Source organism: Levilactobacillus suantsaii, assembly GCF_014069315.1.
Lineage (GTDB): Bacteria > Bacillota > Bacilli > Lactobacillales > Lactobacillaceae > Levilactobacillus > Levilactobacillus suantsaii.
This window is the reverse complement of record NZ_CP059603.1, coordinates 804,295-919,637: the sequence shown is the minus strand read 5'-3', so window position 1 is coordinate 919,637 and position 115,343 is coordinate 804,295. Positions and strand designations below refer to the sequence as shown.

Sequence of the window (115,343 nt, the reverse complement as noted above, 5' to 3'; positions counted from 1 at the left end):
ACTAAGCATCCTTTTTAATGTGTCCTAAAGTTAAATTTTAGTACGTGAAGGGTTCCTCACCTAAGGCATGTTGGGCCGCCAGGTTCAAGAGGCTCCATTGCCGGTCGAAGCCTGGTTGGAAGAAGAAGTCGGCTTCGGCTAAGTCTTCTAGCCGCAGACCATGTTGCACGGCTAAGGCAATCACGTTGCCTTGAGCGGTGATGTCGTAAGAGGATAAGACGGCACCCCCTAATAACACGTGCGTCGTTGGGTTGAAGAACAACTGAACGTAAACGTCCGGGTTGCCCTTGTCACTTGGCACGTACTTTGGCCGCAAGGTGGTGTGGTAGAAGTCCTTGGCCAACGTCACACCAGCGCGCTTGGCGGTAAAGGAATTCAAGCCACTTTCGGCAAAGTGGTCGTCAAAGACACTCAAAGCGGAGGAACCAACTAAGCCCTTGAAGGGTTCAGCGGGTTGCTTCTCGAATAAGTGCTTGACCACGTAACGGGCTTCACGCCGCGCAACCGTAGCCAAAGCAATCGGCACCTTGGTTTGGGCCGGAATCGAGTACGCTAACGTGGCGTCCCCGATGGCGTAAACGTCGGGTAAGTTCGTCCGTAAGTAGTTGTCGACCTTGATCCAACCACGGTTGTCCAAGTCGATAGTGCCCTTCAACCAGTCGGTGTTTGGTTGGACACCGGCCGCTTGAATGACCACGTCACTGGCAACGTCGCTGTCGGTGGTTTGGACCGTTTGCACGGCCTTGTCACCGGTGTAGGCGGTAATCTTAGCATTCATTTGTAAGTGAATGCCTTCGTCGGTCAACTTTTTGGCCAAGATGTCGGTCATTTCGCTGTCCAGATAAGTCCCCAATGGCCGGTCGATGACGTCCATTAAGGTGACGTTCTTGCCCGCCTTGCGACTGGCTTCGGCCGCTTCGATACCGATGTAGCCGGCACCGATAATAGTCATGTTCTTAACGGCTGGGTCGGCCAGTTTTTCTTTAATCTTTAAGGCCCAATCCTTGCCCCGCATCAGAAAGACGTTGTCCAGGTCGGTCCCCGGAACGGGTAAGGATTTGGGTGTCACGCCAGAACTCAAGATCAACTTGTCATACGGTTGGTCCAGCGTTTCGTTCTTGGCGTGGTCCACTACCGTCACGGTCTTTTGATCAACGTTGATCTTAGTGACCTCATGCCGGTCTAAGACGTGGACGTTCGGCTGTGGAAAGTCATCAGCGCTGAAATTACGAACGTCGTTAACGTCGGTCACGCTGTTTTCCAAGTAGAGTTCCATCCCACATGACATGAAGGAGATGAAATCCCCCGCTTCAAATAACGTAATGTCAACATCGTTGTAACGACTGAGTGATTCTAAGATTGCTTGGTGGCCCCCATGGGAAGCACCCACAATCACGATTCGTTCTTTTGACATCAAAAGCCTCCTCTAAATTAGAATGATTCTTAGCTGACAGATTAAGAGTACCGCAGTTGCCACGAAAATGCAAACCAATTTGACCAGCGAAATTTTAAGAAAATAGAGCTTGCACCATCGGTTGGCGGCGTTGCCAGTCGACCTGCCGTTGGAGGTTGTAGGGCTGCTGAGTTAGAAAGTCAATAGGTCGGCTCGTTCCGGCTGGTCTAAGCGTAGATAGCCCCGCGGAATGGTCACGGTCGGCACCACGGCGCGCAGGTCGGGCAGCGTCACGGTGTGGGCGAGTCGATACGTGGCCGTGATAGGAATTGCCAGGCCACTGGTTTTGTCTTGAAAGTACCCCATGGTCGCCGCGAAGGTGTCGTGTTGCATCATATTGCCAAACTTCGCCAACGTCGCCGGCGTCCCTTGGTGGGCTGCGTCGCAACGCATGAAAAATTGCACGCCGCGACCAGTGGTGTAGACGAAGGCCTGAAACGCCTGCGGGAAAAAGCGTTTGCGAAACTCGACAATCTTATGACCGGATAACACGGCCGTAGTGGCTTTCGGATGCAGTGCCATCAACAGCGTTGGCACCTGGGGATCATAAATCGTTGTAATCGGTTGGGTCACAAAAAAACTCCTTTAATCGCGGTAGCGGGTCCTGCCCGCACCGCGTTTCAATAGTACAGTCTTCTTTATCATAGCGCACTTGCCCCGATTTTTCGGCCCCTAAGTTTCGAAATAACCTGCGACTAAGTGGCTATAAGCATTTTTATTATTAATAATTAAATTATCAATCGGTTTGATTTTGGGCAAACTGACCTGGTCAAGCCACTGATTATAAATATATTTATGCAAGGGATTTCTTAATGTTCTAGTTTTACGTTTTACTAGTGACTACAAAGTCATTTTTTGCAATATAATTAAATAAATATCGAAATTTCTAAACGAAAAACGTTGAAATCGTTCGGTTATTTGCTAAACTTAATGAGAATCAAGCTTTACTACACGACATATTTGAGGAGTGAGTCACATGCAGTTACGTGGTCAGGCCAAACATCTCGTTTTAGGCTTAGCCCTATTAGCCCTGCCCCTAACCTTGTTCGGGTGTGGGAAAACAACTAGTGCCACCAGTTCATCCAGTTCGGCGGGCTATAGTCCCAAGCAACTGACGGTCGAATTCGTGCCGTCCCAAAACGCCGGCACGCTGGAAGCCAAAGCCAAGCCCTTGGAAGGCCTGTTGAAGAAACAACTCGGCATCCCCGTGAAGGTCAGCGTCTCCACCGACTACAACACTATCGTGGAAGCCATGGGATCCAAAAAGGTCGACGTCGGCTTCTTACCACCTGACGCCTACGTTCTGGCTCACAAGCAATACAAGGACAAGGTCCTATTACAAGCCCAACGGTACGGGTTGAAGGAACCTAACGACCAGACGACCAAGCAATTGGTCAACTACTACCGGTCTGAAATCTTAGTGCGCAAAGATAGCGGCATTAAGAATTTAAAGGACTTGAAGGGCAAGAAGATTGCCGTGCAAGACACCACGTCGACGTCGGGTTGGATCTTCCCGGCCGTTGAAATGTTGGAACACGGGGTCAACATCAACAAGGACCACATCAAGACCGTGCAAGTGAAAGGGCATGACCAAGGCGCTCTTTCCGTCTATAACAAGAACACCGACGCGGCCTTTGTTTTCCAAGGCGCCCGAGCCATCGTCAAGAAGGATGCCAAGGATATCTACCAAAAGCTGACACCCATCTACACGACTGGTAAGATTCCTAACGACACTATCACCGTCCGTGGCGACATGAACGCCAAGTGGCAACAAAAGGTGGCCAACGCCTTTAAGGCCATCGCCAAGACCAAGAAGGGCCACGCCATCATTTCTAGCGTATACTCCCACGAAGGTTACGTTGACTCTAAGGACAGTAACTTTGATATCATCCGTCAATACGATAAAAAGGCCGCCGAATTAAACAAATAAGCGGCTCACTAAAAGTAGCGAAGGGCCCGTCCCTTGGCTACTTTTTTACCAGGTTCCCATTATTTTTCAAGGAGGCAACACCATGGCAGCCACGCAACCCGCTACCGATTCAATCATTTCGTTTCGTCACGTCAACAAGGTTTACGCCAACGGCACCGTTGGCTTAAAAGACATCAATTTCGACATCCCCCGCGGCCAATTCTTAGTCGTCGTCGGCTTATCCGGGGCCGGGAAAAGCACCCTGCTACGGACTATCAACCGGCTTCACGAGATTTCCTCCGGCGAGATTCAAATCGACAACGAAGCCATCAGTGCCTATAAGGGCAAGGCCCTGCGACAGTTACGTTGCCACATTGGCATGATTTTTCAAAACTTCAACTTAGTCAAACGTTCCAGTGTGGAAAAAAATGTCCTGTCCGGGTTGGTCGGCTACTACCCGACTTGGAAATGTGTGCTAGGCCTCTTTAGTGCCCACGACCACCAACGCGTCGTCCAAGCCCTCGACCGGGTCAGTCTGACGCCCAAGATCTTTGCCCGGGCCGACGAACTGTCCGGGGGCCAACAACAACGGGTCGCCATCGCCCGCACCCTGATGCAAGACCCGCACATCATCTTGGCCGACGAACCCGTGGCCTCACTAGACCCGCGGACGTCTAAGGACGTGATGGATACACTCAAACGCCTGAACCGCGAAGACGGCATCACGGTCATCGTCAACTTGCACTCGGTCGCCATTGCCCGTCAATACGCGGACCGTATCATTGGGTTACGCGCCGGTGAACTGGTCTACGATGAGCCCATCGCCAACGTCACCGAAGCTAACCTCGACCAAATCTATAACTAACCTTTAGGAGGGTTTTGCATGGCAAATCCAGAAGTGCCCCACCGCCCCTGGACCCAACGCTACCACGTGGCGGCGATTGGGTGGAGCGCCCTGTTAATCGCGCTACTCGTGGCGTCATCCATCATGACGGGGGCTAACTTTAGCATCTTCTTAGCCAATATCGATCAATTCTTTGCCTTACTGGGTCAAATGTCGCACCCCACCTGGGCTTATACCAAAATCATTATCCAACCGCTTTACGAGACCATCCAAATGGCGCTGTTGGGGACCACGATTGGGGCCGCACTGGCGGTGCCATTTTCCTTACTTGCGGCCAGCAACTTGGTCACTAACCAGATTTTACGTAACCTGATTCGGTTTTTCTTGGACCTGGTGCGGACCCTGCCCGATTTATTAATGGCCGCCATCTTCGTGGCCATCTTCGGCATCGGGTCCACCGCCGGGGTCGTCACCTTGGCGATTTTCTCGTTCGGGATGGTCTCCAAACTCTTCTACGAAGTCATCGAGACCATCGACATGGGGCCGCTGGAAGCTTTGAAATCCGTGGGCGCCAGCAAGGTGACCTTGATTTGGTACGCCGTTTTACCGCAAATTTTGAACCAATTCGTCAGCTACTTCCTCTACACCTTAGAAATCAATGTACGGGCCTCGACCGTCCTGGGGTATTTAGGGGCCGGGGGAATCGGGGTCTACCTCCAACGCTCGCTGGGCGAATTCAACTATGGTGCCACGGCCGTCATTATCCTGGCGACGCTGGTCGTCGTCTTGATTATCGACGGCTTGAGTAACCACCTAAGGAGGGTTCTGTTGTAATGCAAACCACACTCTCGCACCATCCTTTGCCCAACAATCTTTGGCATCGCTGGCGCTGGCTCTTGTGGCTGGTCCTCGTGGCCATCGTTTACGGCTGGGCCGTTGGCGGGCTACACTTCACCGGGATTCAAGAATCGGCCGGGAGCGTCTCCCGCTCGATTCTGGCCGGCTTAGCCCACCCCGATTGGGCCTACGTCTATAACGGCAGTGGTGAAGACCTGGTGTCTTTGATTATCCAAAGACCTTCGTGTCGGCTATCATCAGCGTGCCGTTTGCCTTCTGGTCCGCCCGAACCGAGCACGAATGGGCCCACTTACGCTCCGGGAGTGGTAAGGTCGTTTTGACCCTGATTCGGACCTTCCCGGAAATCGTCTTAGCCATCATGTTCATCAAGGCCGTGGGGCCGGGATCCTACGCCGGGGTCTTGGCCGTCAGTATCCACTCGATTGGGATGCTGGGCAAGCTCTTCAGTGAATCGCTAGAAAACATGGACCGCGGCGCCGAAGAAGCCATTTTGAGTTCCGGGGGCAATCGCAGCGAGATCTTTACGCTGGCGACCATGCCGACCATCATGCCCGAGTTCATCTCGTACACTCTCTACCGGTTCGAAATCGCCGTGCGGTCCGCTTCCATCTTAGGGATGGTGGGTGCCGGCGGGATCGGAACGCCCATGATTTTTGCGATTCAGACCCGGAACTGGCCCCGCGTGGGGATTATTCTTTTAGGGATCATCGTTATGGTTTTATGCATTGATTCGTTATCCGAACAACTACGAAAGAAGTTGATTTAATGACGCGTTTAAAGCTCATTTCGACCAGTGATGTTCACGGGTACCTCTACCCAACCAACTATAGTAGTCCCGCCGACCGCCGTCCTTATGGCTGGTTACGGGCGGCAACGTTGATTCGTCAGCTCCAGCAAGCCGACCCGGACGCGGTCACGTTGACGCTAGACTTAGGCGACTGGATCCAAGGCTCGTCCTTTGCCAGCTACCTGGCCACCCAGGCGCCCCAACAAGCCCCAATCTATGCCAAGTTACTCAACGCGTTGCACTACGATGCCAGTATCTTGGGCAACCACGACTTCAACTACGGGTTACCCTACCTGCGGGCCAGTCAAGCGGGACGCGACTTTCCCGTTCTAGCGGCCAATATCGCGGGCGCTCACGACCAAGACATCAGCGATGCGCCCTACCAGATTTTCGAACAAAAGGGCTTGAAAGTCGCGGTCCTGGGCTTGACCACCACCTATGTCCCCGTCTGGGAAGTGCCGAGCCACATTCCCGGACTAAACTTTCAATCGGCCGTGGCCACGGCGCAACGCTGGGTCTCGAAACTTCATGATTTGGCCGATGTGGTCGTGGTGGCCTACCACGGCGGTTTTGAAGCCGACCTGAAGACTGGGACCCCGACCGAACGGGATACTGGCGAGGACGAAGGTTTTCGATTATTGACCCAGGTCCCCGGTATCGATGCGCTGTTGACCGGTCACCAACACCGGCAAATCGCTGGCGTCTACCACGGTGTGCCGACCACTCAACCGGGCGACAAGGCCGTGGCGGTGGGTGAAATCACCCTTGAGGTGGTCGACCACCACGTCGTTTCCAGTAGCGCCACGCTCCATTCAACGGCCGCTGCCGTGCCGGACCCGCTGATGAGCGCCCAAACGATTGCGCTGGAGCACCACGTCCAAGACTGGCTCGACCAGCCCATCGGCAAGTTGACCGGCGCTAGCATGGCCGTGACCGACCACCTGGCCGCCCGGCTTCACGGCCACCCGTATTTGGAATTCATCAACCGAGTCGAAATGATGGCCGGTCACGCCGACATCGCCGCGACCGCCCTCTTCAACGACGACGTTCTAGGCTTACAAGCCACCGTGACGCGCCGGCAATTGTTGAACAGTTACCCGTACCCCAACACTTTGGTGGTTGAACGCATCACGGGTCAAGACCTCCGCGCGGCCCTCGAACGCTGCGCCAGTTTCTTTACGGTCCAGCCGGATGGACGCGTCGAAGTCACACCGTCATTCATCCATCCCAAAACGCAACTTTACAACTACGACGTTTACGACGGCATCGACTACACCTTCGACCTCCGCCAACCCGTCGGTCACCGGTTAGTGCGGTTACGCTACCACGGTGATCCGGTTCGTGCCGACCAGGAACTGACCATCGTCATGAACCAGTACCGCGGTCACGGCGGCGGACAATACCCGATGTTTCAAGCCAATAAAATCATTCGGGAAGTCAACTCGGACATGGCCGCGTTAGTCCAAAACTATTTCCACGACCATCCCGTGGTGACCGGGATTACCCCGAAAAACCTGACCGTGCACGCCTAAAGTCAATATTCTCTTAAACCGCCACCGCAAGCGTCTACTCGGTGGCGGTTTTTCGGGCAATTGACCCCACGCTTTGCGGTTTTTATCAAAAGAGATTATAATTAATTGTCAGTATAGTTTAGATTAAGTGATATTTTGTTCGTTAAATGTCATCCCATAGGAGCGCGCCAACATGAAAAAATGGAAACCAATCGTCGTTGTAGCCAGCCTGTTACTCCCGCTGATCGCGGGATTTGCTCTCACCACCACCGCCCAAGCCGCAACGACCGCCACTAAGACCACGACCACTACGAAAAAGGTCAAAAAAGCCGTGAAGAAGTCAACCAAGAAACCGCACTATTACCTCATCGTCATGGGACACGGTGCCGGCGATCCAGGGGCTCGGGGAAACGGGACCACTGAAGCTAAGGCGTTGCGGAAAGTCTTATTACCGCAACTCCGCAAGTACGCCAAGCAGGTCAAGCATAGCAAGGTCACCTTTTACAATCGGCAAATTACAAGTTTAATCCGAACAAGCCCGGAATCTTTCAATGGCAGTCTGTTGATGATGTATTTTTAATGGTCGTTGATTAATTAGTTCAAGTGCTGCTAGGATCTCATCAGTCGTTACTTGGCTAAAATTGGTCTTTTTCGGGAAGAACCAGCGTAACCGTCTATTAAAATATTCATTGGAACCTCGCTCCCATGGTGAATATGGATGGCAAAAATAAACTTTGATCTGATAATCCTGTTCTAAGGCCTGATAATTGGCAAACTCTTTACCATGATCAACAGTAATGGATTTTACTTGGGGACCGAAGGCCCCCATAAACTTGCCAAAGGCGGTGTTTAGAGCCTTAGCCGTTCTATTAGGGGCTTTGATGGCCCATAGAAGTCGGGTCTTACGTTCTACGAATGTAACCAGACATGATCGTGACTCACCTCGACTAGAAAGCACCGTATCTACTTCCCAATGACCAAAAGCTAACCGTTGATTAACAGTTGTTGGCCGTTGTTCGATGGAAGTCCCACTTGTAAATTTCCCACGATTTTCGCTCACTCGGTGCTGGCGGACATTCCGATTGGGTAGATCAGTCAATTTGAAGGGGAGCCAGCCACGATTAAGCCAATTATAAATTGACGCAGTGCTCAAGTTATAAGCGGCCGCAATGGTTTCTGGTGACCAGGTTAATCGTAAGTGATTGGTAATTAAAGTCGCTAATGCTGCCGTCAGCATCGAACGACGACCGCAATTCCGCCTTTTGCGATCTGCATCTTGCTGAGCTAATTCTGGATCATAAGGTTTAACCCGGTCCAACTCATAGCTAATCGTAGCTTTGGCGACGCCTAAGGCGTCAGCCATTACTTGGTAAGATTTATTCCCCTCATTGACCAGTTGTGCTAGTGCGCCACGTTGAAAACGTGATAAAGTAGATGTACCCAAAGTAATCACTCCCTATATTGGTTGGAATTAGCTACTACCATTGTAAGTGATTGCTTTGGGCTTTTTAATTTCTGTTCGGATTAATTATAGAATTTGCCAATCCGAAAAAGAATCTGGTCTCGGACACCCTTTATCATCACAAGGGATCGTATAAGATCAACAAACATACCACGGTCATCATGTTCCATCTGGATGCCGCTGGGGGCCAGGGCGGTCACGTCATCATCCACAAACGCCATCCCAACAAACGGGACAAACGCTTAGCCCAGGTCATCAAAAAATACATTGGTTTAAATCGTGCCTACCGCGGCTACAGTTTTCGGACTGACTTACACAACTGTAACGTCTTACGACACCGCGGCATCGACTACAGTTTGGTCGAATCCGGATTCATCACCAGCAAACACGATTACCGCAACTTAAAGAAACATCGCGCGAAGCTGGCCAAGGCCTACATTGAAGCCATTACGCACGAGAATTTGAATACCAAAAAGAAATAGTGGGTTTACTTGCCACTGAAAATACGTACACTGCCGTGTTGGGCAGTGTACATATTGTTATTAATAACAGAAAACACTTAATTCATCTTTGAAAAAACTTTCGTCAGTTTCTTTCTATATAGGCCCCACATTTTTCTCATCAGCAGTTAATTTTATCCCTTGACACCCCCTGATTTCCGGGGGTACACTAGCCTCAATTCAAGAATCGTCCGAAACAAACCATTGAAGTGGAGATCAAGCTGATCATGCCCGTTTAGAGAGCCGTCGTTGCTGCGAGTACGGCCGGAGACTAGTCAGTAAATGGACCACCGAGGGCTTTCCCGAAAGGTTATCGAGTACGGAAAGACGTGCGACATACGTCAGTTGTCAGGGAGATGTTGGTCTCCTGTGAGGGGGACGGTGGCTGGGTGACCAGTCTTCGTCCAATTAAGGTGGTACCGCGGTTAAATTGACCGTCCTTAACGCATTGGCTGTTAAGGACGGTTTTTGTTTACCCTTATTAATCGAGGAGGACTTTACATATGATCAAACGATGGCCAAGCTCACTAATGTTGTTTACGCTACAGTCACACCTATTTGGAGGTAAACATTATGAGCATCTTAACCAAACGTTCCACTTTAGTTTTAGCCGGCCTCATCGTGGTTCTTGGCGGGGTCTTCGCCGTTAGGGCCCACTCGCAAACCACCAAGTCCACCGTCGCCCAGGACTTGAATCTGTACGAAGCGTCTCCCATCACCAGCTTAGATGTCGCCCACATCACCGACAACGTCTCCAGCGGCCAGCTGGCCCAGGTCGGCGAAGGGTTGTTTCGGCTCAACGCCAAGAGTCAACCGGAAAACGCCCTGGCCAAGAAGACCACGGTCTCGCATGACGGGACTGTCTACACCATCGACCTCAAGTCGACCGGCCGTTGGAGCAACGGCGATCCCGTGACCGCCCAGGACTTCGTTTATTCCTGGAGACGAACGCTTGACCCCAAGTCGAAGTCCGAATTCACCTACCAGTTCTCCAAAATCAAAAACGCGAATGCCGTTGCGGCCGGAAAGAAACAACCTAGCGCTCTTGGCGTTAAAGCTACGGGTAAGCACCAACTTAAAATTACCCTAGCCCAACCGACGTCGTACTTCAAAGTCATTTTAGCCAGCACGACCTTCTATCCGCTCAACCAACGTGCCGTGCAAAAGTACGGCAAACGCTACGGCTCTTCCGCCCAAACGACCGTCTATAACGGGCCGTTTAAGGTCACCAAGTGGAACGGAACCGGTGACACCTGGACGCTCAAAAAGAACCCGACCTATCGCGACAAGCAGGCTATCAAACTCAACCAGCTCAACTACCGGGTCATCAAGTCCAGCGCCACGTCGTATAACCTGTTTCAATCTAAGAAGTTAGATGCCGTGACCCTCGACGGCGAACAGACCCGCCAAAACCAACACAATAGTAACCTCAAAACGCTGGCTTCCGGCCGAATCGGCTTCATCCAGTACAACCAGCAGGACACCACCGCCGCCAACCGCAATCTGCGGACCGCCATTTCTCTGGCCATCAACCGACAACAATTGACCCAAAAGTTCCTGCGTAACGGGTCGTTGCCGGCCCACACCTTTGCCGTGCGGCACATGCAGACGGCGCCAAAAACCGGCCACGACTTCACCCAGGACGCCACGGTCGCTCAAACCGCCGACTACGCGCCCAAGCAAGCCCAACAACATTTCCAAACGGCCCTGAAACGGTTGCACCGTTCCAAGATTAACCTGACCCTGATCTGCGCCGACGATGACACGACCAAGCAACTGGCCGAATTCATCCAAGGGACACTCAACGATAAGTTAAAGGGCCTCAACGTTGACGTCAAGGCCGTGCCGTTCCCGTCCATGTTAAGCGCCGTTTCAAAGGGGAACTTTCAAGCAAACCTGACCAGTTGGGGCATGGACTACGCCGACCCAATCGAGTCGCTGCAAATTCTGAAATCGGATAACAATTCCAACATGGGCCACTACCACAGCGCCACCTACGACGCAGCGTTGACCAAGGCCGAGGGCGCAGACGCCTTAAAGCCCGCCCAACGCTACCAAGACCTGGTCAAGGCGGCCCAAACCGCCATGCACGACCAAGCCGTCACCCCACTGTACGACGCACGTACCAATATCCTGGTCAATCCCCAGGTTAAAGGCGTCGTCTACAACCAGTTTGACGGGTCCGCCGACTACCGCCACGCCTATGTCGCTCAAAATAACTAATTAGTCGTTAATTAAGTCACGCCATTTTAAAAATGGGTCATCCAATCTATGTCCCGGGAAATTTTATGCACGAAAAAGCCGTGTGCCCCGCCGCCTTATTTCAGGCAGTGGGGCACACGGCTTGGTGTTATCGCCAATTTTTTAGTTAGCCATTCGTGGTGCCAATCCAGTGCCAGGGGTCCTCGTGCCAGGCCCGGAATGAGGCAATTTCGGCCGCCGTGAATTGATCGGTCGCTTCGGCCACCGCCACTAAGTCATGGTAGGTCGTCAGCGTGGTCAACGTCAGTCCCGCCGCTTGAAAGTTGGTGACGCTGTCCGGCAAATCATAGGAGAAGATGGCGACGATGCCTAGGACGGTAGCGCCAGCTTGCTGGACGGCCTTAGCCGCCCCCAAGACACTGCCCCCGGTCGAAATCAGGTCATCAATCAAGACGACTTGGTCGCTAGCGGACAATTCGCCTTCAATTTGTTTGCCCGTCCCGTGGTCCTTGGGCTTGGCCCGCACATAAGTCATCGGCAAATTCAGCCTCTCAGCGACCAGCGCCGCGTGAGGAATCCCGGCGGTCGCCACGCCGCCAATCACGGTGGCGTCAGGATAGTTATCGTGAATCAGCTCTGCCAGACCGTCCGCAATGTGGGTCCGCACCTTGGGAAAGGCGATGGTCCGCCGATTATCCGTGTAAATGGGCGCATGTAAACCACTGGCCCACAAGAAGGGCTGGCTGGGCCGCAAGGTGACCGCCTGAATGTCTAGTAAGTCCGCTGCAATTTGTGCTGCGCGTGTTGTCATTGAATCGCTCCCCATTCTTGTAAAATTTGGTGGTACGCGGCCAATGGATCCGCCGCTTGCGTGATGGGTCGCCCCACCACGAGCCCGTTACTGCCCAATTCGGCTGCTCTTTGCGGGGTGACCACCCGTTGTTGGTCATCGGTCGCATTAGTCGCCAAGCGGATGCCCGGGTTGATGCACCAAAAGTCCGGGCTGGTCGCATCGTGGATGGTCGGGTCTTCGAGCGCGGCGGCGATGACGCCGTCCGCCCCGTTTTGCCACGCCAAGTGCGCCAGGTGTTTGACCGACGTGAGTAAATCCGTGGTGACCAGTTGTTCGGCTTGCATCTGCGCTTCCGACGTCGAGGTCAACTGGGTGACCGCCAGCAACTTGGCGGGCGCCACGCCAGCGTCTTGACTGCCGGCCAAGAGTCCGCGTTTTGCGGCTTGGATCATCGCCGCCCCACCAGCGGCGTGAATCGTGACCATCGCCACCCCCTGGCGGCCCAACTGTCGCATGGTCTGTTCCACAGTATGGGGGATGTCGTAACATTTTAAATCCAGAAAGACTTGAATCTGCCGGTCCCGGAGTGCTTGTAAAATCTGGGGACCCGCCGTGTAAAACAGTTCCATCCCCACTTTCACGAACAGGTTCGGTGTCGCGGCGAACGGGTCTAAGAACTCTAACGCCCGTTGTTGGCTGGGAAAATCTAGTGCAATGATGACTGGTCGCATCGAAAAACCCCTTTCTGGCCTCAAAAAAAGACCGTCTAGCCCTAGCGCTAAGCGGTCTTTGCCCCCATTTTTCAGGTGGCGCCGTTCCTCTTCTTAGCCTCACGGGACTAGTTTAAAGACGATATATTGTGCTTGAGTTTACGCGCAAATCCGACTCTCGTAAACCTCTATTTTTCGGTAACCCCAAAATGTTCCACGTGAAACAACTTTAGTCACAACACCCGTTTTATGCCGGGATTAACGGTATAATGGGGTAACGACTCAATCGAGGAGGCACGTTAAAACATGCGTACAGGGATCAAATGGGGACTCACGTTGCTCTTCGGGGGCCTGATTTTGGGCGGTGGGGAGACCGCTCAGGCTCAAACGGAGGTACCGGGATCACTCGTCAAAGTTGGCAATTACACGGCCAGCACGGATTATCTTAACTTAAGCCAGTATTATCAAACGACGCGGACCACCAAGGTGACCGCTCAATTTCGACCGACCTACCATCTTGGTAAAACCATCCAGCGACAATTGACCTTACCCAAGGGCACCACGGTAGCGGGCTACCTGACCACCCAAAAAAAGGGAAGCCATCTCAAACAAGCACTTCTGATTTACACGTCGCGGCTCAGTTACCACCTGTTGAAAACGGTCCAGCCCAAAGGTTACACCGTCGACCCTGTCGCCGACACCGACGCCACCCCCACGGTCATCACGGGCCAGCACCTGTCGGCCTTCACCCGGGTGCACTGTCCTAAATACATGATTGCCTATAGTCACGGGGACATGTATCTGGGCGGTGCCGCGGCGGCCATCAGTCCCGCCGAACCTACCCAATCCAGCATCCGCATCACGCCGGACGGTTACATAGAACTCCTGACGTACGACGCCCACACTCAAGCGAACCTGGGCTTTTACCAAAAACCGTACACCCAGGCCAAAATCACGCTGACTGACTTCCACGACCCCTACCGCGACCTGTACTTTGCCCACGACTTGAAGGGCTTTGATCTCCAGCGGGTCAACACCACCGGGAACGTGCAGTACAAATTGACCATCACCAACCAGCACCAACCCCAACATATCCGGGGAAACTCGTTGAAAAACATCGCGGGGACCTTCGATAGTCTTTACTTGGTCAACGGCATCCCCTATTACACCTTCATCGGTTTCGATGGGGCCAGCAATTAAATTGGTTTAAACTCAGGTCATCCACTGCGACTAGTTAGTGGGTGACCTTTTATGGCGCCCATTTACACTTGTTTGTCTTCTCATTTATTTTTCATTTAAAAGCTAATAAAATTCATTCCCACTATACGCCGATGGTTTATCCCAGTATAAATACCGCTAAATCAACAATAGTCTATCGATTGCGGACGGCCAAGTCCCGATGAACAATTAAAAAAATCTCATTTTAGGGATTGACATTCGCGCAAAAGCGCTTATGATAAAGCACATAGAAATTATTTAAATATTTTTGAAAGACGATGCGTAGCAGAGTAAGTGATTGCCAGATTCACAGCGAGCCCCCACCTGGATGAAACGGGGTAATCGACCAATCACCGAAAGTAGGCTACAAGTCGTGACCGCGACGAATGTCGAAGTGGTCACTGGGAATGCGCCCATTACAGCAATGGAGTCTCACCGTCGATGTGCGCAGTCGGTGGCGGTACTCTTCGAGCCGATCATCGTGAGGTGGTCGGAAATTAAGGTGGTCACACGTCGATAACGTCCTTAGCAAAAACTTGCTAAGGGCGTTTTTTTATCGGTCGCCCCACTCACAGGAGGTCATTTTTATGAAACAAACGTTAACGAAACATCAATATCTGATTCTAGGGTCGTTACTGTTCGGCCTGTTCTTCGGGGCTGGCAACCTCATCTTCCCCATTCACCTGGGCCAACTCAGCGCGAGTAACTGGGGGCCAGCTACGATTGGGTTCTTGTTGACCGCCATCCTGTTACCCCTACTCTCCATTCTGGCCATCAGCCTTACCCGCAGCAATAGCGCCTACGATTTGGCCGCGCCGGTCGGTAAACGATTCGCGCTCTTCTTCCTGATCTTGATTCACTTGACGCTAGGCATTCTGGTTGCTTCCCCGCGGACCGCGACCACGACCTTCTCAATCGGGATTCAACCGTTTCTGCCCCAGCGCTTCGACCAAATCGGCCTACTGATTTTCTCCGCGTTGTTCTTCGGTATCGCCTACCTGCTGGCCTACAACCAAAGTAAGATTGCCGATTATGTCGGCAAACTGCTCAACCCGATTCTATTAGCCCTGTTAGCCTTTATCTTCTTTATGGCCTTCGTCATCAAGGGCGACCTGCGCCACATCTCCTTACTGCCCACCACTAGCGGTGCCGGCAGCAACCTGATCAACGGCTTTTTGCAGGGGTACAACACCATGGACGCCCTGGCCGGCCTAGGCTTTGGCGTCACCATTATCGCCGCCTTGAAACTCTTCGGCTTGACCGACAGTGGCCAGCGGTCCCGCGCCGTGGCTAAAGTTGGGACCATCAGTATGGGCCTCGAAGCCATCATCTATATTTTCCTGATTGCGTTGGGAGCGTCGAGTTTGAGCTACCTGCACCTCTCTTCCGAAGGCGGGACCGCCTTCACCCAAATCATGACCCACTACACCGGGTTGGCCGGCACCGCCATCTTGGGGGCCGTGACCTTCTTAGCCTGCATCACCTCGTGCATCGGCATGATGGCCGCGCTGTCGCAGGACTGGGGCGAACGCTTCCCGAAACTGGGCTACCATTTCTTCTTGACCATCAGTTGCCTGGGCGCCTTCATCATCGCTAACTTCGGTCTGGCCCAAATCATCCTCTACTCGACGCCACTGTTGAGCTTCATTTACCCGTTTGCCATGGCGCTGATCTTCTTGGGCGTTCTGCATCCCCTGATTGGTAAGGACCCGCTGATTTACAAAACGACGATTCTCTTCACGTTAGTGCCTGCCATTCTCGATGCCATCCACACCTTGCCGCCCTTCTTCGCCAACCTGGGAGCCTTCAAGGCCATCGACGCCTGGGCCAGCAACACGATTCCGCTGTTCAGCGCGGGCTTAGACTTCTTCCCGTTCGTCTTAGTGGGTTTCTGCGGCAGTCTAGCTTGGCGCAAGCTCGTTGCTCACCGCCTGCCCGCTACCAGTTTGACCAAGAAATAGCCTTGGCTGGCTTGGCGCAATGGACCTGGAAATTGCTCAACCGGCGTTGCCAAAATTAAACCGATGAGTCAGGTTAAAGAATATAGGGGATGGGTTAGGTAACGAAGGTCTTCGTTACCTAACCCATCCCCTATTTCTTATTAAGCCCCTCCCCACTTCAGCTTCGCTAAAGTGGTAAATTGGGTCGATATCACTTTACACAATGTTCCCCTTTCTTCATCAAAAGGAAAACGAAAAAGCCCCATCAAAGGGCGCATAAAATAGACATGAACACTTCTTTGTATGGTTAGTCTCGGTATCTTAATCATACAGATGTCATGCATTTTAAGCTTGTATACATTAAAACCCCAGCGAACTGGGGCTTTTTAGCTATTCAACTCTCAACCGCTAATTATTTTCTATAATTCTGCGGTTGGACGAATAACTAATTCATTGATGGACATGTTTGCAGGTGTATCGATGACAAACGCTACTGTTTTAGCAATTTCTTCAGGTTTAAGAACGGTCATCGACGGTTGCTTAATATCAGATGAAATCTTGTCACGCAAGGCTTTATTATTAATCGAATTCCCAAGTTCAGTTGCAACTTGGCCAGGATAAATGGTTGTGGACTTAATCCCATTCTTACCTTCTTCCTGACGAAGTCCCTCCATGATGGAGCGAATAGCTGCTTTGGTGCCGGCATAAACCGCAAATTTAGCATGGGTGACTAAGCCAGCAATGGAATCCGTTGAAATAATATGGCCTGAACCTTGTTTAATCATTGTTGGGAGAACCGCATCAATGCCATTGAGAACGCCGTGGATATTAATGTTGATTAGATTATCCCATTCTGTCCGGGCACTGTTCCGGAGCTCATTGACGGGCATTATTCCAGCGTTATTCCACATAACATCAACTCGGCCATAGGTCGCAACGGTTTTGTCAACGACTGATTGAACGTCATCAATGTTAGTGACATCAGCTTTTATGGTCAGAATATTAGCTTCAGGATTATTAGCCTTTATTTCATCTAAGCGTTCTAATCTCCGTGCAGCAAGTGTCAATTTAGTGCCCTCTTGGGCCAGTAGGTTAGCCGTAGCAGCGCCCATACCACTTGATGCCCCCATGATAATAACGACTTTATCTTTTAAGCTCATATTGACTTCCTCCAATCTACTTGATTATAATACAGCATACATGTTAAAGTGCACTTTAACGCAAGCATAACGGGGTGTATTTATTATGAAATTTTATGGAATCAACGAAGTAGCCCAAAAGTTTCATCTGACCAAACCAACAATCCGCTACTATGATCAACAGAATCTTATTCCTAATCTAAAAAGAAATAATAATGGTGAAAGAATTTTCAGTGCATCTAATATTCATACTATCCAATCAATTGAATGTTTAAAAAGGACCGGTATGCCGATCAAAGAAATAAAGAAGTATATTCACTTGATTGAACAAGGTGATTCCACGCTAGAAAAATGACTTGAATTCTTCTTAGAAAGAGAAAAACAAGTCAATTCTCAAATTGAAGATTTGCATAAAACTTTGGACGAAATAAGATGGAAATGTAACTACTATAGAGAAGCGATTGCTGATGGAACTGAAAAATATGTTCAAGAAAAAGTTGAATCATGATGAAATCCTTCAAGAAACTCAGAAGCAATTTTTATTTGTCTTTGAATGGATCACTGTGGGACGGACCCAGGAATTTATCAACCGGCGTTGCCAAAATTAAACCGACGAGTCAGGTTAAAGAATATAGGGGATGGGTTAGGTAACGAAGGGTTTCGTTACCTAACCCATCCCCTATTTCCGATCACGCCCCACTTCTCAATACCTTGAAGCCCCTAAACGCGAAAAACTAGTGACCACGAAGAACGGTAATCACTGTCAAAACAGTGTCAATTTGGGATTATAAGAAAAGGTGGTAATTGCCAAAAACCGGCAATTACCACCTCATGATATTTCTAGAATCGAGGTTTTGTCTCAGACTCTTTTAGGAGAAAAATTTTTAGTTTAAAAGGGACGAATAGTCACTTTGATCTGGATGATTTGTCTTTCATAATAATCCAGCTACCGAATAGAACATTTACAATCACCAGAATGTAACTACGACCTTGAGTAAAGTATATTGTTACCGAAAGGATTCCAAGAACAACGATATTCAGCCACATATTGTTGAAGATACTCAGATGAGAGCGATAGAAGTCATCTAAGTATGCCTTGCCAAACCACATTGCAAACACGAACAGTAACGGCCAAAAGTCCCATAAATTGATAGTTCTCACCCCTAATTAATCAATAAAATGTTTAGTCATGCCAAACGGCAAAACTGTACTGTAATACTTCGTTGACATCCATATTAATCTTACTTTTTGAATGGTTCGTATTAATAGTGACGAAGATCACTGGCCATTCCAGTAATAGACCAGGCGCTGACACCAGCGAAGATGTTCGCAGTCCCATCAGCAATAATTCCTGCAGCCATTAATGTATGCGAGTGTTGGTCCAAGTCATGAGCAAAATCTTTAACTGCTCTATTCGAGCGGAAAATATGCCGTACTCCCTACCAGTACCCTCGTACTTCGTGTGACTTTCGCTTTGCTAGGTCTCCACGAAAAAAGACTTGTTTACTAGAGGGGTCAATCACACCATGATGTGCCATGATTTATGCGTTAACTGTCTCAACACTAGTCTTAATAGTTTCAATGGTCGCTTGCGGTAATGAACCGTCCGTCGGTTGGCTAAAAAAACTGGTTAGCCTTAACTTGTACATATTGATCAGCAGCTTGTCAGTCTGAAATATCATTTTTAGGAGCATTAGATGTCAAATGACTAACAAAGGTGCTGGAGGTACTTGGGGACACTACGTCAGCACTCGCAGTGGTATTACTCATAACTGCTAATGTTGAAAACGAAAGCATTGCAATACCTAATTTCAAAGTTGTACTTGCTCTCATAATATAAGCCATCTTCTTTCTTTTTTGGTATGTTTTAACCAAACTTACATACCCTATACTGAAGTATGCGCAAGCTAAAGTTATCAGTCAACACATTAAATACCAAGAATCAAAAGAAGAAAACGATTTTTACCGTAATTGATTTTTCATAATAATTACTATATTTTAACCATATTTGACGGGTGTTAGCTTAGAGGAGCAGCGAAATTTCGAGCTTGGCTGACCAGCCAACACTTTTTAATATCAGAATACACGTTAAACTGTGCCTCATTCCAACTGGCACGATGCTTTATTTGGCCAAATTCGTCCACATCTTCAATAAAGTGGTGAATCGGGCCGATATCACTTTACCCATCGCCTCCAAGGGTCAAACCCGGCATGTCTTTCCTTTTATCAAAAGGAAAACGAAAAAGCCCAATCAAATAGTCAGTTTGCTTGCCGCAACTGCCTGTGTGATGCAGCTTAAGATACAGGTATCAATTCTAAAATTATTTGACTATTTGCCAACTTGTCTCTAAGCAAACTAAACTGACAATCCCGTAATCGTACCAGCTAAAGATAGCTCCAGACACACCTAAACTAAGCGATATCATGAGTAACAAAAATATAATCCCTACACTTAAAGGGAGATAGGTTAACTTGTGTGCGGTTAGCCATTGCTGAGAAGGCGTAATTATAGGCAATACTAAACATAAGATAATAATGATTACTGTACCCATCTTCATGAAAAATTCTCCTTCTAAAGGATTACCGAAAGAGTAACACACCAGCAATATAGACGTAAAGCTGTGGCGTGCCAGGCTTCAATTTAGTCTCTTTCGTCAGTCATTTTGAGTATTTGCTGCATATAGCTGCCCCAACTGTTTTGGTTCACTACTTTTCTGTAGAACCAAACGGGAGATCCTTTTATTTTTTAGTCCAGACTTGCGGAAACGACCAAAAGGGGCTTTAATGGAGGCTTAGGAGGAAATCGCTTATGTCAAAGTTACAAGCACCCATCGGCGTCTTCGATTCCGGCGTCGGGGGCATCAGTACCCTACGCACCCTGGCGCGTGTCCTGCCCCAGGAAGACTTTATTTTTTACGGGGATTCCGCTAACGCCCCGTACGGTGAAAAGAGTTCAGCGGAGGTTTGCGTCTTAGCCAGCCAAGTCATGGTCCAACTTAAAGCCCACACGGTCAAGGCCGTCGTGATCGCCTGCAACACTGCGACCAGCGCAGCTAAGCAGCAACTCATCGCCGCTAACCCAGACATGCCAATCTTAGGCATCGAACCGGCCTTAAAACAGGCGTTCGATGCCGGCAAGCAGCACATCTTGGTTATGGCCACGCCGCTGACCATCAGCCTGCCCAAATACAAGGCCCAGGTCGCCCGCTTCGAGGAGCGCACCCACGTTTATTCGTTGCCCTGCCCCGGGCTAGCCGACCGCATCGAACTAGGCCACGACGGGATTGAACAGATTCAAGAACTGGTCGACCAATTGATGGCCCCGGTCTTAAACGACCCCATCGATGCCATCGTCTTGGGTTGTACCCACTACCCATTCATCGCCGACATGATTCAAGCCAAGTACGACCACCCCGTCACCATCTACACAGGCTACGAGGGCTTGGCCAACAACCTGGCAGCCCAGCTCAAACAACGTGGGTTACTGCGTACGGAAAATGCCGACCAACACATCGACTTTCTCAGCAGTCGCAACACCCCCGATGAACTGGCGTTGTACCAACATTTGTACGATTACGGCATCACCCAGTAACGACAAAAATCCTGATTACCAACTTGAATTGCGTTGGTAATCAGGATTTTTTAGTGCACCCTAATCACTTTAATTATCTGTATCGACAGTGGTTTGGACCAAGCACCTCACAAATATTGGCTACATCACGATAACAACTTTGCCGAAGCTCTCATGGCTACTTAAATTGGCATGAGCTTGTCTTAAGTGGTCAAAAGAAAAAGTCTTGGCCGGCTGAACATCAACTTGATACTTAGCCAAGAAATCTAACATCTCTTGAATACTCGTTTGCGAAACATCGCCCGAATAAAAACTGGTTAGGTAGCGGTTATTAGGAATCGCGGTGATGGGATCAAAATCATCTAAAGTCCACACGCCACCCAATTGCCCAGTAGAGTTAAGAATCCCAAATTCTTTAAGGTGTTGCAGGGCATCCGGCACACTGAGTGGACCAATTAAATTCACTATTTTATCAAATGCCCCACAATTTGCGGGTAATTCTCGACTATTAGGCGCAACGATAACTTTATCAAATCCCGCATGCAATAACTGATTTTCTTTAGCCGCTGTTCGACTAGTACCCGTCACCTTAACATGCGCATTAAATGCTTTGATGAGCCGACACACGGCAATCCCTACCCCGCTTGTTGCCGCTTGAATAAGAACTTCATCGTTTGCTTGAATTTGAAGACTTTTGGCTATTCCAAATGCTGTGTAGTAGGTCTCCGGGATAGCTGCTAAGTTAGCAATGGATAACGTCGTTTGGACCGGGTAAACTTGGTCATTCGGCAACAGGACGTCTTCTGCATAACTCCCATCAAATTGTCTTCCCATTTCACCTATGATTGAAATGACGGTCTGACCGGGTGTCAATTGTTGTGGAACCGAACTGGCTACAATTTTACCGACCACTTCAATCCCCAAGATTCGTGGAAATTTAACGCTTGGTGACTTGCCTTCCCTTGTAAAAATTTCGGAATGATTGATGCCAAAACCTAGAACTTTGACCAAATTCCAACCTGGTTTGACCTTTGGAGTTGCCACATCTTTTAGTTCCAACACTTCAGGACCACCCGGGTGTTCCACAACGTAAGCCTTCATCAAACACACCCGCCTTTCTTATTTCAATAAACCATGGGTTTTTAAATACGTTTTCGCTACTGTAGCCGCCTTTTCGTGGTTAATCGTAACGCGGTAATTCATTTTTTGCATATCTTTTGTACTGATTTTATTTACCAATTTGTTCAAACTTTTAACGATTTGCGGATTTTTCTTCGCAAAAGACGATTTCATTAACGGTGCACCTTGGTAAGGTGGGAAAAAATGTAAATTGTCTTTTAGAAGGGTCAAATGATACTTAGGAATCTGTGGATCCGTTGTATACGCATCAGCAACTTGGACACCCCCCCGAGCAAGTGCCTTATACCGTAGGGAGGGTTCCATTGTCCTGACACTATTAAAGTTTAATCCATATACCTTTTGCAATTCCGGATAACCATCCGCTTGTTGGAAAAAGTCAGGGTCAAACGCTGCTTTAAAATTCCGATGTTTTTTTAAATCAGAAAAATTACGTAGGTTATATTTTTTTGCAACACTGGTTTTCACGGCTATCCCATACCCATTTTGATATTTCATGGGGGCCAAAAAACGCATGTTAAACTGATTTTTTAATGCTTTTTTAGCAGTCTTATATGCAGAATGGGCATTGGGGTTCACTTTTGTATGTCCTTTAACCAGGGATTGGAGTACTGTTCCCGTAAATTCTGGATAAATATCGATTTTATTGCTTTGTAAGGCCTTGAACAGAAAACTGGTCCCACCAAAGTTTCGCTTTAAGTTTACCTTGATATTGGGGTTATCCTGTTGAATCAAATCCTTATACATATTAATTAAAATCTCGGGTTCGCCTCCCATTTTCCCCGCGATAGTAATCGTTTGTCGCTGCGGCGTGGCTAATTTAACGGCAGCCGTACCGATACCACCTATCAAGACAAGACTGACCAGGCCAATAATTGTCTTTTTGAAAGAAACCTTGGAAAGCACCCGAATCACGCCACTCACAATCAACGCGAGCAACGCTGATAAGATAGCCCCCACGATTAGGGCGTTATTATTGTTAGTTTGGATTCCCAATAGAATATAGGTCCCAAGGCCGCCGCCCCCAATTAACGCGGCTAGTGTTGCCGTCCCAATGACCATGACACTCCCAATCCGAATACCAGAAATAATCATGGGCATCGCCAGTGGAAACTGAACTTTGAACAGTTTGAAACGCCTTTTCATCCCAAAAGCTTCTGCCGCTTGAATTAATAGAGGATCAATCGAAGTCAATCCAGCGTAAGTGTTTTGATAGACGGGCATAATGGCGTATAACACTAAAGCAATGATAGCTGGAATCGTTCCAATCCCCACAAAGGGAATCAAAATCCCTAAAACGGCTAAACTAGGAATGGTTTGAATGACACTTGTCACCTGAAGCACGACTTCTCCCCATTTCTGATGATTCATAAGGATTACCGCCAATGGAATAGCAATGACAATGGTAATCAGAATTGCAATCAATGACAGTACAATATGTTGCCCCAAAGCCCCAATAATCTGCTGACTATTGTGTTGAAGATATGTTTCTAACGAATCCATGAATTAGTGGTCCCCTTTCTTCATAGTTGCAATGTATGCAGGAAAATCTGTTGGTACCAAAACAACGTTGGCAACTTCAATCAACGCCGCAGGGTTGCGGTGTAAAATAGTTGCCCAATCCATAATCGTGTCAGTTTGCTGCAAAACAAGCGCCTTTTGGTGATTTTTTGGTTGACCAAGTCCCGATTCAATGACCCGGGCTAAAAAAGCTTTTTGTTGAGAAGCATCGCGGAAAAAATTTTTAACAAAATCATTGGTTGGTGCCGCTAAGATCTCGTTGGGCGTACCAATCTGTTGAAGCTCCCCATTATGAATAACTGCCAGATGGTCTGCCAATTTAATGGCTTCCTGCATATCGTGAGTCACGAAGACGAAAGTGGTCGCCAGTGTTTGGTGCAACTGCAATACTAAATCTTGCAGTTGTCGCGTCGAAACGGGATCAAGGGCACTGAAGGGCCCATCCATCAGCACAATCATGGGGCTTGCTGCTAATGCACGAACGATTCCCACGCGTTGCGCTTCGCCACCAGACAATTCGTGCGGCATTTTCGTCATAAATTCTTTGGGAGGTAATCCGACCTCGGTTAGGAGTTCTGCAACCCGGTCATGTTGCTTTTCAGGTTCCCAGTTTAAGTTGGCCAGTTGAATAGCAGCGTTTTGGAAAACCGTCATGTTGGGAAATAAAGCACCAGACTGTAAGACATAACCAATGTTTTGGCGCAGTTTTGTCAGATTAAGATCATTAACATTTTTATCATCAATGCTGACACTGCCAGAAGTCGGCGTTTCTAACCGGTTAATCATTTTTAGTAACGTGGTTTTTCCAGAGCCAGAGGGTCCAACCAGCACAAAAAATTCATGGCTCTGGACTTTTAGGCTAAGTTGATTTAACGCTAATTTATCCGGATATTGTTTGGTGATTTGATTAAAAGTAATCATCTATATTCCTTCTTTTTAATTTTTTAAATACAGGCTACGGCAAGAATAGGCGACTTTGTCGTTGCTTAATCATTTGTAGGAATAGTCATTCGGTTATATTATTTTTCTAAGGTAGTCCTCCGCACAAAACTGCTACTAGCACTACACGTAAAAAGAGTCACTGGTCCTACTAAAAATTATTAATTTCATCGCCAATTCTCGCTTTTCAAATTGTATTTTCGACCATCACTAACTATAATATCCTTATGGTCTATTTTGAAGTAGGCGCTTTAAAGTTTTCTAGTAACTTTAAGTTACAAATGAGTTTGATAGGAATGGGGTGCTTGAATGTCAAGAAAATTACTAGAACAAAATGGGATTTGTCCCGTTGCAACCACGATTGATTTATTAAGTAGCAAATGGAAAGTTTTAATTGTCCGCGACCTATTAACCGGTACAAAGCGTTATTCTGAATTAAAGCAGAGCGTGGCGGGAATCAGTCAAAAAATGCTGACGCAAAGTTTACGCGAAATGGAAAGCGACGGCTTGGTCACTCGTCATGCTTATGCCGTCATCCCCCCCAAAGTCGAATATCGCTTATCTGACCTTGGTAATAGCATGCGACCCGTTATTGAGACGATGGCTAATTGGGGTAGTGTTTATCTTGATCAAAATCCGGATAAACGAAAAAAATTGGCCCAATCTGAGTGAAACATAGACTCGAACAACAGCTCCCGATAACGATAAAAATCCTGATTGCCAACTTAAATTGCGTTGGTAATCAGGATTTTTTTAGTCTATTTTGACCCGTTAATCAGATGTGGCGGTGGTCTGCGCCAAGTCCTTTAAGCGGTCAATCAGGTCATCGCGAACCGCGCGAAAGACCGTTAGTCGTTGGGCCAACGACCCCGTAGCCTGGGCGGGGTCACGTAACGGCCAGTGTTGGTGCTTGACCGTCGGTGGCGTCACTGGACAACGGTCGCGGGCGTCGCCACATAACGTGACCACTAGCGTGCAGTGTTGCAGGTAATCGGGGTCGATGACCTTGGAGGTCTGCTGCGAAATGTCGATGCCAATTTCGGCCAGGACCTGCACGGCCAGCGGGTGGACGCCGTGGGCTTCGATCCCGGCACTGGCGATGCGCCAGTCAGGGCCTAGAATCTTTTTGGCGAGGCCCCCCGCCATTTGGCTACGGCACGAGTTACCGGTACATAGGAAGTAAACTTGAGCGGGCATAGTGGTCACCTGTCTCTCCGATGTTTCACATGAAACATTCGTTTCTCTTAGTGTACCGCATCGGCGGTGAGTTGGCGCTGTAAATTAATCATCGCAATCACACCGCTGGCACAATCGCTGCCCTTATTGCCGACCTTGCCACCTGCGCGGTTCAAGGCCTGGTTCAAGTCGTCAGTGGTCAAAACGCCAAACATTACGGGGACTGGCCCGGCGGTCGAGACTTGCGATAAGCCGCGGGCCGTTTCGTCACAGACCACGTCGTAATGACTGGTTTGGCCCCGGATGACGGCCCCTAACGCGATGATACCGTCCACGCGACCCGAGTCCCCCATCAGCCGGGCGGCCCGGGGGAGTTCTAAGGCGCCGGGAACGTTGGCCGTTAAGATGTCATCGGTGGTCACGCCGAGTTCCTGGAGCGTCGCCACGGCCCCCGCGGTCAGCTTTTGCGTCACAACCTGGTTGAATTGAGCCGTCAGCACGCCGATGCGTAAGCCTTGCCCCTGTAAAGATGTTGGTAATGCTGTCATATTGACTTAAACCTCCTTGAGTAGGTGATGGAACTTTTGCTTTTTGGTGAATTAGATAGTTGCGGTCCGTTTTCTGCGGTTCCACTTCCAGGGATTCGCGGGTCACCTGTAAACCTAAGTTCTGCAATTGAGTGACCTTGTCTGGATTGTTGGTCAAAAGTTTCACGGTGTGGACCTGCTTTTGGTGCAAAATCGCGGCCACTAAGCCATAGTGGCGTTCGTCAGGTTGAAAGCCCAGTTGCTCGTTGGCTTCGACGGTGTCGTAGCCGTCTTCTTGCAGCTTGTAAGCCCGCAACTTGTTAGCCAGCCCGATGCCGCGGCCTTCTTGGCGCAGATACAAGACGGCCCCGTGGCCTGCTTGCTCGATAGTCCGCAAAGCCAGTGCCAGTTGTTCGCCGCAGTCACAGCGTTGTGACCCGAAGACGTCGCCCGTCAAACACTCCGAATGGACCCGCAACAACAGCGGTTCGTCGGGGGTAATCTGACCCTTGGAAATCAACAGTGTGGGTTCGCGGCCATCGTTAGTCGCAAAGGCTTCGAGTTGGAAGTCGCCGTACTTGGTGGGGAGGTGGACCTGGGTGATGGATTGGACCACGTCGATATTTTGTTGGTACCGGTAGCTTTGGATGTCTTGAATCGACAAAAACGGCATCTGAATCCCCTCGGCAAAGGCCTTCAATTGCCGTTTGCGCGCCATGTGACCGTCGTGCTTCAGGATTTCACAAATATAAGCGACTGGTCGCGCCCCCGCCAGCTTGGCCAAGTCGACGGCGGCTTCGGTATGACCCCCGCGTTGCAGGGTGCCGTGTTCCTTGGCAATCAACGGGAAGACGTGGCCCGGGTGGTAAAAGTCACCAGGACGAGACTTCGGGTCGGCCAACTGCCGAAGCGTGTCGGCCCGGTCGACGGCGGAGATCCCTGTCGAGGTGGTCTTGGCGTCGGCACTGACCGTAAAGGCGTCGTTACCGTGGGCGACCATCGGGGTCAACCCTAGGCTGGTCGCAATGTCTTGGCTCATCGGGGCACACAGGAGGCCCCGGGCGTTGGTTACCATTTTATTGACCGTTTCGACGGAGACGAATTGGGCCAAGCCCACCATGTCCCCTTCAGCTTCGCGGTGGTCGTCGTCGGTGACGATCACCAAGCCACCCCGCTGTAACGTGGTCAGGGCGGTCTCGACACGTTGTTTAATTGTGCTCATGTTTAGTTCCCTCCAACTGGTTTAAGTACTTGCCTAAAATATCGGTCTCTAAGTTCACGCGGTCGTGGGGCCGCAAGTCGGCTAGAATCGTCTGGTCCAAGGTGTGCGGAATCAGGCTGACGCTAAAGCTGTCGGCCGTGATGGCACTGACCGTGAGGCTGACGCCGTCTAAAGCGACCGAGCCTTTGAAGACCACTTCGTTTTGGCACTGTGCCGGTAACGTAAACGTCAGGACCACCGCATTTTCGTCGGTCTCCCGCTTGAGTAGCCGCGTGGTGGTGTCCACGTGCCCCAAAACGAAATGACCGTCCAGACGGTCCGTGACACCTAGGGCCGGTTCAAGGTTCACCCGCTCACCGGTCGCCAGGTCGCCCAGCGTACTGCGGCGGCTAGTCTCCGGCATGATGGTCGTGGTAAACCCTTTTGGCACTAACTGCGTGATGGTCAAACAAACGCCGTTGATGGCGAGACTGTCCCCCACCTTGCTGTGGCATGTCGCCGGTAAGGACGTTTCAAACGTCAAATCGGCGTGGGCGGCCGTGCGGTTAATTTTGGCGACGGTGCCGACATCTTGAATAATTCCTGTAAACATTAGCTTACCCTCCTAAAAGTCAAGCGGACATCGGGTCCGAGAACTTGCGTGTCGGTCAGGCGTAAAGGTAATTGTTTTCCACCAGCGCCACTGACGGCCGGTAACGCTTGGCCACCTAACAAGGTCGGGGCCACGTAGGTCACCACTTGGTCGACCAGACCGGCCGCCACGAATTCGGCGTGCAGGTGACTACCGCCCTCAACTAAGAGGGCTTGAATGCCTTGGTCGGCCAAAAACGCCACAATTTGTTCCGGCGTCCAGGCTTGACCGGCCGTCACGGTGACGAAATCCGGCCAGGTCCGGTGGCTAGGTTGGCGGCTCAAGAGCCACACCGGCGTGGTGTCCTGAAAGAACCGGTTGGTTAAGTCGAGCTGGTCGGCAGCGTTGACCACCACGACGCGCCGGGGCGCCACGGCTAACTTTTGGTCGCGCACCGTCAGGGCCGGTTGGTCGATGGTTAAGGTCCGTTCACCAATCAGGATGGCTTGTTGGCAGGCCCGTAAGGCTTGGCTATCGTGCCCGGCCAGCTCACCAGTCAAGCGGGTCCGCTGCGCGGTAGCGGCGTTCAACTTGCCATCGGCGCTGACCGCCATCTTGAGGGTCACGAACGGGCGGTGGTGGTGATAATAAAAATTATAGGTGGGGTTCAATCCCTCCGTTTGGTCGAGGACCGTCACGGCGATGCCCGCCGCCTCTAAGATGGCGATGCCCTTACCCGCGACCAGCGGGTTGGGGTCGCGTTGGCCGATGACCACCCGGGCAATGCCCACGGCCACCAGTTTGCGGGCACACGGTGGTGTCTTACCGTAATGGCTGCAGGGTTCGAGCGTCACGTACATCGTGGCCCCCTGCGCTTGGGCAACATCGTCCAGTTGGTTTAACGTGTCGATTTCAGCGTGAGCTTGCCCAAACCGGTGATGGTAACCTTGCGCTAAAATCTGGTTGTGTTTGACCAGAACGGCCCCCACAATGGGGTTCGTCCAGGTCTGATTGCTGCCGTGACGGGCTTGCGCCACGGCGAGCGTCATATAATCTTGGTCTGTGATCTTGATTCACCTCGCAAAAAAAAGGCCCCGCAATGTAGCTGCGGGGCCATGATTGAAAGCTAAATAAGATCTCCGAGTTGGGGCCATGCTTAAAGCGCCCCCATACAGGTCGAAAGTCAAATTTATTTCTTCTCCCATCCAGACTTTACTGTCGGTCCCAGACTTGCACTGGGTCCACCGCTATACGCGGGTCACGGACTTCAACACCACCTGGCGTTGTCACCGTCGGTCGGGAATTTCACCCTGCCCCGAAGAAATGTATTCAGTTAACACTTTTAGGCTACAGCAGATTTTCGCGGGGTACAACCCAAAATTACAAAAAAATCGCTCATTCTATGTTATTAATAATCATTGATAACATGATGTGAGCTGGCCCGCCTAGTCTTGCACGGGTTGAAACATCTGCGGGTCCAACCGGGTCACATTCCCCGACTGCCGCAACGGACCCGTGGCCTGTTGAACCCGATAGATGTGATTACGAAAAACCACTAATTCACCGCGTCGATAGTGGCGACTGGGGGAATAACTGCTGGCTTCTTGGGCCGTTTTTTCCGTGGAACTCGCTGGTTGGACCGTCGTGACCCAAGTCAACAGCCCCACTGCTCCCACCGTCAGAACTAAAATTTTGATGACATATCGCCCTAATTGTCGCACGCTCGCACCATCTCCGTTGATTTTTGACACTTATGCCTCCAAGGTTATCGCTTTCATCGCTAACTGGCCACCCACAATCATTTCGTTTTGTGACGACTTACCGACTAAATCATTGCGCCGTTGTCCCCTGCGTCTGGATATCCAAGCGCAAGTAGTGTACATTTAAACCCGTAGAGAATAATTAGGAGGTTCAATTTTGATTACCATTAAATCACCACGTGAAATTGAAAAAATGAACGCTGTCGGCACCTTACTGGCCAACATCCATTTAGGCTTACGGAACCTGATCAAGCCCGGTATCGATAGCTGGGAAATCGAGAAGTTTACCACCCAGTACTGCGCCGACCACGGCGCCATTCCGTCCGAAAAGGACGTCGATGGCTACCACTACGCCACTTGCATCAGTATCAACGACGAGGTCGCCCACATGGCGCCACAAAAGGGTCGTCTGTTGAAGAACGGTGACCTGGTCAAGGTCGACATGACCGTCTCTTTGGACGGCTACCAGGCCGACTCCTGCTGGGCTTACGCAGTCGGCGACGTCAGCGACGACGTCAAACGTTTGATGGATGTTACCCGCAAAGCCCTGTACCTGGGCATCGACCAATCGGTTATCGGTAACCGCATCGGCGACATCGGCGCGGCCATTCAGGACTACGTCGAGACCCAAAACCACATGGGTGACGTCCGCGACCTGATTGGCCACGGGATCGGCACCGAAATGCACGAAGAACCCGACGTTCCCGCTTACGGTGAAGCCGGCCACGGTATCCGGTTACGCGAAGGCATGGTCATCACCATCGAACCGATGGTCAACTTGGGGACCTTCGAACTGACCGACAAGCTCGACAAGGACAACTGGGAATACTATGTCTCCGCTGACGGGTCGTTATCCTGCCAGTACGAACACACCCTGGCCATCACCAAGGACGGGCCAAAGATCTTGACGTCGCAAGACCCGGACATCGACGCCAAGTACCTGCTCTAAACTTAACTTTATTGCGTCAAAAAGCGCCCACCACACGTTATCGTGGTGGGCGCTTTTTAGGTTAGTTGTCAAAATTTTACCAGAGGTAGTGAACCGGATTCTTCACGTACTGGTCGTAAACGTCACGGACGATGGCCATCTGGTCCGGCGTCAACGCAGGCAGGTCGGCGGCGCTGGTATTGCGCTCGATTTGCGTCGGGTTGCTAGCCCCTGGAATCACGGCGGAAACCGCGTCGTTCATCAAGATGTAGCGTAACGCCGTAGCCGCCAGGTTGTCCGTGCCCAACCGCTTTTGCAGTTCAGCCGCGGCCTTGACGCCCGTCAGGTAATCGACCCCAGAGAAGGTTTCCCCTTTATCGAAATGTTCCCCGTTACGGTTGTTGGCCCGGTGATCGTCTGCCGCAAACTTAGTGTCAGCGGTAAACTTCCCGGTCAGTAAGCCACTGGCCAAGGGGACCCGGGCCAAGATGCCCACGTGTTGCTTCTTGGCGAGGTCAAAGAAGAGGTCCGCTGGCCGTAAGCGGAACATGTTGAAGATGATTTCGACGGCCGAAACGTTGTAGTCCAGCGCCTTAATGCCCTGTTCGACCTTTTCCACGCTGACCCCGTAGTGGCGAATCTTACCGGCCTGTTTCAGCCGGTCCAGTTCGAAGAAGGTTTCGGGACTGTAGTACACCTCAGTCGGCGGACAGTGTAGCAATACCATGTCCAAGGCGTCGACGCCCATGTTTTGCCGGGACGCATCGACGTATTGGTCCACGTGTTGCGGGTCAAAACGTTCGGCCGTTAACGGTTCTTCTTTACGACCCAATTTCGTGGTGAAGTGCACGTCCGGGTGGGTCTGCAAGAACTTTCCCACGGCCTTTTCACTGAGACTGCCCTGGTACCCATCGGCGGTGTCAAAGAAGTTCACGCCCTGGTCATAGGCTTCTGCCAGGGTGTCCAAGGCATCTTGTTCGTCAAACGGCGCGCCCCACTTGCCACCGAGTTGCCAGGTCCCTAATGAGACCTCGCTGATGTCAAACCCCGTGTCACCAAATTTTCGATAATGCATCTTGACTCCTCCTTCTATTTCCGGCTAATCAACTGATTTTAACGCGTCCAACATGTTGACCCGTTTGAGCTTGACGTGCATGATGCCCATCACCAGCAAGCTAAAGGCTAGCGTGAGCACGGCCGCGTACAAGTAACTCACGGGGTGAATCCCGGGCGAGAACATCAGCGCGTTGGTCTCCGCCGTCTGTAAGATGTAGGCGTGGAGCCAATCCCCTAAGAAGCACCCGACCAGGATCCCCAGGACCGTCAAAATCAGGTTCTCCCGGAAAATATACATCGTTACCTCGTGGTCGTAAAAGCCCAGGACCTTGATGGTCGACAATTCCCGAATCCGTTCGGACACGTTGATATTAGTTAAATTATACAATACCACTAACGCTAAAGCACCTGCTGAAATCACAAAGATCAACACGACCAGATTCATGCTATCCAGCGACTTGAAATTGGTCTCCCGCTGGGCGGCCATCAACGTCACGTTTTGAATTCCCTTGTGCCGTAACAAGCGGTCGGCAAAGGCGTTCCCTGCCTTCTCACTGGTCTTATGCAACTTCACCAAGTTTCCATTGTAGACCGGTGCCTGGTGAAAGGCTTTGCGATACGCCTGGGGGCTCAAGTAGATGAAGTGGTTGATGTAGTTTTCGGCGATGGCCGCGACCTTGACGTGGCGGGTCTTTTGGCCGGCCGGTTTAACGGCCAACTTGTCGCCCACTTCTACGTGGTACAGCTTGGCGAGTTTCTCGTCGATGACGGCGCCCGTCTTTGGCAGGGTGTAAGCTTTGTGAGTCTGGCGGTTACGCAAGGTCACGAATTGGCTCAACCGCTTCGGTGTCTGCGGGACGCTCAACGTGACGGTCTGCTCGGCCACGCCGCTTTGTTTCGCCGCGACCTGGGTCGACTGGAGCGTCAAACTTCCTTTATAGTTAGTCGCCTGCTTCAACGCTCGTTTTTCACTGGCGGTCTGGTCGCCGCTACGCGTCACGATGGCGTCGTAGTGCCAGAGGTCGTTGAACTGCTTGGTGCTAATGTCGCCAATCGAGTCCTTCAAGCCGAACCCGGTGATCATCATGGCCATACAACCGGCAATCCCCAGCACCGTCATGATCAACCGTTGCTTATAACGGAACAGGTTCCGCAGGGTGATTTTGTGGGACGAATTGTCAAATCAAGTGTAACTTTTTACCGAAGAAAACTTCAGATGGTGTCTTCCAGCCTAAGACCTTACGGGGGCGATTATTTAAATTCCTGACAAACTTCGCGATATCTTGATCGGTCAGTTCATCAAGGTCAGTTCCTTTGGGAAAATACTCTCGGATGAGACCATTGGTATTTTCGTTGGTCCCACGTTGTTGTGGTGCGTGCGGGTCTGGAAAATAGACTGAGATACCAAGCTCTTTACCGACTTCACGATAACCCGCAAACTCTGTACCTCGGTCTGGTGTAAGCGTACGAACGCGTTTAGGTGTGACTGTATGCAGGAGGTCGATCATCGCTTGGGTCACATTCTTGGCATTCACTTTGGGTACACGCTCAGACAGAAGGTATCGTGACTTACGGTCGACCAGTGACACTAAACCCGAACGCCCGACCTTGCCGCGAACGGTATCGCCTTCCCAATGGCCAAAACGAGTCCGATTCTCACATGAGACTGGTCGTTCATGGACTGATGGGACATTATTAAAACGGCCACGTCGTTCGTTGACAGTTCCTTTAACCTTACGAGTTTTCCCACGATGTCGTAACTTTCGAGCGAATCCTCGAGCCCCATGACTTTTACGTTTAACGCCTAAATTATTTCGTTCAATTCCGCGATAAATCGTGTTGTAGCTGATATGCCAATTACTGGTCTCTAAAGATAAACGACCGGCGATTTGCTCGGGTGACCATTGTCGTTGAAGAATGCAGTGAAGGACAAAGTCGCGTAGCTTTAAATTCTCCAGTACCCTGAGGCGGCGACTCTTTAATCGGCGCTGTTGATAGTTCTGCTGGGCTTTTACGGCGGAATAGGCGCCCCGACCGCCGTTGCGTTTAATTTCTCGTGACACAGTGGCTTTGGAACAACCGATTTGATTGGCAATAACCTGGTAAGTATGGTGTAAAGTTACACCTAACAGTATGCATTCGCGGTCTTTTAAGGTAAGATGTGTATATGGACTCATAGCCTAAGAACTCCTTTAGATGATTGTTATGGTGACTTCATTCTACAGGACTCAGGCTAGGAGTCTATTTTTATTTTCTTACTTGTTGCACTTCAATTGTAAATTCGTCGGTTAAAACTCAACCGGCGCCATAGCCCGGTCCACCGTTCCAGCCACAGAGTCTTTCCTGCTTTAGGGGCCTTGGGTTGGAGTAGCTTGGCGGGCAAGCTGCGTAGGTCGACCCGTAAGACCACCAGCGCACTGCCCAAGGTGCAGGCCAAGGCAATCACTAAGGCCACCACGATGTCGACCCAAAGGTATTGGACCCCGATGGCCGGCAGGTTGTACATGCTGCCGTACGCCTGGGCGATAAACCGCGGGAAGAAGTTGACGCCAAACAGCACGCCCAGTGCCGTACCAATGACGGCCGCTAAGCCACCGTAAAGCATGAACTCGCTACCCACGGCGGTGTTACTGTAGCCTAACGCTTTCAAGGTCCCCATTTGTAAGCGGAGTTCCTCGACCATCCGGGTCATCGTAGTCAGGCAGATCAGTGCCGCAATCGCGATGAAGAAGAGTGGAAAGACCGTCGATAAGGCCACCACGCGTTGGGTGTTCTCGTGGTATTCAGTGTACCCCGGGTTGTCACTACGGTCCGTGTAGAGGTAGGTCGCCTTGGGGATGGCCTCGACCTTAGCCTGGGCCTTTTTCAGTTGGGCACTCAGCTTAGTCACGGCCGTTTGGGTCGTTGGTAACTGTTGGCGTAAACCGGCCAACTGTTGCTTCAACGGCGCTAATTTTTTCGTGGCTTGCCGCTGTAACTGTTGCTGACGCTTCTTCGCCTGTGGCGCTAACCACGCCTTCAACTTTTTGGTATTCTCGCGGTTGAGCCGCTTGTACTTCGCCGAATACGGCGTTACGTGTTGCAGGTTCTTGAAGCCCACGTCAAACCGCGTGGTCGTGCGCGACTTCAAGGTGCCTGGCCGGACGTAAGCCAGGTAATCCAAGGTCCCCTTGCCCACGGTGGTCACGCCGCGGTCCGTATTTTCCACGTACCGTGGTGACTTTACGAAGCCTACGATTTTAAACGTTCGTCGGGTCAATTTCTTATTGGTTTTGGCCGTGCTGACGATGTGGTAAGCCGAACCCACCTTGAGTTTGGGCTCAAGTTGCTTAGCCTGCGCGTCCAACACGATTTCGTTGGCTTTGCGCGGCAAGCGCCCCTGGGTCACGGTCAACTGGTCCAGCTTCTGAGTCGTTGGTAGTTCGGTGACCCGGATCACCCGGTTGTTATTCAGCTGGGTCAGATCCAAGTACCGCACGGCCTGATAAGTCAGTTGGTCACTGTGTTTAGCCAAAACCTTCTTGTCACTAGCCGTCAAGCCCAGCGTCGATTGCACGCTGTTGGTCGCCAGCTTCTGCGTCCGGTAATAATCCGTCGCGGCCTGCGACATATCCGGGCCGGTCGCCCGAATCCCGGTGTAAAAGGCCACCCCTAAGAAAATAATCAAGATAATCGACACGAAGCGGGCCTTCGACCGCCAAATCTCACGTAAAATTGCTTTTAAATAGGTCTTTGTCATTGGCGTTCACCTACCACGTAATCTCGTCTAATGGCGTCGGGTGGGCGTTCGGCGTCACGGACTGAATCTGAGCGTCGTTAATGCGAATGACCAGGTCCCCCATCTGGGCGATGGCACTGTTATGGGTCACGATGATGACCGTGGTCTGCGTCTGTTGGGCGGCGTCTTGAATCACCCGCAAGACTTGTTTCCCCGTCTTGTAATCCAACGCGCCGGTCGGCTCATCACACAACAACAATTTCGGCTTCTTGGCGACCGCCCGGGCGATGGCCACCCGTTGCTGTTCGCCCCCGGAGAGTTGGGCCGGGAAGTTCTGTGCCCGTTGACTCAACCCCACCAGCTCCAAGGTCTCCGACACGTCGCGGGCGTCCTGGGTAATCTGTGACGACAGTTCGACGTTTTCTCGGGCCGTTAAATTGGAAATCAGGTTGTAAAACTGAAACACGAAGCCCACCGCTTGTCGCCGGTAGGTCGTCAATTGCTTGGTCGAGAATTTGGCGATGTCGGTGCCGTCGATCAACACTTCACCACTGGTCGGCGTATCCATCCCCCCTAAAATGTTTAACAGGGTTGATTTACCGGCTCCACTAGGTCCTAAAATCGTGACCACGTTCCCGCGTTCCACTTCAAACGACAGGTCCCGGTTGGCCACCGTCGTTTGGGTGCCACTCCGAAACTCGCGCGTCACGTGCCGCACTTCAATATATGCCACGAACAATCCTCCTTTAATGTATCCGATAACATTTAATCCCGGACCAACACCTGCGCTTGATCCGGACAATTCTTTTCTATTTTAGCACGTTTACGGGTGCTCTCACCGGGCGATTACCCGCGACATCTCGCAAGCTTACGGCGTGATTTGCGTAATCAAAACCAAATGGTTTCTAAATCCGCAATTAGCTTGTATATTTAAAGTCAAAGCAGTTGTGGGGAGGGAGTTTTATGCGTCGTCTTGGCATTATTTTCATTGTTTTTCTGGCCAGTTGTCTGGCCCTCAATAGCGGTCCCCAACGCGCACAAGCCGCGCCGCAACAAACGGGACTCATCTTGGACGCCGCGCGCCAATACTATTCGGTGACCACGCTCAAACGCTTCATCCGCGAGGTCCACGTGGGCGGGGGCCGATTTTTACAGCTCCACCTCACGGATGATACCCGTTTCGGCCTTGAAAACGCCCACTTGGGCCAGACCGTCAAAGCCGCCCGTAAGAAGGGCCAGGTCTACTACAACCGCCGCAACAGGTTGGCCTTTTTAAGCAAGGCCCAGTTGAAAACGTTGGTCGCTTACGGCCATAAACATAGCGTCGAGGTCATCCCCGAGATCGACACCCCGGGACACACCCGCGCACTGATCCAGTTGTTACGAGTATCGAGTCCAGCCAACCGCAAACTGGCGACCCGCATCGCGGCGCACCACGAACTGAACCTCCACGCCAAGGAAACGTTGCCGTTCGTTAAACGCCTGCTGGGCGAATACGTGGGTCTGTTGCGGCCGGGGCAACACCTGGCCATCGGTGGCGACGAGTACAGTAGCGCCGCCCAACCTAATCAACCCAACACCGTGACTTACACCAACGGGTTGAGCCACTACCTGCGGCAACATCACTTGAAAACCATGATGTGGAATGACGGCTTGATGCGTGCCGACTTGCCGCACCTCGACCACCATATTCTGGTGACCTACTGGAGTTACGACGGCGAAAGCGCTAGTGCCAAGCTGTCCCGGCAACGCCGCCGGTTACGGGCCACCTTGCCCCAGCTCAACGCGGCTGGCTTTCAGACCATCAACGCCAACTTTTGGTACCTCTACGTGATCACCCAGCCTAAGACCTTCACCACAGCCAATCGAACTTACTGGCAACGTGATTTGAAGACCAACTGGACGCCCCAGATTTGGGACAAGACCAACCAGTCGGCCCGCGCCACTAGCCCTAACAACCTCGGTTCGGCCATTTCCATCTGGGGCGATGGGAAGAAGACCTATTCGCAAAAGCAGGTCTACCGCCTGACCCGGCCCTTCTTGACCACCTATTTCACGATGACGCGGACCACACCGTTCAAATAATAAACTAACTATGTCCCACATTAATCATGTAATCACTCACTATTTCAATCGATTGGCCTTAAACTAGACCTAATTCAGAAGAAACGAGATGATTCACATGTGCACCAGCTTAACCTATACCAACAGTCGTGGGGACCACTTCCTAGATCGAACCATGGACTTCGACCTCGACTTTGACGCGCGCATCATGGTCATGCCCCGCCACTATACCGTCGCAGGGGACGCCGGAACCTACACCACGCAGTACGGCTTTGTCGGCGCCGGCCGGCAACTCGACCACGAGATGTACAGTGACGGGGTCAACGAACACGGCTTAGCCATCGCCGCGTTGTATTTCCCTAGTAACGTGCAATACCTGGAGGACACGCCAGCCGACAAACTCGGCATCGCGCCGCAAGACTTCGTAGCCTGGGCTTTGGGCAACGCCAGCAGTCTGACCGACCTGGCGGCTAAGGTCCAACAGGTCGCCTTGATCGACGTGCCTACCGAAATGCTGGGCGGCACGCCACCCCTGCACTTTATCGTCAGCAACCGCACCGGCCAGACTAAACTGCTCGAACCAACGAGTGGCGATTTGCATTTAATCGACGACCCGGTCGGCGTGATGACCAATTCACCGCGGCTTGACTGGCACCTGCAAAACCTCAGCACCTATGGCACCCTGACCAATCAGGAACGGCCCTTAGCCCCATTGATGGGCAAGACGCTCAAGACCCAGGGCCCGGGGACCGGCGCATTAGGGTTGCCTGGTGATTTCACCTCGCCATCCCGGTTCATCCGGACCACCTTTTTAAAGAACTACGCGGACCAGACCACCACGATTCCGGGGTCCTTGAATCTCTTACAACACCTGCTTAATGCGGTGACGATTCCTAAAGGCGTCAAATTAAAAGACGATGGTCACAGCGATTACACCCAGTACCGCGGTTACATGAGCCTCACCGATTTGGCCTACTACCTGGAACCTTACGACAACCAGGTCCTCCAGGGCGTCACGCTTTCTGACGACTTGCTAGACAATCTGACCGAACCCACGGAGTACCCGATTACCCACGCCGTGCACCTGCAGGATTTGACCGCGACCCAACCGTCGAAATAACCAGCTGCATGAAAAACTAAAGGCAACTTACACCAGCCGTGATTGGTTGGCGTAAGTTGCCTTTTATTGTGATTTGCGAAGCTAATGCTTCTGAAAAAGACCCATCATAGTTTCCGTCGGCGCCACCCAAGGCGGCCCAACAAACCGGTCAATAGCGCCAGACCAGCCGCAATTACGCCAGTCGAAGACTTTTCGTTGGTCTGGGGTAAGGTCGTGGTTGGCGTTGTGGCTTGGCGTGTGGCCGGTACGGTGGCGGTGCCTTTAGCGATTGTGACCGTCGCACCAGCCCCGGCCGTGGTCAAACCTGGCCGCTGAGGGCCAGCCGTCATTTGACCCGGTCCTCCCTGGTTACCACTGCCCCCGGTGCTCCCACCGGGTCCCGGCTGCGGAACGGTCGGGGTCGGTGGGGTTGGCGGTGTCGGTTCTTCGGGAGTGCCTTCATCTCCGCCACCACCGGTACTGAGTTTGACATAAACATAGGTGACCGTTTGCGGGTCATGGGTGTAGGTCCCCGTCGCGTTGGTCGGTTCTCCCAGAACCTCGTAGCCCGAGATTGTCGCCGCTTCGGTGCTATAAGGCGTCCCTACCGTGCCACTCAACGTGGTCGTGGCCCGTAACGGCGTGCCTTTTTGGTCGACGTAGTGCACCGTGACGGTTCCCGTTTCGACTGGGGGTTCCACGACCCCCGGATCCTCAGCTTGATAAGTGTAAACCACGTCGCTGTTTTCCGTCGTGTACACCCCACTCGCGTTGGCGGGCGTGCCGGTCAGTTTGTAACCTGGAATCGTTGCCGCTTCGGTGGTATAAGCCTCGCCTAGCTTACCGCTTAAGACCAGGGGGTCGCGCAACACTTTGCGCGTGTTATCGACGTAATGGACCGTGACGGTACTTTGCGCCTGAGTTTCGGCCTCGTACGTGTAAGTCACCACTTGCGGATCTACCGCGTAGGTCCCACTCGGTGCGGCGCCGGTAGTGGCATGCAAGACGTACCCCGGTAGCGTCAGCGCTTCGGTGGTATAGGGGTCGCCGACCAAATGGGTCCCATCGGCGTTCAACACCACGTCCTCAGCTAATTTTTCACCCTGGGTATCTTGATGTTGCGCCGTGACCGTGGCGGCCGGCGCGGCCAAATCGTAGGGTTGAATCACGTAGAAATAGGGACTCGCACCCTCGAGATAGGTCCCAGTCAAATAGTAATGCTGATCGACCGGTTCCAAATCGATGTTGGGCTGATCTGGCAAGGCGGTGATGGGTTGTCCCGGGTCTTGAATCGTGTTGTAGTCGACCCCACCATCGCTGGTCGAAACCGGATTGCCGCCCGTATAGTAGGCCTTGTACACGTATCGTCCCGTATTCACGTTAACCCGGACCGGGACCAAGATTCTCTGGCGGCCAGTTAACGGACCAACGCTCCCATCGCGTAGCTTGTACCCGCCGGCCAGGTGTGCTGTCCGAGTCACCTCATTGACCCGGACTCGTGGCAGATAGATGACCTGTTGCCACCCGGAAAAGGACTTGAACTGGTGGTCTTTGAGACTCGAAAAGTCCCCGATGTAATTGAAATTGAGTCCCAATTCGGTCAGTTTGGTGAGCCCGGCCAACGGCGTGATGTCTTCAATCCGGTTCCCCGAAAGGTGCAGACCCGTCAAGTTCTTCAAGCTCGCAAACGGGCTGATATCCACAATGTCGCCGAAATAGGCCGTGTCGACTCGGGACTGGAGCATCAAATAATCCAAGTTGACCGCGTACTGTAACCCTTCTAACGAGTATGGTGTGTGGCCATCGATATAGGTATCATCGCCGGCCACTAAACGGGTCAATAATGCCATATCCGCTTGGGTGATGTCGTCCACGCTGGTCCAGGTCTGCCCGGGATTGTTGCGCTGTAAGGTTTGTAAGATGATTTTCTGCAACCGGGTATTGGGAAGCCACTCGTCGATTGAGTTGGGTTCACTGGCCAGCGTATCAGCTAATTCGTCCACCACGGCATTCGCGGCGGATACCTTGACCGGCCGGGTTGCCCCGACCCGCCGCGTAGGCCGCAAGGCGGCCGTGGTCCCACTTGGTTGCGCGTCCACTTTTTGTGCCGCTTGAGCCGCCTCCTGGGCCATTAAAACGGCGGGCGAAACGCTGGATGGAGCCGCGGAACTAGCCGCACTCATAGGGGGTGTGACGGTCGTCGGTACTGTGGTCGTATCCGGCGTTGACGTCGCGGCCGGCGATGGTGCTAGTGCGTTCTCTGGCGGGTCGCTAGTTACCGGCGTAAATGCCGGTACGGCGGCGATGGTAGCCGCGACGGGCGTCTGTAAGGCGCTGGAACTTGTATCTGCACCTGCGCCTGACGCTGCCGCGGAACTACCGGGTGCCGCCGAACCGGACCCCGTTGTTTCTTTTTCCGCTGGGCTAGTCGTAGGCGCTAACGTCACTTGGGACGCTGAAGTGGCGGCTTGTGACCCCGACATAACACTTTGATTCGGTGTTGGGGTCGCCATAGCTGGTGGCGTTGCCGCGTGAGCGTTGCCTCCCAGCAACGTTAAGGTCAACGCCGTAGCCCCCGCGACCAACCACCGAGTAGTCCCCCGCCGATTAACACTCTTGACCCTTGTTTTCATGTTCATGATCCCCTTTGATGTCCTTCATTAACTGTTCACCACTCATGATTGATTTCAGTATATCATTAATAGAGATAACCAGCGATATAATGAACCGTCAGGTAATTGATGGTTTAACCTATCCCTCTTTTAAAGAGCGTAAAAAAGCGTTGATCGCAGAGTTTTAATGGCTTAAATGGAATTGACTAATTTCATTATGTCTAGTTGATAAATTATCTAAATGGTTTATAAATATGTTAATAGATAGCCGCTAACCATGTGATAATTTTATTCAAATGCCCACTGGCCAATTTCAACTGTTTTCTAAAATATTCAATCAATTGTAAGCAATTAAATTGGTTAACAGGTAACGGGTGGCGTATACTTAAGGTGCTCAACCAATTTCTGAAGGAGGAACTTACCATGACGAAAAAATACATCGCTCAAATCGTGCCGTTAAACGCCGAAAAGATTGGTACTCAGGCCCACGGTGAGGCAACTTTTGAACAGGATGACAACACTTTAAAGATCAAGATTGAAATGTTCGATACCCCGGCCAACACCCAACATTGGGAACACTTCCATGGTTTCCCTGACGGCCAAGACGCCCAAATTGCCACGATGGCTCAAGACGCCAACCAGGACGGCTTCGTCGACTTACCCGAAACGGAAGCCGTTTCCGGAACGACTATGGTGCCCTTCGATAACGCGCCCCACAAGATGAACGTCCCTAACGACAACTACCCCGTTTCGGACGCGGACGGTCACTTTGCTTATCAAATCGAAGTCCCTCTGGCCGACCTTCAGGCCAAGTTCCACGAAGTTTTTGGAACGGACGACCTCGACCTCGACAAGCGGGTTATTTACATTCATGGTGTGGCTCAAGACCTCGACTTACCGGACACCGTTGCCGGTGAAGTCGGCCACTACGATGCTCACGTGACTCTCCCCATCGCGGTCGGTAAAATCAAAGCCGCCGACTAATTGACTTCAATAATCTACTGAGGTGTTGCCAGAACTTACGGGTAACACCCTTTTCGTGCCACAATAAAGGACCGCTAGTCGCAATGACTGGCGGTCCTATTTGAGTAACTTTTAATTTGACTTACTTTTTAGTGCTTAATTCACTGAGGTCGTTGAAGTCGGCTGTCGATAAGTCGACGTTTGCGGCCGCAACATTGTCCGCCAAGTGATCCACGGAACTGGTCCCAGGGATTGGGATAATGTTGTCCGACCGCTTGAGTAACCAAGCCAATGCGATTTGAGCGGGACTGACGTTGTACTTCTTGGCAATCGTGCTCAAAACGCTCCCGGACTTCGCCAATTCACCGGTAGCCAGTGGGAACCATGGTAAGAAGGCCATGTTTTGGTCCGCCGCGTAGTCGACCACGTCATCATCGTGGTGGTCCGAAACGTTATAGAGGTTTTCGATTGCGTCAATCTTGGCAACCTTTTGGGCTTCCTTGATTTGGTCCACGGAAACTTGGCTCAAACCGATGTGCTTGATTTTACCTTCGTCTTGGAGTTTCTTCAATTCACCCACTTGATCTGCAATCGAGAAGTGTGAATCGATTCGGTGCAAGAAGACTAAATCTTCATGGTCGATGCCCAAGGTCATCATGGAAACTTCGACCTGTTGGCGCAGGTAGTTAGGTTCACCATGTGGCGTCCAGACGTCAGGGCCTTGCCGGGTTTGACCGACCTTATCCGAAATAAAGATCTGGTCCCGGTTAGCAGCGCCCTTCAAGCCCGCTGCCAAATACCGGTCGGCAAACCATGGGCCGTAAGAATCGGCCGTATCAAAGAAGTTGATGCCGTAATCCAGAGCCTTTTGAACGACCTGGATGCCCTTTTCCGGTTCTGCATACGGGCCCCAAGTGCCAGGTCCCGTCAATTGCATGGTCCCGTAACCTAACCGGTTGACCTTAAACGTGTCATCAAAAGCGTACGTTCCTGCATTTGCTGCATTAATCGTTGCCATTCAATCGCTTCCTCAATAGTTGTTTATCAATTCAGATAACAAACTTAGTTTACCCCTACCCGACAAACAGTCAAATATTTCACCTGTCACGGGATTGGACACCCACCACAATCGTAACTAACCGTAAAATGTCTCAGTAATCAGTCACTCGATTACTGAGACATTCACATTATTTTAGGTGAGTTACTGGTTTTATCGCCGCACCAGTTCCAGCTTATGCGCGGTGTACTTCACGTGATACCCCTTCGGTAAGCCCTGAAACGTGGGCAAACTTGCCGTGGCGACTACCAAAGGTCACTAAGACGTGCCGGCCATTGAGCCCTTTAACGTGGGTCAGTCGTAAAGTCCCAGCTAAGCGCGCTTTACCGTGGATCTTCAACGCCGTGCCCCGGGTCACCGTCAACGCCAGCGTCCCGCGCTGAGTTTGCTGGTAGCCCTTGGCCAATTTAACGGGTGCCGTAGTAGTCAGCGTTCCCGCTTGGACCTTCAATTGTCCTTGACCAGCCGCGGTCGCCGTACCCAGTTGTAGTTCTCACCTTGGTTGACTTGCAGGCCACCGGTGAAGTGGTTGTGCCCATCTAGCGTCAAGGAACCCGTGCCTTGCTTGATAAGCTTTCCCTTCCCGGTCAGGTCATTTTTCCAAGTGTCCTTGGCATTGAACCCACCGCGAGCGGCGTCCATGGTCACCTTCGTAGTTTCCGGTAAGGCCCCGTAGCCGTTAGCAGCCGAGAAGAGGTCCAAGCGGCCCCAACCTTCGGCATCGTCTAAGACGGGGTAACCCGAAGGCAGTTCCGTCGTCGCCAAAGCAATGCGGCGTTGGCGTTGACTGAGGTAAGGTAACCGTGTGGCCAAGAGGACTTCAGCGCCCTTTGGGACCCGGGGGCCAATCTTGGTATCGCCAATTTGAGGCAGGCCGTAAGTCATCCGGTAACGATAATTACGTTGGTTAGTTTGGTAATTGGCAAAGTCGTCATCGTTCTTGTTCACTAACGGGCTCTTCAAGAGATCCGCTGAATGGGCTTCATCGTAGGCTTGCTTCATCAACGTCTGGTTTGTCGGGTCATTTAAGACACTGGCTGTGACAGCCGTTCCGAACATCCGGCTCCCCATCACGGCGAGCGGGGTGTGCCGCCCGGCTAATAACCGGTCATAGCCAATTTCGGAGGACCGGGTTAGGGATTGTTGGAACCGTTCCGGAACCGCGTAAGCAAAGACTTCCCCGGTCTCAAAGGCGCCGCTAGCGTGACCACTCGGGAAGTCGTAGTCGTCCTGGGGCGCATCATGCATCACGTTGACTAAATACGGGTTGGGCAGAACATGTTGCGGGTCTTGGCGGTAAGGTCGAATGAATTTAAAGAAATGTTTTGGCACACCCGTAGCCCCGTATTTCCGGGCCTTTTCGACCAATTGGACCATGGCGCCCAGCTTTGATTCTGGGTCTGCCCACTTGACCTTGGAATACGGGGTCTTCCCAGGTTGCGGTTGGGCTGGTACATCGTAGTAGTCCGTCTTAGCCCCGGCATTTTGGATAAACGCCTGGGCGTAAGGGCCTAAACCGGAAATCGAATTGTACATCAGAACCCGGCGGTCGGTCAGATACGACCGCTTGATCTCGGCTGCCGACCGTGTTTGGGTCGCTTTGGCCGTCACCGCGATGGCTTTGGCAATCATGTCGGGGTCCTTTTGGCCTGCCGTGGGTGACCAGAGCTTATCAAAGGTGTACAGCAAGCCAAATGAGGGGTTCGTCGTAATCGTTTGGTTGGCCTTCACGTTGTTTTGGTAAGTCTCAACGTAGTACCCGTAACTGGCCGCGTGCGGCGCAATCATGCGCGACACAGCCGTGGTCTTGGCCTGGGCAACTGGGGTCATCAGGGGAAACAGGACCAAGGCCGTCGCCAGCGTGGCCCCTAACCGGTGCTTCATTCGTTTCATCAAATCTTCCTCCCTATTCCGTATGGTCAGTGCATTAACTTGGTACCAGTGACTAGTGTAAGCTATCAAGGCCCGTAATTGGGGGCCTTTACGAACTCTGTACCGTTCCCTGATGAAACCTTTACCTGCTTATAAATCCGTTAATTATGGGGACTATCCGCACGTTACAAAAAATCCTCTGAGGACTGGTCACTGACCAGTCCTCAGAGGACCGCTTTAAGCTTTAACGATTAAGCCGGATGTTGTTGATGTTGCCGTTCCACGACCGGGGCACGGTGTTGCCGAAGCAACAAGTAACCCAGTAACAAGACGATGACCAGAACTAAAATCAAGGCCATGATCATGATGTGGTGCATCCCATTGAACAAAATTGTCCGCATCTGCGGTAACAGACTGACCGGCAAGCTCCCCGCCGTTTGCGAGTTGCTCAATTTATTGAGCATGTTCATCGTGATTTCACCCGAATGAGCCTTGACGCCAGCCATTAAAGCTTGATTCAAGATGACCCCGTAAATCGACGACATGAAGGTTTGACTCAAGATTCGGACCAGGTAGGCAAACGACGTGGCAATCGGCACGTCACGGGTGCTAACGTCACTTTGGACGGCCACCTGCAGGGTCGTGAAGCAGACCCCGATGCCGAAGCCGTTAAAGGCGCCCATCACCAATAAGAAAGTGTAGCTGGCGGTTTGGGCCACCAGGCTCATCCCCACGAAGGTAATCAAGAACGTCGCCGTTCCCAGAGCCAAAACTTGGTAGCGTCCTAAATGGACCTGGGTCACTGGGGCTAATTCCGACCCCAAGAAGTTCGCAATCGACCCGGGAATCTGGGTCATCCCGCCAATCAACGCACTAAGGCCCATGATGCCCTGGGCCCACATCGGCACGTAGATGTTGAAGGCCACAAACGAGCCCCACAGAAAGGCAAAGATGATTAAATCGATTACTAATTTCGAATTATGGAACAGTCGGTTAGGCACGATGGGATCCTTAACGCGATTTTCCACGCCGTGCATCCGCCAAAGTAAGGCCAACCCCAACAGAATGAAGAGCGCGGTCAACCAGATTGAGGCGGTCCCCAAGAGCTGAATCCCAATCAAGATGGCGACTAATCCGAGTACCATCAAGATAGCGCCTTGGTAATCCACGGGGGCCCGGTTCAACGCCAGGTTGCTCTTGAAGAACAAGCCAACGATTAATACGGATAGTGCCGCCAGCGGTAAGTTGAGGTAAAAGACCCAGTGCCAGCTAAAGGCATCGACAATCCAGCCCCCAATCAGTGGCCCAATAATCGACGCGGTACTGAAACTCGCCGACGTGATGCCGATGACCTGCGCGCGTCGTTTCAAGTTGCTAAACAGTTGCGCGTAGATGATGAACGGAATCGTGCTCATCCCGCCGGCACCAATCCCCATGACGCCTCTGGCAATGATGAACCAGGCGACGTTCGGGGCCAGCCCCTGAAACAGCGCTCCCACGGCGAAGACCGTGGTCGTGGTAATGTAGGCAAACTTATTGCCGTGACGTTCCCCAAACTTACTCCATAACGGTGTCGCGACCGCCATCCCTAGTAGGAAGATGGCCACAATCCAGCCCATGTACTGGATGCCGTGTAAGTCGCTGACAATCGCGGGGAGGGCGGTGTTGACAATCGTCGCATCCAGCCCCGCCATTGCGTTAGATAAGAGTAACGCACACGTAACCAAAATCTTACGCTCTCGACTCACGAAAACCTCTTCCTTCATTTATGTAATTTTGATGATAAGTTACTACTTAGAATACTAGAACTCCCTTCTATTCGTTGTCAATAACCTAACGCCGCGGCCTCCAAATTAAAACGGTTTCACAATTTAGGCGGGTCACATCGGTGAATTGCCTGCAACGTGGTGCGAGGGATTTCTTGACCGGTCGTGAGAATGACCGCCTGACTGGTTATAGCTTTAATCCGCACCGTGGCGGTGTGTGATGCACCCGTTTCCGGGTCAAAGTAGGTCGCTTCGACCCAGGGGCGTTGGGCCAAAACCGGTTGTAACGCCCGCAACTGCCGGTGACAGGCGGCCGCCAGTTCGGCGGGTAATTCGGCGCGGTCGCGTACCGTTTGGGCGCTTTGATCCAATAGCTCGGTGTACCCACTCAACGCCGCAAACGGCGCAAACTGTGCGGCCCGTTCCGCTGGCGTCATTTGCGGGTGGTTTTTCGAGACCGGCCGCGGGTGGCCCATGATGTCGCGGTAGGCACTGGTATCATTGAATAATTGTTCGGCTAATTTTCGCTTGCTGTCGCGACTCATGCTTGATGGCCCCCAATCTCGTGATTCCGCTTTTTAAACGTCGCCCCGTCCAAAAGATCAGTAGCCCGCATGATAGCGTCCTTACCGAAACGGTCCTGGACCTGTAAAATGGATTCCTGCACACGACGCTCACGGTGCCGAGCTGCTGCGTCCGGCACTGCCGGTGTGGTGGTCGGGCCAAACAGTGCTAACTGTTCACTGTACGGCGCTGCTGCAGCCGTTTCCGCGACCACGTGACCGACACTTACGGTGACTTTCCGAATTTTATAATGTGGATTAACCTGGCGCCGATAGATAACGGTCACGGCACGTTTCAGCGCCGTGGTCAACGAGGTTGGCACCTGCAAATTGTAACTGCCGTGGGCCGGCTTGGGGACCGTCCGCCCGTAGAAGTCATGCGTCACAGCTGCTCCACTCGCCGGCCGGCCGTGCGCGTCATAGGCCACGGTCAAGACCACTTGGTCACAGACTTGCTGGCGCTTGACCAGTTCCAAGGACAGGCCGTCCACCATCTCTCGGACTACTAACTCCCCTTGTTGGTAATCGTAAGGAGTTGGCAAGACTTGGCCCGAACCGATACTGTGGGTACTTGGCTGATACTGTTTGATGTCAGCCAGCGTCGCCGATTCGTAACCCCAAGCGTGGTCAATAATCAGTTCGGCGACGCGGCCAAACTCCTGATAGAGGGTCTCTTCGTTGCGCGTTGCCGTGGCGGCTCCCAGCGAACACCGGGCGATGTCGCCCATCGTATGGAGCCCTAATTTTTCCAAGCGACGGGCATACCCGCGACCAATCCGCCAAAAATCGGTCAACGGCTGGTGGGCCCAGAGATACTTGCGGTAACTCCGCTCATTCAACTTAGCGATGCGCACCCCATCTTGGTCGGCGGGAATCTTCTTGGCCACGATATCCATCGCAACTTTTGCCAAATACAGGTTCGTGCCAATCCCCGCGGTCGCTGGTATCCTGGTCTGGCGCTGGACGTCTTGAATCATCCGCTTGGCTAAATCACGCGCCGAGAGGTGGTAAAGTTTCAGATACGCTGTGACGTCCATGAAGACCTCATCGATGGAATAGACGTGGATCTGTTCCGGCGCCACGTAATGTAGATAGATTTGATAGATCTGGTCACTGATCCTGAGGTAATAGGCCATTCGAGGTTGGGCCACTAAGTAGTCCAGCTTGAATTCTGGATGTTGTAAGAGGTCCTGCCGTACCGTCGACGACTTTGTTAAACGGCCATGATGGGCTACCGCACGTTGCTGGTTCAAGGTGGCGACTTGCTGTTCTACTTCAAACAACTGTGGCCGTCCCGGTAACCCGAAGCGTTTCAAAGCTGGTGACACAGCCAGACAAATGGTCTTGTCCGTGCGCCGCGGATCCGCCACTACCAGGTTGGTGTTCAACGGATCCAGTCCGCGAGCGGCACACTCCGCCGACGCGTAAAACGACTTCAAATCAATTGCAATGTATACCCGCTGGCCCATCTTGGTCCCTCCATTCTTCAAGTTGCCTTTAGTATACGCGATTTCAGCTAGGGGAACAAGCGTTCTGATTTAGTTTTAAGTTTTGGTAACACTCGGGGCTGGACTTCCTTTTTGATTGACTTCCCTGAACGGCCATGCGATACTAGTTCCTGGTGCCAAACCACGGTGGGGGTACGCGATCGGCGCGTTAGCGTTCAGAAGGTCGCCGCACCTCACCACGAGCTCCGCGTTTACGCGCGGAGTTTTTTTATCCACTAAAATCAAAAACAGGCTTCCCCAGAACTGAAATTCTGGAGAAGCCTGTTTGCAAATAAATTTTAAGGTTAATCTTCCGTTGATGCCGCTTTTTGAGGATTTTGCAGTTTAGAATGGCGAATACCGTAGCCAAAGTAAATCACGAGGCCTAAAATCAGCCACAAGCCGACCGAAATCTTGGTGATGTTCGGTAACATGATAATGAAGTACACGCTGGACAACCCCGCTAGGATCGGCAGGAACGGGTACAACGGCATCTTGAACCCGTCGTTGGCGATGTCCTTGCGGTGCCGCAACGGGATGACCCCAAACGAGATAAACGCAAAGGCTAATAACGTCCCGGCATTGATCAATGACGCCAATTCAGTCAACGGCACCAGGCCGGCAAAGAACGCCTGCACGATAGTTGCCACGATAATGGCGTTTTTCGGTACCGCGTGCTTGTAGCTGATGGCCCCCATTTTTTCCGGTAAGAGACCATCACGACCTAGGGCGTAAACCAACCGCGACCCACCGAAGAACATGGTGATCATGGCGGTGAAAATCCCGATTAAGGCGCCAATCGTAATCAGCTTGTTCCAGGTATTCAGGTGAATCAACTTCAAGGCGTAAGCCGCCGGGTCATCGACGTTCAACTGCTTGTAGTTGACGATACCGTTCAGGACAAAGGAGAACGCCACGTACAGCACGACCGAGACCAACACGGTCCCCAGAATCCCCCGGACCACGTTTTTCTCGGGGTGAATGGTCTCGGCGGAGTTAGCTGCCAGTGCGTCAAAGCCGATGAAGGCAAAGAACACGGTCGCCGCGGCCGTCGAGATGCCCCCCAAGCCAAACGGTGTCGTTTGAAATTGTTTCGGGTAAAATGGGGTATAGTTATCCGTCTTGATGTAGAAGACCCCAACAACGATAAAGAGGATGATAATGGCGACTTTAATCACGACGGCCACGTTTTCCACGCGTTTCGAGAGGTTGGCACCCTGCGCGATAATCAACGCGATCACCAACACAATCAACGTCGCCGAGAGGTTGATGACGCCACCTTCGAGCGGTCCTGCTTGGAGCGCCTGAGGTAACTTGACGCCAATCGCCTCTAAGATGTTATTGTTAAAGTACGAGGCAAAGCCAGTCGCCTCGGCCGACACCGCCAAAAAGTATTCCAGGATCAACGCCCAGCCCAGAATCCAACCGACGATTTCGCCGTAAATGACGGCCCCAAAAGAATACGCCGAACCGGCAACCGGCATGGCCGAGGAGAATTCCGCGTAGGCCATCCCCACGATTCCGGAGACCAATGCAGCCAGCAAGAAAGCCACGGAAACCGCGGGCCCTGCGTGTAAGGCGGTTTCGTGGCCAGGGAGGATAAAAATCCCCGTCCCAATCACAGCCCCGATTCCTAGGGCGACCAGGTCCCGGGCTCGCAAGGTCTTGGTCAACCGCGAATCGGCCTTCAAATAGGTACTCACTGACTCTTTTTTAAATATGTCTCTCATAAAATGCTCCCTTTAACGCAATTTTTCATTTTATTGTCAATTTTCTAACCTTAATCTAATTTAAGAAAAATTTCAAGGGCAATCATGTTTTATCCGGCTTTCAGTGGAGATTTAAAGGCGTGAAAACGGATAATAATTAGTAATTTCTCATTTAATGCGGTATTATCATTTTCTACCATTACCTTTTAAAGGAGGCCAGCTTAATGCGTCACAACCGTTTCAAACTCATTTTATTTCTCCTCTTATTGATTGGGCTTGGCTTCGCTTATCGCCAAGGCGCGTTACAACCCCTCACCCGGCAACTGGCAACTTGGCGGACTGAGATTCCACAGACGCTAGCGGCCATCTTCGAACCCCAACAAGTGACCACCAGCACCCAAGCTACCGCCACGACCACCAAGGGTACGACCCCTACTGAGGCCATCGTCCAGGGCGTCACCCTTGATAAAACTTACTATTACCATTTCGATAAAAAGCTTCCAGATGCCGGGGTCAAAGCCTTCACCAATGCCGTCGCCATCTACAATCGCACCGGTATCGTCCACCTCATCGACGGTTCCGCGACTAAGCACGATAACCAAATCACCTTCTCGGTGTACCACAAAAAAATGCCGGCGAACCAATCGACTGTTGAGCTAGGCCACGGTGGCCCCCAGATTACTCAGGAAACTAGCTTGCTGGGGTCGGCTGCCTGGAACCACGCCAAGGCTAGCCTGAATGGCGACTACCGCAACGCCTATACCACCTCCGTGGCGGTCCATGAATTGGGTCACGCGTTAGGTCTGGATCACAGTCAGTCGCCGACCTCCGTGATGTACCCGTACAGTCAAGGGCGTACGAAACTTTCGTCCGCCGACTTAGCGGGCTTGCGTGCCATTTACACATCCAAGTAAGCTCATCAAAATGAATCTGGAACAAAACACTAAGGGCACCCCTTCTAAATGGAAAAACCATTCGCAGAGGTGCCCTTTTTTAGTTGTTCAGTAGCCATCATGGTGCCGCAACGTGCGCCAAAAGTTACTTTGTCCCGCTTTCGTTTTTTATCGTTTGGGCCATAAGAATCGCATCAACAGGCGGTCGACCTGAGCGTTATTGTGGAGCCGACTGTGTTGCGCACGGGCTCCCACAACTTGCCGGTCACGGTAGCGGTGGGCCCGGACGACCAAGTACCGTAATGAGCGTGAGGAAGCGTTGCTGACCCGGCCATCGGAATCCGTCCCGTTCTTTAGGTCCCCGTAAATATTTAAGACCGCGGCTGACCGCGGGTAACATTTACGTAACGCCAACAAATACCGGTAACTCGCCGTCATGTAGTTGGGACGCCCCGACCTGGCCAATTTCAACCGGTGCGGGTAATCTCCCTCACCAAGAACGCCGTCACAGTGGCCACCTAGTGCCACCTGTTTCATTACCTGTGGCAAATGCCGGTTGCGGGCGTTATGGACCAGATAATACAGGATGGCGGTGTTGCCCATCGAGTGGCCGACCAGGTTGAGGCGTTTAAAATGATACGTTTTTTGTAACTTCACCACGACATTTTTGGCCCACCGTCCCCAAGTCTTGTCCGCCTTGTAACTACTGCGCAAGTAGTTGACCTCCACAATCGGGTTCTTGGTGCGCTTGGTCAATTTGCCTATCAGTCTCACCTTTCCGTTCCCCGCCACGTTGGCACGAATCACCGAACGTTTATTGCTTAAGCCCGCGTGCTTGATAGCACCCACCATGTGGATTTCGGCACGGTAACTGCTATCCGACCCGTGAAAAAACAAGGTGGGTTGCAACGCCGACAAATTGGGTGCCGCATGTGCAGACACCGGCCGATTGACGCCCCATAGTGCCGCCACCAAGATGACCCAGCCATCAATCAGTTGTCTGATTCGCCATGCCACGGACGCTCCGCCTCGCTTAGTTCTGGTCACTTATACTTTACCTGTGGCATTAATTAGGGACGTTATTCAATGTCCATGTGATTGTCCCAGAATAATGTCCCACCTGAGCATCCCCGTCAACAGCTAAATAAATGCCGTGATTGTTGTCGTTCCAATCTTTTGTCACGTCAGTCTGATTTTCTCCCGCTTTTTTTGTCTGGGTCATAATGGTCACAGCATCTTTCCCCAGAAGATGATCGGCTTGTTGGCTATCTACATAGTGGAGTTGCCCCCGTAATGGTTCCGTTCCATCTTTCAAAGTATCGGCTTGCGCCGTAACAGCCCACTGAGAGCCAACTTGTCGAGTATCTTCAACGTCAACTTCCCAATCATCTTTCCGCCAAACTTTTTGATTGGTTCCTGTCAATGCGGTCTCTTTAAAGGTACTCTGCGAATTTACGGTACCGAAAGTCAAACTACCGGGAGAAATCGTGTAGGCCGGTGAGTCCACCGAAGCAGTCTGATTAGCCCCCGTAAACTCATGTTTCGCTGCAGCGACATTTTGAACACTGGTGACATGATCTGCCGTTCCGCTCAACGTTACCGTAGCTGATTTATTATCTGCTGATAGTGGCAGTTGCAAGCGATGCCCGATGGACTCACCATTTAGTTCCGCTGCCGTCAGTTCCTCAGTTCCGCCCTGAGCGTACGTAATCGTTCCCGTGCTAAAAGTTACCCCGTTGGGTTTAGGCAGGGCCGTCGTGACGTCCTGCCAAGCTTGAGTACCCCCAGTGTAAGTCAGCTTGTATGTGTAAGTTAGCTTATCGCCACTGTTCACCTGACTGGTTGCATTCTGCTCCTGCGAGTTGTCAGTAACCGCCTTATTTAGGGTTTCATCTTTAATGGTCAAATTAGCAGCCGCTGTAAGCCATCCGGGTAATTGATCGAAAGCCACCACATTATTAGTAAAAACGTCACTGGTCGTTCCGGTGACCCCCCAGTAAACCTTGCGAGCACTGCCGGTGCTATCAATGGGGGCTAAATTCAACTTGCTAATATCGACGTCCTTTGTAATGATGTATTTCGGGTCTACAGGCTTTTTCAGACCAGTTAGGGGATCTTTATCGTTGAAGGTGTAAGTCATTGTTCCTGTAGTTTCGTTTATCGCCGGCGCTTTCCAGGATAAAGTGAAGTGGTGCCAGGACCCATCGGACAATTTGGTTGCCAAGCCATTGTATGGAGAATCGGGGTTTATAATATTCGTCGGTTTACCCGTCTTAGTGTTAATCATATTACCGTGAATTAATCTAAAGCAATATTTAGCACTAGTAGCATTAATCCCTAGTCGTTTATACGACCCACTATCCCCAGGATAGCTAGCCAGAATATGTCCGCCATTTACATTATTACCATTGTCTAGTGCTTTATTATTACCGCCTGTGGTATCGCTATTATTATACTCATCAAACTCAATCGCCCAACTATTTTGAATGGCTTTTTTAGCGATAATATCTGAAGTTGAGGCACTAGTATCATTATCCAATCCCCACACGCCCAGGGTTTGCCCTGGTAACATCTTTTGACTAATCCCTTGAGTAATCGCATCTGGCCCCGAATTCTGGAGAACAAAGGCCATCCCTTCACCGGTGGACCCATCTACAGTATCGGGACTGCCGCCAAAATACATCCACATGGACATGGTCTGGTCGTGACTCAAATCCATTTTATGGTCATCCTTCGACCAAATAGCCCCGACCTGATTTTTCGTATCGGTGATTTGAAAGGCTTGCTGCCCAGCGCTTGCGTCGTTGGTGGACTTAATAATCTTGGCGCTATTGGGTAACGGGCCCAAAGAGGACGGCATATTAAACACGTTGTCTAATGTCTGCGCACCCGCGGGCATTTCCGCCGTAGCGGCTTCATCCGTCGCCTGCGCCACCAACGACCCACCAATTAGCAGGCCCAATACGAGTCCTAACGCGCCTAACCATTGCCACTTTACGAAATGCATTAGTGTCCCTCCTCCCCAGATTTTTGCGATAATCACGGTTAATTAATTCACAACCATTTGGTCTCGATCCTTCAGCCCTACAGATGTCGTTGCGGTTGATGTTGCAGGGCGTTTACCGGACCGCCGATACCGCCAAGTCACCAGCGTAAAGCCAAACAAAATCGTGATGATGGGATCGATATACGCGTAGAACGCTAACGGCACGTAGGCCAAGGGGTTCACACCCAACGTTCCGGCGATGAAGACCCCACTGACCCCCCAAGGCACCAGGGCGTTAACGTCTGCCCCACCACTGGCCAAGGTCCGCGTCAGGTATTTGCGGGGCAACCCCAACCGGTCATAGGACGACATGAAGGTGGTCCCGGGAAGAATAATGGAAAGGTACTGCTCACCTACCAGGAAATTCACCCCGATACCGCTCAACATGTTCAGTAAAATCAGCTTACCTGGTGTGTTAACGTATTGTTTGATGCTGGTAATCAGGGTGTGGACCACGCCATACTGAATCAACAAACCACCCAAGGCCAACGCCACGATAATCAAGGATACCGACCCCAGCATATTATTGATACCCCCGCCGCTCATTAGCCGGTCGACCGTATGCGACCCGGTTTTGGCAGCGTTTCCATTCATGAGCAGGGTACCAATCTGGGACACGGAATAACCAGGACTGCTCACTAGGATAACAACCAGGGCCGTCAGCGATCCCACCAACAAGGTCGGAATCGCAGGGACCTGCCGCCAGGCCAGCAACAGCAGCACCAGAATCGGCAGCAGCGCCCAAATGGAGACGTTAAACGAACGCTGGAGTTGTTGAGAAATCTGTTGAGTCTGGGTCAAATCGGCCGTACTGGACGTCCGTCCCAGTATGAAGAAGAGGCCCAACGTGATCAATGCCGACGGAATAGCAGTAATCGCCATATTTTTCAAATGGTCGTAAAGATTGACCTTTGTTAAGCCAGTGGTCAGATTCGAGGTGTCGGAGAGCGGCGACATGTTGTTGCCGAAAAAGGCGCCCGACACGATGGCCCCGGCCGTGATGGCGGCGGAGAACCCCAGGATGTGCCCAATCCCCATGAAGGCAATGCCCATCGTCGAAATTGTGGTGAAGGCGCTGCCCACCGTGATGCCAATCAGGCAGCAAATCAGAAAGACCGTGAGCAAAAAGAACTGGGCTGATAGGATTTTGAAACCAATCACCATGATGGTCGCAATCGTCCCCGACCGCAGCCAACTCGACACCAATAACCCAATCATCAAGAAAATCATGATGGGAATGATGCCCGGTTTGATGCCCTCGATAATCCCCGCAAAGATTTGATCCCAAGTCACGTGCCGCAAGCGCCCGTAAAACATCAGGAGGGTAAAGACCAATAAAATCGGAATTTGTGGCGGCATCTCAGCCCCAATAATCAGCGCTCCCAAGATAGCGAACATCCCGATCATGATCAGGATAGATTCGACCAGGGTAACTTGAACCTCACGTTTATTTTCTTCCATTGTAGACACCCCTTTATTTCCTTTAAGTCACGAGTGAACAGGTCGCTTCGGGAAGGACCAGCAACCTAGTTCTAACAACAAAGAAGGGTCCGGGACACGCATCCCAGACCCCCTTTCCTTGTATAGCCGTCACTTATTTGTTTAGTGCTAAATCAATGTGGACCTGCTTTGCCCAGTCGGCATTCTTGTTCTTGTCGATATACAACGGAATCATGAAGAGGACCGCCGTAATCACCAGCACGAAAATGGCTTGCATCAAATCGCTGGCAAAGAGCGTCGCAGCGATGATGACCAGAATCCCAAACAGGAGCAGGAAGGCCACCCCATACGCCAGACCGTTCCCCGAACGGCCTAAGCGGTAGGGCCGCTCCATGTCAGGTTGGGTCTGCCGCAAGCGAATAATCGCAATGGCAATCAGGACGTAGACCAACGCGTAAATCACCGTGGTGGCGTTGGTCAAAGTCAAAAAGACCCCATTGACGTTCTTCATCACCCCGTAGAGTAATGCGAACAAGGAAATGCAAATGCTTTGCGTTAAGACCACATTTTTGGAAACCCCATATTTGTTGACCTTATGGTACCCAAAGCTCGCCGGTAGTTGCCCGTCACGTGCCACTTGCGTCATGGTCTTCGACGGCCCGGTAACCCAGGCAGATAATTGAATCAGTACTCCGATAACCACCATGAAGCTAAAGATGTTGGCGATGATGGTGGGCCATCCTAAGATCTGGCACCATAGCAGGATGGGCTGTGTGATATTTGACAATTGAATCTGCCCATTAGGCACCACGTTGGCGACCAAAATCGCGTTCAACAGGTTCATCAGAACCAGTCCAATCAACGCTACAAAAATACCTCGGGTGTAGGTCTTCTTCGCGTCATTCAAGCGTGGAATGAAAACCGATGAGATTTCCATCCCCGTGTAGATGAAGGAAATCGCGGCGAAGTACTGTAGGCTTTGCAGGTTCGACAGACTCGGTAACAGTTTGCCCCAAGTAAACGTCCCTAGGTAGCCGGACGGGTTGATCCCGGTCTTAATCAGTGCGGCAATCCCCATGATCAACATGACCACGATGGGAATGTAGACGCCCAACCAAACACCAACGTTACCCCCAACTTTGGCCATATCGTACCGTAAATTCAAGACGGTGATAATCCAGTAAAAGCCCAGGATGTTCGCGAGAATGAACCAGTGGTTATTGCCAAGCGGCACGTTGCCAAAAACGTTGCCCCATAAGGGTCCAATCGTAGACGCCACCATGACCATGCCGGGAAACATCTGTACCCAGAGTAGCCAAGCGGTCACGAAGCCCCATTTCTCCCCGAGGGCTGTCTTGACCCACAATTGGGGTCCCCCTTCGGCTTGCATCATGGTCCCTAGTTCCCCAGAGATCAGCGCCACTGGTAGGGCGAAGAACACGACCGCAAACACCATGTAGGTGATTTGCGTCCAGCCGGTCGCCGCTACCGAAGGAATCGACCGCACCGTAGCACATAACGCCATCGTCATCCCGATGAACGTCCCCAGACTAAGCTTTGTTGCTTGCTTATCCATATAATTTCTCCTCTAGTTAAAATCAAACGTCTGCGTCACATTGCCAGCAATATCAGCTGGCAATCCCCGAGCGCTTTACGCCTGTTGATGTGCTTGTTGCGTCCGTGCGGCATATAATTGTTCCAAATCGGCTTGCATGGCCTTCTTAATACGAGGTTCAAAGTAATCGAAGTTTTCTTGGCGGTTCATGTATGGCGTCATCACGGAAGCCCGGATAATCGTGACCTTTTGGGCTTTCCGCCATTCGGCTTCGCTAAATCCAATGCGCTTGACGAAGGCTAACGGACTGTCACCGTAGTCGGGAATCGCAAAGTCGGTATGTGACACGATGTATTCTTTGCCGTAAAGCGAGCCTTTGACGTAGGACGCTTGTTCGTACATCGCGTGGTTCAAGTCGTTCATGTCGCTCAAACTGTCGTTACCCTGTTCCTTCAGCACGTAATCCACCATGTTGAAATCGGGAGACGTCAACGGGTGCACTTCGATGGTCTTGTCACCGACCTGAAAACTCAGGTTCTTCAAGAAGTCGTAATAACGGTGCGCCCCTTCGATTGAGGCTCCTTCCAACTTACCGTAACCCGTGACGTTCAACGGTAGCACGTGGTGCGCGGTCCAAACGGAAGCTGCCGTGGCCCCCGCCTTCGATCCTTCTAGGATATAAGCCCCCAACAATGCCGGAATATCGGCGCCCTTTTCAAACACGTAGGTCGCAAAGTAGGAAATCGTGTCGCGCATCCGAATGTCTTGGATTACGATTCCACCAGCGGAATAAGGGACGTAGCCCATCTTGTGGGGATCGATGGTGATGGATTCCGCTTGATCAAAAGCCTTATAAGAGCGATAGACTTCTGGTTTGATGAATTCCTTGTCTTCGGTGAAGACGTGGTTAGCGGCGTGAACCTTGCGCAGATCCTTGTACGGAATGAATTTGTCGTTTTCGTCCAGGAACAGGGCCCGGGCATAACCACCGTAAGCCGCGTCGACGTGCAGATAGAAGTAAATGCCCTCTTTTTGCAGCTTTTGTCGTAAGGCAACGATACGGTCGATACCGTCCACGGCCCCCTCTTCGGTGGAGCCGGTCACACCGACCACTCCTAAGATGGGGGTGTGTTCGGCAGCGTACCCGCGAATGATTTCTTCCAGCGCATCGATGTCCATCCGGTAATCACTATCGATGGGCACGGGGACGACTTGGTCCAGCCCAATCCCAATGATGTCGGCGGCTTTCATCCAGGAATAGTGCTTGGTTTGTGGGACCAACCATTTGCCAAGCTTTTGCAGGTTCTTCCCGCTACGAGCCGAACGTTTCTTGATGTCGTCGATCTTGGCACCTTCACTTTCGACCAGGTCCATAATCTCTTTGGTGGGCATATTCAAAAGTTCCCACTCGGACTTGCCGGCGACCGCTTCAGGAACGACTTCCTTCAGGGCCAAGGGTAGCGACTTGATGTTGCGGGCATAACAGAGTCCTTCCAGGTTCGCCAGTGAACCATCGGCGACGATATGGCCCCAACCGTAGTCGTAACCCATCAACCGGGCAAATTCTTGACCAACCTCTTCTTCCATTTGCGATGTTGCCGGTGAAGATTCATAGGCCACATTGTTCCCGTTCCACAGCATCGCATAGTTGTAGGCGAGCAGGGCGGGCATCAGAGTTTCCGAATTCATGTGTCCCCAGTAACGACCAGCCGAATGCCACGGCACGGATTCCGTACGAATCCGCGCGGACAGCTGGTTGAGCACCGAGCGCATCCGGTTAACGGTCTGTTCAAATTCTGGTGAAGCCTGTTCGGCCGGGCCAATCATGTTGGCATCTTCAGGTATGTAATTCTTGCGCCAGCCCAAATGTTCGTCCACAAGCTGGTTAAGTAACGTTTTGTAAAGCTCCCCGTTTTCAGCTTTGTCGCCGATGAACAGGGCATTCAAATCCAAATCCTTCAGTGAGTCAGTAACCTTTTCCATGGTGATGACCTCCCACAAATTTTTGTTGAGTACACTACACGGCATAGAATACGCTTTCACAAATACCCCGTAAAGGGTTTTCAAACGATTTTTTACCCGTTACCGGTTATGAGAAAACGGCGAGAACGAAAAAAACGAGTCCCCATCAGCGATGAAGACCCGTTACCGGTTATTTAAATGATAAAAATTTAATCTGCGACCCGGGCTAAGAAGTAATTCTTCTTGCCCCGACGTAAAACCATGAACTTCCCAGAGAAATGGGTGGTCGGATCTAAGGCCGTCGCCACGTCCGTTTGCCGGTTACCATTGACTGTAATGGCGCCGTTTGCGACGTCTTCTCTAGCTTGACGCTTCGATGGCTCGATGGCCGTTTCGACCAACAAATCCACGATGTTGGTCGGTTGAGCACTAATGGTCACGTGGGGCACCTTTTCAAAGGCGTCTTGTACCTCGTTGACCGTGAGTTGTTGGATGTCGCCGGAAAACAGAATGGCCGAAATACGTTGTGCCGATTCCAAGGCCTCTTCCCCGTGCACGAAGCGGGTGACTTCTTCGGCTAGGCGGCGTTGTGCGAGTCGCTTTTCGGGCGCTTCTTCGACACTTTGCGCCAGTGACTCGATCTCGTCTTGACCCAAGAACGTGAAAAACTTGAGGTAACGCACCACGTCACGGTCATCTTGGTTCAACCAGAACTGGTAGAACTCGTACGGTGAGGTCTTTTCAGCGTCCAACCAGATGGCGCCCCCCGCAGTTTTACCAAACTTGGTGCCGTCCGCCTTCAACATCAACGGAATCGTCAACCCGTAGACCTCAGCGTCGGGCCCTTCGACCTTGTGAATCAGGTCGATACCAGCCGTAATGTTGCCCCATTGATCAGCACCACCGATTTGTAACTGAATGTGATGCTTGCGATTTAAGGTCAAAAAGTCCACTGACTGTAAAATCTGGTAGGTGAACTCGGTAAACGAGATCCCGTTATCCAGCCGGCTTGCCACGATATCCTTAGCCAACATGGTGTTGACATTGACCAACTTACCGTAGTCACGGAGGAAATCCAGTAACGAAATTTTGGACAACCAGTCGTAGTTATTGACCATGGTCACGTCCGAATCCCCACCGAAGAGGCGTTTCATCTGTTTTGATAAGGCCGCTACGTTATGTTGCACCTTTTCCATGGTCTGTAATTGCCGTTCGGTCTTCCGGCCACTAGGGTCGCCAATACTCCCCGTTGCGCCCCCAATCAAAATGTAGGGGTGATGTCCCATCAGCTCGAAGCGCTTCATCATCATGAACGGAATCAAGTGGCCGATGTGCATACTATCCCCGGTGGGGTCGACCCCACAGTACAGCGAAATCTTCTTTTCGCTGGTCAGCTTCTTCAATCCGGCCGCATCCGTTTGTTGGTTCACCGCGCCGCGCCAGGTCAGTTCGTCAATGATGTTCATTTGTCCCTTCTCCTTTCGGTGGCCACCCTCCTGGGTCCCGCCACTCCGTGTGAAACGGTCTAACACTCCCAAAAGATAGCCAACCACGAAAGCGCTGTCAATAAGGGGCAAGGCAAATTAAGCCCATTTTCACGTGAATTCAGCTGTGCTTATTTTTATTGCTTCATCAGAGGTCGCGGATATTTGGATTTTTTCGAATACTTGCAAATTGTTTGGCTTCGATTTCGGTCTCGCCAGTCGCCGACTCCATGCCCTTGCGTGTGACGACCAGCTGCTTGCCAAACTTACGGATGGTCCCCGCGGGGAATTTTTCCGGCGTCTTACGGTAAACTTGGCGCACGTAATCTTCCGCTTTCTCCCACCGTTTGGCCGCTTCCATCGACGACATGATGTCATGATCACGTAAATCAATCATTTAGCTTCCTCCTAACGTGTCTATTGATATAATTATAAGCTAACCCTGCCCCGAATCAATCCAGATTCACAGCCAAACCAGTTCCGAGCGACTAAAAAACACGTCTCGATCACTCATGACCGTAGCACGTGCTTAGTAAAACTATGAGCTTCGAACTGCCTTAGCGTTCCCGGTAATCCGTATCTGGTCCCGCCTTTAAAACCAGAATCACTTGTTTGGCTAGCCGCCACAGCCCAATGCCGATGGTAATCAGCATGATTCCAATTATTAATAACTCAAAAATTGGAAGTTCGGTCCACTGAAAACGGCCTAGTGCTACCAAGAGCGGGGTCGAAAATGCCAACATTAAAACTAATGATTCTATTTTTGTTCGCTTATTTAAGTGTGTCGTCGCTTTCGTCGTTTGTTGGGTCTCTTGCATCCCACCACCTGCTTTCTTTGTGGTCAATCTACTAATGCGTTAACTTAGCCAGTTCACTGATGCGCGTGCCGCAATGGGTACACTCCAACGTTGCTTCACCTGAGACCTTCTTGAACACCACTTCACCGCATTCAGGACAATGTAACTTACTATCGGTCGCCATTACGCCCGCCATATTTGCTGTTGTCATTTTAAACACCCTCCCATTTTAACTTGTTCATGACCGTTCTGTTTATCATCAATCCATCAAAAAAGCGTCCCTTCTATAATTGTATAGAAGGGACGCTTACTCGCGCGGTACCACCCAGCTTCAAAGAACTTTGCATTCTTTGCACTTTGATCTCGAATAACGTCGAGATACCCCGCAGAAATGCTTTTCGTATTTCAGCAACTCATCCTGCATGGCTCGCACCAACCGCCAATTCTCTGAACACCCAAATGAGTCGTTACTTCAGTTGAAAAGATTCCTTTTTGTTCGCTTTTTGATGTTGGCTACACTCTACCATGAATCATTCGGCTGCGCAAGCTTTTTAATTAAAATATTTTTACTCGGACCAAACATCGTCAAGCGACCTTTTGTTATTAATACATAGTTTTAAATTTTAGAAATTAATCTGCCTAAACTAAAAAAGCCGTTGCCAGCTTCCCGCTCACAACGACTTTCATTTAATCTAAATTTAGAATTCCGCGTTACCTGGGGTCCGCGGGTAAGGGATCACGTCCCGGATGTTGGCCATCCCGGTCACGTACATCACGAGCCGTTCGAACCCAATCCCGAAACCGGAGTGGACGGTCTCGCCGTACTTCCGCAGGTCTTGGTACCAGCCGTATTCGTCGCGCGACATGTTGTTTTCGTCGAGCTTTTGGGCCAAGACGTCCTGGCGTTCTTCCCGTTGGCTGCCGCCGACCAGTTCCCCGATTTCTGGGACCAAGAGGTCGACCGCGGCGACCGTCTTGCCGTCGTCGTTGGCCCGCATGTAGAAGGCCTTGATTTCCTTAGGGTAGTCCGTCAAGAAGACCGGCTTGTTGTAGATATGTTCGCTCAAGTAACGTTCGTGTTCGGCTTCCAAGTCCAGTCCCCAGTAAACGGGAACTTCGAAGTCTTGGTCGGCGTCCTGAAGTTCCTTGATGGCTTCCGTGTAGGTCAGGCGCGCAAACTTCTCGTCGCGGGTCTTCTCCAAGCGAGCAATCAGGTTCTCGTCGACGTTGGCGTTCAAGAAGGCCAATTCGTCTTGGGCGTTGTCTAAGACGTAGCTCACGACCGCTTTAATCAGCTCTTCGATGGTCACGATATCGTCGTCCAAGTCTTCGAAGGCCATTTCAGGTTCGATCATCCAAAATTCGGACGCGTGGCGCGCCGTGTGGGAGTTTTCCGCTCTGAACGTCGGGCCAAACGTGTAGACCTTGCGCAACGCTAAGGCAAAGGCTTCAGCTTCCAACTGGCCACTAACAGTCAGGTTAGTTTCCTTGCGGAAGAAGTCCTTGCTGTTATCGACCTTGCCGTCCTCGGTGCGCGGTAAGTTGTCCAGATCCAGCGTCGTGGCCCGGAACATTTCTCCGGCCCCTTCGGCGTCACTGCCCGTGATGATTGGCGTGTTCAGGTAGTTGAACCCGTGCGCCTGCAGGTATTGGTGGACGGCAAACGCGGCTAACGACCGAATCCGAAAGACCGCGTAAAAGGTGTTGGTCCGCGGCCGCAAGTGGGCAATGGTTCGCAAGTATTCGTAGGAGTGGGCCTTCTTTTGCAGTGGGTAATCACTGTTGGAGGACCCCTCTAAAACCACCGTAGACGCGTGAACTTCTAGCGGTTGCTTGGCGTCCGGCGTGTAAACGACCGTCCCGGTCACCGCAATCGTAGAGCTGATTGGGAACTTCGCCACGTCGGCGTAGTTGTCGACGTCGCTGGCCTTCATCACGATTTGGGCGTTCTTAATACTTGACCCATCGTTTAACTCAATAAACCCAATTTTTTTCGAACTCCGAATCGTCCGGACCCAGCCGTGAAGCGTAATGGTCTGGTCGTCTTCAAAGTGCTGGTCACTAAATAAATCTTTGACTAAAATCTCTGACATACTGTGCTCTCCCTTCGGTCATATCCATGTTCAAACCATAAAAAAAGATCCAACGTTCCCTGATATTCAAGGGACGAAAGATCTTTCCGCGGTACCACCCAATTTGCTGATATTGCAACCGACTCACCGTATCTAAACGCGATACGTCCGCAGGATAACGTGGCGGTCACGGAACTCCCTACTGATTCTCACGTTCAGAAGCCAACAGAAAAGGGGTTGTTCGGGTAACGTGTTCCGCTAGGCTTGCACTGCCCCTAACTCGCTTTGGGTGAGCCACCTTACCGTACTGGTCATTTTCTATAGTTTTTAACACTATTCAGATAAGCACAGATTACCACGGATTGCGGTTCGGCGCAATCCCTGCCCCCTGGGCATACGACCCTAGCGACGGTGGGCGTAGGCCCCTTGCACCGCTAATTTATCTTGGGGACTGACCATGGCATAACGGTTCGACGCGTTCATCACGCTATTTTTAGCCTTGGAGTGCCCTAAACCTAAGGCGTGTCCCAGTTCGTGGGCCGCTACGTTGGCCCGTTGACTCTTGGTGTAGCCGTAGTGCGTCAGAATGCCGCGGTCCAGGATGGATTTAGCGGCCACGATGCGGTTGCCTTGGGCTTTGTGGTAGTAAGTATAGTTGGTGTAGCCGGCAACCGCATCCGATTGCCGAATCGTTTGCGCGGACGTCAAGACGATGTCCGCTTTATGTCCGGCTTTGACAGCGCGCAACTTCACTGCCCCCGTCCGATTCCACTGCTTAATGGCCTGAGACCAGACACTGCGGTAGTAGGCAGACGTCGAATTGCAACGATAGGTGATGGTGACCGACTGCCAGTGCCCCCACGTCGGCGTGGGCGTCCGGCTAATTGCCTGAACGTTGACCGTAGTGGCGACGACGCAGGCTTCCAGGGCTAACAAGACAATGACAAGGGGCTTCAATAAATTCTTTAACATAATTGCGCACTCACTTTCCTTGGTCTGAGATGGTTGGCAGATCCTGAGTCGGCACCCAGGCGTTCCGGGAAACGCCCCGGCTCCTTTTGACAATTCAAGTTTTGCACAACCTAATTGTGAACGACATTCCAACGCAAATTTAATTGACAAGCCAACCATTTTTTCGTCAATCCTCCTAGTGGTGCGGCCTACTGACTTTTACTCCCCAGCATGACTTAACCCCCGGTAGACCCACGCAAAAGGCGTCCAGGCCGGGCCTGAACGCCTTTATTCGGGGAACCAAAACTTCGCTAAGCCTCTCAGCGGTTTACCGGGTCCGGTCGCAATTTGAATTTAAATTAAACCGTTTTCACCTTCGGCAAATTGCGTAACCTCCACTACGGATTCATTCGTGATTTCCGCTAAATCCTAATCTGACGCGCTTAATTGCCCATTTTATCTATTTCGTGCAATAGTGAACGCTCAGTAGCACACGTAATTTCACGATTAACAAATCCCGTTAAATCAAGGATTCAAGCAAGATTACAATTATAAACCGACTTAAAACCGTAACTTACCTCATTTGGGGCCGGACACAAAAAAAGGCCAATTTACCTTGACAAGAATCAAGATAAATGGCCATATTTCGGCTCAATTTAGCTTTTCGCGCTGCCACATCCCCCAAATGTTCGGAATTATGACCGCAGCGATAATCACCAAAACGCCAAAGATCTGGAGGCCACTGACCGTCTCGCCCAAAATCACGAACGCCACCACGATGGACGATGGCAATTCCAGCGATGACAGGATGGGCCCGATGCCTAACTCCAGGTGTGGCATGAAGATCGAGTAGGCCACCAGCGGGAAGACCATCGAGAACAACGCAATCCAAAAGCCCCATTTGACGGTCGGCCAGGTGGTCGGGGCCGTCACGATTTGCGGTGCCCAGACCACGCTGATGAAGATAAACGCCCCTAGACAGAGCAGCCAAGTCTTGGTGAGCGGGTCAAGATTATTGCCCAGACTGGCGGTGAACTGCATGGTGCAGGCGTACCCACAGGCCGCTAAGAACGCAAAGAACAAGCCTAACGGCGACAGCGCTTCAGTAATAGGAAACAGCCCCGCCGCTAGCACGGTCCCCACCAGAACCAAAACGATGCTTAAAACCTGCAACCGCGACGGCCAACGGCGTTGAATCACCGCGCCCAACAGTACGGACAGCCACACAGCCTGCATCAGCATGACCGCTGCGGCCGCCACGGGGATCAGTTTCAACGCCTGAATATAAAAGGTGTTGGTAAACCCCGACCCGCTGCCGGCCGCAATCACCAAAAGCAGTTGTTTCCAGTTGGTGTGCTGGTAGCGCAGCTTGTGACGCCGCACCACGTGGATGATGGCTAGGATCACCACGGCACTAAAAAAGGCCCAGAATAATAACGGCCCGTTGACAACTCCCTCGCGGCGCGCAAGTTTAAACAACGTTGCTGGGATTCCGAAACTAATGGCGCCCAAGCCAACGAAGAGCGGCGCAATTTTTTTCAATTTAACCATCCTTTATGTAGCCAAATACTTCTACCACTTCATGATACACGGCCCAATCGGCCTTGCCAACCACCGGCTTAACGGGCTTGACGCCACAAAAAACGACCCGGGGACGGACCCCGGGTCGTGAGAATTGCTTTGATTCAATTGGTCAGTTAGGCGACTTGCGTTCGCGGCGCACTGATCTTCGCCCGGTTCAATAAGACCGAACTCGTAACCACGGACAGCGAACTGAAGGCCATCGCCAAGCCGGCTAATTCCGGACTCAGCGTGAAGCCTAAGGTGAAGAAGACCCCGGCCGCCACGGGAATCCCCAAGACGTTGTAAACGAACGCCCAGAACAGATTCAGCTTGATTCGGTTGAAGGTCTTCTTGCTCAAAGCCAAAGCCCGGTCGACGTCGCGCAAGTCATTTTTGACCAGCACGATGCCCCCGGAATCGATGGCGATATCGGTCCCGGACCCCATGGCAATGCCCACGTCGGCGGTGGTCAAGGCTGGAGCATCGTTGATGCCGTCACCCACAAAGGCCACCCGTCCGTTTTGTTGGGCTTGCTTGACCTGGTCGGCCTTTTGACCGGGTAAGACATCCGCAATCACGGTGTCGATACCGACTTGCTTGGCCACGGCGTTAGCGACCCGGGAATTGTCCCCGGTCAACATGATGGTCTTTAGGCCACGAGCCTTCAAGTCTGCGATGGCTTCCTTCGACGTTGGTTTCGGGGCGTCTTGAATGGCAATCAATCCAATCACGGTTTTATCGAGGCCAACCAATACCACGGTCTTGGCTTCATCCTGTAATTGGGTTAAGGATTGCTTCAAGGCGGGGCTTAACTGGGCGTTAGCACCCAACTTTTCGTTCCCGACGAAAGCGGTGTGACCGGCAACGGTCGCCGTGACCCCCTGGCCTTCGATGGCGCGAAAGTCCGTCGGGTCACTCAAGGTGACTTGGTCGTGCTTGGCGCGGTCGAGGATAGCCGTCGCCAACGGGTGTTCTGACGCACCTTCCAGACTGGCCGCGATTTGGACGACCTGGGTCTGGTTGCCGACGACATCGGTGACCTTCGGCTTGCCCGCCGTTAAGGTCCCGGTCTTGTCAAAGATGACCGTGTCCACGTCGTTAACGGCTTCCAGAACTTCACCGTTCTTGATCAAGATCCCCATCTTAGCGCCACGGCCTGTCCCGACCATCAAGGCGGTCGGGGTCGCTAACCCTAAGGCACACGGGCAGGCGATGACCACGACGGACACCGCAAAGATCAAGGACTCGGCGAAACTAGCCCCTAAGAACACGTTCCAAACTAGGAAGGTCGCGATAGCCAGCATCAACACGGCGGGCACAAAGATGTTCGAGACCTTATCCGTCAACTTTTGAATTGGCGCGTGGCTGTTTTGGGCCTTTTTCACCAATTCCACGATCTGCGACAACATGGTTCCTTGGCCGACCTGACTAGTCTTGACCAGAAAGGTCCCCGTCTCGTTGACGGTCGCACCAATGACCGCATCATCAACGTGCTTTTCGACCGGGAGACTTTCTCCGGTGACCATCGACTCGTCGACACTGGAACTGCCTTGTGTGATGACGCCGTCGACTGGCACCTTTTGGCCCGGCTTGACCCGGACGATGTCGCCCTTTTGGACTTCATCCAACGGGACCTTGACGAAGGTGTCGCCGCGCTTAACTTCGGCGTTTTTGGCCTGTAGATTGACCAACTTTTCCACGGCGTTGGCGGAGTTGTTACGCATCCGCTCCTCAAAGACTTGCCCTAACAAGACGAAGGTCGTGACGAAGGCCGCACTTTCAAAGAAGACGGCTTGGCCCGTGACCATCGCGTATAAGCTATAAATGTAAGCCGTCGCGGTCCCGATGGCGACCAGCGTGTCCATGTTGGCATGGTGCTTGGTAAATGACGCCCAGGCGCTTTGCCAGAATGGTCGTGCCGATACTAGCATCACAATCGTGGTTAAAATCAATTGGGTCCAGGCACCTCCGGGTAAGGTCCACCCGAAGAGCATACCGATCATCCCCGCTAACATGGGCAACGAGAAGATCAACGAGACCCAGAAACGCTTGGTAATACTCATTTGTCGATGACCACCTTTCCGTGGAACATGTCCATACCACAACTGAAGTCGAATTCACCGGCCTTGTCCGTTGGCACGTTGACCGTGACCGGTTGATTCAACGGCAAGTCTTTCGCAAAGTCGAGGGCTTGTGAGTGAACCTGTCCTAAACACCCCTGGTCACTACGGCGTGTGAACGTCAGTGTCGCCGGTTGTTTCTGCTGTAAGTGAATGGTTTGTGGGGCGTAACCCCCGTCGACGGTGATGTTTGCTTGATTTGCTTTAGTCATTATAAATTGCTTCCTTTCTAAGTTAATAATTGGGATTACTTAATGATGAGTTTGCCGTGAAACATGTCCATGCCACAAGCCCATTGGTACTCGCCGGGCTTGCTGGTGTCGATCTTGATGGCTTGCGTCTGGTTTTGAGGCAGCGCCTGGTTGATGCCGAAATCGCTAAACACGACCCGGTCCAAGCAACTCGAGGCGTCCTGCCGTGTGAAGTTCAAGACCGCGGGGACGCCCTGCTTCAACACGACTTGTTCGGGTGAATAGCCGCCGTTCACGTCAATATCGATACTTTGTTGCCCCGTCGTTTGAGCGGCTTCAACGGTCTTCGTGGCGTGATGGCCAAAGAACCACCAGGCGATGAAACCAATCAATAACAAGCCGATGATTAAAACTAATAATTTCGTCATTCTGGTTCGCTCCTTTTACGTTTACATTTGTAATCTATGGATACAGCGTACAGCCATCGTTTACATTTGTCAACCAAAAGTGACCGAAAAACTGACTTCTCCTGAAAAATCAGGTGATTCCGCAACCCACTTCCCTGATTTCAAGACCCACCAACCGTCGTAAGCGTGCTGACTTCTCCCAACGCAAAAATCCCTAGTCCAACTCAATTGAGCTGGCACTAGGGATTTATTTTTACTCTTGGGTCGGGTGTTGCTGGGCGCGGACCGCAATGATGTGTTGCAAGCGGTCGTGATACCCCCACCGTTTGGTCGCCCGGATGATAGCGTTGTTATCGTGGGTGTGGACCCGCCCGGTGGTCAGCTGATCCGCGTACAGGTCGGGATACGGCACTTGCCGGTGGCGGGCCAGCGCGATTTCAGCGTCCCTGTCATAGTCGACCTTGCGGAAGTCAACGTCCGGCGACTGCTGGCCGTGCGTCGTGATAACAGCGTACTGAGCGCGCAGGTCCGTCGCAAAACGCGTCCAATGCGGAAACGGCATCCCCACGGTTCCGGGGTTCACCACCAGTTGGCCGGCGGTACTTTGCCGCAGCAATTGGTGATGGACGTGACCGTAAATCAGGACGTCGGCGCCACTTCGGGCCAAACGGTCGAATCCTTTTTGGGGTGCGGTCGGACTCAAAGCCTGACCCGAATTTTTTGTGGGTAAATTATGGCTGAGCTGAAAGGTCAGCCCGTCGACGGTCCGGGTCTGGCACAACGGTAATTGCCGAATCCGCTCAATTTCCGTGCTCGCAAGTTGTGCTTGAACGTAATCATCGATGAGGACCTCGTACACGTCGGTGGGGTCCGTTTCATCGATCAACCCATCGACCGTTTCCAAGAAGCCGTCTTCCCAATTGCCCCGAACGTACGCCGTAATGGGCAACGCATCCAGCATCGCCAACAGGTCGTGGGCGCCTGGCCCCGGGACAAACAAGTCGCCTAAGAACCAAAAATCGGTACAGTGCTGCTGCCGGGCGTCTTGAATCACCGCCTGCAGCGCGGTCACGTTCCCGTGAACGTCCGAAATGACCGCAATTTTCCGCATGGTGTCACCTCTTCTATAGATTTGGGTCCCATTATAGCACGCCCGAGTCATAAAAAAGGACCCCGACAATTGCCGGTGGCCCTTAACTCTAATTTGCTAATCACAATGGCGCCATTCTTTATCCAACAATGCTCGCGCCACGAATAACCCCAGCGGCAAGAACATGATGATCAAGACCGCCTTGGTCAGCCACAACGCACCGACACCAATCTGACTGCTCCCAATGCTGTAAACGGCCCGGTAAATGTACAACCCTGGTACCATGATGACGATGGCCGGTACCGTCAGGGAGATGCGCGGATACCCGTTGTAATGGTTGACGGCCGAGGCAATCAGCCCGGCGACCAGCGCCCCGGTAAAGGCCGCAGCGGCAGGCGGCATGGTGGTCAATTGCACCAGTTCGAGCCGTAAGGTGTTGGCCACGGCCCCGATACAACCGGCTGCTACCGCCATCTTTTGCGAACTGTTAAACATCACCGAGAAGCCGTAGACCCCGCAAAAACTGGCCGGAACACGTAATAAAGCCAACGCCCACGGCGACAACCCCAACGGTAAGAATGCCGCGGGGCGAAAATCAAAGCCGGTCGCGACCAGCCAACCGACCAGCGTGGCGATGACCGTGATCATCGTGGCGTAAGCCAAACGTTCCAGGCCCGAACGCATGTCGAGTTTGGAAATGTCCAGCATGCTGGTGATGAACGGGAAGCCCGGAATCACGAACAGCATAGCGCCGATGTACCCGGCCTCGCGTTGCGCTAAAATCTGAAAGGACGATTCGAAGAGCCGGAAACTCAGCATATAAACTAACCCCGCCAGCGCAACACCCACGGCAATACTGGCGACCGTCGATAGTTTGTGCTTGCCCATCAGTGCCCGAGCGTAGTTCCCCACGCCGGCCCCGAGGAAGGAACAAATCATTTCCGGCCAGCCCCCGCCTAGTAGAAAAATGAAGGCGCCACAGGCTAAAGCCGCGGCGACGCCTAACATCCACGGGGCATACTGCGTCGGCCGTTGTTGGACCTCGTCGATCATGGTGTGAATCTCGCGGACGGTCAGAAAGGCAAAGTCGTTTTGGAAGTTTTTGACCATCTCTTCCATGATGTTGAGCTTGTCCGTATTGACCGCCGTATTCGGCAACGTCAAGACCTGTGAGTAACTATCCTCCGGACTAAAACAAGTGTACTGTAACGAAATCAGCCCGATGTCGGCCGAACAGGTCAAATCGAGACTGCGCGCGACGCGGTCCATCGCGTCGCGGACCCGCCAGGCCCCCGTGCCACACGACAACATGGTGATACCGATGCGCCCTACGATAGAAGCCCGCGCTTGTAAACTGGCGTCGCGAGCCGTGACGTCGGCATCTTGGCTCCAATTTTGCCACTTGATCGTCATGTGATGCCGGTGCGACAACGACCATTTTTGATTTAAAGTTGCGACTTGCTTCTTATCCATAACTTCCTCCATCTTGATTTAGACCCAACTAATTATCACGTTCATTATAGGAGCACCTCACGGCAAACTGAAACGCTAAAGCCCACCGTGATAGCGTTTACACTTAACTTAGCGTATACTGAACGTATCTTATTTGGAGGTGTTTGCGATGTCCCGTCACCAACTTGCTCCCCACCGAAAATTGACCAAGCGTGACAAACAACGGCTATTGCCCTTTGCCGCCTTTGAACTGACTGCCAGTACGATTGCCTTAACTGATATCCTCCACGCCCAATCGGTCCGCCATGGCAACAAATTGCTGTGGGCGCTTTTAGCTTTTGTTCAACCGATTGGTCCGTGGCTCTACTTCCTCTTTGGTCAGGAACGCGAGTGATCTTTCAACCAGCCTTACCTTAACGCCTCATCAATCCGGAAACTTTCGGGTTGGTGAGGCGTTTTACATCTCTCCGTCTTCATCCTGTAAATTATAGCGTTACAATTTTCAAAATGTGGTGCTATGAAACATCCATCCGTCTCATCGCACAAAAGTTATAATCTGTTGCGAAATTTTTAACAACATGTAAAACAGCTAAATTTTGTTTATCCCAAGTTAATTCACCTAACCAGCTAAAAAAGCTGTATTACCGGCAATCACGGCTTTTAAATCCTTGAATCATCGCGATGTTATTCTCGATAATTGGTTTCTACGCTTAATTAATACTTGCATTATCTAATAACGGGACTAAGATGTAGGTGAATAAGAGGATAAGTCGTCTACATACTGAAACAAAATTGGAGGATGAGCGGTTATGTTTGAAACCAAAGTACACTATAAGCTTTATAAGGCAGGCAAAAAGTGGCTTGCGGCCGCCATTGGGGTGACCACCTTGGGGATTGGTCTCTCGCAAGCAACTAATGTAAGCGCTTCTGATACGGACACAACCACCGCTAAAGATGAATCTGCCAGTGTCACCACGCAATCGACAACGGCTAAAAAAGTGGTTGCTTTGAAAGCCCAGGCGGCTACCAAACAGACCACAACGACGGACGGTGACAGCAATGACGCCGCTAAGACCAACAGTGAGTCTAATTCGACGCAAACTCAGACTAGTGACGCCACTAACGTCAATGGTCATGACGCGACCGATACTCAGGACGCCACTAACGACGGCAACAGCAGCAACCCGACTGACAGCATCGGCACTTCAGACCAGTCTAATGAAGACAACGAGAGCACAACTCCTGACCAAACTGACGAAAGTACTACCGAAACACCCACAACTGACGTGACCGACCCAAGCGATACCAACACCAAGACCAACGCCGTAGCCCCAAAGGCTGAAGACGCGACCGTCATTCCGACCGCCTCAGCACCGCTGTATACCGATACCACGTATGATCCGGATAAAGCGGTGACAACGGAACCCGCCATCCTCAATAATGCCAGTGGTCACGACGAACCCACGACTGAGACCGTGGACGCCCACGTCCGGTTGACAGCTACAGATGCTCAAGGAAATACCAGCACGTCTTTGACCGACAATAATGGTCTGGGGAATAATCAAGCAGCTTCCATCATTGACGTTAACGCTAAAAACTTGAGTGCCATTTTCAGCCTTACCAACACGACGAAGTCCTCACAATACGCTAACATCCTTTTCACCTTACCGAGTTACCTCGACGAACTGGCTAACCATCAGGTACAAGTCACCTTAACTGATGGTGCCGCTTCAAACGCCGCGCTGTTGGCCGATCTTCCCGCTGGCATGACGCTCACTTATATCGTTAAGGGCGGCGTCTTCAGCACGAATTACACTTATCAACAATTGGTCGCCGCCGGGTATGACCTATCCGATGTTTCCGAAATTCATATCCAAGGGCCCTTAGCTATTGGTGGCTCTTACGTCGCCAAGGTGCCCTTGACTTTAACGAACCCCATTGTTGACGGCACGAACCTAGAGGATTTCCAGGTCTATAACTGTGCGATTAGTTACACTAATCCGCGCACCTTGTATATTCGGATTGGGCAACCGGACCCCGATAAAATTGTGGGTCAATACGTCGCCGTCACGGGTCAAGCAAACCAGCCTTCCCACGACGTCGTTCCCCAAGATATCCAGGACCTGATGCCCGATGTTGAGGCCGGTGACCTGATTATCCACAATTTCGGTTATGATGAAACTCATTCCAGCGGCATGCTCTACACCGGCGGGAGGGTCTTCGTGAATATAAAGAAAATGAACATCGCGAATTTAGTTAAAGACCATGGTTACTCCGTCCTCTTAAATCAAGACGGGACGCCGCAAGACACTTATGTCTATTTTGACGCTGCCAAAGACACGATTATCAACTACGATCCGGCTAGTTCGGACGCGACTGCTCAAACATCTGCTCCCTACGTTTATGTCATCTTACGCAAAGTCATCACCACGCAGGACTCTTCATTGACCGTTAACCAGCAATGGAACAAGGCTGACAATTTTGTCTCCGTTTTAGCTGACGATGATTCCGCCCTGAGTCTTGACCAAGTCCAAGTCAGTGTCGATGACCCGGACAACGTTTTACAAGACGGCAAAGCCGTGAAAGCCGGCACTTTCAAAGTCACCTACGCCTACCAGCTCGCCAATGACTACTATGACACCGGTAACCCGTACATCGTTTCCGAAACGGCTACGGTGACCGTCACGGATCCCAACCAAGGTAGCACCACCGGCGGTAATTCTGGGACCACGGCCGGCGGGAGCACCAGTGGCGGCGACACCACACCGACTGATGATAACTCTGGTACGACCACTGGCGATTCTGGTGATACCATTACGACCGGTGGCGACGGTGATACTATTACGCCGGGCAACACCGATACTTCAACGGCACCCGTCATCACCACTGGTGGTGACGGCGATGAAATCGTGACGGGAAGTGCTGGCGACAAGGCCACAACGGCCCCCGCTAAGTCGCAACCGACAATGAAGAAGTCCAGTACCACACAATTGAAGACCGGTGGCGATGGCGACCAAATCATAACCAGTCGGCAAGGCCAAGCCACTAATGCTCACGGCAGCGCAACAGCGATTGCCAAGGGGCATTCAACTGCCACGACGACCGGCGCAACTGCCGCAACGCCAGCAACTGTCAAGGCCGCACAACCAACGGCATTGGCCCACGCCACGACTAAGCCGAACACGGCCACCACTGCCAATGCGCAACAGCCGGTCAAGCAAGCTAGGAAAACCACTAACGCCGCAACCACTGCGTTACCACAGACCAACGACGCCAACGTCCTTAATCTCATTGCAGCCGGTGCCGCCCTCTTGTTAGGTGCGTTAGGCGTTGCCGCAGATCGACGCAAGCAACACTAATCATAACCAATCTCATCTATCAAATTTAAAATAGCTTGGACCGCTACAGTCACACAATGACTGATGGCGGTCCAAGCTATTTTCATCAGAGCATTAATCAGTTCAGGCCTTTTCAACCAAAACAAGGTCCACTAAAATAAACGTTACATCTTTCATGATGTGGAAACGGCTGTATTAATTTTTAGCTCACACAGCTCACCTAAACTGTTGCCAATTTAGTTAGGGCAATTAAAAATCGAAAAAGTATTTGTTGCTTTTTTATAAAACAAGCTTTACTTAGAATGCCAGTTTATCAGCATTTAGCCACCATTTTATTTTTATCTTATCCAACTCGTTTGATATAAACTAGTTATTATGATTAATTAATTCTTGCATTATCTAAAAAAGGGATTAAGATATAACTAAATAAAAGGAAATCTTGTATACATACTAAACGAAATAACGGAGGATGAGCGGTTATGTTAGAAACTAAAGTGCACTTTAAGCTTTATAAAGCAGGCAAAAAATGGCTCGTGGCCGCCATCGGAGTGACCACCTTGGGAATTGGTCTCTCTCAATCCATAAATGTAAGCGCTTCCGATACTGATTCGACAACCAGTCACACCGCCATCACTGCCGTCGCTGGTCAAACGGACACTAGTAACGAAAGTGAAGACCCTGTAGCGGATACCCCCGATAATGGCGACATCGATTCCGAGAAAGGTGTTTCTGACACATCGCAATCGGAAATTGATAGCGACGAAGATAATACCAACGGCGATACCGTCAAGGAAGACACCACGAACGATCCTAGTAATCCCATCACTGACGACAATAATACCGCCGATAATAACGCTGACAATGAGACCGCCGATAATCAAAACGACGACAAGGGGACGCCCGTAGCTGAGAACACGCCTATCGTTTCGACAGCCACTCCGGCTTCTTCCGCGACGACCTATGATCCAACCCAGGCCGTCACGGACCCTGCCATCGTGAACAACGCCGCCGGACAAGATATTCAAGAAGATACCGCAATTTCCGCACACGTTCGTTTAACGGCAACGGATAGTGCTGGCAATACCACGACTTCGCTGACGAACCACAACTCCATCACCGGGACGAGCCAGGCGGCGACCATCATTAGTTCAGACGCCCAAAACATCAACGCCCTGTTTAACGTGACGAACACGACTGACCAGACGCAAAACGTCAACGTGACCGTTTCGTTACCTCATTCGGTCGATGCAGCCTATAACAACCCAACGCAACTCATTTTAAGCAATGGTACCCCAGCAAGTACCTTCTTAGCTGATCTGCCAGCCACTTTGGCCCTTGCCTTTCAAGCTCACGGCGATAATCAATACTACACTTACGATGACTTTCTGGTGGCCGGTTATCAGTTAGCCGACACCGCAAAATTAAAGGTCACGGGCAAGTTGGCTGGCGACAGTAGTTACATCGTTAATCTCCCCATGAGTTTAAACAACCCCGACGTTTACACCAATAATATGTTTGAACAAATCGGTGTGCTCAACGCCGAATCTGCTACCTATCGCGATGACGTGTTACGGTTCCGGATTGCGCAAGCATTGCCCGAAAGTTTAGCTGGACAGTATCACGCTGCAACCGCCATTAAGCTTGGCATCTCCTATCAATCCGTTCCCGAGGACATCCAGGCCTTGATGCCGGAACTTACAGCGGGACAAGTCACCGTCCACAACTTTGGCGCGGGCGATACCACGTACTCTAGTCAAACCCTCTACACGGGTGGCATCATCGATGTCAACTTGGTCAAAGCGAACATCGCTAACCTGGTCAAAGATGTTGGGTACTCCGTCTTGTTAAACGCAGACGGGACTCCACAAACCAACTATACTTACCTTCTGACACAAACTGGCGTTCAGATGGACGATGGCGCTGATACCGGTGATGGGACCAGCACTAATTTGGCCCCATACATCTACATGACGTTACGCAAGGTCATCACCACGCAGGACTCTGCGTTAACGGTCGGTCAAGACTGGACCGCCGCGGACAACTTCGTTTCTGGTCTCGACGATGCCGATAACCCGTTAAGTCTGGACCAAGTTCAGATCAGCATCGATGATCCTGACAACATTTTACAAGATGGCCAGGCCACTAAGGCTGGGGCGTTCAAAGTCACCTATGCTTACCAAGTTGCTGATGATTATTACAACACCGGCGAACCATACATCGTAGCTGAAACCGCAACTATCACCGTGGCGGATCCTAACCAAAGTACTACGACCGGTAATGGCACAACTACCACGCCAACTAATACCGGCGACACCGACACTACTGGGGACAATACCGGTACTTCAACTGACACCTCTGGCGGTACAACCACTGGTGACACCCCAACGACGGGCAATGCGGGTGACACGGTGACGACCGGTGGCGCTGGTGATACGGTCGCCCCTAACAATACTGACACCACCACACCAGGGACGGACACTGCAGATTCGCCAGTTATCAGTACTGGAAATGCAAATGACACCATCGTCACGGGAAACGCGGCCGATAAACTCGCAACACCCAAAGCCACAATTCATAACGTCCGCACGACGCAATCGAAGCGTAGTGGCGCCGAGAACCAAATCGTCACAAGAAACGCCGACACATCAGCTTCTGTCCAACCGACCGCATTAGTTCACACCACGCCTAATACAAACACGACTAACGTCCAAAAGACCCCTTCACAACCTGGTCAACGTGCCAACACCACGTCTAACTTACCGCAAACTAATGAAACCAAACCAACTGGTTTCATTGCGGCGGGGATGGCCCTTCTGTTAGGGACACTCGGGCTGGTAACGGATCGGCGCAAGCAACATTAATCGCAATCGAGCTAACCTATCAAATTTAAACTAGCTTAGACTACTACAGTCACACAATGACTGATGGCAGTTTAAGCTAGTTTTTGTTCGTCGGAACGTTAATCCGTTTAATTCTTTTTAGCCAGGATAAAAATTATTAAAGCAACCGTTACAGTTTTTTTAATATGGAAATATCAGCACTTATTTTTCAGTTTACACAATTCATCTAATCTGTTGCCAATTTAGTTAGGCGACTTAAAAATCGAAAAAATATTTGTTGCTTTTTGCTACGATTAAGTTTGCTCAGAATGCCGATTTATCGGTATTTATAAGCCTTATTTATTTCCCTCACACACAATTCATTTGATATAAACTAATTATTATGATTAATTAATTCTTGCATTATCTAAAAAAGGGATTAAGATATAACTGAATAAAAGGAAATCTTGTATACATACTAAACGAAATAACGGAGGATGAGCGGTTATGTTTGAAACTAAAGTACATTTTAAGCTTTATAAGGCTGGCAAGAAGTGGCTCGTGGCCGCCATCGGGGTGACCACCTTAGGTATTGGTCTCTCCCAAACCACGATTGCCAACGCCGATTCGACCTCATCAAGTTCTGATGCCGCCACGACGGCCGTGAGCGATCAAAGTTCAGCGACTCAAAACAAAGTTGTCCCGTTAAAGGCAACTAAGTCGACCACCGAAAAACCGGTTACCACTAACGGTGACGCGGTAACCAGTACCAAGGACAGTGCCGCTAACACAACAAATGTTCAAAATTCAAGCGCTACCACTACCGAAAAAGCCGACCTGAATGTTAATTCAGCAGCTAACGCTGCCGCCAACAGTGGGGCCACTACTAATGTGGGGACCAGCAGCAGTTCAACGCCTAACGATGACGCGTTGACCAACACTAATAAAGCCAATGACGTTAACAATGACACGACCGCTAACAACACGACTAATGATGTTGCCAATGACGGCACTACTAACGATAACGACGCCACTGATGTCGCAACTGATAAAACCGCTGATGACGCGATAACGACGCACAATATCCAAACTGAAGACTCCATCGTCGTCCCAACGGCCACCCCAGCTTCCACACAAACGACCTATGATCCAACCCAGGAAACCACGGAACCAGCTATCGTGAACAACGCTAGTGGCCACGACGTCCAACCTGATGATGACGTCCAAGTCCACGTCCGGTTAACCGGGACTGATGCGCAAGGAAACACATCGACCTCACTGACCGAAACCAACGGCTTAAAGAGTGACCAAGCGGCCTCCATTATTGATTCCAGGATCGCTGACCTAAGCGCCATTTTCAACATTACAAATACGACCGACCAGGCGCAAAACATCAACTTCCTGTTCATGTTGCCGAGTTACGCGGACTCTGCAAGTAGCCGGGCTGCTCAAGTCACCTTAGCTGATGGCACCCCAGCCAGCGACTTCTTAGCCGATTTACCCGATGGTGTCAACTTGACCTTCATGTTGCGTGGGGGTGGGATGAGCTACAGTTACGCCGATCTCTTAGCGGCGGGCTATAGTTTGGCCGACGTCGAAGAAATGCGGTTCCAAGGAACGCTAGCAGCCAACGCCGCCTACGTGGCCAAGGTCCCATTGACCATCACTGATCCGCAACTCTACAGCACCAATCTCGAACAAATTGACTTGATGAACTACACGGCGGGGACATCTGGTGCCTTGTATTTCCGCATCGCCGCACCAGCACCGGATAAAATTGTCGGTCAATACTATGCTGTCGCCGCGGGCCAAATCTCCTTACACAATTTCGGGCCTGGTGATGACACTTACTCTGGCTCTACCCTATACACGGGTGGGCTAATCGATGTCAATCTGACCAAGGCAAACATCGATGACCTGGTCAAAGATTATGGGTATTCCGTCTTGTTAAACAAAGATGGAACCCCCCAGACCGATTACACTTACCGTCTGACACCAACTGGCGTTCAGGTAAACGGTGACTCTGGCACTACCGGTGATGGGACCAGCAGTACATTGGCCCCATACATCTACATTACGTTACGCAAGGTCATCACCACGCAAGACTCCGCGTTAACAGTCGGCCAAGATTGGACTGCCGCGGACAACTTCGTTTCTGGCCTCGACGATAACGACGACCCACTGAATTTGGACCAAGTTCAAGTCAGCATCAGCGACCCTGACAACATCTTACAAGATAGCAAAGCAACTAAGGCTGGGACTTTCAAAGTCACCTACGCTTACCAAGTCGCCGATGACTACAATAATACCGGCGACCCGTACATCGTCGCCGAAACCGCAACCATCAACGTCACGGATCCTAACCAAGGTACCACGACCGGTGGTGGCACGACTACCACGCCAGATAACACCGGTGACAATACTGGGACGTCAACAAACAATTCTGACGATACAACGACAACCGGTGACAACCCAACGACTGGCAATGCGGGCGACACGGTGACGACCGGTGACGCTGGTGATACGGTCACCACAAACGATACTGACGACTCGACTACGCCAAGCATTTCCACTGGGGAGGCTGGCGACACCATCATCACGGGAAACGCGTCCGATAAACTCGCAACGCCGCAATCAACGACCCAAGCCACAACTAAGAACGCTCGCGCAACACAATTGAAGCGTGGTGGCAACGCTGACCAAATCGTCACCGGAAACACAGAGACGTCAACGACCACTCGTCACGCGACAGTAACGGGCGCTTATACGCCGACTGGAACAGCCACCGCAACGGCTACACCAGCAACGACGACTAGTAACGCCGCTCAGCCGACCATGTTAGCCCACACCACGACTCAGGCAAACACGGTTAACACCCAAAAGACTGGTCAAGCTACCAACACCGCCACGATTGGCTTACCCCAAACCAATGAAACCAAGTCAACTGGTTTCATTGCGGCGGGCATGGCCCTCTTGTTAGGCGCGTTCGGCATGGCAACGGACCGGCGTAAACAACACTAATCAATTATTAGGATATGATATAAAAAACAGCTCGGTTTCAAGCGCCACTTTGATTGTGGTCATTGAAATCGAACTGTTTTTTTGTTGGCTTGTTATCAGTGATAGCGGTCCCGGTTATGCCCCACCAGGTCTTCATTTGCGATGCCAATCAATCACTACTTAAAAATTTGCTAGTTTTCCAAACCACGTGATAAAAAAAGATAGCTAATTTTCAGAAAATAAAGTAAGATGAGTCGTTACCAAAAAAGTGCGGTAACGAGTCATTGCAACGACAATCATAGATGCGGAGGCGCACAAGCATGGGATACTTATACTTAGGAATTGCCATCACGGGGGAACTCGTGGGCACCAACTTATTGAAAGCTTCGGATGGGTTTACACGGTTACCCTTCACGGCCGGGAGTTTGCTGGCCTATATACTTTGTTTCTATTTCTTATCACTGGCCATTAAAACCATCGATTTAAATATTGCCTATGCCTTGTGGGGTGGCGTTGGGATCGTCGTTACCACGGTGCTTTCCGTCTTGATTTGGCACGAGCAGATCAACCCGGTCATCATCTCGGGAATTGCCCTTATCGTGGCCGGCACCGTTCTTTTAAACCTCAACGTCGGTTAACCAATTTCAGCACTAAAGCTCAGCAATCCAAAACCGGGTCCGGACCAATGTCCGCGACCCGGTTTATTTTTATTTCGACGGCAGTAGTGTCTTGCTATACCAGTTGACTCGGTCCACGTTTGGCGCCGCGGTGATCCCAGGAACCAACGTAAAGCCCAATTTTTCCAGAACCCGCTGGGAACGGTGGTTATCCGGTAAACAGTCCGCAAACAACCGGGTCACTTGGCCCCCTTCGCGGGTAATCAACCGCAGACTGGCCCGCACTGCCACGGGCATGATGCCATGGCCCCAAACATGCGGCGTCAAAAAATACCCCAAGTCATAGACGTTGGCCTGATTCCCATGTTGATAGTAAAGAATCGTCCCCACGAAGCGCCGTTCGCGCCGGTCAATCACCGCAAAAGCGTATGGACTATGGCGGTCCTTCTCGAACCAGTAAGCCAACAGGTTGGGGGCAATCGTTGCGGGCTGGCCGCTGGCGCTGGCCAAGCGGGGGTCCATCAAAATGTGTTGGTAATCGGCTAAGTCACTCAGTTCTAAGGGACGCACCCGGATGCGGGCCGTTTCTTCCATCATCCTAATTCCTTCTTTCGGCGATTAATATCCCCATTATACGCTTCTTTACCTACGAGATACCCATTGACACCGCCTGGTTGAACCACCACACTGGATAACAAGACTAATGACTTAAAGGAGGTCAACATTGTGACCTGGGCGTTCATTATTTTCCCCGCCCTACTCGCCGGTTTAGTCCAAGGCTTGACCGGTTTCGGGGCGGTCATCATCATGATGATTTTCTTCCCTTCGATTCTACCCATGGCCCAAGCCGCCGGGATAGGCGGTGTTATCATGTTCGTGAGCGTGCTGGGGCTCACGTTACGTTACCATCGCTACATCAAGTTCAAGCGTATCGTGATTCCCTTCATCGTTTATGCGGCAGTCGCCACCTGGTCGGTCCACTTGGACCACGTCTTGGACGCACATCTGTTACGACTGATGTTAGGCGGGCTACTGGTCGCGTTGTGTTTGTATTTCACGCTGGTCAAAAATGCCGGGGCGCGCCACTACCCGTGGTACGTTGCCGGACTTTTCATGATCATTTCGGGGTTCTTCAACGGCCTCTTCGGGATTGGTGGCCCCTTGATGGCCCTTTACTTTCTGTCCTTATCCCGCTCGATGCCCGAATACATCGCTACCATTCAAGGGTTCTTTTTACTCGATGCCGTTTACATCACTAGCATCCGGGTCGCCAACGGTATTTTAGTGGCGCAGGATATCCCTTACATCCTGGTCGGTATGGTTGCCGCCGCGTTAGGGACTTTGATTGCTGCGCACCTGCTGAACCGAATCGACGGGGAGACCCTTAAGAAGTGGATTTACGGGTTCATCGGGCTGAGTGGCCTCTACTACCTGTTTTTCTAGCGATGTTCCACGTGAAACAACGGGCGCCAACAAACTATGTTAGGATAAGACATTAGCTTACCTGGGAGGGAAATTCACTTGCGACCCAACTCTAAATTTATTCAACGACTTCAACGCTTCATGCTGGGGCGTTACGGCCAAAACGATACCCTGAATCGCTGGCTCAACGGGCTCTCACTGATCCTGTTGATTCTCAGTTTCTGGCGCAGCCTGCATTGGTTGTTCTGGGTGGCGTTCGTGTTGCTGATCATCAGTTACTGGCGCTTGTTTTCCCGGCAGATTTACCGGCAAGTCGCTATCAACCGCGGTTTTCAACGCCTATGGTTTCCGGTGATTCGGCCCCTGACGCGGTCGCGTTACTGGGTCAGCCAGCACCGTCAATACAAATTTTTCCGCTGTGCGCAGTGTCATCAGCGCATTCGCATTCCTCGGCACCACGACCACGTGCGCATCACCTGTCCCAAATGTGGGCACCAATTCGACGCGCGGACCTAACGTAAAAGCTCGCAACAGTTGTCCTCAAAGGACGCCGTTGCGAGCTTTTTCATTCAATCTAATCGGTTAAACTTCCTGTTCAGCTGGCCGAATCAAGACTTCACTCACGGCCACGTGTTCTGGCTGGTCAATCGCAAAGAGCACGGAATTCGCCACGTCTTCGGGATTGAGCGCTAAGCCCTGGCTTTCCTGGGCGGCCATCAACTGACTGATATTATGCTGAATTTCCGGATTACCAATCGTGTTGACCAATTCCGTTTTGACCGCGCCCGGTGACACGATGGTCGCGCGAATCCCGTGGCCCTTTTCTTCTTGGCGTAAGTCTTCCATGATGGCCCGCACGGCGTACTTCGTTCCGTTGTAGACCGCGGAATCCGGGTAGACCACGTGCCCCGCCACGGAATCCGTGGTGATGATCAACCCGGCATGTTGCTGTTGCATGATGGGGAGCACTTCACCGATACCGTTCAAGACGCCCATCACGTTGACGTCTAGCATCAGCTGCCACTTGTCGTATTCCCGGTCGGCCAGGTTCCCTTGGGGCATGGTGCCGGCATTGTTGTACAACACGTCGATCCGTCCATACTGACTCATGGCCAGGTCTAACAGCGCGTGGACCTGGTCGCGCTTGGTGACGTCCGTGACCTGGTAACTGGCGTTTTCACCAATTTCTTGAGCTAAGGCCTGTAACCGGTCTTGCCGCCGGGCGCCCAAGACCACCTTGGCGCCTTTAGCCGCTAACAACTTGGCCGTGGCGGCCCCGATACCGCTAGAAGCCCCGGTAATCACAACAACTTTTCCTGCAACACTCATTGATAAAAATCTCCTTTTTAAATCAAAATGACGACTCAATTTTCTTAATCACTTTTGCGGGGACGCCCGCCACGACCGTTGCGGCCGGGACGTCCTTGGTGACCACTGCTCCGGCGGCAACCACGGCGTTTTCACCCACCGTGACGCCCGCTAAGATGGTGGCGTTGGCGCCCACCCAGGCATTCTTTTGAATGCGAATCGGGTCCGCCAAGACTTCATGTCGGTGCGCTGGGTCCAAGGGATGGTTGACTGACAAGAGGCTGGCACCCGGGCCAATTAGGACGTTATCTTCTAAGATGATGCCACCTAAATCGGTAATCATCACGCCACTGTTGAGAAAGACCCCGTGGCCCAACTTGAGGCCGCGACCGTAATCTGTGTAGAACGGTAAGCGAATCTCGACTGAGTCATCGATCGATTGGCCCGTGATTTCACCCATTAATTGACGAATCTCGGCCGGGTGATGTTGTCCCGTATTGAGGTGTTGAACCAGGCGCTGTTTTTGGTCGACCACGCCCTGAATCCCTTGTAAAGTTGCTAAGTCTAATTTCATTTGACTTCCCCCTTGAGTAAGTACCACTTAGTATACGAGCGGACGTTAAACATATCAAATACCTATATTTCATGTTAAAGTATAGTCAAAAAGCATTCTTAGGAGGAAATGCCATGGAACTACGTGTTTTACGGTACTTTATTGCATTAGCCCAAGCCAAGACGGTCAGTGGTGCCGCGCGGGCGTTACATTTGTCCCAACCCACCCTGTCACGGCAACTGACCGACCTCGAGACCGAAGTCGGCACGCCGCTCTTCACTAGGGGCGCGCGCCAAATTACGCTCACTGCACAGGGCCGTTACCTGTTGAGCCGGGCCACGACCATCATCGCACTGGTCGACAAAACCACCCAAAATCTTCAAACTCAACAACCCATTTTGAGCGGTAGCCTGGACATCGGCGCCGGCGAAAGCCAGGGCATGGCGCGGCTGATGGCCTTAATCGCCGGGATCCAAAAAGATTACCCCGCCGTGACGGTCCATTTGCATAGTGGGGACGCCCCGCTAGTCGAAGACCAACTGACAAACGGCCGCCTCGACTTCGGGGTCATCATGGGGTCGCGCCAATTGACCAACTTCCACGCCCTCAAACTCCCGGAAACCAATCAGTGGGGCGTGCTGTTGCCCAAAACGGCGCCGCTAGCCCGCCAAGTTAGCATCGCGCCCACCGACTTAGTGGGTCACCCGCTCTTGATCTCCGAACAAGCCCAAACGCACCACCGCTTTCAGGACTGGTGGCGCAACGTGGCTACTGACCTCACCATCAACGGGACCTACAACTTGCTGTTTAACGCCAGCCTACTGGTCCAAAACGGGAGTTGCTACGCCCTAGGCTTTGACCAGTTGAGCGATACCAGCGCTAATTCGCCGCTCACATTTCGCCCGTTGACCCCGCCACAGGTCGATCCCATCACAATCATCTGGTCGCGGACCCAACCACTATCACCCGTGGCCCAGCTGTTCTTACAACGCCTCCAAGCTAACTTAACCACCCCGTAAACCAAAAAACGGACGCCAACGATAGGCTGCGTTGGCGTCCGTTTGACACTATTCTGCTTAGTTTTCTGGCGTCGTCAGACTCTGCCACCAGGTTAAAATCTTGGTCTGCACCGTGGCCGTATCTTGCAACTCCCCGGCCGTCATTTCGAGACCTGGTAACGTTGCGTGATCACCCGCCAGCTTAGCAAAGTCAGCTTCATACTGCCCCGCCACGCCGGCGTCGGTGTAAAACGGGACCAGTTGCCCGCTAAACGCCGGTAACGTCGCCAAGAGTTCCCGGACTGGCGTCGAGACCGTTCCGGACCAGACCGGGCCGCCAATCAAGAGGCGGTGATAGCCACTCAAATCGGGTAGCGACGTGGTCAACGCCGGCAGTTTGCCGGCGGCCAGCTGTTGCTTAGCCACTTTGTCGGTTGCCGTCATGTCCGCGGGAAAGGTGTCGGGGGCCACCGTAACCGCGAGCCGGTCGGCCTGCAGCGCCGTTTGCAACTGTTGGGCCAACTTGGGCGTGGTGCCGGACCAAGAGTAATCTAGAATCAATGTATCAGTCATGTTACTGTACTCCTTACTTGTTTACCAGCTCTGAATCGAAGGGCCCACCGTCATCTCGTTAACGGTCGTATCTTCCGGCTGGTTGATGGCGTAGGCCACCACGTCAGCGATCCGTTGCGGGCTGATTTGGTAAGCATCGTACAAGTCTTGGGCGTCCTGAGCCGTTGAGTTGTCCGTAATCGTGTCTAATAATTCTGATTGAATGGCGGCCGGGTAAATCGTCGTGGTCCGAATGTGGGTCTTTTCTTGGGCCGATTCCATCCGTAAGACTTCCATCAAGTCCTTGACCGCCCACTTGGTCGCCCCATAAATGGCGCCACCCGGGTAAGCCTTCAACCCAGCAACGGACGAAGTAGCGATGATTTGACCGTGCTTTTGCGCCGTGAAGTCCGGCAAGACCGCCGCGATGCCATACATGACACCCTTTAAATTGACGTCGACCATCTGGTCCCACTCGTCCACGTGCAACGCTGAAAGGGGTGAGTTCGGCATTAACCCAGCGTTCAAGAACAACACGTCCACTTGCCCGTAGGTGTCCTTGGCTAACTGAACCAGCGCCTGACTGTCCGCGCGTTTCGTCACGTCGGTCACCCGGTAGGTCGCTGTGCCGCCTGCCTGTTCGATGTCGTTAACAATCTGTTGGAGCTTGGTTTCTCGCCGCGAACCTAAAACCACCTTGGCACCTTCAGCCGCTAATTGCTTGGCTGTGGCTTCACCGATACCAGAAGAAGCCCCCGTAATCAGCACAACTTTATCTTTAATTGCCATGTGAGAATTCCACCTTTCTTTATTTTGTGTTAGACTCACCCTAAACCCTCAAGCGGACTTGAGGGCAAGCGTAACTTTTGAATTTTAGAATGGAGGACCTTTCATGCCCACTAAAACCACTTATTCCATCAGCGAAGTCGCGACTCAATTTCAATTGTCCGTCCCCACCTTACGCTACTACGACCAGCAAGGCCTCATCCCCGGTCTGAGTAAGAACGCAGCCGGCTACCGGCAATTCACCGCTAAGGACTTGAATACTTTACGCATCGTCGAATGCCTGAAGCGGACCGGCCTGTCTATTCGCGACATTAAGCAATTCATGACACTCGTCCAGGCTGGTGACTCGACGTTATCTCAACGTCTGGCGCTCTTTCAACACGCCCGGCAACGCATGGCCGACCAACTCGAGCAACTCGAACAGACTTTTGCGGTCCTCGATTATAAATGTGACTACCACCAACGCGCTGTCGACAACGGCACCGAAGCCCACGTTCAGGCCCAACACCCCGATTTACCAGACCCGCAACTATTACGCGAGCTCCAATTGCGCGGCCGCGGCGTGAATCTTCTGGACGCTGTTGATGACCAAGGGGAAACCAATAAACGGCAAGAGCTGTAAGGCCGACCAGACCAAAATCGTTTCGGAGTTACCCGCTTTTAAGCTGCCTTTAGCGTGAGCGTTAATCTGAAAATCCACGTTCAAGGTAATCAATGCCATCAAGCCGTAGCGCTCCCGTTGGGCTACGGTCAAACTGGGGCGCTGGTAATATTGGGTGAAGAAATGGTCCGTTAACCATTCCGGTAGGCATTGATTGGCCTTCGCCGGCAGGTCGGCCATTAAATCCTTGATTTCGGTCCCGTACAGTTGGGCTTGAATCGCCGCCCCCGCTTCAGCGGACGTCGCCGTGGCTGGGGCCGGCGTCACCGTAAGATCTTGATCGCGAAAGACCGCGTGAATCCGGCGCAAGGCCAACGTGACCTTGGGCAAGCCCACGACCGGTTCCAATTGGTACACGACTTCTAGCAACTTGACGGGAGTCACGCCCGCCGCTAAGGTTGCCGCAATCTGAGCGGACAACGTGGTGTCACTCTGTTGGACCACCATCGCGATTAAGGGAATCAGTTCGGTGTCGCCCGGGTCCAAGGCCACGGTATCGGCACGAATCGCTCTAATAAAGTCCTCTTCTAAGTTCAGAAAGTCGGGGTCGTCGGGAATCCAAGTTTGTAACCGTTGATTTAATTTGTTTGCCATAATGGTCACCTCTAGATGTACTTGCCAGCCTGCATATCCGCAATTTTATGCTTCACGATGGTTAAATTATTCTGCAATAATGACGCTAAATCCTGAATCGGTTGCTGATGATGTTTCATAATCTCCAGTCGTTTTGGCCGCGTTTTAACGCCGTCCTGAAGCAGGTCGACGTAACGGCGAATCTCGGCCAACGACATGTTGGTGGTCCGAAAACACGCGATCAAGCGCAATGACTCTAGCGAGTCCTCGTCGAAGGCCCGGTTGTTATGCGCGTCGCGTTGGTGGTTGGGAATCAGCCCCTATTGGTCGTAGTAGCGAATCCGATAAGTGGACACCCCCACCAGTTGGGCCGCTTCTTTGATACTATAGCTCATTTTATCAGGCCCCTTAGTCAATTTTGCTTTTAATTATAAGGGTCCCCACCAATCCCGCCAACTATTTCGCCCCCACACGACTCACCCATCTGAATTTTTCGAGTCAACCTAGTTGCCTTCTAACCGGTACTAGGGGGTAGACTAGCGTTGGTCAATGATTTAATTTTGAAAGGAAGATGTCCTGTGCAAACGACTGTGTTCTTGTTTCACCCCCACTTCGAGGAATCCCGTGTCAACCACACGTTGGCGGATGCTCTGGACGAACCCGTCACGGTCCGGAACCTGTATCAACTCTACCCCGATTTTAAAATCGACGTCCCGACCGAACAGAAGGTATTAGCCCAAACCGACCGCATCGTCCTCCAATTTCCGATGTACTGGTACAGTACACCGGCACTGTTGAAACAATGGGAAGATGACGTCTTGACTTATGGCTGGGCGTACGGCACTAACGGCAACGCACTCCACGGGAAGGAACTTCTAATCGCCGTCTCACCGGGGGCCGACAACTATGGCAAAGACCAATTCGCTCGCTATACCATCACCGAACTCTTGCGGCCTTTACAAGCGACTAGTCGGCTGATCGGCACGACCTATTTGAAGCCGTTCGTGACGATCGGTGCCTCAATGATTAGCGATGACGCCTTAGCTCAGCAAGCCCAACGTTACGCGACCTATGTGTTGACTTCTGAATTACCAACGTTAGGGGACTTTGATTAATGGTTACAGTTAAGTTTATCGTTGCCCAAGACGCCTCCAATCGCCTAAGGGAGGTGAATTAAAATGACTTTTCCTAAAATTACCATGGGCACTTGGGCCTGGGGGGACAGTTATTTCGGGAACCATTACGACGAAGCCCACTTCAAAGACGTCTACCAGGCCGCTATCGCCCAAGGCTTAACCCTTTGGGACACGGCTTACGCGTATGGTGCTGGCGCCTCCGAAAAGATTTTGGGCAATCTGACACAAGCCACATCGCGCGACAAGCTGCAACTCTCGACTAAGTTCACGCCGCAACTCGCGGGCACCGCTGCCGATGACCCGGTTGCCACGATGCTGGCCGGGAGTTTAGACCGCCTTCAAACGGATAGCGTGGACTTGTACTGGATCCATAACGCTGCCGACGTCGAACGTTGGACGCCAGCTTTGATTCCACTCCTGAAGCGTGGTCAAATCAAGCGCGTTGGGGTGTCCAACCACAACCTCAACGAAATCAAACGGGTCCAAGAGATTTTGGGTGCGGCTGGATATCACTTAAGCGCGATTCAAAACCACCTTAGTCTCCTCGACCGGACTTCTGAAATCGCCGGTATCTTGGATTACTGCCATCAGCAGAACCTGACCTTCTTTGCCTACATGGTCTTAGAACAAGGTGCGTTGACCGGGCACTATACCACCGAGCACCCCTTCCCTGAAGACACGGCACGGGCCCAGACTTATAACCCGCTACTGCCGATGATTCGCCCCCTGGTCGACCAACTGACTCAAATCGGGCAGAAATACGACTTGAGTGCGGCCCAAACGGCCATGGCCTGGGCCATGTCCAAGGGAACGTTACCCATCATCGGTGTCACCAAGGTCGCCCAGGTCAACGACGCCGCTCAGGTAGCCCACACGACTCTGAGCGTTGAAGATATCCACACCTTAGAACGGACGGCTTCCGAACTTGGTGTGGACACCATTCGTGAGTGGGAACAAAACCTGCAGGAAAATTAACCACTACTCTTGACCATAAAATCGCGCCCTAACCAGTTTGAAGATTAGTCTTCAAGCTGGTTAGGGCGCTTGTTTGCCTCGTGTAGCTCGTTTTATTCCCCGTAAGCCGGTTCGGTCTCGTCGTCTTCGAAGCGGTCGACGACCCGGAAATTCACATCCACGTCCTGTTTCACGATCTTAGCCACCGGACACTCCGCTAAAGCCGTGGATACCAGGCGTTCGGCATCCGTCGACGAGTGTTTCGGCATCCGCACCTGCGCATCGATAATGAACTTGTACCCGACTGCGTCTTTCACGATGTCGACTCTAACTCGCAACTGCGAATCTTCGGCGGTGTGCTCACGGCGCTGAATCAACCGTAACGTGCCGTTAAAGCAGGTCGCAATGGCGAAGCCTAAGAGCTGTTCGGGATTGGTCCCCGGTGCCTTGATGAGTGAACTAGAAACCCCTAGTGACCAGCCTTCGTTTCCTTCGACAAACGTGGTGCCCTTTAAGCCGTTATGGTTCTGCACGAACGTGTGGTAAAGCGAGTTTTCAACCTTCATAATCGTCCCTCCTAAGTGTGCTTAGACGCAGTGTAGCAGGTCGCTTTTCTCCGAGATATCACGGCGCTTCTTTCCGGCCACGTTGGGCCACTAGCTTAATTATCCGGACTATGGGCGACCCTTAAACTAGATACGCCAGCCCACCTTTTTGGGCCAAAACTATTGCCAAGTGTGCCAAAATGCTTTAAGTTGAAACCAGACAATAATTGCTGGAGGGATATTTGATGACAACAAAGTTTGATTACGACGTCCTCTACATTGGTGGCGGCCACGGCAGCCACGACGGTGCCGCGCCTTTAGCCGGGACTGGTGTTCGCGTGGGCGTGATTGAAAGCGGTTTAATGGGTGGGACTTGTACCAACCGCGGCTGTAACGCCAAAATCGCCCTGGACGAAGCGGTAAAGCTCACCCGCGAATCCAACCGCTTGGGTGATATTTTAAACCACCACCAGATGACGATTAACTGGAGCCGCAACATAGCCCATAAGCAAGACATTATTGACCCCTTACCGGCCGGACTCGAACAGCGCCTGACCAGTAACGGGGCCACCATTATCCGGGGCCACGCCCGTTTCCAAGACGCCCATACCGTGGTAGTCGATGGGAAACAAACCGTGACGGCCGACAAGATCGTCATCGCCACTGGGCTCAAGCCCCACCGCTTGGACATCCCCGGCACCGATTTGGCCCACGACAGCACCGACTTTTTGAACCTCCAAAAGTTACCGGCGCGCATCACCATTATCGGCTCAGGCTACATCAGCATGGAATTTGCGACGATTGCCAATGCGGCCGGTGCCAAGGTGACCATCCTCTTGCACGGCGACACGGTTTTGCGGCACTTCTATCAGCCTTACGTCAAGGCTGTGGTGGAAGACCTCAAACAACGTGGCGTGACCTTCGTTGCAAACGCCAACGTCCAAAGCTTCGCCAAAACTGGCGACCATCTGGAAGTAGCCTACGGTGACCACCAGCAATTAGCCACCGACTGGATTCTAGACGCTACCGGCCGGATTCCAAACTTAGACGATCTGGGCCTTGAAAACGTCAACGTCGACTACGACCGTCATGGCATCCAGGTCAACGACCACTTACAGACCACCGAAACCAACATCTACGCGTCGGGTGACGTCATCAAGAGCACCCAGCCCAAGTTGACGCCTGCGGCCACCTTTGAATCCAAATATCTCATGCAACTCTTCTCCGGTGAAACCACCGCGGCCATCGATTTTCCGGTCACTCCGTCCGTGGTCTTCACCTCACCGCGGATTGCCCAGGCCGGCATGTCGGTCGATGATGGCAAACAACAGGGCCTGACCATCAGCACTAACGATTTGGCCCACTACTGGTACTACCGCATCGATAAGGAACCCCTGGCGGCTAGCACCCAGATCCACGACCAGGATGGACATCTGGTCGGCGTCACCGAAATCAGTGACCAAGCCCCCGAAGCCATCAACACCTTGTTGCCTGCCATTGAATTTAAATTCAGTCCGGCACAAGTCAACCGCTTAGTCGGGTTGTTCCCAACCTTAGGCTACGCCGCTTGGCATCGGGCCTAACTCAACTCAAGTCATTAAAAATGCGTTCCGTCTCGGTCATCGCGGCCGGTGCGGAACGCATTTTGCTGAAATAAAGCCTAGTTCAAAGATTACCTATGGCGCTCGTTTGCCCCCATTACTGACAACTATAGTTTTTAATTATGGCTGTTAATAGGATATAGGCATTCGACATAGTTTAACTTTACCACTAGCATAGAGCTATCAAAACTAGAGGGTGAACTATGAAAATCTTATCTCGCTTAACCTTAACTTTCGTCGCTGTATCGCTGTTAGCCGGTTGTGCGCAACCTAAAGCGGCTCATCCGAGTTCAGCGGCTAAAAATCCCCAGGAACGCACCAGTCAAGTGTCGTCCACGCACCAAAAGGCATCCACTAAAATCACCATCACCATCAACGGCACTCGACTCAAAGCCCATTTAAATAACTCGAGTGCGGCCCGGGCGTTTGCTCAGGAACTTCCTACCACGTTGCGCTTTAGCGACTACGCCGACATGCCCGAAAAAGTCGCTAATCTCCACCATTCCTTGCCGACCAAAGGGATGCCCAGCGGCCACGCTGGCACCCAGGGCGCCATTGGCTATTGGTCGCCCCAGCGCAGAATTGTCTTTTACTGGGGAACCGAATCCTACTATGAGGGGATTCATATTATTGGAAAGTTCGACGCCACTAATTACCGCCACGTGGTTAAGACCATGGGCAATCACGTCAACGTTCGGATTACCAAAGAATAGAGATTAACGGAACGCCCGTTGGACCCGTTGCTGCAACTCCGGCACCACATCGGTCTGAAACCACGGGTTGCGCTTCTGCCAGCCGTAATTCAACGGTGACGGGTGAACCAACGGAAAGTAGTCCGGGAGATACTCATCGTAGTGCCGGACCGTGGCCGTTAACGTCTTGTAGCGGCGTTTGCCCAAGTAAGCTTTGATGGCGTATTGCCCGACTAGTAGGGTCAATTGAACGTTGGGCATCAAAGCCAATAACGGCTGATGCCACTTTGCGGCAAAGCCTTTACGCGGGGGCAAGTCGCCACTTTTGCCTTTACCCGGATAATAGAAGTCCAGCGGCATGACGGCCACCTTGTCACTGTCGTAAAATTGTTCGCGACTGACGCCCATCCAGTCGCGCAAGCGGTCCCCACTGGCGTCGTTGAAGTAGGTCGCCGTAGTCTGGGCGACCCGTCCCGGCGCCTGGCTGATCACTAAAATCGTGGCGCTGGGCAACACGTGAAACAATGGGTCCCACCCCTTAGCGGTAAAGGCCGCGTTTTCCGGATCGTTTCGAATCGCCACTTTAAGTTCGGCAGCTGTTGGCATGCGCAAAACCTCCTTATTTTTAGTCTAGTTTACCGCACTCATATGAGCGGTAAAAGGGGACGCAAACTGGCGTGACTCACGATTAAATGTGAGTCACGCCAGTTTGCTTGTTCTAAGTTTAAGTTGATTCTGCGCCTTTAAGGTTCTTGGTTCGTCGGTCGAACGTGAATTTCACTGACTGACATCCGGTCCGGCGTGTCTAACGTAAATTCAACGGCTTGCGCCATATCGTCCGCCAATAAGGCGGCGTTGGCTTGCGTGGCCAATTCATCCTTGCGACCCGCTTCATCTGGGATCGTAGTGTACAGTTGAGTCTTGGTAGTTCCCGGCGTGATCAGGGTCGACTTGATGTTCTTGCCGCGTTCTTCTTGTCGCAAGCCTTCCATGATTGCTCGGACGGCAAATTTCGTACCACTGTAAACCGCAAACTTTGGAAAGGTCTTGTGGCCGGCCGTAGAATCGGTCGTCAAAATGTGGCCGTGGCCCTGCTTTTCCATCACGGGCAAAACGGCATCGATGCCGTTTAAGACTCCCATGATGTTAATGTCGAGCATGGCTTGCCAGTCCTGCCGCCGCCCTTCACGCAGGTAGCTCACCGGCATCACCCCGGCGTTGTTAAAGAGCGCGTCGACTTGCCCAAATTGAGCGACCGTGGCGTCAATTAACCCCTTGACCTGGTCGAACTGACTCACATCGACTTTTTGCACTAATAATTGGTCGGAATGTTGCTGCTGCAAAGCCGTCAAACTGTCAACGTGCCGTGCCGCGACGGCCAGCTTCGCCCCATCTGCCAACAGGCGCTTGGTCGTCGCCAACCCGATGCCGCTGGAAGCGCCCGTGATGACGATTACTTTATCTTGTAAACTCATAAATTTAGTCCTCCTTGTTAAAATGTCACTCATATCTGGTTTAAGTTTTGGCCAAAACGGAGCTGGTGACCCTATCAGACGTCACCAGCCCCGTCGCAACCTTGACGCGATTAACTGGCCCCAGTATACAAAGAGTGTTGACCCATGTAAAAGACCAATATACAATGGCTAGGTATTAGTAAAAGTTATAGCGGACATCAAATTTAATGGGGAGGAATTTTCGTGGAAACCCGTATCTTACGTTATTTTTTAACCATTGTGCAACAGGGCAGTATCTCCAAAGCGGCAACTTATTTACACGTGTCGCAACCCGCCCTTTCCCAACAAATCAAAGCGCTGGAAACGACGCTCGGGACCACCCTCTTTCATCGCGGGCCAAGAACGATTACCCTGACGGCTAAAGGCATCTATCTGGCCGACCGGGCTAAAGAAATCCTGGCCTTAGTCGATAAAACCACCAATAATCTCCAAACCGACCAGACCGTCATCAGTGGCAACTTAGACTTAGGCGCCGGTGAAAGCCATGGCATGCAACGTCTCATGGCCCTGACCAGCCAGCTTCAATCAGATTATCCGGATATCACCATTCGCTTACACAGCGGGAACGCCGCTGACACGGTTCACCGACTAAATGCCGGGACCTTAGACTTTGGGGTACTGATGGGGGAAACTCGAATTGATGTCGACCAATTCAACGCATTACGGTTACCAGAACGAGACGTCTGGGGCGTCGTTCTGCGCAAAGACGCAACTTTAGCCCAAAAATCAGTCCTCCACCCCGCTGATTTAGTGGGCTGGCCCCTCATGGTCTCTGCTCAGGGTCTTCAGCAAACTAATCTCGCCAATTGGTGGCAAGCGGTGAGCGACCAATTGACCATCGTAGGCACCTATAACCTGGTCTTTAACGCGGCCCTGCTCGCTCAAAATGGCAGTTGTTTGGTCGTGACCTTCGACCACCTAGTCAACACGGATGATCTCTCACCATTGACTTTTCGGCCGCTAGCCCCCACGCTTAGCGACTCCATCACCCTCATTTGGCGCCGCTACCAGCGACTGTCACCTGCCGCAACGCTCTTTTTAGCCCGATTAAAAGCCAACCTAGCCACTGCCGTTAAGCCCCCAGCAAGGGACTGACGCCCCCTCAGTAACCACTTTTGTAATCGGTTCCACAGTGGTCTATACTAACCTTAGTGGTGGTTCCGCTTGGGCGTTAACGCCGGCTAGTGACCCCCACTTTTACCATGATTTTTAATACGGAGGGATTCAGATGACAGTAGCGATTCGGTATCAAACACGTAATGGCAATATCAAGGCCTTTGCTGAACAGATTGCGGATATGGCGGGCGTTCCGGCAGAAAGTGTCAAAACCCCCGTTGACCAGGCCGACACCCTGTTCTTTGGTGGTGGCACCTACTTCATGCGCCCCGACAAGAGTGCGTCGGCCTTCATGGAGAGCCTCGACCCCGCCAAGGTCAAGCAGATTGCCTTCTTCACCACTTCCGGTGGCCCCGAAGCCGTTACGGATAAGGCACTCACCAAGATTGCCGAAGAAAAAGGCATCCCCGTGATTGGGCATTTTCACCAGGTCATGGGTGGCAAAGGCATGAAAATCTTAGGCCAAAGCGGCGGAATCCTTAAGGATAAGCAGGTCAAGCTAGTCCGTGATTTCGCGCAAAAGATGCTCGCTAAATAAGCTAACGGTTTTGAACAACGCCCATTCGGGAACTCTCCCAGATGGGCGTTTTTGGGACCAGCATATCCTTGGACAGGACGGCCGTAAAGAGGCTAAACTAGGTCTGACCACGAAAGGATGGACTGCAATGCCAACCATAAAATTAAGTGACCAGTTGTTGACGTTACTGCGCCAGAAGAACCTGACCACAAAAGAACTACTCTTGATTGCCGATGATGGGGGTGGCAAATACTCTTTACGCGGGGGTGCCTGTAGCATCGGCACGACCTTCACCCTCATCGTGTTAGACACCGCCGATCCGGACTACGATGAACCATTGGTCAACGCCCAGGATCTCCACATGTGGACCTCCGCTTATGATAGTTATTTCTTTAGCGCTGGTTTGGTCTTAGACGTTGTCAATCACCAGATTATGTTGAAAGACAATGCCCATATTCTCGACAGCGCCGTACAGATTGCCAATGGGGCCACCGTGCTGGCTGCTTTCAAGACTGGAACTAAAGCTAAAGGCGAAGGCTGCTAACCATAATGTTCCACGTGAAACACGAATTAAAACCGTCATGGTTGCATGAACCATGACGGTTTTAATTCGTGTTTTCTGTCGCGACGGTCGCAGCAGTTAGGTGGATGGTCCATTACGTTGGTCGACAATTCAACCCTTGCCAGTTAACAAATTACTTTCGCATACCTTAGGAGTGGTACGTTTCCGGGTCGTACTGGGTACTGCCCTGTGGTAAATTACTGATCAAATCCAAATCAGCGTGACTCAACTTAAAATCAAAACTCGCCAAGTTAGCCGCCATGTGGGCCGGATTAATCGACTTCGGTAGTGGCACAATCCCTAACTGGGTCAACCAGCGCAAGATAATCTGCGTCGGTTGTCGGTCGTATTTATGGGCCAGCTCCTGAATCACCGAATTAGCCAACACGTGACCACCGGGACCGCCCAATGGCCGCCAGGCTTCGGTCACGATTTTTTCCTGCCGGTCGAACTGGGCGCTCTCCGGTTGGGAAAAGTCCGGGTGATACTCCAATTGATTGAGCATCGGCGTGATGCTGGTGTCGGCGATAAGGGCCTCCAACTGATGCACCGAAAAGTTCGACACGCCGATAGCCCGGACTTTGCCGGCCTGGTACAGCGTTTCAAAGGCTCGCCAGGTCTCTGCGTTCAATTCCCGCCAATTGGCGTGCCAGCGCGAGTTGGCCGGCCAATGCACCAAGTAACCGTCCAAATAATCCAGCCCCAACAACCGCAACGACTCGTCAAAGGCGTCCAACGTCGACTGGTAGCTGCGGTGCACGAACCAGACTTTACTACTGATAAAGATATTCTCGCGGGTGACCGTCCCGTCAGCGATGGCTTGCCGAATCCCCGCCCCCACGGCGGCTTCATTATGGTAAGCTTCCGCCGTATCGATCAACCGGTAACCCGCATTAAACGCCGCGACCACGGACGATGTGACCTGGTCAGCCGGGAGAATCGTCCCGAACCCCATACTGGGGATGGCCAGACCATTAGCCAGTTGTCGCGTCTGTGTTGTTTCCATCATCGTCCATTAGATCCTTTCCTTTCGGGAACCAAACGCACGTCTATTGACTTTACCGAACACCAAAATACGCCGCTTAAAGCCAGCGCTCGGGGGATATAGTCCTAATGTAGCAGGCCGCTAGTCCTGGGTTCAATCCGCACGGCCAGGTTCGTTAAGCAAGAACTTTAAGTCGCGGATGGCTAGGTGACTTAGTGGTCACGGGGCCAAAGAAAAACAGGCCCACGCAACGCGTTGTGGGCCTGTCGATAACTGTGATTGGATTAAAACTTATTAGAAATAAAATTAAGCTTGGGTGTGACGGTAGTGCTCATCGTAGAACTTACCGGCCCGGATATCATCGGTCATGCCAGCGTATGGCGTCTGGTTGATGACAGCATCGTTGTCTTGACCCGCGTCCCCCATGTAAGTGATCTTCGCAAATTCGGGCACGATTAACTTCGGATAGGTTGCGTACTTTTCGCGGGATTCTTCCATTAAGTCGATGTGTTCGTTTTGGTACGTCACCGTGATTTCGGGATGGTCTTGGACCCACTTAGGGAAGAAGATGGTTCCGTGCATTTTTTGTTCGTTGGGCAAGAAGTCCAAGGCCACATCGGTCCCGGTTGGTTCCGTCCAGGTCACCTTGTAGACGCCGGGCGTCAACATCACGATTTCCGCGGGTTGGTCGGTCACCCAGCGACCGGCAACCATGCCGCCATGAATCCGGTAATCCACGGTGTGGTCGTTCTTGGCGTACCATTCGTACTCCCAGCCGTTGTCGTAGGTATAAATGAAGTGGGTCCCTAAAAAGTCGTCGAGCGTTTGAAATTGCTTGTCTGTCATTTTTGTCATCCTTTCGTTTTAAACATGTTTATATTTACATGTTTTAATTTACGAGTGCCACTATATCGCAGACTACCACGGCCCGTCAAGCCAAAACTTGAATTTTTTATGGATAACTGGTTCAATGAAACAGACAAACGAACCAGGAGGTGTCATCATCGGACAACGAAATCGGCTTCAATACATTATTTTAGGGTTGCTCAGCCAGCGCGCCCAGACCGGCTACGACCTGACCCGGGCCTTTGACCACGAGATTGGAGAGTTTTGGCAGGCTAGCCACAGCCAGATTTACCCCCTGCTCCAGCGCTTAGAGACCGGCGGCGACATCACCCACGAGGACCTCATCACCGGCGAAAAGCTCGCTAAAAAGCAGTACGAGCTCACGCCTCAGGGGCGCACTAAGCTGAACGCCTGGATCAGTGAACCCTCACCGGAACTGACCGCGACCAAGGACGACTTCATCTTGAAGCTTTACTTCATCAAGTCGGCCGATGACCCGCGCTTAGCCCCGATGATTGCCGAACAATTACAGCTTCACCGCGACCAGGTCGAGCACTTACAAGCCCGCCGCCAAACGGTCTTCCCTACGGACGACGCTATTCAGGCGGCCTACGGGCATTACCTGATTTTGGAACACGCCATCGAACGGGAGACCCATTATGTGGCGTGGCTCGAACGGCAAGCAGCAACTAATCATTAGCCTTATTCAATAACCCCGTTAATCCGCATAAGTTACGGATTAACGGGGTTATTTTGTTGCGAAATCCCTGGTAGTCTAAAAAATAGCGCGTCACACCTCTTTTTCAGACGTAGTTTTTTCGTAGCCGTGTAGTTTTGATGGTGATTCATTTCTGGTTGGTATAAACTAAGTAATTGACGGGACCGTTGTTTTGCGTGTTTAGTTGTTACGGTCTCGATCCCAGAGGAGGAGTGATCACCAATGTCTCACCAGTTCACCGCCTGGACCAAATGGGTCGTTATCACCATCTTGGTCCTGAGCGGGTTGACCATCTCGACCCCACCCACGGCCGCACACGCGACTAGCGTGTACGTGACTCGGACGGGGAAGCATTACTTTTACAAGCGCCACGACCGGGGGTTGGCTCGGGCCAAAAAGGTCTACCGTATTTCCCTAGCTACCGCTAAAAAGCGCGGGCTGACCCTGTCGGCGACCGAAAAGGTCCAGAAAACGACCAAAAAACAGATCAAAAAACGGACCGCGCGCAAGACTGTCAAACGCCACCGGACGGTTAAGGTCAAGCCCCGCGGCAAGTACGTCGGCGGGAGTCAAAGCTACCACGTCAAAACGTTGAACCACAACCGGCCGAACTTCAGCCGTGCGACGTTATCGCTCAAGCACGGGGCCTGGCAAAAGTACGGTCACCTGGACAGCTTGAACCGGGCCACAGCCGCCAACGCGATGTTGAACCGTAAGCTGATGCCCACAGCTAAACGTGAACCGCTCTACATCACCCCCACGGCTTGGCACAACAAGCGCATCAAGACCGGCTGGTTATACAATCGTTGCCATTTGATTGGGTACCAATTCACCGGCCAAAACAATAATCCGCGCAACCTGATCACCGGAACACGGGAGTTGAACGATCCGGGGATGACGCATTACGAAAACAAAGTGGCGGCCTACCTGAAGGCCAGCTCCAAGCACTACGTTCGCTACCGCGTCACGCCGGTCTTCAAGTCCCACGATCTGCTGGCCCGCGGGGTTAAGATGCAGATACAGTCCATTGGATCGAACCGTATCCGCTACAATGTGTATTTGCCGAACACACAACCTGGCATGACGTTGAACTACGCTAACGGGTATAGTCGGGTGGCCAAATAGTTATTTTTTAATTATTAATAACAAAAACGCCGCCGTTTCGGAAACTTCCGGAGCGGCGGCGTTTGGTAGTTATCGGTCACTTTAAGGCAAGAGTTCCTTTACCGCTGCTGCCAAAGGCGTCAACGGGTGGCCTAAAATGCGTTCAAACTCGGTCGGGTCAGCAGCAGCTTCCCCGTTTTGCCCTTTGCGGGTGTAGTCCTGGTAAGCCACAGCCATCCCCACTAAGGTGGCATCGACGCCGGCTTGGGTCAGTTGTGCCTTGGTCTCGGTCTCACTGACCGCGGTACTAGTTACCGGTGCGCCCAGTGCCGTTCCGATAGCGGTCCCCAACTCGGGATAGGTGTAGGGCTTGCCCGCCAGCGTCACGATGGGGCTGGCGGTAGCGGCCACGATGACCCGGGCGCCGGCCTCCGCGTATTCGCGTCTCAAGGCCGATGAAATCACGCCATCCCCGGAAAAGTACGGGAGTTGGTGGGTTTTCGCCGCCAAATTAATCAAGCCTTGTTGGACCCGGGTGTACCACGCGTTGCGTAAAATCGTGTAGTGCAAACCGGAGTCGCGCAACCATTGTTCGGTCTGGCGGTGACTGATTTCCAGCCCGAACTGCGGTAAATCCGGCGCGTAGATACTGGTATAAGCGATGTAACTGACGTGATTGGTTTTAGCCGCCTGGACCACGTTTTGTTGGATGTCCGGCTGGGGCGTCGAAACGAAGAGGACCCGGTCGATGCCCTTAAACGCGGCGACCATCGCGCCTGCATCAGCGTAATCTCCTAACCGGGCATGGACGCCTTGGGCCTCTAAAGTCGCGACTTGATTGTGATGGCGGACTAACCCGTACAACGTGGCTGTTGGCACCAAGTCTTTTAAGACGGTCAAAGCAGCGCTGCCGTAACCCCCGGCGGCTCCCGTTACCATAATATTCATTGTGCTCTCGCATCCTTTCATTGAGTCGTTGAATTGCTTTTACCTTAGCACGGTGGGGACTGTATGACGTTAGATAAAAAGCGACTTTTATCTAAATCAACCGGCCAAGCGAGTATACTGAAAGCAAAACGCCTGAAAGGAAGTTCCCCCATGTCTGACCCGGATACCACTAAATTGAAGTTCGCCCAAGAATTGAACCGTATGCTCCAAACCACCCCGCTGGCGCAGATTCGTGTCGTGACGCTGTGTCGGCGTTGCGGAACCGTGCCTCAGACCTTTTACTACCACTTTCACGACAAATACGCGCTGGTCGCCTGGATCTTTTTGACCGACTTCGCCAGCGTGTACGCCGACCAAGACCCCGCCTTTACCGTAGCCCGTATCACCCAAAACCTGGAACGCATCGCCCGACACAAGACCCTGTACCGCCGCGCTTACACGGTCGACACCCAAAACGCCATCAACCGCTATATCCAGCGGTTCAACGTTGAAACGGCAACGACCGCCCTTCAAGCGACCACGGGCCATCCCGCCACGGCGGCCCAGATTCTCCGTATCAAGTACCACTCTTACGGGACCATGGGTCTCTTTGCGGAATGGCTGACGGACACCGGTAACGTAGCGTTACGCGACCTAGCGACCCTGCAGTACCAGCAGGCCCCCGCCTTTCTCAAACGTGCCTACGCGGCCTACCCGTTCACCAAAAATGACCTGTTCAAACGCCCGCTCTGAAGGATAATGTTCCACGTGAAACATCGCTTAACTAAAACGAGGCACCCACCGAAAACTTTATGGTGGGTGCCTCGTTGTTTTTGATTAATCGAAGACCATTTGATTACGGTAGAGTTCCGCATAAAAGCCATTTTCGGCCAATAACGTCTCGTGGTTCCCCTGCTCGATGATCTCCCCGTGCCGGAGCACGACAATCTTGTCGGCATTGAGAATCGTTTTCAGCCGGTGGGCGATCACGAAGCTGGTCCGACCCTGGATGACGTTATCCATGGCGGCCTGGATGCGGGCTTCGGTGACCGTGTCAACGTTCGACGTGGCTTCGTCCAGAATCAAGAGCCGCGGGTTGGTCAGAATCGTTCTGGCAATCGACATCAGTTGTTTTTGCCCCGCCGAGAAGACGCTCTGTTCGTCGGACACGATGGTGTCGTAGCCGTCCGGTAAACTGACGATGAAGTCATGAATGTTGGCCTGTTTGGCGGCGTCCACCACCCGGTCCATCCCCGCTGCCGGATCCCCGTAGCGGATGTTGTCCGCGATGGTGCCAGTAAAGAGTTGCGGCTCTTGCAGGACAATCCCTACGTTTGAGCGCAAAGAATTCAAGTCGAACCGCTGGATACTGGTGCCGTCGATGGTAATCTCGCCGGAATCAACGTCGTAGAAACGGTTCAACAGGTTCATGACGGTGGTTTTCCCCGACCCCGTAGGCCCGACCAACGCCACCATTTCGCCGCGGTGGACGTTGATGGTGATGCCATGCAGGATTTCCTTACCCGGGTCGTAACTGAAGTGCACATCGTTTAGCTGTAACCCAGCTTGAATCGGCGGCATGACCTGCCCGTCAGCGGGATTGACCTCGTCGGGCTGGTTACGGACTTCGTCGACCCGCCGTGCCCCGGTAATCGCCAGTTGAATCATGCTGTAGAGACTGGTCAACGACATGATGGGTTGGTAATACTGCTGCGCATAGTTCACGAACACGACAACGAGCGCCAAAGCGGCCCCGGTCGACATGCTGCCGTTCAAGGCGTACCAGGAGCCAAAGAAGATGACGATGGCCACGTTCAACAGGGACATCCCCTGCATCAACGGGTTCAAAATCCCCGACCAAATCTGCCCGCGTAAGGCGGAGTGGCGGACTTTATCGTTATAGCCCGTAAAACCTTTGTACGAATCGGCTTGCAGACCGTTGGTGATCAAGACCTTTTGGCCGGTGACTTGTTCGTTGATGTAGCCGTTTAATTCCCCGATATCGTCTTGTTGCTGGTTCACGGCCACCCCGGCCTTGTGCATCACGATGCCCGCGACAATCAAGGCCAACGGCGTGGTCGCCATGGTAATCCAGGCCATGGTGGCACTCTGGTTGAACATGACGATCAACAGCCCCACAAATTGGGCCACGGCCAGAAATATTTCCAGTAAGGCTTGGTTCATGGCGTTAAAAATATTATCCAAATCCGAGGTGAACCGCGCCAAGATATCGCCATCTCGGTGGGTATCGAAGTACTTGATGCGCAAGCGCTGAAGCTTACGGAACAAGCCGACCCGCATGGTCCCGGTGGAGTACGCGGTGACCCGTGCCAAAATCAAACTGGCTAAAAACAGCGAGCTGGCGTCGCCGACATACAGGAGAATGTAGGTCACCAGCGTGTGGTTGAACGGCGTCAAACTGGCCTGCGCGTGGGTGCTGGCTTGGCCCCACTGTTGGAGGTAGGTGGTCAGCTCTTCGACCGCCCGGCCCAAATAGGTCGGCGCCACCACGATGCACCAAGTGGAAAAGATAATCAGCAGACTGCTGACGATAAAGCCGCGCCAGTAGCGTTTTAAATAGTGCCAGTAATACTTACCGGCGTTTTTCAGATCACTCATTAGTTGGCCCCTCCTCTCGCGCTTTTTGGGTCCGGTAGATGGTCTGGTACACCTCATTATTGCGGACCAGGTCTTGGTGGGTCCCGGTCCCCGAGACTCGCCCATTATCCAGCACTAAGATCTGGTCGGCATGCAGCACCGAGGAGATTTTTTCGGCAATCACGATGGTAGTTGTTGCTTTCAAGTCCCGGTCCAAGGCTTCCTGGACCAATTTTTCGGAGCGTGCATCCAAGGCGGACGTCGCGTCGTCTAAAATCAGGACCTTCGGGTTGGCCATCACACCTCGGGTAATGGCGAGGCGTTGTTGCTGGCCCCCAGAAAAGTTTTGTGACCGCTCCTCGACCGGGGCGTCGTAGGTCTGTGGCAAGCGCTCGATGAACTCGGACGCTTGGGCGATGTTAGCCGCCCACTGCATGTGCCCGGTGCTGGCGTCCGGCTGAACTTGCCGCAGGTTCCCGGAAATGGTCCCCGAAAACAGCGTCGACCGTTGTAAGACGTAGGCCACCGTGCGCCGCAGTGATTTTTCGGGCAACTGGCGGACGTCGACACCGCCAACTTTGACCACCCCACTGTCCGGGTCATATAACCGGGCAATCAGTTGCGCCAAAGTCGTTTTCCCGGAGCCGGTCGCCCCCACGATGCCGAGCATTTGCCCCGCCTTCAAGGTGAAACTGACGTCCTTTAGCGTCGGCCGGTCGTCGCCGGGATAAGTAAAGCTGACATGGTCGAACTCGATATCGCCCCCGACTGGTTCGGCGGAACCATCGACGTAGGTCATGCTAGGCTTGGTCTCTAAGACTTCGCTGATTCGGCCCAACGAGATAATGGCCCGAGAGGCAAACGTCATTAAAAAGCCACCATTGATTACGGCAAAGAGGATCTGCATCAAATAAGAAATAAAACTGGTGATGGCCGCCAGGTAACCAGGGTGTGTGGTGATGTTTTGCCCCACGATGTAGACCGCCACGCCGACCGCCAAGTTAGCCGTCAGGAAGAAAGCCGGCATCAAAATGGCGAACCAGTAGCCAATCTTAGCCGTCACACCAGTCAGTGCATCGGAACGTTGGGAAAACTTGTTGATTTCGGCGCCTTCTTGGACGAATGATTTGACCACCCGAATCCCCATTAGGTTTTCACGGGCAACTGTGTTAACGCTTTCAATATCTTGTTGGGTCTGGCCGAAGTACACGGTCATGCGTTTGACCGCTAACCCGGAAACCATCAGGATAATGACCATCATGGCCAAAATGACCCACCATTGCTGCGGCATGGTCACCAGTGCTAAGATCAGCGCCCCGATAAACAGAAGCGGAATCCGCGTGATTTGCTGGAAACCAGCCATAACAATCTGTTGGACCTGGTTGATGTCGTTAGTCATCCGCACCACCAAGTTAGACGCGGAGAAATGTTCGACATCCGCGTAGGCAAAGGATTGCACGTGCCGGTAGACGTCGGCCCGTAAGTCGGTGGCCACCCCCAGCGCAATCCGCGCTGAATAAACGGTGTTGATGATTCCGCCAATGATCCCGATGACGGCCAGACCTAATAGGAAGAGTCCCTGTTGCAGGATCGTGTTCTGGTCGTTTTTAATGATGGCTTCCATGACCACCTGTAACAGCCGCGGCTGCCACAGGGTGGCAAAGACCAGGGCCACTAACGACACCATGGCACCCCACACATCGCGGTGGTAGCGTCGAAAGTAGGGCATTAAAGTTTTCATTCCTGAGTTCCTCCTTCGAACCGGAAACGGGGCTTCCGGTCACAATTTCGGACCGTTGCGCTGGTGAAAGCCCCCAATTTTCCACTCGCGACAACGCCCGTTTGCACAGATTATACACGATATTGCACCCTTTAACACGGTAAAACGTTCACCAGCACAAGTTGGTGAGGAGTTAGTTGTTGGACGGACGGGTTAATTGTGAGTAGACAAAAGGCCCATCACGGCTAGACGAAATGGTCTAGGGGTGATGAGCCTGAAATGTTACTGGCCACTTAAATCAGCCGGTTTATTTATAGAAAGTATCCCAATATTTATTGTGGTGACCAGTTTTTTGCCAGACTTTAACCTTTTTATTGTGCTTGGACAGGGTAAAAGTATAGTGTTTTGTCGTTGTATCGTTCCAGGCATGCCCCCAAACCTGATACTTGTTTTTAGTCACTTTCTTGTAGTGTAATCCCTTATCAATCCCAAAATTGGCCGTATTAGTGGTTATCTTTTTATGCTTATTGTAGATTAAATCATACATCCAGGCCACATGCTTTTTAACCCGGATTTGGTAACGGTGATAGCCTTTTGGTTGCTTCATTTTATGATATTTAGTGTACCAAGTTCCGCGTAAGACCTTGGGTGTACCCTTTTTCATACTCGAAGCAGAAGCCGTCGTGGTCAACCCACCAACGAGTAACACCCCTGTTACTCCCGCCAAGATTAGTTTGCCAATCTTCATATGTATTTCCTCCAAACCTTTACTTCATATGTATTTCCTCCAAACCTTTAAGATGGTTTAATTTTACTCCTGTTTAGCTGAAATGGATATAGCCTCAAATAATGGGATATTAGACTCAGCAGATTATTAACGACGTCAGCAGAATCCTGCTAATCGTGCGTGGATGTCAAGGGCGGTGATAAAATGCAGGTTTATGGCGGTTTAAAAATGTAGGTTTTGGGCGGTCAACCGACGCCTTTTAGTCGATAAGACTTTCCGGTAATCTTGACGACATGGACATGATGAACTAGGCGGTCAAGAATCGCCGCCGTTACGGTCGGATTTTGAAAGATTTCTACCCAGCCAGATAAATCACTATTACTAGTAATAATGGTCGAATGACGCTCATATCGTGCGTTGATAAGCTGGAAGAATAGGTTAGCTTCATCGTGATCAATGGGTAGGTAACCAATCTCATCAATGACCAAAAGGTCATAACGAGCATAACGGTTAATGCAGCGCTCTAAGGTGCCCTTCTCGTTAGCTGTTCGCAACCTAAGGAGAAGCTCATGACAGTTGATGAAGAGCGTTCTTTTTCCTTGGCGACAGGCTTCAATTCCAATACTAATGGCTAAATGGGTCTTACCGACCCCTGGACTACCAATAAAAATCAAGTTCTCGTTCTTTTCTAAAAACGCCAAATCTTGAAACCCAACTACTTCCTGCTGGTTAATGCTGGGTTGAAAGTTAAAATCAAATCCCTTTAGTGTCTTTTTCTGCGGAAAGTGTGCCCGCTTTACGATTCGTTCTATCGATTGTTCTTGATTCCATTCAAGCTCAGTGCTCGTCAGTGTAAGCATTGCCTCAGTAAACGATAGTTGTTGTTGATTAATTTGGTCAACATATTCTGGTAGATACGCAACCATTTTGGTGAGTCCTAGGGACTCTAAGTTAGTTAGTAGCTCCTGAAATTTACTAGTCATTATCATCACCTAAACCTGGTCATATTCGCTAAGATGCTCTGCGATGTATGCCTGTATATCCTGCTCACTTTGTCCCTTTAAGAGGTCGGACCCCAATATGCGGACACGGTCTTGCTTATCGTAATTAAATTGATTGGTCGTTATATTGTGCGAACGGATCATTTCTCCGTTATAATAAATTTGGATACGCTGCTCATTATCGGTCAGCTCGATATCGACTGTGCGACCAATGTAGCGTGGATCAACGGAGTACTTACATTTACGAAAGTTAACCATCGATTCTTTAGAGACGATACGGGTAATATCTTCCTCAAAGAATGGATTTAACAGGTTGGCTGGCTGTTCATGTAGGTACTCTTTTTCTTCGTTCTGCCACTTATCCATTGGAACCTGGTTGGTGGCTTGCGAAACCTCATAATTTAAATCTTCACAGAGATCATTGACCAGACCAATGAGTTCTACACCGTCTTCAAACTCATAATTGTACGGGCGAAGTCGCTCCATTGTTCTTGCTAATGCTTCGACGACACCCTTAGTCTGTGGACGAAATACTCGACAAGCAATTGGATTATAGCCAGCATCGTGGCTAAATTGGCGAAAACGCTCGTTAAATATCGCTTTGCCAAAGCTTGATTTGGTATGATCAACAACTTGCTTCATGTTGTCAAACCAAATTTCGGAAGGAACACCACCAGTTGCCTCAAACGCGTCATTTAAGCATTGAAACAACGTATCTTGACTGCGTTCAAAGACCAAAGTGACATATTTCAATTTAGAAAAGGGTAAGACGTAAAGAAAAATGTTGAAACGGTGCGGCTGCCCATTCCTGTCGTATAAAGTCATTTCTTCTTTCCAATCGACTTGGGCCGATAGGCCCGGCGTATGTTCAACACGAATAGTTGCTTTATGAGTTCGTTCCTTACGAATACTGGCACAGTATTCTCGAACGATAGTGTACTTTCCCTGAAAGCCCCGTTTCTGAATGAATTTGTAAATGGCCTTGGCAGAACAATGTAGCTCTAGTTTTTCCTCGATAATGCTTCTATAGCCATCCAGTAAGCTAGGCCGTTTATGTTTGATCAAGGGCAGGGTCATACTCCCTTGGGCCTCCTCATATGCTCTCTTAGCTGTACGATAATCTACCCCAAACTGTCTTCCAAGAGCCGTAAAATTAGGCTTGATATCATTATTCACGTACTGTTTCACTCCTTCGCGGACATCATGTCTCACATTGAAAACCTCCTAAAGTCAATGTGATTCATAATATCAAAAAATGTAGGAAAACCGACATTTTTACGCCGTCATTTTCCTACATTTTATAACCGCCATGCACACGTGGATAATGCCCAACGAGCAAAACGCCCCACAATTGTTAGATTCAACAATCGTAGAGCGCCTTAGAAACTATCAACTCATTTCAAACTACTTAATTTTTCCCTAGTCGTGTTTCCGCTTCAAACCAACGATACCACCACTCAAAACTAATAACAGCCACCCTAACCAGCACCCTAACCAGCTCTTCTTGGGTTGTGAATTAGTCTGTGGTAGCAGCCCCGATTTAACAGCCACCTTCCTTGAACCATTGACTGCAGATCGTTGTAGCACTGACTTAGTGATTTTATTTTCTGAGCCACCAATCGTTGCTTGTTGCAACGACGCTTTCGTTAGTTGCGCTGGCTCGCTGCCTTTGTACTTCAACGACGACGACGGTGCTACCCTCGCTACTTGTGGTCCATTAGTAGACTGGACGGCCGCACCCGTTATAACCGCTGTAATCTTCCCAGTTTGTGGGGCTAAGTCGTCCGTGGCAATTTGATCACCGTTATTGTTTGCTGCTGGTTGTTCGGGAGTTGGGACCGGGACTGGCTTCGGCGTCGCCACATTGACCGTATAAACGTACACGACATTTTGATTAGTTGCAGTGTACGTTCCGGAGGTATTCGCGGGAACCCGATCGAGTTGATACCCCGTAAAGGTCCGCGCCATCGTGGCATAGGGTTGCCCCACGGTTCCCGTCAGAATCTGGCTGGCTAACTCTTGCCCCGTCGTCGTTTGATAGTGGACGGTAACGGTACCCGTAGTGGATGGCGTTTCTGGAGTCACCGGCGGATTCGGTTGACCTGGCTTCACTGGGACTACGGGTTTCTGGTCGGCTTTATAGATAATATTAATATCCGGACTATATTCAACAAACTTCCCGCTCAACGTTTGCGCTGTAGGCGTACTTCCTTCAACCCGGTCATATGTATACCCTTTAAGTTCGGGAATCGTCGTGGTCCAAGTGGTCCCAGCGGCCCCAGTTTTCACCACATCATCCTGAATAGTCGTCCCTTGTTCGTCAACGAAGTGAATCCGCTGGCCCAGGGTAAAAACTAAGGCGACGTTTTGGCTGTCTGTGCCATAAGTTCCCATAGACTCTTTAGTGACAGTAGATAGGTCAAGACTACTCTTTCGGGGGTATTCATAAATAAATCCCCGCCGGTTCAGCTCACTGATGGTCGCCTGAACCGTTGCCGGATTCAAAACATCAAACTGACTGTTCACCGCGCCACTTAAAATCTGGAATGGGGCGATATTCACTCCATCATCAAGCTTAAAGTTCACCGTTACCGAACCCATATCATCTCGCAAGGTGTAAGGAATTTCAATCGTGCCATTGAATGTCAAGCCATTTGGAGCTGCTAGCTGTTGCTGTTCATAACTGTCGCCTCTCGCAACATGCCAGTTGAGGTTTAAAGACCCACCGGTCAAATCATACCACGTAATCCAACGACTATTTCCAATTGTGTTGTAGCGGCCATCTGAGTGGCTAAGATCGTTCGCTGGTTGAGTGTCTCGTTTGGGATAACCGTCCATAACTTCATTAAAATTGGTCAAATTATCATACGCGAAAGACCAGGTCGATAGCGTTTTTGTGGTAGGATTTAGAATTGCCTGATCCAAAACCAAAGTCTGATTACCGGCTGAAATCACATAGTAGGGATCTGGACCAAAAAACGGTTGCCAGCTCAGGCTCAAGACCGGTGTTATATCATAAATATGGTTGTAGCCCAAATTCATATTCTTCGGAATAGCCGTAATTCCTTTCAAAGCAGAGATGTCCGTAATGTCATTCTTGCTCAGAGAAATAACTTGCAAATTGACCAACTTGGTTAACGCCGAAATATCGCTAATTTTATTAGCATCAAAATTAATAGTGGTCAGATTCGTTAAATTAGCGATTCCTGATAAATCATTGATTTGATTATGGCTCAAACTAAGATTTGTTAATGCCTTAAGGTTGGCAAAATCCTTTGTATTTTTAATTTTATTGCGATCAAAGTTCACAAACGTGAGATTCGACAACGCTTGTATGTCTGAAATATTTTGCAGATTTCCACTAGCTCTTCCCCATCCAGTATGTGTATCCCGTGTAATAACTAACCGAGTTAAATTAGTAGCGTATTTCAAGCCGGCCAGCGATTGCACCCCATTAACAGCATTATAAAAGTTTTGATCCTTTTTCTGTTTATTGCTACCCGTCTTATCGTCAACGTCGAGCTTCGTCAACTTTTTGAGCATATCCTGCGTAATATCCGTTGGAGTTGTCACAGCTAGCTTCTGCTGCTGTAATGCATAAAGCACCAATTGCTGGAGATTCTTATCGGGTAATAACTCATCAATGCCAAGTTTTAACGTAGTATCCTGAATTTTCTGAATTTGCTCCCCAGACTTTGGTGTTATAAGCAATCTTTTATCATTCTTAGCGGTTTTAGACGTTCGTGATATAGCACTACTACCCACTGTATGTACTGATTGTACCGACCGAACAAGTGGGGTAGCGACAGGCTTAATCTGCTCCATTTTATACCCATTAGCTGGCATCGTCGGCAGTGATTTTCGTCTGACTAACGATTCAGTCGGGACTGAGGTCTTACTTATCTTTTGGGGTGATTTTCCCAAATTAGGCGTTATTTCTTGCCCTTTTTTTAGTTTATTCGGGACAGTTGATTTCACCCTTGCAGTAGTTTCTACTTTATCAGGTGTCGGATTCGTGGCTCTACTAGCCTTAGAGGTGCTCGTTGAACTTACTGGTTCACCTGTACTCGTCTGTTCCATTGAATCCACAGACGATTGCTTTGCTATTTTTTTCTTTAAAATCTCATTATTAGGAGAATTATATTCAGACTGTGTTATTTCAATCTGGGTACCCTCAGTTATATCCCCTGTGTCTGCATGCGCTATCTTATCAGTCGTCCCTATAGCTCCTAACGTTAAGGCCACCACGCTTAACCACCGAGTTGATGCTATAAATTTTTTCCTTTTAGTTATCTCCATTGGTATCTCCTTATATTATAACCATAAAGCAAAAAATTAACATTTAATATGCTTAATCACAGTTGCTAGCACTACTGTACCATCGTAACGCATAATAAGCAATATATTAAAACATTTAACGAGAACGTAATTCCTATTTAAAGAGCAATCGCTTAGATATGAACTCTTTAAGTGAGCCTTCCAAAGAAAATCATCCCAATCTTTCAATTACACATATTTCAAAATACGGCCATAATCATATTCTACATCAGTAATTCAACATAGAAGTGACCAATTATAAATCTGATTTTATAGTCACTAAAAATAGGGCCGTGTACGGCTGGCCCCATCAAGTGATACACCTTGAACTTAGTTTAAATCTCTTTCATTTTATCAAGCTACACTCCTAAGGCGCCCAATAAAGAAAGGTCGCCTGGTCCCGGACACGTCCTAACTCGATTCGTTTCGGTTTCTTGGCGCCCATATTCTTCGCCATCAGCTAGCCCTCTGGGACCACCGTCATCAACCCCATGCCAAAGGCTTTCTCACGACCTAAGCCTCGAGTTAAAGTTTGCTGGAACTGGGCCAAATCTGTAATTTTCAAAAAGCCTTCAAAGCTGACCCGACTCAGGCGAGCTCCCGAGTGCGCTTTACGCTGTAGCTGCGGCCAATCACGATTCACCACATCAAATGCCAAATTAGCCTCATCTTGGTCGCGCATGATTAGTTGAAAGCCGTGCTTTTCGGCCCGGTCAGCCAACCACTTGCGTTGTTGCATCACCGTGATATGGGGTAAGACCCGTCCTTGGCGCTGGCCAGGCTTAGTTACTTTATGCGTTGGATTGGCTGTCAGTCGGAATTGCAAAACTTGACCCGGTTGTAATTGTTGCAAAAAGTCATCGTACGACTTAATTTCAACGGTTCCTAAAACCCCATAGCGTTCCAATTTTGCCTTGTCCGGTGCCGCTTCACTCACCAGTAATAGGTACTCTTTCCCCGCTAACCGGTCCAATCGCCAAAGGTGGCGTGGTCGTTTACCAGCTGCCACTTCCCGAGGAAAACTCTGTTCAACCCAGTTGTGGTAGGCCCCCAGATGCGTTAAATCTCTGATTTTATAGCGGTTCTGCCGATCAACTTCCACTCGTGATAGGTACATAAGTGTGCCCCTTCCCTCTATAAGTATGCCAATGGATTTTGCTGTGTTTCGCCACTCATTCGTTGCTGATATGGGTTGTCAAAGTGCAGTTGCTTTGCAGCAACTGCACGAAAACCATGCTGCCGATGCCGTTGGTCAAACGACACCATCCGATCTTTAACCATAACTCGCGTCTGATCTGGTAACAAAGCTGCATCCGCCACTAAGTCAACTGCAACCTGCGCCGTTTGTTTCCGATACCAAATTTGTCGTTGGTACCAAGCCGCCGCTTGCCAAGGTAAGATTTCACTTAAAACCGTAATTGGCGATGCATCCGCAAACGTTTGAACCTGTAACGGCCCCGCCGGTACGTTCGCCCGCCGTCCTAGAAATGGCTGGAATTTAGGATGGCGCAGTGCCTCAACTAATTGCTCAATCAATGCATCGTCATTGCTCCCTAACGCCACCACAAACAAAGCATCCTGTAAGTAATCCCGGTAAGTAATTTTACGCGTATTGGGCTTCCACTCTACCGTTTGATAATCCATCAAAGCGACACCCACTTGGTCGATTCTCACCGCAAAGTCCAAGTCATTCAGCCTAACTGTTCGCTGATCCTTTCGCCGGTAACCTAAGGCTGCGGCTAATAGGCCAACAATGGCACTTTTCGACGGATAGTCACCAGTCGTCCGCCGCAAAAACGAGGCCGGATTTCCATAAGATTGTAACGGGGCCGTCAGCTTAATCGTTAGTGTCTGCATGTTGCACCGCCTTGGTGAGCGTTTCGGTAACCTGATTTAAAAGTTCCGCCACGTTTGCGACCGGTTGTCCCACTTGTGAGATCGGGTGACCTAACACCAGATTGATTACTGGATGTTCAACAAAGTCCAACGCTTTTCGGTACTCGGTTTCTAATTTTTCAATCGACTTTGCTACATATCCAGCCTTAGAGACCACCGGTTCTTCAAAGGCCGACACCAAGTTGACTGGCGTATCCGTCCGTACCGTGAGCATGACATAGCTCGGCGTCGTCTTGTTGGCAAACGTATTTTGCTTTCCCGTAGGCATTGAGAGCAAGAAACTCTTGATAAAGGTGGTCACACCATGAATGGCATCCGCGGCGCCTAAGTTGCGACTTAATTCGGTTAAATTAATGTTGGCGTAACGGTACAAAGTTGCCGAGTTGAATTCGATGGTTCCCAGCATAGCCGCACCATTGGTATCGTCCGTTTTCTGATCATCCAAGGCTGTGTAGTAATCAAATTCTGGGACGACCTCGTGCGTGGAAATGGCATGGGCCACCTGCGCCGATGCATCGACGTTCAATTCAGGCGCATCGGCGACCATCCGACCAAAGAGGGCTAAATCAAGTGAATGGTCACCCTGCAAGACCTTCTTCAATTCCTTTTTGTCGAAATCGGTATTGTTTAAGGCATATTGGGCTAATTTTTCAATTTGACCTGGACTCACTAATAGCAGGGCCCCCGTTTCGGCCGTCTTCTTGTCGATTTTAATTCCGGCTGTCGCAAAAACCTCCGTTGCTTTAGCCAAGGCCGCATCCGCATCCAAACTCGGGTCCAATTCGGAGAGTTTCGTTGCTAATAATTGAACCCCCTTCTTGGTCCGCGTTCCCGTGCTTTCTCCTGCCGTTCTAAAGGCTGACCGGGTCGCTCGTTTCCAGCTCTGTGACGAGACGCGGGAGCGAGTGACGCCACCATACAAAGCGGTTTTAGGTGATCCCGTATCATCCCGGTTGATATTTGAAGATGGTACCGTCTGAATAACGCTCAAGTCTACGTATAAGTTTTTCATTAGTTTTTCTTCCCTTCAGATTTAGTGGTCGCTACTGGTCGAAAATAAGCTTGGCCCCACCGTAAACGGACGCGGTTGGCCTGGTCGTACCCGGCTTGAAGACTATGGAAATCTTGGGCCAACTGCGCATAATCGATTTTCTGTGCCCAATTATTAGCTTTCAACATGCCTACAAGGTGGGTAATCCCGGTAATAATACTGTTAACGTTGGTCGTTCCTAAAAGCTGTTGCACCCGCCGGTCAAGCGCAACTCTGGTATCGTCATCCTGACGTAATTCTGCCAAAGCCACAAACAAAGATTTTCCTTTGAGCTCTTTATTTGAATCAAACGCCGACCCATAAACTAACTGATCTTTACTTTGCTGATGAATCGCATACAGTCGCATCGCGGTATAGATCGCCGTTTCTGCTAGTGTTGGTTGTCCCGTCTTGCTGAGCATTTGGGGCGTCAAATACATCATCATCACGGGCCAAGCCGCCTGTGCTCGCGGACCCACCAAGGTCGCCGAGTCCCTGATACTTGCCAAAACACCTTTGTTCAGATTGCCATGATTATAGAGT

The 115,343-nt window shown here is 51.4% G+C and carries 102 protein-coding genes, 4 pseudogenes, 1 riboswitch and 1 other annotated feature (1 of these 108 running past the window's edge); of the genes and pseudogenes, 37 read left to right on the top strand and 69 right to left on the bottom strand.

Annotation, left to right across the window (positions count from 1 at the left end; genetic code table 11):
* Positions 1–37 precede the first annotated feature (37 nt).
* Both H3M12_RS04260 and H3M12_RS04255 read right to left on the bottom strand, forming a co-directional pair.
* Positions 38–1,414, bottom strand: coding sequence for an NAD(P)/FAD-dependent oxidoreductase (locus H3M12_RS04260; RefSeq protein WP_182150963.1), 1,377 nt, complete (start codon positions 1,412–1,414; stop codon positions 38–40).
* Between the two features lie 171 nt (positions 1,415–1,585).
* A complete protein-coding gene (locus H3M12_RS04255; protein WP_182150962.1) occupies positions 1,586–2,026 on the bottom strand; it encodes a hypothetical protein in 441 nt (146 codons plus the stop codon).
* A gap of 403 nt (positions 2,027–2,429) precedes the next feature.
* Between H3M12_RS04255 and H3M12_RS04250 the strand changes: the two genes are divergently transcribed.
* The 6 genes and pseudogenes from H3M12_RS04250 (at position 2,430) to H3M12_RS04225 (ending at position 7,942) form a co-directional block, all read left to right on the top strand.
* The gene (locus H3M12_RS04250) at positions 2,430–3,383 is read left to right on the top strand and encodes a phosphate/phosphite/phosphonate ABC transporter substrate-binding protein (RefSeq protein ID WP_129032829.1); all 954 of its coding nucleotides are present in this window, start codon (positions 2,430–2,432) and stop codon (positions 3,381–3,383) included.
* 82 nt (positions 3,384–3,465) lie between these two features.
* Complete coding sequence (gene phnC, locus H3M12_RS04245) at positions 3,466–4,227, top strand: phosphonate ABC transporter ATP-binding protein (protein ID WP_129032828.1); 762 nt, start codon at positions 3,466–3,468, stop codon at positions 4,225–4,227.
* A gap of 18 nt (positions 4,228–4,245) precedes the next feature.
* A complete protein-coding gene (gene phnE, locus H3M12_RS04240; protein ID WP_129032827.1) occupies positions 4,246–5,040 on the top strand; it encodes a phosphonate ABC transporter, permease protein PhnE in 795 nt (264 codons plus the stop codon).
* Positions 5,040–5,830 (top strand): annotated as a pseudogene (gene phnE, locus H3M12_RS04235) (phosphonate ABC transporter, permease protein PhnE). The gene phnE (H3M12_RS04240) and the pseudogene phnE (H3M12_RS04235) overlap by 1 nt, the downstream one beginning before the upstream one ends.
* On the top strand, positions 5,830–7,383 hold the full coding sequence (locus tag H3M12_RS04230) for a bifunctional metallophosphatase/5'-nucleotidase (RefSeq protein ID WP_129032826.1): 1,554 nt from the start codon (positions 5,830–5,832) through the stop codon (positions 7,381–7,383). The pseudogene phnE (H3M12_RS04235) and the gene H3M12_RS04230 overlap by 1 nt, the downstream one beginning before the upstream one ends.
* Before the next feature lie 172 nt (positions 7,384–7,555).
* Positions 7,556–7,942 carry an N-acetylmuramoyl-L-alanine amidase gene (locus H3M12_RS04225; RefSeq protein WP_182150961.1) on the top strand — a complete coding sequence of 129 codons (387 nt, stop codon included), beginning with the start codon at positions 7,556–7,558 and terminating at the stop codon, positions 7,940–7,942.
* Here the strand turns inward: H3M12_RS04225 and H3M12_RS04220 are convergent.
* On the bottom strand, positions 7,886–8,806 hold the full coding sequence (locus tag H3M12_RS04220) for an IS30-like element ISLsa1 family transposase (protein WP_057717442.1): 921 nt from the start codon (positions 8,804–8,806) through the stop codon (positions 7,886–7,888). The two genes, H3M12_RS04225 and H3M12_RS04220, sit on opposite strands and share 57 nt — an antisense overlap.
* Positions 8,807–8,985: 179 nt before the next feature.
* Between H3M12_RS04220 and H3M12_RS04215 the strand changes: the two genes are divergently transcribed.
* Both H3M12_RS04215 and H3M12_RS04210 read left to right on the top strand, forming a co-directional pair.
* The gene (locus H3M12_RS04215; RefSeq protein ID WP_325065017.1) at positions 8,986–9,306 is read left to right on the top strand and encodes an N-acetylmuramoyl-L-alanine amidase; all 321 of its coding nucleotides are present in this window, start codon (positions 8,986–8,988) and stop codon (positions 9,304–9,306) included.
* Positions 9,307–9,519: 213 nt separating this feature from the next.
* Positions 9,520–9,769: a binding site (T-box leader), on the top strand.
* Between the two features lie 128 nt (positions 9,770–9,897).
* The gene (locus H3M12_RS04210) at positions 9,898–11,547 is read left to right on the top strand and encodes a peptide ABC transporter substrate-binding protein (protein ID WP_129032824.1); all 1,650 of its coding nucleotides are present in this window, start codon (positions 9,898–9,900) and stop codon (positions 11,545–11,547) included.
* Positions 11,548–11,692: 145 nt separating this feature from the next.
* On the opposite strand, the gene pyrE is transcribed toward H3M12_RS04210, so the two are convergent.
* Together pyrE and pyrF are read right to left on the bottom strand one after the other, a co-directional pair.
* A complete protein-coding gene (pyrE, locus tag H3M12_RS04205; protein ID WP_182150960.1) occupies positions 11,693–12,337 on the bottom strand; it encodes an orotate phosphoribosyltransferase in 645 nt (214 codons plus the stop codon).
* Entirely contained in the window at positions 12,334–13,050 is a 717-nt protein-coding gene (pyrF, locus tag H3M12_RS04200) for an orotidine-5'-phosphate decarboxylase (RefSeq protein ID WP_129032822.1), read from the bottom strand. The genes pyrE and pyrF overlap by 4 nt, the downstream gene beginning before the upstream one ends.
* Before the next feature lie 285 nt (positions 13,051–13,335).
* On the opposite strand from pyrF, the gene H3M12_RS04195 reads away from it, so the two are divergent.
* The gene (locus H3M12_RS04195; protein ID WP_129032821.1) at positions 13,336–14,229 is read left to right on the top strand and encodes a hypothetical protein; all 894 of its coding nucleotides are present in this window, start codon (positions 13,336–13,338) and stop codon (positions 14,227–14,229) included.
* A 599-nt stretch (positions 14,230–14,828) separates the two neighbouring features.
* Complete coding sequence (gene brnQ / locus H3M12_RS04190) at positions 14,829–16,208, top strand: branched-chain amino acid transport system II carrier protein (RefSeq protein WP_170954987.1); 1,380 nt, start codon at positions 14,829–14,831, stop codon at positions 16,206–16,208.
* Between the two features lie 398 nt (positions 16,209–16,606).
* On the opposite strand, the gene H3M12_RS04185 is transcribed toward brnQ, so the two are convergent.
* Positions 16,607–17,347, bottom strand: a complete 741-nt coding sequence (locus H3M12_RS04185) for an SDR family oxidoreductase (RefSeq protein ID WP_129032819.1) — start codon at positions 17,345–17,347, stop codon at positions 16,607–16,609.
* An 85-nt stretch (positions 17,348–17,432) separates the two neighbouring features.
* Between H3M12_RS04185 and H3M12_RS04180 the strand changes: the two genes are divergently transcribed.
* Positions 17,433–17,681, top strand: a complete 249-nt coding sequence (locus H3M12_RS04180; RefSeq protein WP_129032818.1) for a MerR family transcriptional regulator — start codon at positions 17,433–17,435, stop codon at positions 17,679–17,681.
* A gap of 1,966 nt (positions 17,682–19,647) precedes the next feature.
* Here the strand turns inward: H3M12_RS04180 and H3M12_RS12850 are convergent.
* Positions 19,648–19,884 (bottom strand): hypothetical protein, encoded by a 237-nt coding sequence (locus tag H3M12_RS12850; protein ID WP_233449219.1) that lies wholly within the window; start codon positions 19,882–19,884, stop codon positions 19,648–19,650.
* A 251-nt stretch (positions 19,885–20,135) separates the two neighbouring features.
* Here H3M12_RS12850 and murI point away from each other — a divergent pair, with 251 nt between their 5' ends.
* Positions 20,136–20,918 carry a glutamate racemase gene (gene murI / locus H3M12_RS04175; RefSeq protein ID WP_129032817.1) on the top strand — a complete coding sequence of 261 codons (783 nt, stop codon included), beginning with the start codon at positions 20,136–20,138 and terminating at the stop codon, positions 20,916–20,918.
* Positions 20,919–21,038: 120 nt separating this feature from the next.
* On the opposite strand, the gene H3M12_RS04170 is transcribed toward murI, so the two are convergent.
* From H3M12_RS04170 to H3M12_RS04160, 3 genes are read right to left on the bottom strand one after another with little or no spacing between them, the layout of a single operon-like run.
* Positions 21,039–21,998, bottom strand: a complete 960-nt coding sequence (locus H3M12_RS04170; RefSeq protein WP_182150959.1) for an alcohol dehydrogenase catalytic domain-containing protein — start codon at positions 21,996–21,998, stop codon at positions 21,039–21,041.
* 18 nt (positions 21,999–22,016) lie between these two features.
* On the bottom strand, positions 22,017–23,537 hold the full coding sequence (locus H3M12_RS04165; RefSeq protein WP_182150958.1) for an ABC transporter permease/substrate-binding protein: 1,521 nt from the start codon (positions 23,535–23,537) through the stop codon (positions 22,017–22,019).
* Positions 23,538–23,540: 3 nt separating this feature from the next.
* Entirely contained in the window at positions 23,541–24,476 is a 936-nt protein-coding gene (locus H3M12_RS04160) for an ATP-binding cassette domain-containing protein (RefSeq protein WP_129032815.1), read from the bottom strand.
* A gap of 327 nt (positions 24,477–24,803) precedes the next feature.
* On the opposite strand from H3M12_RS04160, the gene H3M12_RS04155 reads away from it, so the two are divergent.
* Positions 24,804–25,166 (top strand): winged helix-turn-helix transcriptional regulator, encoded by a 363-nt coding sequence (locus H3M12_RS04155; protein ID WP_129032814.1) that lies wholly within the window; start codon positions 24,804–24,806, stop codon positions 25,164–25,166.
* A gap of 99 nt (positions 25,167–25,265) precedes the next feature.
* Here the strand turns inward: H3M12_RS04155 and arsC are convergent, their stop codons facing one another.
* The 6 genes and pseudogenes from arsC to H3M12_RS04125 all read right to left on the bottom strand — a co-directional run bounded on the left by arsC (position 25,266) and on the right by H3M12_RS04125 (position 29,741).
* A complete protein-coding gene (gene arsC / locus H3M12_RS04150; RefSeq protein ID WP_129032813.1) occupies positions 25,266–25,691 on the bottom strand; it encodes an arsenate reductase (thioredoxin) in 426 nt (141 codons plus the stop codon).
* Positions 25,692–25,738: 47 nt separating this feature from the next.
* On the bottom strand, positions 25,739–26,218 hold the full coding sequence (ribH, locus tag H3M12_RS04145; RefSeq protein ID WP_182150957.1) for a 6,7-dimethyl-8-ribityllumazine synthase: 480 nt from the start codon (positions 26,216–26,218) through the stop codon (positions 25,739–25,741).
* Between the two features lie 6 nt (positions 26,219–26,224).
* Positions 26,225–27,419 (bottom strand): annotated as a pseudogene (ribA, locus tag H3M12_RS04140) (GTP cyclohydrolase II).
* The gene (locus H3M12_RS04135) at positions 27,406–28,011 is read right to left on the bottom strand and encodes a riboflavin synthase (protein ID WP_182150956.1); all 606 of its coding nucleotides are present in this window, start codon (positions 28,009–28,011) and stop codon (positions 27,406–27,408) included. The pseudogene ribA and the gene H3M12_RS04135 overlap by 14 nt, the downstream one beginning before the upstream one ends.
* Entirely contained in the window at positions 28,011–29,057 is a 1,047-nt protein-coding gene (ribD, locus tag H3M12_RS04130) for a bifunctional diaminohydroxyphosphoribosylaminopyrimidine deaminase/5-amino-6-(5-phosphoribosylamino)uracil reductase RibD (RefSeq protein WP_170954986.1), read from the bottom strand. The genes H3M12_RS04135 and ribD overlap by 1 nt, the downstream gene beginning before the upstream one ends.
* 122 nt (positions 29,058–29,179) lie before the next feature.
* Positions 29,180–29,317, bottom strand: a riboswitch (FMN riboswitch).
* Positions 29,318–29,435: 118 nt separating this feature from the next.
* Entirely contained in the window at positions 29,436–29,741 is a 306-nt protein-coding gene (locus tag H3M12_RS04125; RefSeq protein WP_182150955.1) for a hypothetical protein, read from the bottom strand.
* Positions 29,742–29,907: 166 nt separating this feature from the next.
* Between H3M12_RS04125 and map the strand changes: the two genes are divergently transcribed.
* On the top strand, positions 29,908–30,699 hold the full coding sequence (map, locus tag H3M12_RS04120) for a type I methionyl aminopeptidase (protein ID WP_182150954.1): 792 nt from the start codon (positions 29,908–29,910) through the stop codon (positions 30,697–30,699).
* Between the two features lie 76 nt (positions 30,700–30,775).
* Here map and H3M12_RS04115 read toward each other — a convergent pair whose 3' ends face one another.
* The 5 genes and pseudogenes from H3M12_RS04115 to H3M12_RS04095 all read right to left on the bottom strand — a co-directional run bounded on the left by H3M12_RS04115 (position 30,776) and on the right by H3M12_RS04095 (position 36,185).
* Complete coding sequence (locus H3M12_RS04115) at positions 30,776–31,753, bottom strand: aldo/keto reductase (RefSeq protein WP_129032807.1); 978 nt, start codon at positions 31,751–31,753, stop codon at positions 30,776–30,778.
* A 24-nt stretch (positions 31,754–31,777) separates the two neighbouring features.
* A pseudogene (locus tag H3M12_RS04110) lies at positions 31,778–32,905 on the bottom strand (ABC transporter permease); the annotation flags it as partial.
* 7 nt (positions 32,906–32,912) lie between these two features.
* Positions 32,913–33,911 carry an IS30 family transposase gene (locus H3M12_RS04105; RefSeq protein ID WP_182150575.1) on the bottom strand — a complete coding sequence of 333 codons (999 nt, stop codon included), beginning with the start codon at positions 33,909–33,911 and terminating at the stop codon, positions 32,913–32,915.
* A 92-nt stretch (positions 33,912–34,003) separates the two neighbouring features.
* A complete protein-coding gene (locus H3M12_RS04100) occupies positions 34,004–35,473 on the bottom strand; it encodes an ABC transporter permease (protein WP_233449217.1) in 1,470 nt (489 codons plus the stop codon).
* 10 nt (positions 35,474–35,483) lie between these two features.
* Positions 35,484–36,185 carry an ABC transporter ATP-binding protein gene (locus tag H3M12_RS04095; protein WP_129033323.1) on the bottom strand — a complete coding sequence of 234 codons (702 nt, stop codon included), beginning with the start codon at positions 36,183–36,185 and terminating at the stop codon, positions 35,484–35,486.
* Positions 36,186–36,415: 230 nt separating this feature from the next.
* Here H3M12_RS04095 and H3M12_RS04090 point away from each other — a divergent pair, with 230 nt between their 5' ends.
* Both H3M12_RS04090 and H3M12_RS04085 read left to right on the top strand, forming a co-directional pair.
* Positions 36,416–37,537 (top strand): family 20 glycosylhydrolase, encoded by a 1,122-nt coding sequence (locus tag H3M12_RS04090; protein ID WP_129033324.1) that lies wholly within the window; start codon positions 36,416–36,418, stop codon positions 37,535–37,537.
* 97 nt (positions 37,538–37,634) lie between these two features.
* The gene (locus H3M12_RS04085) at positions 37,635–38,636 is read left to right on the top strand and encodes a choloylglycine hydrolase family protein (RefSeq protein ID WP_182150953.1); all 1,002 of its coding nucleotides are present in this window, start codon (positions 37,635–37,637) and stop codon (positions 38,634–38,636) included.
* 104 nt (positions 38,637–38,740) lie between these two features.
* On the opposite strand, the gene H3M12_RS04080 is transcribed toward H3M12_RS04085, so the two are convergent.
* A complete protein-coding gene (locus tag H3M12_RS04080; RefSeq protein ID WP_182150952.1) occupies positions 38,741–41,248 on the bottom strand; it encodes a MucBP domain-containing protein in 2,508 nt (835 codons plus the stop codon).
* A 402-nt stretch (positions 41,249–41,650) separates the two neighbouring features.
* Between H3M12_RS04080 and H3M12_RS04075 the strand changes: the two genes are divergently transcribed.
* The gene (locus H3M12_RS04075; protein WP_129033327.1) at positions 41,651–42,211 is read left to right on the top strand and encodes a hypothetical protein; all 561 of its coding nucleotides are present in this window, start codon (positions 41,651–41,653) and stop codon (positions 42,209–42,211) included.
* 121 nt (positions 42,212–42,332) lie between these two features.
* Here the strand turns inward: H3M12_RS04075 and H3M12_RS04070 are convergent, their stop codons facing one another.
* From H3M12_RS04070 to H3M12_RS04040, 7 genes are all read right to left on the bottom strand, one after another.
* Entirely contained in the window at positions 42,333–43,208 is an 876-nt protein-coding gene (locus H3M12_RS04070) for an aldo/keto reductase (protein WP_129033328.1), read from the bottom strand.
* A 214-nt stretch (positions 43,209–43,422) separates the two neighbouring features.
* Positions 43,423–43,698, bottom strand: a complete 276-nt coding sequence (locus H3M12_RS04065) for a hypothetical protein (protein WP_182150951.1) — start codon at positions 43,696–43,698, stop codon at positions 43,423–43,425.
* Positions 43,695–45,140 carry a phosphatase PAP2 family protein gene (locus H3M12_RS04060; protein ID WP_129033330.1) on the bottom strand — a complete coding sequence of 482 codons (1,446 nt, stop codon included), beginning with the start codon at positions 45,138–45,140 and terminating at the stop codon, positions 43,695–43,697. The genes H3M12_RS04065 and H3M12_RS04060 overlap by 4 nt, the downstream gene beginning before the upstream one ends.
* A 230-nt stretch (positions 45,141–45,370) precedes the next feature.
* Positions 45,371–46,885 carry an MFS transporter gene (locus H3M12_RS04055; RefSeq protein ID WP_129033331.1) on the bottom strand — a complete coding sequence of 505 codons (1,515 nt, stop codon included), beginning with the start codon at positions 46,883–46,885 and terminating at the stop codon, positions 45,371–45,373.
* 98 nt (positions 46,886–46,983) lie between these two features.
* Positions 46,984–47,430, bottom strand: a complete 447-nt coding sequence (locus H3M12_RS04050; protein WP_129033332.1) for a hypothetical protein — start codon at positions 47,428–47,430, stop codon at positions 46,984–46,986.
* Positions 47,427–48,917 (bottom strand): Y-family DNA polymerase, encoded by a 1,491-nt coding sequence (locus H3M12_RS04045; protein ID WP_129033333.1) that lies wholly within the window; start codon positions 48,915–48,917, stop codon positions 47,427–47,429. Before H3M12_RS04045 ends, H3M12_RS04050 begins: the two co-directional genes overlap by 4 nt.
* Before the next feature lie 323 nt (positions 48,918–49,240).
* Entirely contained in the window at positions 49,241–50,665 is a 1,425-nt protein-coding gene (locus H3M12_RS04040) for an APC family permease (RefSeq protein ID WP_129033215.1), read from the bottom strand.
* Positions 50,666–50,868: 203 nt separating this feature from the next.
* Here H3M12_RS04040 and H3M12_RS04035 point away from each other — a divergent pair, with 203 nt between their 5' ends.
* The gene (locus H3M12_RS04035) at positions 50,869–51,558 is read left to right on the top strand and encodes a matrixin family metalloprotease (RefSeq protein WP_129033214.1); all 690 of its coding nucleotides are present in this window, start codon (positions 50,869–50,871) and stop codon (positions 51,556–51,558) included.
* Between the two features lie 147 nt (positions 51,559–51,705).
* On the opposite strand, the gene H3M12_RS04030 is transcribed toward H3M12_RS04035, so the two are convergent.
* The 17 genes from H3M12_RS04030 to H3M12_RS03950 all read right to left on the bottom strand — a co-directional run bounded on the left by H3M12_RS04030 (position 51,706) and on the right by H3M12_RS03950 (position 71,688).
* Positions 51,706–52,554 carry an alpha/beta hydrolase gene (locus H3M12_RS04030; protein WP_233449216.1) on the bottom strand — a complete coding sequence of 283 codons (849 nt, stop codon included), beginning with the start codon at positions 52,552–52,554 and terminating at the stop codon, positions 51,706–51,708.
* Positions 52,555–52,603: 49 nt separating this feature from the next.
* Positions 52,604–54,544, bottom strand: coding sequence for a hypothetical protein (locus H3M12_RS04025; protein ID WP_182150950.1), 1,941 nt, complete (start codon positions 54,542–54,544; stop codon positions 52,604–52,606).
* 42 nt (positions 54,545–54,586) lie between these two features.
* On the bottom strand, positions 54,587–56,044 hold the full coding sequence (gene nhaC / locus H3M12_RS04020) for a Na+/H+ antiporter NhaC (protein WP_182150949.1): 1,458 nt from the start codon (positions 56,042–56,044) through the stop codon (positions 54,587–54,589).
* Between the two features lie 133 nt (positions 56,045–56,177).
* Positions 56,178–57,599: a tyrosine-tyramine antiporter gene (tyrP, locus tag H3M12_RS04015; RefSeq protein WP_182150948.1), complete on the bottom strand. Its 1,422-nt coding sequence runs from the start codon at positions 57,597–57,599 to the stop codon at positions 56,178–56,180.
* Between the two features lie 75 nt (positions 57,600–57,674).
* On the bottom strand, positions 57,675–59,561 hold the full coding sequence (tdc, locus tag H3M12_RS04010; RefSeq protein WP_129033209.1) for a tyrosine decarboxylase: 1,887 nt from the start codon (positions 59,559–59,561) through the stop codon (positions 57,675–57,677).
* A gap of 188 nt (positions 59,562–59,749) precedes the next feature.
* Complete coding sequence (gene tyrS / locus H3M12_RS04005; RefSeq protein WP_129033208.1) at positions 59,750–61,006, bottom strand: tyrosine--tRNA ligase; 1,257 nt, start codon at positions 61,004–61,006, stop codon at positions 59,750–59,752.
* 166 nt (positions 61,007–61,172) lie between these two features.
* Entirely contained in the window at positions 61,173–61,421 is a 249-nt protein-coding gene (locus tag H3M12_RS04000) for a helix-turn-helix domain-containing protein (protein WP_129033207.1), read from the bottom strand.
* 160 nt (positions 61,422–61,581) lie between these two features.
* Positions 61,582–61,869: a hypothetical protein gene (locus H3M12_RS03995; RefSeq protein WP_233449215.1), complete on the bottom strand. Its 288-nt coding sequence runs from the start codon at positions 61,867–61,869 to the stop codon at positions 61,582–61,584.
* A gap of 4 nt (positions 61,870–61,873) precedes the next feature.
* A complete protein-coding gene (locus tag H3M12_RS03990) occupies positions 61,874–62,032 on the bottom strand; it encodes a hypothetical protein (protein WP_170955007.1) in 159 nt (52 codons plus the stop codon).
* A gap of 487 nt (positions 62,033–62,519) precedes the next feature.
* The gene (asnS, locus tag H3M12_RS03985) at positions 62,520–63,914 is read right to left on the bottom strand and encodes an asparagine--tRNA ligase (protein ID WP_129033206.1); all 1,395 of its coding nucleotides are present in this window, start codon (positions 63,912–63,914) and stop codon (positions 62,520–62,522) included.
* A gap of 381 nt (positions 63,915–64,295) precedes the next feature.
* Positions 64,296–64,865 (bottom strand): matrixin family metalloprotease, encoded by a 570-nt coding sequence (locus H3M12_RS03980; RefSeq protein ID WP_129033205.1) that lies wholly within the window; start codon positions 64,863–64,865, stop codon positions 64,296–64,298.
* Positions 64,866–65,495: 630 nt separating this feature from the next.
* A complete protein-coding gene (locus H3M12_RS03975) occupies positions 65,496–66,386 on the bottom strand; it encodes an EamA family transporter (protein WP_129033204.1) in 891 nt (296 codons plus the stop codon).
* A gap of 155 nt (positions 66,387–66,541) precedes the next feature.
* Complete coding sequence (locus tag H3M12_RS03970) at positions 66,542–68,470, bottom strand: copper-translocating P-type ATPase (protein ID WP_129033203.1); 1,929 nt, start codon at positions 68,468–68,470, stop codon at positions 66,542–66,544.
* Positions 68,467–68,739, bottom strand: coding sequence for a cupredoxin domain-containing protein (locus tag H3M12_RS03965; protein WP_129033202.1), 273 nt, complete (start codon positions 68,737–68,739; stop codon positions 68,467–68,469). Before H3M12_RS03965 ends, H3M12_RS03970 begins: the two co-directional genes overlap by 4 nt.
* Before the next feature lie 35 nt (positions 68,740–68,774).
* A complete protein-coding gene (locus H3M12_RS03960) occupies positions 68,775–69,146 on the bottom strand; it encodes a cupredoxin domain-containing protein (RefSeq protein WP_129033201.1) in 372 nt (123 codons plus the stop codon).
* A 232-nt stretch (positions 69,147–69,378) separates the two neighbouring features.
* Complete coding sequence (locus H3M12_RS03955; RefSeq protein WP_170955006.1) at positions 69,379–70,236, bottom strand: metallophosphoesterase family protein; 858 nt, start codon at positions 70,234–70,236, stop codon at positions 69,379–69,381.
* Positions 70,237–70,332: 96 nt separating this feature from the next.
* Positions 70,333–71,688 carry a threonine/serine exporter family protein gene (locus tag H3M12_RS03950; protein ID WP_129033199.1) on the bottom strand — a complete coding sequence of 452 codons (1,356 nt, stop codon included), beginning with the start codon at positions 71,686–71,688 and terminating at the stop codon, positions 70,333–70,335.
* Between the two features lie 148 nt (positions 71,689–71,836).
* Here H3M12_RS03950 and H3M12_RS03945 point away from each other — a divergent pair, with 148 nt between their 5' ends.
* The 5 genes from H3M12_RS03945 to H3M12_RS03925 all read left to right on the top strand — a co-directional run bounded on the left by H3M12_RS03945 (position 71,837) and on the right by H3M12_RS03925 (position 81,462).
* Positions 71,837–72,061, top strand: coding sequence for a PLD nuclease N-terminal domain-containing protein (locus H3M12_RS03945; protein WP_129033198.1), 225 nt, complete (start codon positions 71,837–71,839; stop codon positions 72,059–72,061).
* A 415-nt stretch (positions 72,062–72,476) separates the two neighbouring features.
* Positions 72,477–75,026 (top strand): KxYKxGKxW signal peptide domain-containing protein, encoded by a 2,550-nt coding sequence (locus H3M12_RS03940; protein WP_182151046.1) that lies wholly within the window; start codon positions 72,477–72,479, stop codon positions 75,024–75,026.
* A 458-nt stretch (positions 75,027–75,484) separates the two neighbouring features.
* A complete protein-coding gene (locus tag H3M12_RS03935; protein ID WP_182151045.1) occupies positions 75,485–77,866 on the top strand; it encodes a KxYKxGKxW signal peptide domain-containing protein in 2,382 nt (793 codons plus the stop codon).
* 465 nt (positions 77,867–78,331) lie between these two features.
* The gene (locus H3M12_RS03930) at positions 78,332–80,845 is read left to right on the top strand and encodes a KxYKxGKxW signal peptide domain-containing protein (protein ID WP_182151044.1); all 2,514 of its coding nucleotides are present in this window, start codon (positions 78,332–78,334) and stop codon (positions 80,843–80,845) included.
* A gap of 299 nt (positions 80,846–81,144) precedes the next feature.
* Positions 81,145–81,462 carry a DMT family transporter gene (locus H3M12_RS03925; protein ID WP_182150946.1) on the top strand — a complete coding sequence of 106 codons (318 nt, stop codon included), beginning with the start codon at positions 81,145–81,147 and terminating at the stop codon, positions 81,460–81,462.
* Between the two features lie 69 nt (positions 81,463–81,531).
* Here H3M12_RS03925 and H3M12_RS03920 read toward each other — a convergent pair whose 3' ends face one another.
* The gene (locus H3M12_RS03920) at positions 81,532–82,038 is read right to left on the bottom strand and encodes a GNAT family N-acetyltransferase (protein ID WP_129032367.1); all 507 of its coding nucleotides are present in this window, start codon (positions 82,036–82,038) and stop codon (positions 81,532–81,534) included.
* A 129-nt stretch (positions 82,039–82,167) separates the two neighbouring features.
* Between H3M12_RS03920 and H3M12_RS03915 the strand changes: the two genes are divergently transcribed.
* Both H3M12_RS03915 and H3M12_RS03910 read left to right on the top strand, forming a co-directional pair.
* Positions 82,168–82,884, top strand: coding sequence for a sulfite exporter TauE/SafE family protein (locus H3M12_RS03915; protein WP_182150945.1), 717 nt, complete (start codon positions 82,168–82,170; stop codon positions 82,882–82,884).
* A 78-nt stretch (positions 82,885–82,962) separates the two neighbouring features.
* Positions 82,963–83,379 (top strand): Zn-Finger Containing protein, encoded by a 417-nt coding sequence (locus H3M12_RS03910; protein ID WP_182150944.1) that lies wholly within the window; start codon positions 82,963–82,965, stop codon positions 83,377–83,379.
* 66 nt (positions 83,380–83,445) lie between these two features.
* Here the strand turns inward: H3M12_RS03910 and H3M12_RS03905 are convergent, their stop codons facing one another.
* Positions 83,446–84,192, bottom strand: a complete 747-nt coding sequence (locus H3M12_RS03905; RefSeq protein ID WP_129032361.1) for an SDR family oxidoreductase — start codon at positions 84,190–84,192, stop codon at positions 83,446–83,448.
* Positions 84,193–84,214: 22 nt separating this feature from the next.
* Positions 84,215–84,745 (bottom strand): DapH/DapD/GlmU-related protein, encoded by a 531-nt coding sequence (locus H3M12_RS03900; RefSeq protein ID WP_182150943.1) that lies wholly within the window; start codon positions 84,743–84,745, stop codon positions 84,215–84,217.
* 113 nt (positions 84,746–84,858) lie between these two features.
* Between H3M12_RS03900 and H3M12_RS03895 the strand changes: the two genes are divergently transcribed.
* Positions 84,859–85,743, top strand: a complete 885-nt coding sequence (locus H3M12_RS03895; protein ID WP_129032357.1) for a LysR family transcriptional regulator — start codon at positions 84,859–84,861, stop codon at positions 85,741–85,743.
* A 57-nt stretch (positions 85,744–85,800) separates the two neighbouring features.
* Here the strand turns inward: H3M12_RS03895 and H3M12_RS03890 are convergent, their stop codons facing one another.
* Both H3M12_RS03890 and H3M12_RS03885 read right to left on the bottom strand, forming a co-directional pair.
* A complete protein-coding gene (locus H3M12_RS03890) occupies positions 85,801–86,295 on the bottom strand; it encodes a flavodoxin (RefSeq protein ID WP_129032355.1) in 495 nt (164 codons plus the stop codon).
* Between the two features lie 21 nt (positions 86,296–86,316).
* On the bottom strand, positions 86,317–87,063 hold the full coding sequence (locus H3M12_RS03885; protein WP_129032353.1) for an SDR family oxidoreductase: 747 nt from the start codon (positions 87,061–87,063) through the stop codon (positions 86,317–86,319).
* 103 nt (positions 87,064–87,166) lie between these two features.
* Here H3M12_RS03885 and H3M12_RS03880 point away from each other — a divergent pair, with 103 nt between their 5' ends.
* Entirely contained in the window at positions 87,167–87,682 is a 516-nt protein-coding gene (locus tag H3M12_RS03880) for a MerR family transcriptional regulator (protein ID WP_129032351.1), read from the top strand.
* On the opposite strand, the gene H3M12_RS03875 is transcribed toward H3M12_RS03880, so the two are convergent.
* Positions 87,593–88,315: a carboxymuconolactone decarboxylase family protein gene (locus H3M12_RS03875; RefSeq protein WP_129032350.1), complete on the bottom strand. Its 723-nt coding sequence runs from the start codon at positions 88,313–88,315 to the stop codon at positions 87,593–87,595. The two genes, H3M12_RS03880 and H3M12_RS03875, sit on opposite strands and share 90 nt — an antisense overlap.
* 11 nt (positions 88,316–88,326) lie before the next feature.
* A pseudogene (locus tag H3M12_RS03870) lies at positions 88,327–88,689 on the bottom strand (MerR family transcriptional regulator).
* A gap of 183 nt (positions 88,690–88,872) precedes the next feature.
* Between H3M12_RS03870 and H3M12_RS03860 the strand changes: the two are divergent.
* Positions 88,873–89,409 carry an NAD(P)H-dependent oxidoreductase gene (locus tag H3M12_RS03860; RefSeq protein ID WP_182150942.1) on the top strand — a complete coding sequence of 179 codons (537 nt, stop codon included), beginning with the start codon at positions 88,873–88,875 and terminating at the stop codon, positions 89,407–89,409.
* A gap of 63 nt (positions 89,410–89,472) precedes the next feature.
* The gene (locus H3M12_RS03855) at positions 89,473–90,405 is read left to right on the top strand and encodes an aldo/keto reductase (protein ID WP_182150941.1); all 933 of its coding nucleotides are present in this window, start codon (positions 89,473–89,475) and stop codon (positions 90,403–90,405) included.
* A 92-nt stretch (positions 90,406–90,497) separates the two neighbouring features.
* Here H3M12_RS03855 and H3M12_RS03850 read toward each other — a convergent pair whose 3' ends face one another.
* Positions 90,498–90,950: an OsmC family protein gene (locus H3M12_RS03850; protein WP_129032341.1), complete on the bottom strand. Its 453-nt coding sequence runs from the start codon at positions 90,948–90,950 to the stop codon at positions 90,498–90,500.
* A gap of 224 nt (positions 90,951–91,174) precedes the next feature.
* On the opposite strand from H3M12_RS03850, the gene H3M12_RS03845 reads away from it, so the two are divergent.
* Entirely contained in the window at positions 91,175–92,512 is a 1,338-nt protein-coding gene (locus tag H3M12_RS03845; protein WP_182150940.1) for a dihydrolipoyl dehydrogenase family protein, read from the top strand.
* A gap of 221 nt (positions 92,513–92,733) precedes the next feature.
* Complete coding sequence (locus H3M12_RS03840) at positions 92,734–93,243, top strand: cyclophilin-like fold protein (RefSeq protein ID WP_129032337.1); 510 nt, start codon at positions 92,734–92,736, stop codon at positions 93,241–93,243.
* A 3-nt stretch (positions 93,244–93,246) separates the two neighbouring features.
* On the opposite strand, the gene H3M12_RS03835 is transcribed toward H3M12_RS03840, so the two are convergent.
* Positions 93,247–93,828 (bottom strand): uracil-DNA glycosylase family protein, encoded by a 582-nt coding sequence (locus H3M12_RS03835; protein WP_129032336.1) that lies wholly within the window; start codon positions 93,826–93,828, stop codon positions 93,247–93,249.
* 137 nt (positions 93,829–93,965) lie between these two features.
* Complete coding sequence (locus H3M12_RS03830; protein WP_129032334.1) at positions 93,966–94,697, bottom strand: SDR family oxidoreductase; 732 nt, start codon at positions 94,695–94,697, stop codon at positions 93,966–93,968.
* 222 nt (positions 94,698–94,919) lie between these two features.
* Here H3M12_RS03830 and H3M12_RS03825 point away from each other — a divergent pair, with 222 nt between their 5' ends.
* From H3M12_RS03825 to H3M12_RS03815, 3 genes are all read left to right on the top strand, one after another.
* Positions 94,920–95,831 (top strand): LysR family transcriptional regulator, encoded by a 912-nt coding sequence (locus H3M12_RS03825; RefSeq protein ID WP_129032332.1) that lies wholly within the window; start codon positions 94,920–94,922, stop codon positions 95,829–95,831.
* Between the two features lie 133 nt (positions 95,832–95,964).
* Entirely contained in the window at positions 95,965–96,390 is a 426-nt protein-coding gene (locus tag H3M12_RS03820) for an NADPH-dependent FMN reductase family protein (protein WP_129032330.1), read from the top strand.
* Positions 96,391–96,517: 127 nt separating this feature from the next.
* Positions 96,518–96,913, top strand: a complete 396-nt coding sequence (locus H3M12_RS03815; protein WP_129032328.1) for an iron-sulfur cluster biosynthesis family protein — start codon at positions 96,518–96,520, stop codon at positions 96,911–96,913.
* 166 nt (positions 96,914–97,079) lie between these two features.
* Here the strand turns inward: H3M12_RS03815 and H3M12_RS03810 are convergent, their stop codons facing one another.
* Together H3M12_RS03810 and H3M12_RS03805 are read right to left on the bottom strand one after the other, a co-directional pair.
* Positions 97,080–97,940: an aldo/keto reductase gene (locus tag H3M12_RS03810; RefSeq protein ID WP_129032326.1), complete on the bottom strand. Its 861-nt coding sequence runs from the start codon at positions 97,938–97,940 to the stop codon at positions 97,080–97,082.
* Between the two features lie 282 nt (positions 97,941–98,222).
* Positions 98,223–98,762: a phenolic acid decarboxylase gene (locus tag H3M12_RS03805; protein WP_182150939.1), complete on the bottom strand. Its 540-nt coding sequence runs from the start codon at positions 98,760–98,762 to the stop codon at positions 98,223–98,225.
* Positions 98,763–98,919: 157 nt separating this feature from the next.
* On the opposite strand from H3M12_RS03805, the gene H3M12_RS03800 reads away from it, so the two are divergent.
* Together H3M12_RS03800 and H3M12_RS03795 are read left to right on the top strand one after the other, a co-directional pair.
* Positions 98,920–99,462, top strand: a complete 543-nt coding sequence (locus tag H3M12_RS03800) for a PadR family transcriptional regulator (RefSeq protein ID WP_170954962.1) — start codon at positions 98,920–98,922, stop codon at positions 99,460–99,462.
* A gap of 240 nt (positions 99,463–99,702) precedes the next feature.
* Positions 99,703–100,605, top strand: a complete 903-nt coding sequence (locus H3M12_RS03795; protein ID WP_129032320.1) for a DNA/RNA non-specific endonuclease — start codon at positions 99,703–99,705, stop codon at positions 100,603–100,605.
* An 81-nt stretch (positions 100,606–100,686) separates the two neighbouring features.
* Here H3M12_RS03795 and H3M12_RS03790 read toward each other — a convergent pair whose 3' ends face one another.
* The gene (locus H3M12_RS03790; protein WP_182150938.1) at positions 100,687–101,532 is read right to left on the bottom strand and encodes an NAD(P)H-binding protein; all 846 of its coding nucleotides are present in this window, start codon (positions 101,530–101,532) and stop codon (positions 100,687–100,689) included.
* 150 nt (positions 101,533–101,682) lie between these two features.
* On the opposite strand from H3M12_RS03790, the gene H3M12_RS03785 reads away from it, so the two are divergent.
* Complete coding sequence (locus tag H3M12_RS03785; RefSeq protein WP_129032316.1) at positions 101,683–102,264, top strand: TetR family transcriptional regulator; 582 nt, start codon at positions 101,683–101,685, stop codon at positions 102,262–102,264.
* A gap of 84 nt (positions 102,265–102,348) precedes the next feature.
* On the opposite strand, the gene H3M12_RS03780 is transcribed toward H3M12_RS03785, so the two are convergent.
* From H3M12_RS03780 to casB, 10 genes are all read right to left on the bottom strand, one after another.
* A complete protein-coding gene (locus tag H3M12_RS03780; RefSeq protein WP_129032314.1) occupies positions 102,349–104,130 on the bottom strand; it encodes an ABC transporter ATP-binding protein in 1,782 nt (593 codons plus the stop codon).
* Positions 104,123–105,850: an ABC transporter ATP-binding protein gene (locus H3M12_RS03775; protein WP_182150937.1), complete on the bottom strand. Its 1,728-nt coding sequence runs from the start codon at positions 105,848–105,850 to the stop codon at positions 104,123–104,125. The genes H3M12_RS03780 and H3M12_RS03775 overlap by 8 nt, the downstream gene beginning before the upstream one ends.
* A 286-nt stretch (positions 105,851–106,136) precedes the next feature.
* Positions 106,137–106,577 (bottom strand): hypothetical protein, encoded by a 441-nt coding sequence (locus H3M12_RS03770; RefSeq protein WP_129032310.1) that lies wholly within the window; start codon positions 106,575–106,577, stop codon positions 106,137–106,139.
* A gap of 224 nt (positions 106,578–106,801) precedes the next feature.
* Positions 106,802–107,539: an IS21-like element helper ATPase IstB gene (gene istB, locus H3M12_RS03765; RefSeq protein WP_031263932.1), complete on the bottom strand. Its 738-nt coding sequence runs from the start codon at positions 107,537–107,539 to the stop codon at positions 106,802–106,804.
* 9 nt (positions 107,540–107,548) lie between these two features.
* Entirely contained in the window at positions 107,549–108,769 is a 1,221-nt protein-coding gene (istA, locus tag H3M12_RS03760) for an IS21 family transposase (protein WP_042749622.1), read from the bottom strand.
* A 207-nt stretch (positions 108,770–108,976) separates the two neighbouring features.
* Positions 108,977–111,856, bottom strand: a complete 2,880-nt coding sequence (locus H3M12_RS03755) for a MucBP domain-containing protein (protein ID WP_182150936.1) — start codon at positions 111,854–111,856, stop codon at positions 108,977–108,979.
* Between the two features lie 478 nt (positions 111,857–112,334).
* Positions 112,335–112,991, bottom strand: coding sequence for a type I-E CRISPR-associated protein Cas6/Cse3/CasE (gene cas6e / locus H3M12_RS03750; protein ID WP_129032306.1), 657 nt, complete (start codon positions 112,989–112,991; stop codon positions 112,335–112,337).
* Positions 112,992–113,008: 17 nt separating this feature from the next.
* Positions 113,009–113,731, bottom strand: coding sequence for a type I-E CRISPR-associated protein Cas5/CasD (gene cas5e / locus H3M12_RS03745; protein ID WP_129032304.1), 723 nt, complete (start codon positions 113,729–113,731; stop codon positions 113,009–113,011).
* On the bottom strand, positions 113,712–114,782 hold the full coding sequence (gene cas7e / locus H3M12_RS03740) for a type I-E CRISPR-associated protein Cas7/Cse4/CasC (protein ID WP_129032302.1): 1,071 nt from the start codon (positions 114,780–114,782) through the stop codon (positions 113,712–113,714). The genes cas5e and cas7e overlap by 20 nt, the downstream gene beginning before the upstream one ends.
* A protein-coding gene (casB, locus tag H3M12_RS03735) for a type I-E CRISPR-associated protein Cse2/CasB (protein ID WP_182150935.1) crosses the window boundary here: on the bottom strand, positions 114,782–115,343 show its 3' portion. Its footprint extends 47 nt past the window's final position; the window shows 562 of its 609 coding nt (coding positions 48–609); its start codon lies beyond the right edge, outside the window; its stop codon occupies positions 114,782–114,784. The genes cas7e and casB overlap by 1 nt, the downstream gene beginning before the upstream one ends.

Excerpts from the sequence above, each read along its gene's own strand:
- H3M12_RS04260 (WP_182150963.1), bottom strand. The coding sequence starts at position 1,414 with ATGTCAAAAGAACGAATCGTGATTGTGGGTGCTTCCCATGGGGGCCAC.
- H3M12_RS04250 (WP_129032829.1), top strand. The coding sequence starts at position 2,430 with ATGCAGTTACGTGGTCAGGCCAAACATCTCGTTTTAGGCTTAGCCCTA.
- phnC (WP_129032828.1), top strand. The coding sequence starts at position 3,466 with ATGGCAGCCACGCAACCCGCTACCGATTCAATCATTTCGTTTCGTCAC.
- phnE (WP_129032827.1), top strand. The coding sequence starts at position 4,246 with ATGGCAAATCCAGAAGTGCCCCACCGCCCCTGGACCCAACGCTACCAC.
- H3M12_RS04230 (WP_129032826.1), top strand. The coding sequence starts at position 5,830 with ATGACGCGTTTAAAGCTCATTTCGACCAGTGATGTTCACGGGTACCTC.
- H3M12_RS04225 (WP_182150961.1), top strand. The coding sequence starts at position 7,556 with ATGAAAAAATGGAAACCAATCGTCGTTGTAGCCAGCCTGTTACTCCCG.
- H3M12_RS04215 (WP_325065017.1), top strand. The coding sequence starts at position 8,986 with ATGTTCCATCTGGATGCCGCTGGGGGCCAGGGCGGTCACGTCATCATC.
- H3M12_RS04210 (WP_129032824.1), top strand. The coding sequence starts at position 9,898 with ATGAGCATCTTAACCAAACGTTCCACTTTAGTTTTAGCCGGCCTCATC.
- pyrE (WP_182150960.1), bottom strand. The coding sequence starts at position 12,337 with ATGACAACACGCGCAGCACAAATTGCAGCGGACTTACTAGACATTCAG.
- pyrF (WP_129032822.1), bottom strand. The coding sequence starts at position 13,050 with ATGCGACCAGTCATCATTGCACTAGATTTTCCCAGCCAACAACGGGCG.
- H3M12_RS04195 (WP_129032821.1), top strand. The coding sequence starts at position 13,336 with ATGCGTACAGGGATCAAATGGGGACTCACGTTGCTCTTCGGGGGCCTG.
- H3M12_RS04185 (WP_129032819.1), bottom strand. The coding sequence starts at position 17,347 with ATGAGCTTAAAAGATAAAGTCGTTATTATCATGGGGGCATCAAGTGGT.
- H3M12_RS04180 (WP_129032818.1), top strand. The coding sequence starts at position 17,433 with ATGAAATTTTATGGAATCAACGAAGTAGCCCAAAAGTTTCATCTGACC.
- H3M12_RS12850 (WP_233449219.1), bottom strand. The coding sequence starts at position 19,884 with ATGAAGATGGGTACAGTAATCATTATTATCTTATGTTTAGTATTGCCT.
- murI (WP_129032817.1), top strand. The coding sequence starts at position 20,136 with ATGTCAAAGTTACAAGCACCCATCGGCGTCTTCGATTCCGGCGTCGGG.
- H3M12_RS04170 (WP_182150959.1), bottom strand. The coding sequence starts at position 21,998 with ATGAAGGCTTACGTTGTGGAACACCCGGGTGGTCCTGAAGTGTTGGAA.
- H3M12_RS04165 (WP_182150958.1), bottom strand. The coding sequence starts at position 23,537 with ATGGATTCGTTAGAAACATATCTTCAACACAATAGTCAGCAGATTATT.
- H3M12_RS04160 (WP_129032815.1), bottom strand. The coding sequence starts at position 24,476 with ATGATTACTTTTAATCAAATCACCAAACAATATCCGGATAAATTAGCG.
- H3M12_RS04155 (WP_129032814.1), top strand. The coding sequence starts at position 24,804 with ATGTCAAGAAAATTACTAGAACAAAATGGGATTTGTCCCGTTGCAACC.
- arsC (WP_129032813.1), bottom strand. The coding sequence starts at position 25,691 with ATGCCCGCTCAAGTTTACTTCCTATGTACCGGTAACTCGTGCCGTAGC.
- ribH (WP_182150957.1), bottom strand. The coding sequence starts at position 26,218 with ATGACAGCATTACCAACATCTTTACAGGGGCAAGGCTTACGCATCGGC.
- H3M12_RS04135 (WP_182150956.1), bottom strand. The coding sequence starts at position 28,011 with ATGTTTACAGGAATTATTCAAGATGTCGGCACCGTCGCCAAAATTAAC.
- H3M12_RS04115 (WP_129032807.1), bottom strand. The coding sequence starts at position 31,753 with ATGCATTATCGAAAATTTGGTGACACGGGGTTTGACATCAGCGAGGTC.
- H3M12_RS04105 (WP_182150575.1), bottom strand. The coding sequence starts at position 33,911 with ATGAGTCCATATACACATCTTACCTTAAAAGACCGCGAATGCATACTG.
- H3M12_RS04100 (WP_233449217.1), bottom strand. The coding sequence starts at position 35,473 with ATGACAAAGACCTATTTAAAAGCAATTTTACGTGAGATTTGGCGGTCG.
- H3M12_RS04090 (WP_129033324.1), top strand. The coding sequence starts at position 36,416 with ATGCGTCGTCTTGGCATTATTTTCATTGTTTTTCTGGCCAGTTGTCTG.
- H3M12_RS04085 (WP_182150953.1), top strand. The coding sequence starts at position 37,635 with ATGTGCACCAGCTTAACCTATACCAACAGTCGTGGGGACCACTTCCTA.
- H3M12_RS04080 (WP_182150952.1), bottom strand. The coding sequence starts at position 41,248 with ATGAAAACAAGGGTCAAGAGTGTTAATCGGCGGGGGACTACTCGGTGG.
- H3M12_RS04075 (WP_129033327.1), top strand. The coding sequence starts at position 41,651 with ATGACGAAAAAATACATCGCTCAAATCGTGCCGTTAAACGCCGAAAAG.
- H3M12_RS04070 (WP_129033328.1), bottom strand. The coding sequence starts at position 43,208 with ATGGCAACGATTAATGCAGCAAATGCAGGAACGTACGCTTTTGATGAC.
- H3M12_RS04060 (WP_129033330.1), bottom strand. The coding sequence starts at position 45,140 with ATGAAACGAATGAAGCACCGGTTAGGGGCCACGCTGGCGACGGCCTTG.
- H3M12_RS04055 (WP_129033331.1), bottom strand. The coding sequence starts at position 46,885 with ATGAAGGAAGAGGTTTTCGTGAGTCGAGAGCGTAAGATTTTGGTTACG.
- H3M12_RS04050 (WP_129033332.1), bottom strand. The coding sequence starts at position 47,430 with ATGAGTCGCGACAGCAAGCGAAAATTAGCCGAACAATTATTCAATGAT.
- H3M12_RS04045 (WP_129033333.1), bottom strand. The coding sequence starts at position 48,917 with ATGGGCCAGCGGGTATACATTGCAATTGATTTGAAGTCGTTTTACGCG.
- H3M12_RS04040 (WP_129033215.1), bottom strand. The coding sequence starts at position 50,665 with ATGAGAGACATATTTAAAAAAGAGTCAGTGAGTACCTATTTGAAGGCC.
- H3M12_RS04035 (WP_129033214.1), top strand. The coding sequence starts at position 50,869 with ATGCGTCACAACCGTTTCAAACTCATTTTATTTCTCCTCTTATTGATT.
- H3M12_RS04025 (WP_182150950.1), bottom strand. The coding sequence starts at position 54,544 with ATGCATTTCGTAAAGTGGCAATGGTTAGGCGCGTTAGGACTCGTATTG.
- nhaC (WP_182150949.1), bottom strand. The coding sequence starts at position 56,044 with ATGGAAGAAAATAAACGTGAGGTTCAAGTTACCCTGGTCGAATCTATC.
- tyrP (WP_182150948.1), bottom strand. The coding sequence starts at position 57,599 with ATGGATAAGCAAGCAACAAAGCTTAGTCTGGGGACGTTCATCGGGATG.
- tdc (WP_129033209.1), bottom strand. The coding sequence starts at position 59,561 with ATGGAAAAGGTTACTGACTCACTGAAGGATTTGGATTTGAATGCCCTG.
- tyrS (WP_129033208.1), bottom strand. The coding sequence starts at position 61,006 with ATGAACATCATTGACGAACTGACCTGGCGCGGCGCGGTGAACCAACAA.
- H3M12_RS04000 (WP_129033207.1), bottom strand. The coding sequence starts at position 61,421 with ATGATTGATTTACGTGATCATGACATCATGTCGTCGATGGAAGCGGCC.
- H3M12_RS03990 (WP_170955007.1), bottom strand. The coding sequence starts at position 62,032 with ATGACAACAGCAAATATGGCGGGCGTAATGGCGACCGATAGTAAGTTA.
- asnS (WP_129033206.1), bottom strand. The coding sequence starts at position 63,914 with ATGTCAGAGATTTTAGTCAAAGATTTATTTAGTGACCAGCACTTTGAA.
- H3M12_RS03980 (WP_129033205.1), bottom strand. The coding sequence starts at position 64,865 with ATGTTAAAGAATTTATTGAAGCCCCTTGTCATTGTCTTGTTAGCCCTG.
- H3M12_RS03970 (WP_129033203.1), bottom strand. The coding sequence starts at position 68,470 with ATGAGTATTACCAAGCGTTTCTGGGTCTCGTTGATCTTCTCGTTGCCC.
- H3M12_RS03965 (WP_129033202.1), bottom strand. The coding sequence starts at position 68,739 with ATGACTAAAGCAAATCAAGCAAACATCACCGTCGACGGGGGTTACGCC.
- H3M12_RS03960 (WP_129033201.1), bottom strand. The coding sequence starts at position 69,146 with ATGACGAAATTATTAGTTTTAATCATCGGCTTGTTATTGATTGGTTTC.
- H3M12_RS03955 (WP_170955006.1), bottom strand. The coding sequence starts at position 70,236 with ATGCGGAAAATTGCGGTCATTTCGGACGTTCACGGGAACGTGACCGCG.
- H3M12_RS03950 (WP_129033199.1), bottom strand. The coding sequence starts at position 71,688 with ATGGATAAGAAGCAAGTCGCAACTTTAAATCAAAAATGGTCGTTGTCG.
- H3M12_RS03945 (WP_129033198.1), top strand. The coding sequence starts at position 71,837 with ATGTCCCGTCACCAACTTGCTCCCCACCGAAAATTGACCAAGCGTGAC.
- H3M12_RS03940 (WP_182151046.1), top strand. The coding sequence starts at position 72,477 with ATGTTTGAAACCAAAGTACACTATAAGCTTTATAAGGCAGGCAAAAAG.
- H3M12_RS03935 (WP_182151045.1), top strand. The coding sequence starts at position 75,485 with ATGTTAGAAACTAAAGTGCACTTTAAGCTTTATAAAGCAGGCAAAAAA.
- H3M12_RS03930 (WP_182151044.1), top strand. The coding sequence starts at position 78,332 with ATGTTTGAAACTAAAGTACATTTTAAGCTTTATAAGGCTGGCAAGAAG.
- H3M12_RS03925 (WP_182150946.1), top strand. The coding sequence starts at position 81,145 with ATGGGATACTTATACTTAGGAATTGCCATCACGGGGGAACTCGTGGGC.
- H3M12_RS03920 (WP_129032367.1), bottom strand. The coding sequence starts at position 82,038 with ATGATGGAAGAAACGGCCCGCATCCGGGTGCGTCCCTTAGAACTGAGT.
- H3M12_RS03905 (WP_129032361.1), bottom strand. The coding sequence starts at position 84,192 with ATGAGTGTTGCAGGAAAAGTTGTTGTGATTACCGGGGCTTCTAGCGGT.
- H3M12_RS03900 (WP_182150943.1), bottom strand. The coding sequence starts at position 84,745 with ATGAAATTAGACTTAGCAACTTTACAAGGGATTCAGGGCGTGGTCGAC.
- H3M12_RS03895 (WP_129032357.1), top strand. The coding sequence starts at position 84,859 with ATGGAACTACGTGTTTTACGGTACTTTATTGCATTAGCCCAAGCCAAG.
- H3M12_RS03890 (WP_129032355.1), bottom strand. The coding sequence starts at position 86,295 with ATGACTGATACATTGATTCTAGATTACTCTTGGTCCGGCACCACGCCC.
- H3M12_RS03885 (WP_129032353.1), bottom strand. The coding sequence starts at position 87,063 with ATGGCAATTAAAGATAAAGTTGTGCTGATTACGGGGGCTTCTTCTGGT.
- H3M12_RS03880 (WP_129032351.1), top strand. The coding sequence starts at position 87,167 with ATGCCCACTAAAACCACTTATTCCATCAGCGAAGTCGCGACTCAATTT.
- H3M12_RS03875 (WP_129032350.1), bottom strand. The coding sequence starts at position 88,315 with ATGGCAAACAAATTAAATCAACGGTTACAAACTTGGATTCCCGACGAC.
- H3M12_RS03855 (WP_182150941.1), top strand. The coding sequence starts at position 89,473 with ATGACTTTTCCTAAAATTACCATGGGCACTTGGGCCTGGGGGGACAGT.
- H3M12_RS03850 (WP_129032341.1), bottom strand. The coding sequence starts at position 90,950 with ATGAAGGTTGAAAACTCGCTTTACCACACGTTCGTGCAGAACCATAAC.
- H3M12_RS03845 (WP_182150940.1), top strand. The coding sequence starts at position 91,175 with ATGACAACAAAGTTTGATTACGACGTCCTCTACATTGGTGGCGGCCAC.
- H3M12_RS03840 (WP_129032337.1), top strand. The coding sequence starts at position 92,734 with ATGAAAATCTTATCTCGCTTAACCTTAACTTTCGTCGCTGTATCGCTG.
- H3M12_RS03835 (WP_129032336.1), bottom strand. The coding sequence starts at position 93,828 with ATGCCAACAGCTGCCGAACTTAAAGTGGCGATTCGAAACGATCCGGAA.
- H3M12_RS03830 (WP_129032334.1), bottom strand. The coding sequence starts at position 94,697 with ATGAGTTTACAAGATAAAGTAATCGTCATCACGGGCGCTTCCAGCGGC.
- H3M12_RS03820 (WP_129032330.1), top strand. The coding sequence starts at position 95,965 with ATGACAGTAGCGATTCGGTATCAAACACGTAATGGCAATATCAAGGCC.
- H3M12_RS03815 (WP_129032328.1), top strand. The coding sequence starts at position 96,518 with ATGCCAACCATAAAATTAAGTGACCAGTTGTTGACGTTACTGCGCCAG.
- H3M12_RS03810 (WP_129032326.1), bottom strand. The coding sequence starts at position 97,940 with ATGATGGAAACAACACAGACGCGACAACTGGCTAATGGTCTGGCCATC.
- H3M12_RS03805 (WP_182150939.1), bottom strand. The coding sequence starts at position 98,762 with ATGACAGACAAGCAATTTCAAACGCTCGACGACTTTTTAGGGACCCAC.
- H3M12_RS03795 (WP_129032320.1), top strand. The coding sequence starts at position 99,703 with ATGTCTCACCAGTTCACCGCCTGGACCAAATGGGTCGTTATCACCATC.
- H3M12_RS03790 (WP_182150938.1), bottom strand. The coding sequence starts at position 101,532 with ATGAATATTATGGTAACGGGAGCCGCCGGGGGTTACGGCAGCGCTGCT.
- H3M12_RS03785 (WP_129032316.1), top strand. The coding sequence starts at position 101,683 with ATGTCTGACCCGGATACCACTAAATTGAAGTTCGCCCAAGAATTGAAC.
- H3M12_RS03780 (WP_129032314.1), bottom strand. The coding sequence starts at position 104,130 with ATGAGTGATCTGAAAAACGCCGGTAAGTATTACTGGCACTATTTAAAA.
- H3M12_RS03775 (WP_182150937.1), bottom strand. The coding sequence starts at position 105,850 with ATGAAAACTTTAATGCCCTACTTTCGACGCTACCACCGCGATGTGTGG.
- H3M12_RS03770 (WP_129032310.1), bottom strand. The coding sequence starts at position 106,577 with ATGAAGATTGGCAAACTAATCTTGGCGGGAGTAACAGGGGTGTTACTC.
- istB (WP_031263932.1), bottom strand. The coding sequence starts at position 107,539 with ATGACTAGTAAATTTCAGGAGCTACTAACTAACTTAGAGTCCCTAGGA.
- H3M12_RS03755 (WP_182150936.1), bottom strand. The coding sequence starts at position 111,856 with ATGGAGATAACTAAAAGGAAAAAATTTATAGCATCAACTCGGTGGTTA.
- cas6e (WP_129032306.1), bottom strand. The coding sequence starts at position 112,991 with ATGTACCTATCACGAGTGGAAGTTGATCGGCAGAACCGCTATAAAATC.
- cas5e (WP_129032304.1), bottom strand. The coding sequence starts at position 113,731 with ATGCAGACACTAACGATTAAGCTGACGGCCCCGTTACAATCTTATGGA.
- cas7e (WP_129032302.1), bottom strand. The coding sequence starts at position 114,782 with ATGAAAAACTTATACGTAGACTTGAGCGTTATTCAGACGGTACCATCT.